Raw genomic sequence first — 102282 nt, 5'->3', positions numbered from 1 at the left:
TCGCATTCTTCATGGGGTGTGGTGGAAAGCTTTTGCGGTGTGGGATGGGCCCGCGGCCTATCAGCTTGTTGGTGGGGTAATGGCCTACCAAGGCGACGACGGGTAGCCGGCCTGAGAGGGTGACCGGCCACACTGGGACTGAGATACGGCCCAGACTCCTACGGGAGGCAGCAGTGGGGAATATTGCACAATGGGCGCAAGCCTGATGCAGCGACGCCGCGTGAGGGATGACGGCCTTCGGGTTGTAAACCTCTTTCAGCACAGACGAAGCGCAAGTGACGGTATGTGCAGAAGAAGGACCGGCCAACTACGTGCCAGCAGCCGCGGTAATACGTAGGGTCCGAGCGTTGTCCGGAATTACTGGGCGTAAAGAGCTCGTAGGTGGTTTGTCGCGTTGTTCGTGAAAACTCACAGCTTAACTGTGGGCGTGCGGGCGATACGGGCAGACTTGAGTACTGCAGGGGAGACTGGAATTCCTGGTGTAGCGGTGGAATGCGCAGATATCAGGAGGAACACCGGTGGCGAAGGCGGGTCTCTGGGCAGTAACTGACGCTGAGGAGCGAAAGCGTGGGGAGCGAACAGGATTAGATACCCTGGTAGTCCACGCCGTAAACGGTGGGTACTAGGTGTGGGTTTCCTTCCTTGGGATCCGTGCCGTAGCTAACGCATTAAGTACCCCGCCTGGGGAGTACGGCCGCAAGGCTAAAACTCAAAGAAATTGACGGGGGCCCGCACAAGCGGCGGAGCATGTGGATTAATTCGATGCAACGCGAAGAACCTTACCTGGGTTTGACATGCACAGGACGCCAGTAGAGATATTGGTTCCCTTGTGGCCTGTGTGCAGGTGGTGCATGGCTGTCGTCAGCTCGTGTCGTGAGATGTTGGGTTAAGTCCCGCAACGAGCGCAACCCTTGTCCTATGTTGCCAGCGGGTTATGCCGGGGACTCGTAGGAGACTGCCGGGGTCAACTCGGAGGAAGGTGGGGATGACGTCAAGTCATCATGCCCCTTATGTCCAGGGCTTCACACATGCTACAATGGCCGGTACAAAGGGCTGCGATGCCGTGAGGTGGAGCGAATCCTTGTAAAGCCGGTCTCAGTTCGGATCGGGGTCTGCAACTCGACCCCGTGAAGTCGGAGTCGCTAGTAATCGCAGATCAGCAACGCTGCGGTGAATACGTTCCCGGGCCTTGTACACACCGCCCGTCACGTCATGAAAGTCGGTAACACCCGAAGCCGGTGGCCTAACCCTTGTGGAGGGAGCCGTCGAAGGTGGGATCGGCGATTGGGACGAAGTCGTAACAAGGTAGCCGTACCGGAAGGTGCGGCTGGATCACCTCCTTTCTAAGGAGCACCACGAGACCTGGCCGGCCCCGTAGATTGCGGGATCAGCCGATTGTCAGGCGATTCGTTGGATGGCCTTTCGCCTGTAGTGGGTGGGGGTCTGGTGCGACAACAAACTTGTAAAACTGCCAGACACACTATTGGGCTTTGAGACAACAGGCCCTGCGATGCCCGTGCCTTTGTGGTGGGGGTTGTCGGCCTTCGACCCGTTGGGGTTGGTGGTGTTTGTTGTTGCCCTGCTTTGGTGGTGGGGTGTGGTGTTTGATTTGTGGATAGTGGTTGCGAGCATCTTGCACGCAGAATTGTTGGGCTGCTGGCCTTTGGGTTGGTGGTCTGGTGTTTTGTGTGTTGTGATGTGCAATTTCTTTTTTCTTTATTCTGGTTTTTTTGTGTTGTAAGTGTTTAAGGGCGCATGGTGGATGCCTTGGCATTGGGAGCCGATGAAGGACGTGGGAGGCTGCGTTATGCCTCGGGGAGCTGCCAACCGAGCGTGGATCCGAGGATGTCCGAATGGGGAAACCCAGCACGAGTGATGTCGTGTTACCCACACCTGAATATATAGGGTGTGGGGGGGAACGCGGGGAAGTGAAACATCTCAGTACCCGTAGGAAGAGAAAACAAAAGTGATTCCGTGAGTAGTGGCGAGCGAAAGCGGAGGATGGCTAAACCGTATGCATGTGATACCCGGCGGGGGTTGTGTGTGCGGGGTTGTGGGGCGTTTCTTCTCTCATCCGCCGATGAGGGCAACAGTGATAAAGGTGTGTGTTAGCGGAAGTGGTCTTGGGATGGCCTGCCGTAGACGGTGAGAGCCCGGTACGCGAAAATGTGCACCCTGTTGTGGAACTGTCCCCGAGTAGCAGCGGGCCCGTGAAATCTGCTGTGAATCTGCCGGGACCATCCGGTAAGCCTGAATACTTCCCAATGACCGATAGCGGATTAGTACCGTGAGGGAATGGTGAAAAGTACCCCGGGAGGGGAGTGAAATAGTACCTGAAACCGTGTGCCTACAATCCGTCAGAGCCCTCGACTTGTCGTGGGGTGATGGCGTGCCTTTTGAAGAATGAGCCTGCGAGTCAGGGACATGTCGCGAGGTTAACCCGTGTGGGGTAGCCGCAGCGAAAGCGAGTCTGAATAGGGCGTATCCAATCCGTAGGGGTTGGTGTAGTGGTGTGTTCTGGACCCGAAGCGGAGTGATCTACCCATGGCCAGGGTGAAGCGCGGGTAAGACCGCGTGGAGGCCCGAACCCACTTAGGTTGAAGACTGAGGGGATGAGTTGTGGGTAGGGGTGAAAGGCCAATCAAACTCCGTGATAGCTGGTTCTCCCCGAAATGCATTTAGGTGCAGCGTTGCGTGTTTCTTGCCGGAGGTAGAGCTACTGGATGGCCGATGGGCCTCACAAGGTTACTGACGTCAGCCAAACTCCGAATGCCGGTAAGTGTAAGCGTGGCAGTGAGACGGCGGGGGATAAGCTCCGTGCGTCGAGAGGGAAACAGCCCAGATCGCCGACTAAGGCCCCTAAGCGTGTGCTAAGTGGAAAAGGATGTGCAGTCGCGAAGACAACCAGGAGGTTGGCTTAGAAGCAGCCACCCTTGAAAGAGTGCGTAATAGCTCACTGGTCAAGTGATTGTGCGCCGATAATGTAGCGGGGCTCAAGCACACCGCCGAAGTCGCGGCATTCAACTTTGTTGGATGGGTAGGGGAGCGTCCTGCACCCAGTGAAGCAGCCTGGTAATGGAGCTGTGGAGGGTGTGGGAGTGAGAATGCAGGCATGAGTAGCGATAAGGCAAGTGAGAACCTTGCCCGCCGAAAGACCAAGGGTTCCTGGGGCAGGCCAGTCCGCCCAGGGTGAGTCGGGACCTAAGGCGAGGCCGACAGGCGTAGTCGATGGACAACGGGTTGATATTCCCGTACCCGTGTGTGCGCGCCCATGATGAATCAGAGGTACTAACCGCCCAAAACTGTCGTTACTGATCACCTTCGGGTGTGAGGATTGGCAGGGCTGCGCGGGACCTTCTCTGGTAGTAGTCAAGCGATGGGGTGACGCAGGAAGGTAGCCGTACCAGTCAGTGGTAATACTGGGGCAAGCCGGTAGGGAGAGGCCTAGGTAAATCCGGGTCTCATTAATCCTGAGAGGTGATGCATAGCCGATTGAGGCGAATTCGGTGATCCTATGCTGCCGAGAAAAGCCTCTAGCGAGCTCACACACGGCCCGTACCCCAAACCAACACAGGTGGTCAGGTAGAGAATACTAAGGCGTACGAGTGAACTATGGTTAAGGAACTCGGCAAAATGCCCCCGTAACTTCGGGAGAAGGGGGACCTCCTACTGTCATGGTCTTTACGGCCGGCAGCGGTGGGGGGTGGCACAAACCAGTGAGAAGCGACTGTTTACTAAAAACACAGGTCCGTGCGAAGTCGCAAGACGATGTATACGGACTGACGCCTGCCCGGTGCTGGAAGGTTAAGAGGACCCGTTAACTCGTAAGGGTGAAGCGGAGAATTTAAGCCCCAGTAAACGGCGGTGGTAACTATAACCATCCTAAGGTAGCGAAATTCCTTGTCGGGTAAGTTCCGACCTGCACGAATGGCGTAACGACTTCTCAACTGTCTCAACCATAGACTCGGCGAAATTGCACTACGAGTAAAGATGCTCGTTACGCGCGGCAGGACGAAAAGACCCCGGGACCTTCACTACAACTTGGTATTGGTGCTCGGTTCGGTTTGTGTAGGATAGGTGGGAGACTGTGAAGCATGCACGCCAGTGTGTGTGGAGTCATTGTTGAAATACCACTCTGACCGTATTGGGCCTCTAACCTCGAACCGTATATCCGGTTCAGGAACAGTGCCTGGTGGGTAGTTTAACTGGGGCGGTTGCCTCCTAAAATGTAACGGAGGCGCCCAAAGGTTCCCTCAACCTGGATGGCAATCAGGTGTTGAGTGTAAGTGCACAAGGGAGCTTGACTGCGAGACGGACATGTCGAGCAGGGACGAAAGTCGGGACTAGTGATCCGGCACCTCTGAATGGAAGGGGTGTCGCTCAACGGATAAAAGGTACCCCGGGGATAACAGGCTGATCTTCCCCAAGAGTCCATATCGACGGGATGGTTTGGCACCTCGATGTCGGCTCGTCGCATCCTGGGGCTGGAGCAGGTCCCAAGGGTTGGGCTGTTCGCCCATTAAAGCGGCACGCGAGCTGGGTTTAGAACGTCGTGAGACAGTTCGGTCTCTATCCGCCGCGCGCGTCAGAAGCTTGAGGAAACCTGTCCCTAGTACGAGAGGACCGGGACGGACGAACCTCTGGTTTACCAGTTGTCCCACCAGGGGCACGGCTGGATAGCTACGTTCGGACAGGATAACCGCTGAAAGCATCTAAGCGGGAAACCTCTTCCAAGACCAGGCTTCTCACCCTTTTAGAGGGATAAGGCCCCCCGCAGACCACGGGATTGATAGGCCAGACCTGTACACCTAGTAATAGGTTCAGGGAACTGGTACTAACCGGCCGAAAACTTACACACACCCCAACAAAAGTGGGGTAACAAACAAAACCATGTGTAAGAAAAAAGACGCACAACACATTGCCCGCAACCACATATTCACAGCAGATCAAACAATATTTTGACTGCACCCCACCACCAAAACACACCCACAGATTTCCCCCACGAGGGGGTCACTGAAAAGTGAATAGAGTTACGGCGGCCATAGCGGTAGGGAAACGCCCGGACCCATCCCGAACCCGGAAGCTAAGCCTACCAGCGCCGATGATACTACCCTTTCGGGTGGAAAAGTAGGACACCGCCGAACACAATTTAAAGCCCTCGGCCCTCCAATCCTAGATTGGAGGGCCGAGGCATTTCCATATCACCGGACAAAAATTATCCGGACTTAATCTGCCGAATTCGCGCGACTGTCGCGTTTCGCCGGCGCCCGGCTATCCTTTCCCGGTACACAACGTTTGTGGGAACAAGGTTTCCCAGGAGCAGTGTCTACTACGAAGAGCGAGCGACCAGGAAGGCCAGCGTGGCGCAGGACAGGCAGGATGGCAGCGGCGAACGACGTCCGCGCCGTACCGACGGCGGACCACGACGAGGATCTCGCGATCGTCCGAACGCACCTCGCTCCTCGGGTCCCGATCGAGGCCGTCGTGAGCAACCGCACCGCCCTTCCGACGGTGACGCCGAGCGGGCCGCCGGCCCGGCGATACCCAAGGAGATCGAGGCAAAGCAGCTCTCTCCGGAGATTCGCAGCGAGCTGATCACCCTGGACAAATCCACCGCCGATGTGGTGGCCAGGCATCTGGTGGCGGCCGGAGAACTGCTCGACGAGGACCCGGAGGCCGCACTTGCCCATGCGCGTGCCGCCCGAGCGCGGTCCGGCCGCATCGCCGCAGTCCGCGAAGCCGTCGGTATCGCTGCCTACTTCTGTGGTGACTGGGCCCAGGCTCTGGCCGAACTCAGGGCGGCCCGTCGTATGGGCAGCAAGTCGTCGTTGCTGCCGATGATCGCCGACTGCGAACGTGGCGTCGGCCGGCCAGAGCGGGCGATCGAACTTGCTCGCACACCCGAGGCCGAACAGCTGACCGGCGACGATGCCGATGAGCTTCGTATTGTCATCGCCGGCGCCCGTTCCGACCTCGGTCAGCACGAGCAGGCACTTGCCCTGCTGTCGAGCCCACCGCTGGATCCGACCAGGACCGACCAAACCGGTGCCCGGTTGTTCTACGCCTACGCCGAGACACTGGTCGCGCTCGGCCGCAACGACGACGCGGTGCAGGCATTCATCCACGCCGCGGCCGCCGACGTCGATGGCGTCACCGATGCCGAAGAGCGTCTCACCGAGCTGGGCTGACATGGGGACTCTCGTACAGGCGCACGACTGCCTGCTCCTGGATCTGGACGGCACCGTGTTCCGCGGCCACGAGCCCACCCTCGGCGCGGTGCAGAGCCTGGCTTCGGTGGGCCCGCGTGCGCTGTACGTCACCAACAATGCATCCCGGTCCGCCGCCGAGGTGGCACAGCACCTGCAGGAGCTCGGATTCTCGGCCGGTGAAGCCGATGTCGTCACCAGCGCTCAGAGCGCGGCGCGGCTGCTCGCCGCCCAACTGCCGGCCGGATCCGCTGTCCTGATCGTCGGGACCGAGTCGCTGGCCGCGGAGATCAGCGGAGTCGGGCTGCGCCCCGTGCGCACCCTGGACGAGAACCCGGTGGCGGTGGTCCAAGGGCATTCACCGTCGACCGGATGGAGCGATCTGGCCGAGGCGGCGCTGGCCATCCGGGCCGGGGCGATCTGGGTGGCTGCCAATGTCGACCGGACACTGCCGTCCGAGCGTGGACTGCTGCCCGGCAACGGCTCGATGGTCGCCGCGCTGCGGTCCGCGACCGATCAGGATCCTCAGGTCGCCGGCAAGCCGGCGCCGACTCTGCTCAACGATGCCCTGGCCCGCGGCAGCTTCGGCAGCCCACTGGTCGTCGGGGATCGCCTCGACACCGATATCGAGGGGGCCAACGCCGCCGGGTTGCCCAGTCTGATGGTGCTCACCGGCGTGAACACCGCCGCCGATATGGTGCACGCCATCCCGGACCAGCGGCCGGTGTTCGTCGCGCCCGATCTGCGATCACTGCATACCGAGGGCGACACACTGCGGATCGCGGCGCATCCGGCCTGGCAGGTCGACGCGGACGGATCCGTGGTCACCGTGCGCGCCACCGGCGCGGATGCGGGGGACGAGCTGAGCGTGGTGCGCGCCGTCGCGTCCGCGGTGTGGTCCGCCGGACCGAACGGCGGTCCTGTCGATGTCACTGCCGCGGACGACACGGCCCGTACCGCACTGCAACGCTGGTCGCTGCTGAGCTGACCGGATCGACTAGCGTGATCTCCTGACATGAGTACCGATCCCGAGCAGATCCGCACCGATATCGCCGCACTGCTGGCCGGCCTGCCCGATCCGGCGGTGGTTGGCGTCGAGTCCGTCGATATCGACGCTGTCGCGGTCCGCCTGGAACAGGCTCACGACCTGCTGGTTCGTGCCCTGGAATCGGTGGAGGGCCGCGGCGAAGCGATCCGGGAGCACTGAGCCGATGACGCGGCGGGCGCGAGTGGACGCCGAGCTGGTGCGACGTGGGCTGGCCCGGTCGCGGCAGCAGGCTGCCGAGCTGATCAGCGCCGGCCGGGTACGCATCGACGGACTCCCTGCCGTCAAACCTGCCACCGCGGTGTCGGTGGATGCCGCGCTGACCGTGGCGGCCGACGAGAAGACCTGGGTCTCACGCGGCGCACACAAACTGATCGGCGCACTCGACGCATTCGGTGTGCCGGTGCAGGGGCGCCGCTGTCTGGATGCGGGCGCCTCGACCGGCGGTTTCACCGAGGTGTTGCTGGACCGCGACGCGGCGCACGTCGTGGCCGCGGATGTCGGCTACGGGCAGCTGGCCTGGTCGCTGCGATCGGATGACAGGGTGAGCGTGTTGGAACGCACGAACGTGCGTGAGCTGACCCCGGAGGCGATCGGTGGTGTCGTCGACCTGGTGGTCGCGGATCTGTCGTTCATCTCGCTGACCACCGTGCTTCCCGCACTGACCCGCTGTGCCTCCGCCGACGCCGATATCGTGCCGATGGTGAAGCCTCAGTTCGAGGTCGGCAAGGACCGGGTGGGGGCGGGCGGCGTCGTCTCCGATCCGGCGCTGCGCGCCGACGCGGTGCTCGGGGTCGCGCGGCGGGCCGCTGAATTGCATTGGCACACTGTTGATGTCACAGCAAGTCCACTGCCTGGGCCGTCGGGCAATGTCGAGTTCTTCTTACGGTTGCGGATGGCCACCGACCACCCCTTGCAAGGTGACGATCTCGAGCGCGCGATTGCGCGCGCCATTGACGAAGGACCCCAATGACCTGCGAACGCACTGTCCTGGTGGTCGTCCACACCGGCCGCGCCGAAGCCACCGAAACCGCGCGCCGCGTCGAGAAGGTACTCGGCGATCACGGGATCGGGCTACGGGTGCTCACCGCAGAAGCCGTCGATCGGGGTGCGCTGCATCTCAATCCGGACGATATGCGCGCCCTCGGGATCGACATCGAGGTGGTGGACCCCGATGAGCGGGCGGCCGAGGGCTGCGAGGTGGTGCTCGCACTGGGCGGGGACGGGACGTTTCTGCGGGCCGCGGAACTGGCCCGCAACGTCGACATCCCGGTACTGGGAATCAACCTGGGCCGCATCGGGTTTCTCGCCGAGGCCGAGACCGAGGTGCTCGACACGGTCCTGGAACACGTGATCAACCGCAACTACCGGGTCGAAAACCGGATGACGCTGGACATCGTGGTCCGTGAGGGCGGCAAGATCCGGGAACGCGGCTGGGCGCTGAACGAGGCCAGCCTGGAGAAGGGGCCGCGGCTGGGTGTGCTCGGCGTCGTGCTCGAGGTCGACGGCCGGCCCGTGTCGTCCTTCGGCTGCGACGGGGTGCTGGTCTCGACACCGACCGGCTCCACCGCCTACGCATTCTCGGCCGGCGGGCCGATTCTCTGGCCCGATCTGGAGGCAATTCTGGTGGTGCCCAACAATGCTCACGCGTTGTTCGCCCGACCCATGGTCACCAGCCCCAATGCCGCGATCGCCATCGAGGTGGAAGCCGAGGGGCACGACGCGATGGTGTTCTGTGACGGGCGCCGCGAGATGGTGGTGCCCGCCGGTGCACGGGTCGAGGTGACGCGCTGCGGCACCTCGCTGAAGTGGATCCGGCTGGACAGTGCACCGTTCACCGACCGGCTGGTGCGTAAGTTCCGCCTGCCCGTCACAGGATGGCGCGGCCAGTAGTGCTCTCCGAGATCCGTATCGAGTCGCTGGGCGCCATCAGCACCGCGACCGCTGAATTCGACCGGGGCCTGACGGTGCTCACCGGTGAGACCGGTGCCGGTAAGACCATGGTGGTCACCGGATTGCACCTGCTGGGTGGGGCCCGCGCCGATGCGAACCGGGTGCGCACCGGGGCGCCGCGCGCCGTGGTGGAGGGCCGGTTCAGCACCGCCGATGTGCACACCGAGGTGGTCGGACGCATCGACGACATCCTCGATTCCTCCGGCGCCGAACGCGATGACGACGACAGTGTGATCGCCGCGCGGTCGGTGAGCCGGGACGGCCCGTCGCGGGCATATCTGGGTGGCCGCAGTGTGCCGGCCAAATCGCTGAGTTCGTTCACCAACGAACTGCTGGCACTGCACGGCCAGAACGATCAGCTGCGGCTCATGCGTCCGGACGAACAGCGCGCGGCGCTGGACCGATTCGCCGATATCAGTGCTCCGCTGGCCAAGTATCGAGCCGTCCGCGAGGAGTGGCTGTCGGCCCGTCGCGATCTCATCGATCGGACGCAGCGGGCGCGTGAACTGGCCCTGGAGTCGGACCGGTTGACCTTCGGCCTCGGCGAGATCGAGGAGGTGGCTCCGCAGCCGGGTGAGGACGAGGCGCTGGTGGCCGATATCCGTCGGCTCTCCGAGTTGGACGCCCTGCGCGAGGCTGCCGCGGCCGCCCGGGCCGCGCTGGCCGGCGCACCCGATGACGATGCGGGCGAGTCCGCGTCGGCCGCCAGCGCGGTGGCCCAGGCCAAGGCGGCGTTACAGGCCACCGATGACTCCACGTTGCAGACGCTCGGGCAGCGGCTCGCCGAGGCGGTCGCGGTCATCGGTGACGTGGCCACCGAGCTCGGTGACTATCTGGCCGAGTTGCCCAGTGATGCAAGCACTCTGGAGAGCAAGCTGTCACGTCAGGCCGAACTGCGCGGGCTGACGCGCAAGTATGCCGCCGATATCGACGGCGTACTGGCGTGGGCGAAGGAATCCCGGGAACGGTTGGCTCAGCTCGACGTCTCCGAGGAGGCGCTCTCAGGTCTGCGGGCCCGGGTCGACGAGCTGCACGCCCGCTTGATCGTGGTGGCTGCCGATCTCACCAAGGCCCGCACCAAGGCCGCCAAAGGCCTGGCGAAGGCGGTCACGGCCGAACTCACCGGGCTTGCCATGAGCGGTGCGGAGTTCGGCATCACCGTATCGGCCCTGCCGGCGCGCGCCGACGATTCCGCGCCGGTCACCTTGCCCGGCGGCACTGTCGTGCACGCCGGCCATGACGGTGTGGACGCCGTCGAGTTCGGGTTCGCCGCGCACCGCGGTACCGACCTGCTGCCGTTGGCCAAGAGCGCCTCCGGCGGTGAACTGTCGCGTGTCATGTTGTCCCTCGAGGTGGTGCTGGCGGCGTCGGCGGCCGGCACCACGATGGTGTTCGACGAGGTCGACGCCGGTGTCGGGGGCCGGGCCGCGGTGCAGATCGGCCGGCGGCTGGCACGGCTGGCGCGCACCCACCAGGTCATCGTCGTCACCCACCTGCCGCAGGTCGCCGCGTACGCCGACACCCACTTGGTGGTCGAGAGCGGGCCCAAGTCCAGCCGGGTGGTGCGCCTGGAGGAGGACGACCGCGTCGCCGAGTTGGCCCGGATGCTGGCCGGCCTGGGCGACACCGACACCGGCCGTGCGCATGCGCGCGAACTGCTCGACGCGGCCCAGCAGGAACGCAACGCCCCTTAGGGCCGGTCAGGCCGGATTGGCGGGGGACAGCTCGGCGGCGCCCCAGCGCAGCGGGCTTGCCTCGGGGAGCTCGACCAGTTCGGACACGGTGAAGTCGATCGAGCACTGCGCACCGGCGGCGTCGTGGCGTTCCCAATCGATCCGGGCGGTGCCGGTGAGCTGGATGGTCGATCCCGTGCGCCAGTCGGGGATCAGCAACCCACAGTGCGGATTGACGTCGATATTGCCCAGCGTCATGAACATCGAGTTGCCGCGGTAGTCCGGCCAGCGCAGCCGGGTTGGTGAGATCACCTGAAGGAAGCCGAGATTGCCGCCCCGGTGCGAGGCATCGGCATTGCCGTCGGTGTCCGCGGAACCGACGAAGAACGTGTCGGCGGCGGTGATGAACTGCGCGGCGTGTGCGTCCAGTTCCGCCCCATGACGGGCCGCGGGCCGCGCCGGTTCGCCTCGCACCTGCTCGATGTTCCTGCGCGATATGTACTTCGGGCAGTTCGAATACACCTGATCGGTGTGGACGCGCAGGCCGGCCTGTGAACCGAAGTCGACCGGAGCGGCGATCCCGTTGACCCGCATCCGGCGTCGGGTCTGTGGTTCGACCGCGATCATCCCGATCCGGTGCGGGCGCGCCAGGATCTCGCGAAGCGGATCGCCTGGTGCGGGCAGCGCCCCGATCATGATGGTCCGCGGGTCCTCGGCACGCAGGAAACCCGGTCGGCCGGTGATCAGACCGGCCCACACCCGGCCCGCGTCGTCGGTCGCGCTGACCACCACCATCGGCTGCTCGGCCAGGAAGTCCGCGGCAGCAGCCGGGATCTCCGCGCGCACCATGCGGCCGACGCGCTCGGCGATCGCACTCTGTCCCAGGCGTTGTTGAACCGCCGTTTCACCTGCGTGGTAGAGCGTCATCGCAGCGACTCAGAAAAATCCGCAGGTGGGGGCCGAGCCGTTCGGCGCGGGCTCGGCGTCCGCACCGCTCGGGGCGTACACCTCGAGCCGGATGCCGTCGGGATCGCTGAAGAAGATGCCGCCGGATGCTGCACCCTCGCGGTGTGCCACGACGCCGTCGTGGGCGAAGGGTGCGCCCAACTCCTTCAATACCGCTTCCACCGCCCGGACCTGTTCGATGGTGTCCACCTGGAACGAAAGGTGGTGCAGGCCCGGCGTGTGTGCGGAGAACGTGCCGTCACTCTGCTGCCACAGGGTGAGCCGCAGGACGCCGTCCGACCCCAGGAAGGCGTACCGATGTTCGCCTGCTGTGCTGACTCCGAGTTGGTCGAAACCCAGGGCGCGACGGTAGAAGGACACCGACCGTTCCAGGTCCGTGACATTGAGGCCGATGTGCCCGGGTGCGGTCGTGGTCGCCATGTCCGATCCTCCGTAGTAACCATTAAAACGATAATCAAAGGTTAGAATCGGAACGCGTCGGTGTCAACCGTCCAAAGAGCATGAAACGGTGAGAGGGGGAGGTGGTTAATCTCAGTCATGCGCGATCCGCGCCCGCATGTCGGGGAACCCCTTGCGCTGGACCTGTTGAACACCCGGTGGGCGTCGGCCGACGGTCCACAGGATCTGCTGTCCGATACGGCGGGGTTGCGGTGCTGGTTGCAGACCAACGACCTTGCCGACCGGTGCGCCGCCGATGGACCGACCCTGGATGCGCTGATCCTCACTCGCGAGGCGATTCTGCAGGCGGTCAGCGGCGGATCGGCCGACGACGTGAACGAGGTGCTCGACCACGGACGCATCCGGCGCCGGTTGGCCGATTCCGGGCCACGCGACGAGCCGGACGTACCGGAGCCGCGATGGCTGCCCGGCTGGCTGGCCGCGGACAATCTGCTGCAACTGCTCTCGGAGTCTCCCCGCCGGATCAAGCAGTGCGCCCATCCGCACTGCATCCTCTGGTTCCATGACACCTCGAAAAACGGCACCCGGCGCTGGCATTCGATGACCACCTGCGGCAACCGGGCCAAGGCCGCGCGGCATTACGCGGCGAGACGCGAATGAGATGCTCCTGCTGTTGCAGATGTGACAAAAGAAAACTTGTGGGGCTGGTGTTACGGCGCGCCTCCACCTCAACTTGAGGGTTGGCCGACAGAATCGGCCCCATGAAGATGTCAGCGCTGCTATCGCGTAATGCCAGCTCAAAGCCGGGCGTCATCGGTACCGCCCGCGTTGACCGCGACATCGACCGACTGCTGCGCCGCGTCGGTCCCGGGGATGTCGTCGTGCTCGACGCCCTGGATCTGGATCGGATCACCGCGGACGCCCTGGTGGAAGCGGGCGTGTCCGCGGTCGTCAACGCCTCCCCGTCGATCTCGGGCCGCTATCCCAATCTGGGGCCGGAAGTGTTGGTGGCCAACGGCATTCTGCTGATCGACGAAGCGGGTCCCGAGGTCTTCAAGAAGATCAAGGACGGCGCCAGGGTTCGGGTCAACAACGGCGGCGTCTACACCGGTGACCGCAGGATCGCGCATGGCACCGAACGCAATGACCTGGAGATCCACGAGCTCATGGTGGAGGCCAAGAGCGGTCTGGTGGCCCATCTGGAAGCGTTCGCGGGCAACACCATCGAGTTCATCCGCAGCGAGAGCCCGCTGCTGATCGACGGGATGGGCATCCCCGATATCGACGTCGACATGGATCGCAGGCATGTCGTCGTGGTGGCCGAAGGGCCCTCGGCCGCCGACGATCTCAAAGCCCTCAAGCCCTTCATCAAGGAGTACCAGCCGGTCCTCGTCGGTGTCGGAACCGGAACCGACGTGCTGCGCAAGGCCGGCTACCGGCCGCAGCTGATCGTCGGCGACCCCGCCGTCATCAGCAGTGACGCGCTCCGGTGCGGCGCCCAGGTGGTGCTGCCCGCAGATGCCGACGGTCACGCCCCCGGCCTGGAGCGCATCCAGGACCTCGGTGTCGGCGCCATGACCTTCCCGGCGGCCGGCTCGGCGGCCGACCTGGCGCTGCTGCTATGTCACCACCATGGCGCCGCGCTGATCGTCACCGCAGGTCACAGCGCCACCATCGAGGAGTTCTTCGACCGCTCCCGGCAGCAGAGCAATCCCTCGACCTTCCTGACCCGCCTCAAGGTGGGGGAGAAGCTGGTCGACGCCAAGGCCGTGGCGACCCTGTACCGCAGCAGGATCTCCGGCGGCGCGATCGCGCTGCTGGTGCTGGCCATGCTGATCGCGGTCATCGTCGCGCTCTGGGTGTCGCGTACCGACGCCGTCGTCCTGGACTGGGTGGCCGAATACTGGAACCGCTTCCTGCTCTGGGCTCAGGGTCTGGTCAGCTGATGATCTCCCTTCGGTCACACGCGATTTCGCTGGCGGCGGTCTTCTTGGCCCTGGCAGTCGGAGTGGTGCTGGGATCAGGCCTGTTGTCCGACACGGTGCTGTCCGGGCTGCGTAAGGACAAGGCCGATCTGCACGAGCAGATCAACACCCTGACCGATGACAAGAATGCTCTGAACGAAAAGCTCAGCGCCGCTGGTGAATTCGACAGCATGATGGCGCCGAGAATTCTGCGCGACACCCTGGGTGGCAAGTCCGTGGTGATCTTCCGTACCCCGGATGCCGCCGATGACGACGTCGACGCGGTGACCCGGCTGGCCACCCAGAGTGGCGCCACCGTCACCGGAGCCATCTCGCTGACCCCGCAGTTCGTCGATGCCAACTCCTCGGAAAAGCTGCTCTCGGTGGTGAATTCATCGATCCTGCCGGCCGGACGCCAGTTGTCCACCAAGTCGGTGGACCAGGGTTCGCAGGCCGGCGACCTGCTCGGTATCGCGCTGCTGTCCGGCAAGGATCCCGCGGTGGTCGACGACCAACGTGACACGGTGCTCGCCGCGCTGCGCGAGACAGGCTTCATCTCCTATGACCCCCAGCACATCGGCGCCGCCAACACCGCGGTGATCATCACCGGCGGCGACCTCGGTGACGACGCGGGCAACCGGGGGTCCACCGTGGCCCGGTTCGCCGCCGGCTTGGCGCCCCACGGCGCGGGCACCGTGCTGGCCGGCCGGGACGGCTCGGCGACGGGTACCGCCGCGGTCGCGGTGGCCCGGTCCGACGCGGCGCTGTCCTCGGCAGTGACCACCGTCGACGACGTCAACGCCGAGTCGGGGCGGATCACCAGTGTGCTGGCGTTGGCTGATCTGGTGCGCGGCGGCAAGCCCGGGCAGTTCGGGATCGGCCGGGGCGCCTCTTCGGTGACCGTGCCCCAGTGACATATCCCGTCGCTTCGCTCGCCCCAGTGACGTAGACCATCGGCGCGCCAGCGACAGCTTGTCGGCGTCGGTGTTAAGGTGAGATTCCGTGGGTCGGCAGGCCCCAGGTAACAGTCAGTTGCCTTGCCCCATCGCCACGGAGGTTGTTCTTGCCATCGTTACGCAAGCACCCGCAGACCGCGACCAAACACCTCTTTGTCAGCGGTGGTGTTGCGTCTTCACTGGGTAAAGGCCTGACGGCCAGTAGTCTTGGGCAGCTGCTCACCGCACGCGGTTTGCAGGTGACCATGCAGAAGCTCGACCCGTATCTCAATGTCGACCCGGGCACCATGAACCCGTTCCAGCACGGTGAGGTGTTCGTCACCGAGGACGGTGCCGAGACCGACCTCGACGTCGGCCACTACGAGCGCTTCCTGGACCGCGACCTGTCCGGCTCGGCGAACGTGACCACCGGTCAGGTCTATTCGTCGGTGATCGCCAAGGAGCGCCGCGGTGAGTACCTCGGCGACACCGTCCAGGTCATCCCGCACATCACCGACGAGATCAAACGCCGCATCCTGGCCATGGCCGCACCCGATGCCAAGGGCAAACGCCCGGACGTCGTGATCACCGAGATCGGTGGCACCGTCGGTGACATCGAATCGTTGCCCTTCCTGGAAGCCGCCCGGCAGGTCCGCCACGAGGTCGGCCGGGACAACTGCTTCTTCCTGCATGTGTCGCTGGTCCCGTTCCTCAAGCCTTCGGGCGAGCTCAAGACCAAACCCACCCAGCACTCCGTGGCCGCACTGCGCAGCATCGGTATCTCCCCGGACGCGCTCATCCTGCGCTGCGACCGCGAGGTGCCCGAGCCGCTGAAGAACAAGATCGCGCTGATGTGCGACGTCGACATCGACGGGGTCATCTCGACTCCGGACGCACCGTCGATCTATGACATCCCGAAGGTGCTGCACCGCGAGGAACTCGACGCCTACGTGGTGCGCCGACTGAATCTGCCGTTCCGCGACGTGGACTGGACGCAGTGGAACGACCTGCTCCAGCGTGTGCACGAGCCGCAGGAAACGGTTCGGATCGCGTTGGTGGGCAAGTACATCGACCTGTCGGACGCCTACCTGTCGGTGGCCGAGGCGCTGCGCGCCGGTGGCTTCGCACACCGCGCCAAGGTCGATATCCGCTGGGTGGCCTCCGATGACTGCGAGACCGAGGCGGGGGCGATCGCCGCACTCGACGACGTGCACGGGGTGCTGATCCCCGGCGGGTTCGGCATCCGCGGGATCGACGGCAAGATCGGCGCCATCCGGTACGCGCGCAAGCGCGGTGTGCCGGTGCTCGGGCTCTGTCTGGGGCTGCAGTGCATCGTGATCGAGGCGGCGCGGTCGGTGGGGCTGACCGAGGCGAGCTCGTCGGAGTTCGACCCGGACACCCCGGATCCGGTGATCTCCACCATGGCCGACCAGCTCGACGCGGTCGCGGGTGAGGCCGATCTGGGCGGCACCATGCGCCTCGGCGCATATCCGGCGGTGCTGCAGGCAGACTCGATCGTGGCGCAGGCCTACGGCGCCACCGAGGTGTCCGAGCGGCACCGGCACCGCTACGAGGTGAACAACGCCTACCGGGATCGCATCGCCAAGAGCGGCTTGAAGTTCTCCGGCACGTCCCCGGACGGGCACCTGGTGGAGTTCGTCGAGTACGACCGCGAGGTGCACCCGTTCCTGGTCGGAACCCAGGCCCACCCGGAGCTTAAGAGCCGGCCCACCCGTCCGCATCCGTTGTTCGCGGCGTTCATCGGGGCAGCGCTGCAGTACAAGGCCGGCGAGCGGCTGCCCCTGGAGGAGCTCACCCTCGCCCGGGCCAACGGCACCGAGACCGAAGCGCTCACCGAGCCCGCACACCGTGGCTGAGCACCAGTTCGACACCCTCGAATCGGAAACGCTCTACGTCGGAAAGATCTTCGCGCTGCGCGCCGACGAGGTACGGATGCCCGGCGGGCACACCGCTCGCCGCGAAGTGGTGGAGCACTACGGTGCGGTGGCTGTCGTCGCCCTCGACGACCAGGACAACATCGCTCTGGTCTACCAGTACCGCCATCCCCTCGGGCGGCGGCTGTGGGAACTGCCGGCCGGGCTGCTCGACCTCGGCGGCGAGCCGCCGGTGGACACCGCGGCCCGCGAACTCAAGGAGGAGGCCGGGCTCGCGGCAGCGTCGTGGGCGGTGCTCGTCGACGTGGATTCCACACCGGGATTCAGCGACGAGAGCGTGCGCATCTTCCTGGCCACCGGGCTGACCGAGGTGGACCGGCCCGAGGTGCGCGACGAGGAAGCCGACCTGACGCTGGCATGGGTGCCGCTGGCCACCGCCGTCGCACGGGTGTTCGCCGGCGAGATCGTCAACTCGCTTGCGGTCGCCGGAATCCTGGCGGCCCACGCGCTGCCGGACCGTTCCGCCGTGCGACCGGCGGACGCACCCTGGCCGGACCGGCCGCGGGCGTTCGCCGCCCGTCAAGGCCACCCGTGACCACGGCTGTCAGCGCGATCGAACAGCAGGTGCGGGGATATCTCGACCACCTGGTCATCGAACGCGGAGTGGCAGCCAACACCATCAGCTCCTACCGGCGTGACCTGCGCCGCTACACCGAGCACCTCACCGAGCGTGGTACCGCCGACCTGCGCGACGTCTCCGAGACCGATGTCAGCGAGTTCCTCGTCGCGCTGCGCAAGGGCGACCCGGAGACCGGGGCGACAGCCCTGTCGGCGGTATCGGCTGCCCGCGCCCTGGTCGCCGTCCGGGGCCTGCACAGATTCCTGACCGCCGAAGGCGTCCTCGAGGTCGATGTCGCCCGCGAGGTCAAGCCGGCCACCCCCTCCCGGCGGCTCCCCAAGAGCCTGACCGTCGACGAGGTGGTCGCGCTGTTGGAGTCCGCCGGTGGGGACCGCGGTTCCGACGGGCCGCTGAGCCTGCGAAACCGGGCGCTGCTGGAGGTGCTGTATTCGACCGGCGCCCGCATCTCGGAGGCCGTCGGGCTGGATATCGACGATGTCGACACCACCTCGCGGTCGGTCCTGCTGCGCGGCAAAGGCGGCAAGCAGCGTCTCGTCCCGATCGGGCGGCCCGCGGTCGCGGCGCTGGATACCTACCTGGTGCGGGCCCGGCCCGATATGGCGCGGCGGGGCAAAGGCACCCCGGCGATCTTCCTCAACGCCCGCGGTGGCCGCTTGTCTCGGCAGAGTGCCTGGCAGGTGCTCCAGGACGCCGCCGAACACGCGGGTGTGACCGCCGCGGTGTCCCCGCACACGATGCGCCACTCCTTCGCCACACACCTGCTCGAGGGGGGCGCGGACGTGCGCGTCGTGCAGGAATTACTCGGCCACTCCTCGGTGACCACCACGCAGATCTACACGCTGGTGACGGTCAACGCACTGCGTGAGGTGTGGGCGGGCGCACACCCGCGCGCGGTCTAACCCGTCGTTCCCGGCGACGTGCTTGTCGTGGTGGGTGCGTGCCCCGTCATAGCGGGGGAGTGCGCCGTCATCGCCGGGGCGGGCGACTGCTGCTGCTCGGATGCACCACTGCAGGCTGTGAGCGCGACGGCAAGGGCGGCCAGTACGATGACGGATCTCATTGCGGGAGTGGTCCTTTCGCGTATCACGTCAGCGCCGTGAAATTCATCGCTACGCCGTTCATGCAGTACCGCAGATGGGTCGGGGCCGGCCCGTCGTCGAAGACGTGCCCGAGGTGCCCGCCGCACCGGCTGCACAGCACTTCGGTGCGGGTCATGCCGAAGGTCGAGTCGGTGCGCTCCACAATCGCACCGGCGAGGGGCTTCCAGAAGCTCGGCCAGCCGGTTCCACTGTCGAACTTGGTATCCGAGCTGAACAGTGGCAGCGCGCATCCCGCGCAACCGAAGGTGCCATGCCGGTGTTCGTCGTTGAGTGGGCTGCTGTAGGGCGTCTCGGTGCCGGCCCTGCGCAGTACGTCGAATTGGTCCGGGGTCAGCAGATCTCGCCATTGCGCGTCGGTGTGGGTGACGGCGAAGTCGTGGGCGTCGGCCGGAGAGGCGATGGAGTGCGCGCACGCGCTGCCGGCGACGGCCGACAACGTCAGCGCACTTCCGGCGATGACGAATCGCCTTCTGCTCAGGAGCATGCCACCAACACCTTTGATCGACAGTGACTTTGGTGACTTCACGGTAGCGCCGGATACGTCACGGGGCACCGGCGAAACCGGGATGTCAGACTTCGGTAATCAATTCCGACGACATGAATTCGTAAGATTCTCCGCACCGATCCGCGGTTAGCCTGAGTCGAGAACCACTGACAAGGAGGCGACGTGGGTAGATCACGGGTGCTGGCGGTGCTGGCCGGTGCACTGTGCGTATTCACCACCGCATGCACCGGCCTGACACCATCCGCCGTCGGCACGGCCCCGCCCGATGTCCCCAAGGTCACCGTGGACCAGGCCGACACGGCGGACACGGCGGCGACCGCGGTGCTGGCGGGCGGCTGCTTCTGGGGCATGCAGGGCATGTTCGAACACGTCAAAGGCGTCAATCGGGTGCTGGCCGGCTACACCGGCGGTGACGCGCAGACCGCCCACTACGACGAGGTCAGCGCCGACGACACCGGCCACGCCGAGTCGGTGCAGATCACCTACGACCCACACCAGATCACCTACGGCACCCTGCTGCAGATCTTCTTCTCCGTCGCGCACGACCCCACCGAGGTCAACAGGCAGGGGCCGGATTCGGGTACCCAGTACCGGTCGGCGATCTTCCCGCAGGACGCCGACCAGGCGCGGATCGCCGCCGCCTACATCGCGCAACTCGGTGCGAGTCAGGTGTTTTCGGCCCCGGTTGCGACCACGGTCGAAGCCGGACGCACCTTCTACCCGGCGGAGGACTACCACCAGGACTACATGGCGGCGAACCCGACGGATTCGTACATCTCCGTCAACGACATGCCCAAGCTCGCTCAACTCAAACTCCGGTACCCGGATCTTTACCACGAGCCGCCCGTTCTGGTGAAAGGCTGACCGACACCATGTGGACCCTCATCGGCATCGGTCTGGTCGGCGGTCTGATCACCGGGATCTCGCCGTGCATCCTGCCGGTTCTGCCGGTGATCCTGCTCTCGGGCGCGCAAGGTGCCCGCGTCACCGGTGGACGGCCGGCGGCGGCGGTCGACACCCTGACCCGCCCGTCACGCACCGAGGTGCTGCGTCCCTACCTGGTGATCACCGGACTGGTGCTCAGTTTCAGCGCGGTCACCCTGGCCGGGTCAACCCTGTTGTCACTGCTGCACCTCCCGCAGGACGCCATCCGGTGGCTGGGGCTGATCGCGTTGACGGCGATCGGCGTGGGATTGATCTTCCCGCGAGTCGAGACCTGGCTGGAGAAGCCGTTCGCCAAACTGCCGCAGCGACAACTGAACTTCGGCCAGAGTGGCTTCGGGCTGGGCCTTGCCCTGGGCGTCCTCTACGTCCCGTGCGCCGGGCCGGTGCTGGCGGCCATCGTCCTGGCCGGGGCGACCGGTGACATCGGCTGGCCCACCATCGCGCTGACACTGTCCTTCGCGGTCGGGGCGGCCATCCCGCTGCTGGTGTTCGCGCTCGCCGGCCGCCGGATCGCCGAGCGGGTGCGGGCATTCCACCGCCGCCAGCGCGAGATCCGCGTCGTCTCCGGGGTGGTGACGATCCTGCTCGCCGTCGCCCTGGTCTTCGACCTGCCGGCCGTCGTGCAGCGGGCGATACCGGACTACACCGCGGCGTTGCAGAACAAGGTGGACACCCGCCCGCTGAACCTGAGCGGTCAGGCCGACGAGAGCAACGCCGCCCTGTCCCGGTGCACCGATGGGGCGGCCGAGTTGCAGAACTGCGGCACCGCACCCGATATCAGCGGGATCACGGCCTGGCTCAACACCCCGGGCGGCGCGCCGATCGATCTGAAAGCGTTGCGCGGCAAGGTGGTACTCATCGATTTCTGGGCCTACTCCTGCATCAACTGCCAGCGCAGCATCCCGCACGTCCTCGGCTGGTACAACGCGTACCGGGAGCGGGGATTCGAGGTCGTCGGCGTCCAGACACCCGAGTACGCCTTCGAGCGCGAGAAGGACAACGTGGCCGCCGCCGCTGCCGACCTGAAGATCGACTACCCGATCGGGCTGGACAACGACTACACCACGTGGACCAACTTCCGAAACCAGTACTGGCCGGCCCACTACCTGATCGACGCCGACGGTGTCGTCCGGCACATCAAGTTCGGTGAGGGTGACTATGACGGCACGGAAAGGCTGATCCGGCAACTACTTTCGCAGGCACACCCGAATGCCGCGCTGCCACCGAGCGTGGACGCCCCCGACACCACACCGACGTCGGCGCTGACCCCGGAGACCTACCTCGGGGCGCAGAACGCGTCGAATTACGGTGGGTCCGGTGGCTACACCGCGGGCGCCGCCACCTACGACTTCCCGGCTCAGCTGCCGCAGGACAGCTTCGCGCTGCGCGGATCGTGGAACGTGGACAGTCAATCCGCCACCGCTACAGGCGAGGGCGACACCATCGGCCTGAACTTCCACGCCCGCGACGTCTATCTGGTGGTCGGCGGCACTGGAACCGTCAGCGTGACGCGGAACGGCGGGACCACGACGATTCCGGTCTCGGGGCCGCCGAACATGCGGCAGATCGTCGGCGGGGACGCTGCCGGCGCCGGGCACGTCGAGGTCGCGCTGACCCGCGGACTGCAGGCCTACTCATTCACCTACGGGTGAGCGCCGCCTGCCCGGCGCCGATCAGGCGCCCAGGTACTGCGACTCCAGCACCAGATCCGGCAGCAGCGTCTGGTACTCGGCATGCGTGTGGTGTTCGACGGTCTGCCAGCTGCGGCCCTCGTGCTGCTTCATGAAGGCGCGGTACTTCGGCGCACCCGGCAGTCTGACGTTGTCGGCGACCACGATCGAACCGGTGTGCAGCCAACCGCGGTCCAGGATGCTCTGCAGGTCGGTCAGATATGCGCTCTTGTCGTGATCGATGAAGACGAAGTCCACCGAGCCGGGGGCGAAGCCGAGCGTGTCCAGGGTGGCGCCGCCGTCACCGAGGGTGCCGACGACGCAGGTGATGCGGTCCCAGACCCCGGCGTGCGCCCAGATCCGGCGCGCGATCTCGGCGTTGGCGGCCGAAAGCTCGACCGAGAAGACCCGGGCCGCGGGGGCGGCGCGGGCAATGCGCAGCGCGCTGTACCCGCAGTAGGTGCCCAGCTCCAGCGCCACGGCGGGATTGGCGCGCTGCACGGCGGCGTCGAGCAGCGCGCCCTTCTCGTCGCCGACGTTGATGAGGAAGGACTGCTCGTAGGCGAACCGGTCGATGGCGGCCAGCACGTCATCGATGTCTCCGGGACGGGACTCGCGCAGGACGTATTCGGCCGCCGCGGCCTCGCGTCCGTCGCCGATCTGACCGGTCCGGCTGATGTTGCGGGCGCCCCAGGCCAACCGTAGGAAGGACCAGCGCAGAAAGGGGGCACGCCGTGTGAGACCCATATCGTGACCTTACCCAGCGGGTCTGCGGTGTCAGGCCCATCTCCACGGCTAGACTCTGCTGCGATGTTCGCCGAGGAGGAAGGGGCCGCATGAGCGACGACGGCAGCCTCCACCTCGGTATCGAGCCGCAGCCCGAAGTGGGCCTCACCGGTCGCCCGGCCCGCGATATCCCCGAGCCGACCCCGCGCAGCACGCACGGTCCGGCCAAGGTGATCGCGATGTGCAACCAGAAGGGCGGCGTCGGCAAGACCACGTCGACCATCAATCTGGGTGCCAGCCTGGCCGAATACGGCCGGCGCGTGCTGTTGGTCGACCTGGATCCCCAGGGTGCGCTCTCCGCGGGGCTGGGCGTTCCGCACTACGAGCTGGAACACACGGTGCACAACCTGCTGATCGAACCGCGGGTGTCCATCGACCAGGTCCTCATCAAGACCCGGATCAGCGGCCTGGACCTGGTGCCCAGCAATATCGACCTGTCCGCCGCGGAGATTCAGCTGGTCAACGAGGTGGGCCGCGAGCAGTCGCTGGCCCGCGCGCTCTATCCGGTGCTGGACCGTTACGACTACGTGTTGATCGACTGCCAGCCGTCGCTGGGGCTGCTCACCGTCAACGGCCTGGCCTGCGCGGATGGGGTGATCATCCCCACCGAATGCGAGTTCTTCTCACTGCGCGGGCTGGCCCTGCTCACCGATACCGTCGACAAGGTTCGTGACCGGCTCAACCCCAAGCTCGAGATCAGCGGCATCCTGGTCACCCGCTACGACCCGCGCACGGTGAACGCGCGTGAGGTGATGGCCCGGGTGGTGGAACGCTTCGGTGATCTGGTCTTCGATACCGCCATCGCCCGCACCGTGCGGTTTCCAGAAACCAGTGTCGCCGGCGAGCCCATCACCACCTGGGCGCCGAAATCCAGTGGCGCCCAGGCGTATCGGTCGTTGGCTCGCGAGGTCATCTACCGGTTCGGCGTGTGACCGCCGAACCCGAGCCGGCCGCCGCGCAAACGGGTTTCCAAGTCCGGCTGAGCAATTTCGAAGGTCCGTTCGACCTGCTGCTGCAGCTGATCTTCGCTCATCGCATGGACGTGACCGAGGTCGCACTGCACCAGGTGACCGACGACTTCATCGCCTACACGAAGGTCATCGGTCGTCAGCTCGAGCTCGACGAGACGACGGCGTTTCTGGTGATTGCCGCCACACTTCTGGATCTCAAGGCTGCCCGGCTGCTACCCGCAGGTGAGGTGCAGGACGAAGAAGATCTGGCACTGCTGGAGGTGCGCGACCTGTTGTTCGCCCGGCTGCTGCAGTACCGGGCGTTCAAACATGTCGCCGAAATGTTCGCCGAGCTGGAGGCCGCGGCGCTGCGCAGCTATCCGCGCTCGGTGGCGTTGGAGGCGCGCTTCGAAGAGCTGTTACCCGAGGTCACACTGGGTGTGGACGCCATGCGGTTCGCCGAGATCGCGGCGTCGGCGTTCACGCCGCGGCCCGTGCCGACGGTGCGGTTGGACCATCTGCACGTGCAGTCCGTATCGGTGCCCGAGCAGGCGATGCGGCTGATGGGGCTGCTGGAGACACGCGGGATCGGCGGTTGGTCGTCGTTCGGCGAGCTGGTCGCCGGTTGCGACGTCATGCAGATCGTCGGCAGCTTCCTGGCGTTATTGGAGCTCTACCGGGCCAGGGCGGTAACATTCGAGCAACCAGAACCGCTTGGTGTGCTCCAGGTTTCGTGGACCGGAGATCGGCCTACCAACGAACACCTCGCCGCCGCAGTGGAAGAAGACTGATGACCGACGACATGACCGACACGGAACCACGTGTCGATCTGGGCACCGAGGTCGCTGAAGCGTCTGAACTCGACGACGAGTCGGGTCCCGCCCCGGAGGTCCAGCTCGACGACGCCGAGCTGTACTCGGTGCTGGAGGCGCTGCTGCTCGTGGTCGACACCCCCGCACCGGTGGACATCCTGGCCTCGGCGGTGCAGCAGTCCGCCGAACGGGTGGAGGCGACGCTGCGGCAGTTGGCAGCCGAGCTGGCTGCCCGCGACAGCGGCATCGACCTGCGCGAGACCGGTGGCGGATGGCGGATGTACACCCGCGCCAAGTACGCCCCGTACGTGGAGCGGCTGCTGCTCGACGGTGCCCGGACCAAGCTCACCCGGGCGGCGTTGGAGACGCTGGCGGTGGTGGCCTACCGGCAGCCCGTGACACGCGCCCGGGTGAGCGCGGTGCGCGGCGTGAACGTCGACGCGGTCATCCGCACCCTGCTGGCGCGCGGCCTGATCATCGAGGCAGGTACGGACGGTGACAGCGGGGCAGTGACTTTCGCCACCACCGAGCTGTTCCTGGAACGACTCGGGCTGTCGTCACTGACCGATCTCCCCGATATCGCGCCACTGTTGCCCGATGTCGACGTGATCGACGATCTGAGCGAAAACCTCAGCGATGAGCCGAGATTCGCCAAGCTTGAAGGTGCGGCAGCAGTGCCGCCTCAAGCGCCCCCCGCCATCGATGTGGACAAGGACTGACATGACCGAGCAAGAAGGCGTGCGACTGCAGAAGGTGCTGTCGCAGGCCGGGGTCGCCTCGCGCCGCGTGGCCGAACGGATGATCCTGGACGGCCGGGTCGAGGTCGACGGACGGATCGTCACCGAACTCGGCTCCCGGGTGGACCCGGAGAACGCCGAGATCCGGGTGGACGGCACGCGCATCCGGTTGAACGACGACCTGATGTATCTGGCGATCAACAAGGAACGCGGGATGCATTCGACGATGTCCGATGACCGGGGCCGGCCCTGTGTCGGGGACCTGGTGGAGCACCGGGTGCGCGGTAACAAGCACCTGTTCCACGTCGGCCGGCTGGACGCCGACACCGAAGGACTGTTGATCCTCACCAACGACGGTGAGTTGGCGCACCGGTTGATGCACCCGTCCTATGAGGTGCCCAAGACCTATGTGGCGACGGTGTTGGGCAATGTGCCGCGCGGGCTGGGAAAGAAGCTCAAGGCCGGTGTGGAACTGGACGACGGGCCGGCGGCCGTCGACGACTTCGCCCTGGTCGACACGTTGCCGGGCAAGACGCTGGTGCGGGTGACGCTGCATGAAGGACGTAAGCGGATCGTGCGCCGACTGCTGGCAGCGGTGGGTTTCCCGGTCCAGGCTTTGGTGCGCACCGATATCGGTTCGGTGAATCTGGGTGAGATGCGGCCGGGCAGTATCCGGGTGTTGACCCGCAAGGAGATCGGCGAGTTGTACAAGGCGGTGGGGATGTGAGCGAGGCGTTGACGGTGGCCCTGGACGGGCCCGCGGGGACTGGAAAGTCTTCGGTATCAAGGGGGTTGGCGCACGCTCTGGGTGCCCGGTACCTCAATACCGGTGCCATGTACCGGATCGTCACGTTGGCGGTGCTGCGCGCCGGGGTTGATCTGTCGGACACCGATCGGGTGGCGGAGGTGGCCGATGAGGTCGATCTGGCCGTCGGATACGACCCCGATTTCGACACCGCTTTCCTTGCCGGCGAAGATGTTTCGCACGAGATTCGCGGCGATGAGGTGACCGCGGCGGTCTCCGCAGTTTCGGCGGTACCCGCAGTGCGGGCGAGGCTGGTCCAACTGCAGCGCGAGCTGGCCGCCGGCGAAGGCGCGGTAGTGGTCGAGGGCCGCGATATCGGCACCGTGGTGCTGCCCGACGCGGACGTGAAGATCTATCTGACCGCGTCTGCCGAGGAACGGGCCCGGCGGCGCAACGCACAGAACATCGCCAACGGACTGCCCGACGACTACGAAGCGGTGCTCGCCGATGTGGTGCGGCGCGATCACCTGGACTCCTCGCGCGCGGTATCGCCGATGCGGGCGGCCGAGGATGCGCTGATCGTCGACACCAGTGCGATGTCCGAGTCCGAGGTCGTGACCCACTTGGAGGATCTCGTGGTCCAGCGTGCCGGAGCGTGCCCATGACCGAGACTGATGCCGGTTCCCCGGCGGACGGCACCTGGTCCGACGAGAGCGACTGGGAGGTCGGCTTTTCCGACGAGGAAGCCGTCGACGACGACGAGGTCCATGCGCCGCCGCCGGTGATCGCCGTCGTCGGTCGGCCCAACGTCGGCAAATCGACTCTGGTGAACCGCATCCTGGGGCGCCGGGAGGCTGTGGTGCAGGACATCCCGGGCGTCACCCGCGACCGGGTGTCCTATGACGCCAGCTGGCTGGGACGGCGCTTCGTCGTGCAGGACACCGGCGGCTGGGAGCCCGACGCCAAGGGTTTGCAGCAGAAGGTGGCCGAGCAGGCTTCGGTGGCGATGCAGACCGCCGACGCGATCATCATGGTGGTCGACGCCGTGGTCGGGGCGACCGCAGCCGATGAAGCGGCGGCCAAACGGCTGCAGCGCGCCGGCAAGCCGGTGTACCTGGCCGCCAACAAGGTGGACAACGACCGCACCGAGGCCGAGGCCGCAGCGCTGTGGTCGCTCGGGCTGGGGGAGCCGCACCCGATCAGTGCCATGCACGGGCGGGGAGTGGCCGACCTGCTCGATCTGGTCACCGAAGACCTGCCCGAGGTCTCCGAGGTGCGCGGCGGGCCGGGTGGACCGCGCCGCGTCGCTCTGGTCGGCAAGCCCAACGTCGGTAAGAGTTCACTGCTGAACAGGCTGGCCGGTGATGAGCGCTCCGTCGTGCACGATGTGGCGGGCACCACCGTCGATCCCGTCGACTCGCTGATCGAATTGGGCGGCAAGCCTTGGCGTTTCGTCGACACCGCCGGGTTGCGGCGCAAGGTGGGCCAGGCCAGCGGTCATGAGTTCTACGCGTCGGTGCGCACGCACAGCGCCATCGATGCCGCCGAGGTGGTCTTGGTGCTGATCGACGGATCGCAGCCACTCACCGAACAGGACCAGCGGGTGCTGACGATGGTGATCGAGGCGGGCCGCGCCCTGGTACTGGTCTTCAACAAGTGGGACCTGGTCGACGAGGACCGCCGATATCAGCTGGATCGCGAGATCGACCGTGAGCTGGCGCAGGTGCAGTGGGCGCCTCGGGTGAACATCTCGGCCATGACCGGCCGTGCGGTGCAGAAACTCGTTCCGGCGCTGGAGACGTCGCTGGCGTCCTGGGACAGGCGAATTTCGACCGGCCGGCTGAACACCTTCATCAAGGAGGTCGTGGCGGCACACCCGCCGCCGGTGCGTGGCGGTAAGCAGCCCCGGATCCTGTTCGCCACCCAGGCGACCACCCGGCCGCCGACGTTCGTGTTGTTCACCACCGGGTTCCTGGAAGCCGGATACCGGCGGTTCCTGGAGCGCAGGTTGCGTGAGACGTTCGGTTTCGAGGGCAGCCCGGTGCGGATCAATGTGCGAGTCCGAGAGAAGCGCGGAGCGAAGCGCTAGCGGAGCGACCATGCAGCACAGGGCTCCGTCCATATCGTGAGTAGGGTGCTCTGAGTGTCTGTTGCGCACATGGTGCTCATCGCGCTGGCCGGTGTCGGTGCCGGCGCGATCAACGCGGTCGTCGGTTCCGGAACACTGATCACGTTCCCCACGCTGGTGGCGCTCGGTTTTCCACCGGTCACCGCGACGATGTCCAACGCCGTCGGTTTGGTGGCCGGTGGGGTATCGGGCACCTGGGGTTACCGGCAGGAACTGCGCGGCCAGTGGGACCGGCTGAAATGGCAGATCCCTGCCTCGTTGACCGGGGCCGCGTTGGGCGCCTGGCTGCTGCTGCACCTGCCGGAGAAGGTGTTCACCCAGATCGTGCCGGTCCTGTTGATCGGGGCACTGATCCTGGTGATCATCGGCCCGCGCATCCAGAATTGGGCGCGGCGGCGTGCCGAGGTGTCCGGCCAGTCCGCAGAGCACGTCTCGACGCGCCGAATGATTGCGGTGGTGCTGGCCACCTTCGCAGTCGGCGTGTACGGCGGGTACTTCACCGCTGCCCAGGGGATTCTGCTGATCGGCGCGATGGGGGCGCTGCTGCCGGAGTCGATGCAGCGCATGAACGCGGCCAAGAATCTGCTGTCGCTGCTGGTCAACGTGGTTGCCGCGGTGGCCTACACGGCGGTGGCGTTCGACCGGATCAGCTGGGTAGCTGCCGGACTGATCGCTATCGGGTCGTTGATCGGTGGCTTCCTCGGTGCCCATTACGGCCGGCGGTTGTCACCCAACGTGCTGCGTGCGGTCATCGTCGCAGTGGGATTGATTGGGCTTTACCGGTTGTTGTCCCTGTAGTCTGTCGACGGCTTGTAATAAGGAGGACACCGATGGCTGAGCGCGCTCTTGCGGCCTCGCCGTCCGCGTTGTCCGCGCTGGAGCCCTTCTGGCCGTCGCGCCGCCTGATGGCTTTCGACGAGTGGTGTTGTCCGCGTCCCTGACGCCCCCACCCGTCCATCCGGTCGCCGCCAGGTGACCGAACCCCCTGAAAGCAGCCATGCGTTCGCTTCTCATCTTCACGCTCGTCGGTGTCGGCGCGCAGCTCGTCGACGGTGCCCTCGGTATGGCGTTCGGTGTCACCGCCTCGACACTGCTGGTGCTGTCCGGCGTCGGGGCGGCGCAGGCCAGTGCCGCGGTGCACCTCGCCGAGGTCGGCACCACCTTCGCCTCGGGGATGTCGCACTGGAAGTTCAAGAACATCGACTGGGCGCTGGTGGCCAAGCTCGGAGTTCCCGGCGCCATCGGTGCGTTCCTGGGCGCCACGGTGTTGTCCTCGCTGTCCACCGAGCACGCGGCCCCGCTGATGGCGGCCATTCTGCTGGGCATCGGTGTGTATGTGCTGCTTCGTTTCTCGATGCGGACACCGCTGAACTTCGGGGTGCGGGGGACCAGTCACAGTGCGAAGTTCCTCGCCCCGCTGGGTTTGTTCGGTGGATTCATCGATGCTTCCGGTGGTGGCGGCTGGGGGCCGGTGACCACCAGCACGCTGTTATCTCAAGGCAAGACCGCGCCGCGCACCGTGATCGGGTCGGTGAGCGCCTCGGAGTTCCTGGTGTCGGTGTCGGCATCGCTGGGGTTCCTGGTCGGTCTGCGGCAGGACTTCCTGGATCACTGGCCCGTCGTGGTCGGCCTGATGGTCGGCGGTGTCATCGCAGCGCCGCTGGCCGCCTGGCTGGTCAGCCGGGTCAGTCCGGCGCTGCTCGGTACGGGCGTCGGTGGCGTGATCGTGCTGACCAACAGTCAGAAGCTGCTCATGTACTTCGGCGTGCACGCGCCGGTATCGACGGTGATCTACGCCGGCATCGCGGCGGTGTGGGCGGCGCTGGTGGTGTACGCCTGGCGGGTGTCGCGAGCGCCCGAGGCAGCCGAGCCCGTCGCGGCCGAGCGCCCGGCGGAAACCGATGGGGCGATTGTGGTCGGGCGGCCCGGCTGAGGTAGAGTTTCGCTCGCTGCCGGCGATCCCGGCGGCACCGCGGGCTGTGGCGCAGCTTGGTAGCGCACTTGACTGGGGGTCAAGTGGTCGCAGGTTCAAATCCTGTCAGCCCGACAAAAAGACCAGCCTTGAGCTGGTCTTTTTTGTCTTTGGGGAATCGCGCGGATGTGCGACGAGGCCCCGGCCAACGCGATGCACTCCACGGGCGCGGCACGCCAAGACCTACGTGGAACCCGCGACCACACGGTCGCGTAGGTTCTCAGAGAATCAAAATCGAAATCCCACGCAGCATTCAACGAAAGCCATCATGTCCCAGGATCAGAACACCGACGTTCCACCGAATCACCTCTCCATCGATCCGCGTAGTCCGTTCTATAGCGAAGAGGCGCTCCTGCGCGGCGTGGGCATTCGCTTCAACGGCGCCGAGAAGACCAACGTGGTCGAGTACGACGTTGCCGAGGGTTGGGTGCGTGTGGAAGTCCCTACCGCCAAGGATCGCCGCGGAAATCCGATGGTCGTCAAGCTCAGCGGCACGGTAGAACCCTATTTCCGCCAAGCGGAATAGCGGACGTTCGCGATCCCGACACGTTCGCAAGAGCGAACAAAGAGGGTCAGCGCGCCCGAGTTCATCGAGCCTGTAAGCACAAACAGACCGTTCGTCACATCCGTGCCCCAGGTCGCATCGGGTTGTGATGTGCGGCGCTGGGTCGACGCCGGCGCGGACACCGTTGTACTGCAGCCCAGCTCCGGCGCGGCCATGAGGACTTCGTGCGGTTCGTCGGAGCCGTGCTCGCCAGGGCCAGGTGTTAGCGAGCTACGCACCCGCGCTGTCATTGCGCAGAGAACGAATCATGGTCTGCAGTGCGTGAAACACCCGTGCCTGCTCGGCCTCGGACAAGCTGGACAGCATTCTGTCCTCGACAGCCCGGACCGCCGTCGTCGCCGTCTGTAGAGCCTTGCGGCCGCGAGGCGTGAGTCGGGTGGGAAGAGCCTTTCCCACGGGCGCCTCCTCTGGTCTGCTGACGAAGCCCTCGCGTTCCAAGGTCTGCAGCAGCACGTTCATCGACTGCCGCGTCACGAACGCACCCCGCGCGAGTTCGGAGTTCGACAAGCCTGGTCGTTGAGCCAGTAGCTCCAGGCAGGCGTAGCGCGTGATGTTCATCCCGAGCGGTCGCAGCACCTCCTCCATGGCTGCGCGCAGAGCACTCGAGGCCTCTTTCAATGCGTAACCCAGTGACGTGCCGACGTCGATGCCACCACCGTCTTGACCCATGTCAGTATTCTGACATATGGTCGTGAATGTCAGGAAACTGACATGATGAAAGGAATGCACCATGCCCGTCACCGGCCCCGATTTCATCTCACTGCAGGCGCGCGACCTCGACGCCTCCCAGTCCTTCTACGAGCAGTACCTCGGCCTCGTCCGCTCGCCGGTCGGGCCCCCGCACGCGGTCGTCTTCGAGACCAAGCCGATCGCATTCGCGCTGCGCGACGTCGTTGCCGGCACCGATCTTGCCTCCGCTGCGCGGCCCGGCATCGGTGCCGCAATCTGGCTGCACGCCGACGACGTTCAAGACATCCACGACGCGCTCGTCGCCGACGGGCACGCCATCGTTTCCGCACCGATCGACGGACCCTTCGGCCGAACCTTCACCTTCGCCGACCCCGACGGGTACCACATCACGCTTCACGACCGCACGGACTAGAGGAACTGACCTTCCGCCGCGACATTGCAGTTACTGCGCGAAAGTGCGAGTGCCGAGCGCACTCACTGCAATGTCGCGCGACGGGGTCAGGCGATCATCGGGTCGATCGCCGACCGGGGCACCAGCACGTGCAAACCCCCGGCCGAGGCGGGCAGCAACACGCCCTGGTCGAAGAAGAAGATCACCCCGTCGTTGACGATCGCGAAGTTCTGGTAGTTGGCGGGGTTGTACAGCGCGGCCTGCGCGAACGGCAGCGGAGGTGGCGGCGGCGCCGTGGTGGTGCTGGTCGGCGTTGTCGTCGCCGGCTGCCCCGGTTGCGTCGGAGCCGTGGTCGCGACCGGTGGCGGCGGTGCCAGCTGCTGCTGCAGTTCAGTCTGGACGATCGGCGCGACGGTCTTCAGGGGATCGTCCACCCGCCACAACGGCGCATGTTCTTTGTCGTCCGGCGCGGCCGTGTAGGTGATCGCCTTGCGATAGCTCTGGTCCCAGTTGAACGCCTTGTACGTCGTCTGCGGCTGGCTCCCGCCGAGGTCCTGGGTCACCGTGAACACCACCGCCTGCGTGCCGCGCGGCGGAACCGACGAGTTGTACTTCGTCGGCTTGATGCTCAACTCGTACGGTGAGGTGTGGGGCGCGCCGGACTTGGCCGAGTTGAGGAACGCGTCGCGTGTCTGCGAGATGTAGTCGGCGACCGACTTCTGGTCGGGGTAGTCCAGCGGAATGCTGATGTCGACGCTGTACGCGGGATCGGAGAGTTGGATCTCACACGTGCTGCCGGTGTTGCCGCCTTTGAGGTCGGCGCAGTAGTCCTTCGGGGCCGCCACCGCCACGCCGGAGCAACCGAATGTGGCGGCCACCGTGACGACCACTGCCACGCTGAAAGAGCGCATGGGTAATACCTCCTAGCAAACGCGGCAACGCGCCGCGACCAAGAGATTAACGTGCCTCCCGGCCGGCAAAGCTGGCTGGGAGGAAGAACCGCTGCACACCGAGGTCACGGTGGAGGTTCGGGTGACCATCGTCCTTCACCGGCAGGACATCGGTCCCTAGCTCCAGGGGCCGGTGCGGGGGTCGAATGACTCAGGGGATCTCGTGGGTCCCCACCAGGTCACCGCCGGCGTAGCCGATGTCCGAAGGAGACGCACCATGAGAGCGTTACCGCACCTCCACACCCGCACGAGCCTGTTCGCCCGAGTGCTCGGGCCCTACCTTCTCGTTGCCGCGTCCACGATGCTGACGCGCGCCTCCGCCCTGCGGACACTGCTGGCTGAATTTGACGCGAACGTCGTATGGCCGTGGGTCGCCGGTGCATTCGTCCTGCCGATAGGTCTGACCATCATCGTTTTGCACCCGTACTGGCGTGGGGCTCCCGCGGCGATCGTCTCACTGTTGGGATGGCTCACCGCATTCAAGGGTGTGGCACTGATGACCTTCCCGTATGCCTACCTGTCCTGGGGAAACGACGTCGTTGCCCAGGCGCCCTGGTGGCAGGTGGGCACGGTGATCGTCGCCCTGGCCGGGCTCTATCTGAGCATCGTCGGTTGGGCCACTGCCGTGGGCCGTCCGGCATCACTCCCAGCAGCACGAGCAGCGGGCGATATGCCCCGCGCGGCCTAGATGTCCCGTTGTGAGACAACAGAAGTGGGCCGCGTAAGAAGGCTCTCATCCTCTGGTCGGTGGGTTCCACCGTCGCCACGGCGCGTCGTGAGCTCGGTCGGTACGGTTGATCTTGCCTGATGCGATCAACTCCAGCGTTGCGGCGACTGCGCAGGTCTGCGACAGCAGTATCGACACCAGGATCAGGATCTGGACTGCGCCGGCTTGCATCGCAGATCCGGTACTGAGCAGCACCCCGACGAAGGCGCCGGGGAGGGTAACCACACCCACCGTCCTGGTTTGGTCGAGGTTGGGCAGGAGTGCGTCCGCGCCAGTAGGACCGATGATTTCCATCCGCGCGAGCCGGTCGCTGAATCCGAGGCTGAGTAATGCCTCGACCTCGCCGGCACGGGTAGCAAGCGTGTCGAGTGCCCGCCGTGCAGCCACCGCGACGGCGGTCATGGTGCTTCCCAGCAGGATGCCGGCAATAGGCACGATGGCGATACCGGTGATGGGCACCAGCCCGGTTGAAAGCAGCAGTGGCACTACCGAAATCATGCCTGATGCGAGCGCTACCGCGAGTAGCCAGGAACGGTTGCACCGGCTGCGGCGCGCTGCGGTCACCGTCGCGGCGACGAACATGATCCCCAGCACCACGAGTGACGTCCGCAGGTTGCTCAGCGCGGTAGCCAGAATGGCGGCGACCGCAACAAGCTGCAGTACTGCGCGCACCGCGGCGCGTGGCACCGTCCACGCCGAGCCGAGCGCTGTTGACCAGTAGATGGCCGCGGCGGCAAGCACCATCGCCGCGCACACGACCATCATTGTCGGGCCTACGAGGTGTGGCGACAGCTGCATCAGGTCGATTCTCCTGCAGGTGTCCGGGCCTCATAGCGTGACACCCGCGGGGACTACCTGTGAACCGGCGTGGGTGCGTCGAAGTCGACGAGTACTTTGACGATCCCGTCCTCGACGCGGGCGGCGCGTGGAGCGATCTCGGGCAGCCCGTCGAGGTCGATGCGGTGCGAGATGAGCCGGTCGACCTCGATGCGGCGGGCGACGAGCAGGTCGAGCGCGTCGTGGAAGGACCGCAGGCCGGGTTCTGCCTGCGAACCGATCGCTCCGACCAGGTGGAGATTCTTCGCCACCAGACCCAGCACCGACACTTCCAGGTCGCCGGGTTCGTCGTCGGGGAGTCCGTAGATCCCCACGGTGCCGAAGGAGGCGGTTCGCTGCCAGCACTTACGGCGTACTCCCGGCATGCCGGAGGCGTCGATGCTGAGCTCGACCGGGGGAGTGCCGTCCTCGTCCGGGATTGCGCCGAAGGATGTCGCCAGTCGGCGGCGATGCTCATCCGGCTCGGACACGTAGATCTGTTCACAGCCGCGTTCGCGGAGCAACTGGATGAACATCAGACCGGCCGGTCCGGCACCGGCGACGAACGCGCTGCGCGGCGGCTGCGGCGAAGGCCAGAAGTTGCGCAGTGCATAGATCACCGTGCCGAGCTGCTGCGCGAAGACGCCGATGTCCGACGGCAACGCCGCGGGAATGGGCACGACGTTGGTCTCCCGCGCCAGTTGGTAGGGCGCGAAGACCTTACCGTCGGTGGGGAAGGGCACGTGCAGAACACGGTCGCCTTGGGCGAACCGGCCGGAGTCGCAATGTTGCACCACTCCGACTGATTCGTGGCCGAACACGTCGGTGTCGTTGCCGTACGACTGTGCTCCGCGGAACCGGTGCAGGTCGGTGCCGCACAGCGCGGAGACGACGGTCCGCAACAGCAGCTCGCCGGCCCCCGGGGTGGGCACGGCGCGCTGTTGAACCGCCAACTCGCCATTGGCCTGCACGCAGATCGCCGGCATGGATACCGCCGCCGCGGTTGCGGGCCGAGTGGACGCGGTCGAGACGTCGCGCAGCAGTGACCGGGGCCCGCCCTGCGCCGGAAGGTGAGTCATGATGTCCCATTGCGAGTAGTTGTTGTCCGAGAAACAACTTGATCGGACCACGTGGTGACAGTCGGTACTAGGGCCGGAAGTCCTTGCGCAGAAAACTTTTCGCTATTCCCAGCGGGAGGGGTTCGACGGGGAACTAAACGCAGCCGGTCGGCGTTGTACATATCAGGTCGATGGTTTCAAGTGTTCGTGTTCGTACACGCTCGCGCAGAACTTGGTGCGGGCGTCTTTTTCTTGTTGCAGGACAACTCAGAAGCAGCCGTCTCAACCAATCGGCTGCCGGTCCGCGCAGTGCGGACCGCAATCCTGACAAGGAGAAGCAAATGACACAGGGAACTGTGAAGTGGTTCAACGCTGAGAAGGGCTTCGGCTTCATCGCTCAGACCGAGGGCCCGGATGTGTTCGTCCACTATTCCGAGATCGACGGCGGAGGCTTCCGCAGCCTCGAAGAGAATCAACGGGTCGAGTTCGAACTCAACCCAGGGCGCCAAGGGCGCGCAGGCCAGCCGCGTTCGGGCACTCTGACCCTCCACGCGCCATGACGGAAATGGGACCCGCGCGTCACGCGCGGGTCCCATTTCCACCGTGATCGGCGACTCACCGCAGCCGCTGGATCAATGAAGGCCAGATCCTGGCCCATTTCATTCGCACGACCGAGGACAACTTCGCCATGGCCATCACCAATCTTGATCGCTATAAGCACCTGAGCCCGAACGATATCCAGAATCTCGGCGAGGAACTCGATGCCATCCGGCGCAGCGTCGAGGATTCGCTCGGAGCGCATGATGCCGCCTACATTAGGGGCACCATCAGGTTCCAACGGATACTCGGCCTCGCGGCGCGTTTTCTCATCGCGGGAAGCCGGTCGAAAACCGGCTGGGCCCTCGGCACCGCCGCGCTGGCCTATTCCAAGAGCGTCGAAAACATGGAGATCGGCCACAACGTGTCCCACGGTCAGTGGGACTGGATGAATGACCCGGAGATTCACTCGACCACCTGGGAGTGGGACATGGTTGCCCCTTCTGCGCAGTGGAAGACCTCGCACAACTACCGCCACCACGTTTTCACCAACGTGCTGGGCGAGGACGATGATATCGGCTTCGGCGTGATGCGAGTGACCCGCGATCAGCCGTGGCGGCGACGGTATCTGTTGCAGCCGCTGCAGAATATTCTGCTGGCCTTGACCTTTGAATGGGGTATTGCGCTGCACGGTATCGACCTGAAAGGCGAACGCACCGTGAAGTCCGCCCAGAAGTCAGCGTTGATGGGCAAGATCGCCCGCCAATCGCTCAAGGATTGCGTGCTGTTCCCAGCCCTCAGCGGATCACGCTGGCGCCGAACCCTCGGGGCCGACATCGTGGCCAATCTGCTGCGTAATCTCTGGACATACGTGGTCATCTTCTGCGGTCACTTCCCGGATGGCACTGAGAAATTCACGCCCGAGGTGCTCGACCAGGAAACCAGACCCGAATGGTACCTGCGACAGATGCTGGGGTCGGCGAACTTCAACGCTGGTCCACTGATGGCTTTTTCGAGTGGCAACCTGTGCTACCAGATCGAGCACCACCTCTTCCCCGACCTGCCGAGCAACCGATTGGCTGAGATCGCAGCCCAGGTGCGGGCCCTCTGCGACAAGTACGGATTGCCCTACAACACGGGCTCGCTGGCACAGCAGTACCTTTCCACCTTGCGGACCATCAACAGGCTGGCGCTGCCGGATCGCCCGGCCCCGCTACCGCTCCGGGACGTTCCGACCCCGCCTGAGACACGGAAGACTGCGGCTTTCGCTCTTGCCGGCGGAGGTCTGCTGACCTGAGGGCCGTGTCACTGGTACAGGGACTCCAGCAGTTCGCGGTTCCGTGCGAAGATGATGGGGCGCTTGACTTTCAGAGACGGCGTGAGTTCGCCGGTCTCCACGGACGGATCCCGGTTGAGAATCGCCCATCTCTTGATGGTCTCCCAGCTGTTGAGATCGCGATTGAGCTGCGAGACGTAGTTGTCGATGAGATCGTGGACCGCTGGTGCCTCCCTCAGTTGGTCGTAACCGGCCTCGGCGAGGCCGTGGCTGCTGGCCCACACGCCGATGGCCTCGGGGTCCAACGCGATCAGGGCGACACAATATCGGCGGGACTCGCCGAACACCAGGAACTGACTGACGTACGGGCACAACGCGACGAACTTCGCTTCGATTGCCGTGGGCACTACGTACTTCCCGCCCGAGGTCTTGAACATGTCCTTGATCCGGCCGGTGACCGTGAGGAAGCCGTCGGCGTCGATATCGCCGCAATCACCTGTGCGCAGCCATCCGTCATCGGTGAATGCTGTGGCACTGAGCGAGTCCAAGCCATGGTAGCCGTCCATGACGTTCGGGCCGAGGATCTGAATCTCGTCGTCGGCGCCGATACGGACCTGTGTTCCGGGCAGTGGGCGCCCGACAGTGCCCAGCTTGTACTGGGAGGGAGTGTTGATGGACGCGCCGCCCGAAGTCTCGGTCAGCCCGTAGCCCTCCAAGATGAGCATGCCGGCGTCGAGGAACCACTCTTCGATCTCGCGGTTCAGCGCGGCCGAGCCGCATACGAAGAATCGTATCCTGCCACCGAACACGTTGCGCAGCTTGGCGAGAACCAATCGGTCCCACAGCGCGTGCTCGGCTCTGAGCCGGAGCGGAACCGCAGTGCCGGCTCGTCGTCGGTTGCCCACGGCCTTGGCGACGTGCAGCGCCCGCGCAAGCAGGGTGCGTGCGAACGTCCCCCGGGACTGTGCCGTCGTCAGCAGCCGGGAGTGGGCCTTTTCGAAGACCCGCGGTACCCCGGCCATGAAGGTGGGCCGTACCTCGGCACAGTTGTCCGCGATCGCGTCCAACCGGCCGTCGATCGCGCTGGCGAATCCACATGAGAGCTGGGCCGCGAGCAAGACCTTGCCGAACGAGTGCGCCAACGGAAGCCAGAGCAGTTGGAGGTCATCGGTGCCCAGGACGTCCAGGGCCGCCACCGCCGCACCCTGATACACCCACGCACCGTGTTGCAGGCGCACGCCTTTGGGGACGCCGGTGGTGCCAGATGTGTAGATGACGGTGGCAAGCCGGTCGGGTGTGATCGCCGCGACGGTGTCTCGGACACACTGCGGTTGCGCCCGAAGGTGCTGGGCACCCAATGCGGCCAGGTCATCGAGCGTCATGGCCCAGTCGTCGTCGGCGCTCCCGTCGAACAGGACGACATGGGATAGTTCGGCCAACTCGTTGCGGTGTGCGGCCAACTTCGCCAGCTGACTGGGATTCTCGGCGAACACGATGCGGCACTCGGCATCGCCGAGGATGTAGGCGGTGTCTTCGGCTTTGGTGTTGGCATAGACGGTGGTGGTCGCCGCGCCGGCGCACATGACGGCGAGGTCGGCCAGTACCCATTCGATGCGGGTGCTCGAGGCGATGCCGACGCGCTGTTCGGGTGCTATCCCCAGCGCCAGTAGGCCCGCCGCCAGCGCCTCCACGCGGGCGGCCGCCTCGGCCCAGGTCATCGACGTCCAGGTCGGGCCTTCGCGATATCGGAATGCTTCCCGTCCGGCGGAGGCGCGCACACGGTCGAGGAATAGGGCCCCCACGCTGGGGACATCGAAGTCGATGCGAGTGTCAATGTGAGTCATCGTCGTTGATCGATTCTTGAGGGAGCTCAGTGCCGTACCACGAGCACGGAGCATTCGGGATGCTTGAAGACGGGGTGACCGTGCGGTCCGATGATGTCTGCGACGCGACTCGCATCCTCGGCGTTGATCACGACCATCGCGACGGGTGCGTCCTCGTCCTCGAGGAATCGGGCCAGGCCGGATGCGGTCGTCACCGGTTGCACGCGGACGTCGGGATAGCGTTGCCGCCACGTCTGCATCAGGTCGTCGAGTTCCTCGTGCGGGAGAAGATCGGTACCCTCCTCCCACAGCCCTATCGCCAGCAGCGAACTCCGGCGCAGGCGGGCCTCCTGCATCGCGGCCACCACAGCGTCCTCATCCTGGGGAGATTTCCGGACGGCCACGGCGATCGCGGTGCCGGGGGATCGCCGGCCATCGTCGCGGGACCGGATCACTGCGACCGGACAGGATGCGTTCTCGGTCAACGTCGCAGCGACGCTACCCAACAGGGTCTTGGCTATGGCGCCGATGCCCGAGGAACCGACGCACACCAATTCCGCGGTACGTGACTCGGCCAGCAGTATCTGAGCCGGATCTCCTCCGACGACGGCTGTCTCGACTTCGACATCTTTGCCGGATCGCGTGATCGCGGCATGGGCCTGGCGCAGTGCCGTCTCGCCGTATTCGACACCCAGTGGGATCTCGCCGGCCGTCTGCGACACCGTGGATTCGGGGTCGGCGACATGGACAAGTCGCAGCGGCACGTGTCGTGCGACGGCCTCGTCGATCGCCCATTCGGCGGCCTGTACGGCGGCGTGCGATCCGTCGATGCCGACCACCACCGCGGCGCCTGATCGACTGTCGTTCATTTCGTCCCCCTTGGAGTAGGGCCAAGAGAGTTTCCATGAGCTGCGGACTCCTTGACCACGATGTAGTTGAAGACCTCACTCACATGCGGTGATGACCAGGCGGCGAGGTCGGCTTGGCGCCTGGCCGCCCACGACGGCACGGTCCCGGTGAGCGTGACTCTGTCTTCAGCCACGCGCACGTGGACCGTCTCGGGGTCCAGCAGCGCGTTGCGGGCGATCGCCTGCCTGATGCGTTCCTCGGTGTCGGGTGCAGGCTGCCGCGGGGTGAGGGAGATCGCGTTGTTGACCGACGTGACGCCAAGTAGATGCTGGACCGCACGGGCGGCAGCGCGGCGCTGATAGTCCCATTCGACCACTCCGGTCAGATTCACCTGGTGGCCGACGATCTCGGCCTTGACGGTGTCCGGGATGCTTGCGGTCGAACGCAGTGCGTGTTCGACCTCCCTGGCGATATCGGTCTCGCCGAGCGTGTACGTCGACTTCGGACGCACCCGAATCTCGTTGACGACGGCGGTGACGCCGCGCACGCGAAGCGCGGCCTCACTCGCGGCGGTCCGTTCGCAATACTTGTCGACGTCGCCGGTCAGTACGACCACGCCATGGTCGGCGGTCACTCCGATATGGGCGGCCACCATGTCGGGAGCCCACTCCAGCTCGGCTGTGACAGCGGCCCTCACCTCGGGATCGGAGCGGGTGGGAGTGCGGCTGGTGAGAGTCATGTGGAATCTCCTCTGAGTCGATGCATGTCGTCAGCGGTGTCGTGCAGGTGCGTGTGTCACGCGTACATCGGCGTTCTCTCGGGCCACCAATACGGCGAGGTCCGCTCGATGCGCGTGTGTCACTCCACCGATGATCTGCGCCAGCTCGGTTGACCGGCCGGCGTCGAGGACGACGAGACCGTTGATATCGGGGCTGTTTCGCAGGAACTGCGCCATATCGGTATCGCACGAGATCGGATAGACGTGGACGTCCGGAAACTGCCGCTGCCAGTCAGCCACGAGCCGGTCGAGTTCGTCGCTGGTGGCGTTGTCGCCGTGGGAACTGTGCGTCCCGACGGCCAGCATGGGCCATCTCCGATACCGCGCCTCGGCGATGGCCTCGGTGATGACGGTGCGGTTGCCCTCCGTGTGACGGGTGACCGGCACGACAATCCAGCGCAGTGGATCGTGTTGTGCGACGGTGCTTTCCGCACCGCGGACGACGACCACGGCGCACGCGGCCTCCTCGGCGACAGAGGCCGCCGTCGACCCGAGGATGGCCCTGCTGATCCGGCCTATCCCGGACGATCCGATGCAGATCAGCCCGGCATCCGGGGATTCGGCCAGCAGAACGCCGGCGGGGGAACCCTCGGCGATGGAGGTCTCCACCACCACGCTCGGGTTGCGCTTGGCTATCGCGGTCCGCGCAGCCGCCAGCGCGGCTTTGGCGGAGTCCACATCAGCCTCATACTCACTGGCCGACAGCGTGCCGGTCAGGTCGGTGCGCACGACATAGATCAGCTTCAGCACGGCATGTCGCCGCAATGCCTCCTCGACTGCCCATACCGCCGCATATTGGGCCTGGTCGGAGCCATCGATGCCGACAATGACCGGTTTGGTCGTGACCTCTGACATTTCGCGTCCTCTCGTACCGGAGTCGAGTTCGGAAATGACGTTACGAACCTGGACTTCTGTGCACTGGAGTCTTTGGTCACCGACGTACCGCCAAAGGTCTTCGCCGGGGGCAGGCGTGCCAACAGGACCTTGGGCCCTTCACCACTCGATGCCGGGCCGCTTGGTCTCAGTCGGATACCGCAGGACGAGCGTTGGAGTGGCCATCATGACGAGTGGATGAGCGCTCTTTCTCACGCTACCCACCGCGGTGGCGGCATTCACACGCTCACAGGAAGAGGACGCCGGTGGTCAACCGGTGTGAACACCGGCGCCGGACATGAGATCGGGTTACCGGAGGCGCGGGGACTCGGGCTGAAAGTCCATCACCTGTGCCACGGACTTGCGCGGGGTCATGGTGAAACCGGGCTTCGCTTCGGCCTGACCCACTCTGATCAGCACTTGCGGCGTACCGCGCTGGTCGATGAGGGCGCGCAGGAGTTCCCGGGGCTGCGCAAGCTCGGTCATATGAGACAGGGTGCACGTGGCTTGGCCGGCCATCGTGCATTCGAGCAGGACGGCTGACAGCGCCTCGCCGCAGCGCAGCAGATCGTGGCGATAATCCTCATGGGACGTGGACAGGACAACGGTCTCCGAGTGGTCGAGTTCAGAGGCCCACCAGCATGATTCGGGATGGCCGCGGTGATCCGCGGGGTTCAATTCCTCGGCGAGCTGCCACGTCTCGGCCAGTCGGGGTCTGTCCGGCGGGAGCACCGTGTCGAACATGACGTGATAGGGAATGACCGTTTGGCGCAGTGTCACTTCGAGTCTCGTCCAGTCGGCCGGAGCTTCGAAGGGGCGCAGGTCGGTGTGACGGGCCAGGATGGCTTCAGCCCGCTCGCACGCTTGTACCGATATATCACCGGCGACCGGACGGAAGTGGATTTCGGCCAGGTGCAGCGGGGCGGCGGGATCAGGAAACCGCTGCACATCGGCGACCCATCCCGCGGCGGCCAGCGCAACCACCAGATGATCCAGGGCCGCACCGCAACTCAGGTAGATCTCACGCCCCAGCGGATCCAACGTGGTCAGCGCGCGACCGGGCTCGGCGTAGAGGTTGAGCGTCGATGTCCCTTCGGCGACCCAGCGCCACGGTTGGCTGTTGTGCAGGGAAGGAGCGCGGCAGGCCATCTCCACAGCGTCACTGAGCAGTTGCGGTGGCAGCATCGCGCCCGGCATGGCCGTCACCTCCGTGCCACCGCGGTGTCGAATCGTCCGATGACCGAGGTCCCGAGTTCTGGAAACGCCGAGTGGGCGCGGCGTCGCAGATCGCTCAGGTCGATGATGTCGAAGCCGCCCGGTGTGGTGATGAGCAGGCCGCGCTCGACGAACTTCGCAAGTGCTTGGCTCACCGCCTCCCGTCTGGCGCCGGCGAGCTGAGCGAACTCATGACGCGTGAGTGTGTGCCGCACGCGCACATACCCGTCGGCACTCTCGCCGAATCGCTCGGCCAGCAAGATGATCTGGCGGGCAACCCGGGTCGATACGTCGGCGGCCAGCATGCTGGTGATCTCCGCCTCGCGGCTGCGTATGTGCGCAGCGAGCGCCTGCAACCAGCGCTGGGCCAGGTCGGGATGTTGTCGCGTCAGCCGACGAACCGACTCCCTGGTCAACCACGCTGCCCGAACCAGGGTTTGGCACGTTGCGGTCTGACTGCGCGGACCGGGATCGAAGACCGCAAGTTCGCCGACCACATCGCCGGCACCCATCAAGCCACGCACCACTTCGGTCCCGTTGGCCAGCGTGCACGACACCTTGACCAAGCCCGAGATGATCACGTACACCCGGTCGCCTGGATCGCCTTGGTGGTAGATCTGCTTACCCGAAGGGAAATCCGCGAGATGGAAGTACTTTCCGAACACCTCATCGATGCAAAGGGCGTCTTGAGCTGTCGGCTCGTCGAGCAGCCAACTGTGTGACAGGACGCTTGCCCAGGCTGAGGACGGGCTCGTCGCACGCAACGACGGAAGCTGTGCCACCGTCGCGAATTGCTGATCGACCCGGGCCGCGCGCACCAACGGCGGTTGAGAGCACGTTCGATAGGTGTACTTCACAGCTGAGGCCTTTTCTACGCGACGTCCATCGGCAAGGAACATGATGCCGCCGGTGCATCGGTCCACAGCAGGGCCGAAAGTCCTCTGTCGCGTCACACGCCGCGGATGGAATCTCCCGGCGGATCGGTGACTTTCGCCTCTGTGCGTTCGGCTGTGGACGGCGAACAGTCGTCGCATGGAACGACTATCGCCTCTGGATTCGGCGTTTCTCGAAGCCGAGGATTCCGACCGACACGTGAGCCTTGCCCTCGGGGCGGTGGCGGTGATGGATGGCCCGATGCCGGAATTCGACAGTGTTGGCGCCGCGATCGCGGAGCGGGTCGCTCGGGTCGAGCGCTTCCGGCAGGTGTTGCAGGTACACCGTCTCGATCTGGGCGCCCCGCACTGGGCGGAGGATCCCACGTTCGACCCGCATCGCCATATTCATCGGGCCGCCCTTCCACACGGTGGTGACGACCAGGCACTGTTCCGGTTCGTCGCCGATGTCATGGAACGCCGGCTCGACCGGGACCGGCCGCTGTGGGAATGCTGGATCATCGAAGGTGTGGCCGGCGGCCGCTGGGGTCTGCTGATGAAGATGCACCACTGCATCGCAGACGGTATCGCGACCATGCAGATGTTCGCCGGCCTCAGTGATTCGGGAAGCCCGGACACGTTCGCCACCGACATCCGGGCGTCCAGAGTGACTGCCAGCGCCCCCGACGTGCGTGGAGTGGTGCTGAATCCGCTGGAATGGCCGGGGGCACTCTGGCATGTCGCCACGACCCTCACCGATACGGCGTCACGGTCGGTCGCAGGTGCGTTGCAGATCGCCGGGGGACTGCTGAACCCGGCAGCAGAATCGTCGCTGACGGGACCGGTGACGACGATGAGGCGGTTCAGCGCCGCACATGTTCGACTTCGCGACGTGGAGCGAATTCAGAGCAGGTTCGATGTCACGCTCAACGACGTCGCCCTGGCCGCCATCACCTCCAGCTACCGGGATGCCCTGATTCGCCGCGGAGAAGAGCCGCAGAAGACGTCGCTTCGGACCTTGGTACCGGTGTCCGTACGCGCCACCGACGCAATGAATCTCACCGACAATCGGGTATCGCTGATGCTCCCGTTGCTCCCCGTCGACAAAGACGATCCGCTGGAGCAGCTTCAATCGGTGCGCCACCGACTGACCAGGTCGAAGAAGGCCGGCCAACGTGAGGCGGTGAGCATCTTCGTCACCGCGGTCGGCGCGCTGCCCTTCGCCCTGACGGCATGGGCGGCCAGGGCATTGATGCGGCTCCCGCAACGAGGTGTCGTGACGTTCGCGACGAACGTTCCCGGGCCGCGCCGGCGCCTGAAGATCATGGGCTGCAGGGTGGCGCGAATACTCCCCATTCCACCCATCGCGCTCCAGTTGCGCACGGGTATCGCGATTCTGAGCTACGCCGACAGTCTGTACTTCGGCATCACCGCCGACTACGACGCTGCGCCGGATGTCGATGAGCTGGCGCGGGGAATCGAACAAGCGATTGACCGGCTTGTCGCACTGACCGAACGCCCGTAGCAGTGGACCCGACACGAAAGGAAGCTGATCGGTTGGGGTCGCTTCGAAGCCGACGACGCCCGGCGAGGACCAACGTCCGCGACACCTAGGGACCTTGGTCGCTATCGGGACGAAGACCAGGCGAATAGCGTTGGCAGCGGCAGGAAAACCACCCGATAAGGAGCCGAAATGACCGAGACGACAACGGAACAGAAATCCCCTGGAACGCAACCGGCCGAACTGTTCGACGAGGTTCGTGAGTCCGCTCGGACGGGCCAGCACGCAGCGGCGGAGGCCCTGCGCAAGTTCAGCCACACCCTTGATGAGGCGATCCCCGAGGCGGTCCAGCCGCTCCGGACGAAGATCATCGACGCCGCGATCGATTTGGCCGACACCCTGGCCGCCGCCCAGTATCAGTTCAACCGCAAGCTCATTCGCAGTGCGGATCGGGCACTGACGCGGTCAGAAGGCGACCAGAAGTAACAAGCGCGGGGCTGTGGCCTGGCGCTATCGTCTCGATTGAGAGGGGACGCGTCATGGTTGCCTTCCTGAGGAGCAGCGACGCGTTCATCTGGTCGATCGGGACCGATGCACGATTCAGATCGACGATCGTGACGCTGATTCTGCTCGACAGCACACCGGACTTCGCCAGCGTGGCCGATCGGTTCGAGGCCATCAGCCGCATGGCGCCGATGTTCCGTAAGCGTGTGGTGCCGTCACCGTGGCCGGCACCACCACGCTGGGAACCCGATCCCGAGTTCGACCTGGCTTTCCATCTACGTCGGGTGGGCGCGCCCCGTTCGGGGGACCTCGACGGGGTCCTGGAGTTGGCGCGGCTCGCCGCGATGGCCGACTTCGACGCAGCTCATCCGCTGTGGGAGGCAACGCTCATCGAGGGAATGGCCGGTGGGGGAGCGGCCCTGCTCTGCCGGATGAACCATGCGCTGACCGACGGTGTCGGGGCGGTGGAGATCGGTCGGCTGCTGTTCGACGACCTGGCGCAGGGGCGGCCGCTGCCGACACCGAAGCAACCTGATCTGCTGCAGCTGACGCGGATGGCTGCAGGCGCACTGTTCGGCTCAATGCGCGCCGGGCCGGCACTTGTCGTCGAGGCGATGTTGCGGCCGGTGGCGACGTTCGGCATGGCGGGGGCGTTGACGGCCTCGGTATGGCGGACCACTCGTCCACGCCGCCGCAGATCACCGATGATGCAGAAACGCGGCAGCATTCGAGAGCTGGTCATGCATGAGGTGTCCAAGGACGCACTTCACCGGGCGGCGGAGATCGCCGGCGGCTCGCTCAATGACGCCTTCCTCGCAGCGGTCTCCGGCGGTCTCGGTCGCTACCACGCCGAACACGGGGTGTCCGTGGAGGAGTTGGTGGTGATGATGCCCATCAACCTTCGCACCAAAACCGACCAGGTCGGTGGCAACCGGACCACGCTGATGCGGTTCGCCGTCCCCACCGGTCCCGCCGATTCCGCGGTGCGCATCCGGAAGATCCATGAACTGACCGGCGCCCAACGGGCGGAGAAGACGGTGCCGGTCACACCCCTCATCGCCGGTGCGCTCAACCTCGTGCCTGACTGGTATACCCGGTCACTGTTTCAAAACGTCGACTTCCTGGCCAGCGATGTGCCCGGATTCCCCACGCCGGTCAGCCTGGCTGGTGCCGCGGTGCGCAGGCAGTACGCGTTCGCCCCGACGCTGGGTACGGCGGTCAACATCACCCTCTTGAGCTACGGTGACGTCTGCGCCTTCGGGATCAATGTCGACACCGCCGCCATCCCGGATGTCGCGGCCTTCCGCGACTGCCTGATCGAGAGTTTCGACGAGGTGCTCGCGCTCGATGCCTGACGATGTCGATACTCGGATCGTTGACATCGTCGGCTCTGGCCGGTGCGTCGTAGCACCGCCCCAGGGTGCACAGCGTCGAAGGTTCCCCGCGAACCCCGAAACGAGGACATTGGACTCTAGCGGGGTGTGTCTGCGGGCTGGCAGGCTCGCAGAATCGGGGGGTGAAAGTCATCCGAGGAATTCGGTGCTGCGTATGAACGAGGACTGCGTTACCGAGGTGACGACGCCGACCCGCTTCCCGACGGGGAGCGCACGGCGGCACACCTCCTGGGCCGGGGTTGCCCTTCTCGCCGTCTGTGCGGCCGCATTGTTGTTCGCTCTGCACCGTGCGGGTCAGACGGCTCGCGGAATCACCCGGATGGACGTCGTGGCCGTGTCCTCGGCGGCGGTCATCGTCGTCCACGGGCGCGTCCTCGGGCGCCCGTTCACCGCACTGCACGCGGGATTTGCCGGGGCACTGGTGCTCACCGGGGTGTTCATCGGCCTCAGCGGGCACCCCGGCGGTGCGATCCTGGGTGTCGTCGCGGCGGCGGTTGTCTTTGTGTGGCCCAGCGATTCCAGATATGAGCCGGCGGCACTGGAGGCGGTGTCGGTGCTCGTCGACCAGACGCGCGACGATCCGTTGGCTCCGTTTGCGATGGCGCCGGGGAAGAGCTACGTCTTCTCCGGAGACGGGGCTGCCGCAGTGGCGTACCGCGCAGTGGCGGGGTTCGCGGTCGTCAGCGGCGATCCGATCGGCGACCCGGCACGCTACGGCGAGGTGGTCGGTGATTTCGCCGCACTGTGCCGGGCCCACGGTTGGCGAATCGTGGTGCTGGGCGCCTCGGCGCACCAGGTGGGCATGTGGCAGAGCGACCTGGTCCCGGGTCCGCGCTTGCGGGCGATCTCCTTCGGTCGCGATGTCGTCGTCGATGTCGATCGGTTCGATCTGGTCGGCAGATCGAAGCGGAATCTGCGGCAGGCCGTCAACCGCAGCCATAACGCTCATGTGACCACAGAAGTACTGATGGAACGCGATCTGGATGACGCCCTGAAACGTGAACTACTCGAAGTGATCGACACATCGCACAAGAACACGCACCGGGGCTTCTCGATGATGCTCGGTCGTGCGCTGTCGGGCCGTTACCCGGGTGTGTTGCTGATCATCGCCCGTGGCAAGACCGGGCGAGTAGAGGCGTTTCAACGCTATGTCAGTGCGGGCAACGGGAGCGATCTGAGCCTGGATCTGCCCTGGCGGCGGCCGGACGCGCCGAACGGAGTCGATGAGCGGCTGGCCGTGGACATGATCGCCTGGGCAAAGGAGCATGGTTTCCAACGGGTTTCGCTGTCCTTCGCGCCGTTTCCCGACCTGTTCGCAAGTGCCTCCAGCAATGCGGCGCTGCGAATCCTCAGGCTGCTCGCCCATGCCGGTGATCGGGTCGTCAAGCTCGAATCGCTGTATCGCTACCTGCGAAAGTTCGACGCGATGTCGGAGCGCCGCTACGTGTTGCTTCCCTTGATCGGCGTTCTTCCCGCCGCGGCGGTCTTGCTGGCACTCGAATTCGCCCCGCACCGTGATCTGCGGGATTGAAGCGAGGACAACTGAACTGGGTGACCTTCGACTCTCGACGACGGTACCGCGGCTGATTCATGATGCGTTGGTGCTGTTGGTGATCGGCAGCAGACCGGGGAGCCCTGAATGTGTCGAAGGAGCGTGACATGAGCACCGATGCAGTATCGACGGGAAAGCCACTCGGCATCGTCGTGGCAGCCGACGGATCGCCCGCATCCCGAGTTGCCGTCGATTGGGCAGCTCGGGATGCCGAGCTGCGCGGGGCCACGCTCACGGTCGTACATGTGGTGCCGACCGGCACAATGGTCTCCTGGATGGACGTACCGATCTCGGAAGAGTACTGGGCAGAGCGTGATCGGCTCGCGGAGAAGGTCCTCACCGATGCAGTCGGCGTGGCTGCCGACGCCATCTCCGAGCACCCGGGTGTGGTCGTTCAGCGCCGGCTCCTGTCGGCTCCCGTGGTTCCTGCGCTGGTGGCGTTGTCCGCGGACGCCGATATGGTCGTGGTCGGTTGCCGCGGGCTCGGCGGAGTGGGCCGATTGCTCCTCGGGTCCGTCTCGTCCGGCCTGGTGCACGGGGCGCACTGTCCGGTAGCGGTCATCCGCGACGAGGACCCACTGATGCCCGACCCGGCACACGCGCCGGTGGTGGTGGGCATCGACGGTTCCCCGGCGTCCGAGTTGGCGACCGAGATCGCCTTCGAAGAGGCCACCCGGCGGGGTGTGGAGCTTGTCGCCGTGCACGTCTGGAGTGACCGCAGCGACGACCTGGCCACACCGTACTGGGGCGACCTGCAACGAACGGCCGAAGTCATGCTGGCCGGGCACCTCAAGGAGTGGACGAAGCGTTACCCGGAGGTGACGGTCCGCCCGGTGCTGGAGTGCAATCATCCCGCCCGACAGCTGCTCACCCACGCCGATAAGGCCCAGCTGCTCGTGGTCGGCAGCCATGGCCGCGGCGGCTTCGCCGGGATGTTGCTGGGATCGGTGAGTTCCGCGGTTGTCCACGCTGCCCGGATGCCGGTGATCGTCGCCCGAGCGGACTGACCACAGATTCGAACGTGCTTGTTGTAGAGGAATTTCGATGCCACCGTTCGGGGCGGATGACTCTGACCGCCGCATGCGGAACCGATCGACGGAGTGAGATGACTACGCGAGATCACGTCGCCGAACGGTCGGCGGCTCGCTGCATGTCACTCGTAGGCGCTCAGGGTGCGGTCGTCGTCGCCGAGCGGTATCGGGTCGATCAGCGCGGCCTGTGGCGGTGTGAGCGGTCCAGTCGAATCTCTCGTGGAAAGTGACCCCGTGGGCTCGGAGTGGGCATCTCGGAGTGGGCATGGAGCCGATCCGCCGCATTGCGTTGACGGTCCGCTTTCCGACCTGCCCCGGCACACTCTTCGATCCGGCTAGTCGTGGCGTGCCACGATCACCGGGGAGTGGATCTGATGGACCACCGATGAACTCACCGATCCCAGCAACATCCCGGCGAAGCCGCCGCGACCGTGGCTACCGACGATGACCAGCTGTGCTGATTCGGCCTGGGCAAGCAAATTCTGCACGGGTTGGTCCCGGACAACGACCCGCTGTACCACCACGTCGGGATAGCGTTCCTGCCATCCTGCCATCCGGCCAGACGTTCGGCCAGCGTTTCGTCGGCTTCCGTGGCAAAGGCCGACCACGGTAGCGGCATCACCTCCGGCCACTCGGTGTTGCTGAACGCGTGCAGGGCCACCAATTCGGCGTGGCGCCAGGAGGCCTCTTCGAACGCGAGTGCCGTGGCACGTTCGGAGGCCGGCGAACCGTCGATACCGACCACCACCGGACCATGGGTTTGTCCCTCGCTCAACGGACCGCGAATGATCGCGACCGGGCAGTGGGCGTGATGGACGAGGGCGGTGCTCACCGATCCGAGGAGTAGCCGCCCCACCGCACCCATTCCCCGACTGCCGAGCACGATCATCGTGGTCTGCTTGCTGAAGTCGATGAGGGTCGGGACCACCGCCGTCAACGGCACTTCGGTGCTGATGTCCAAGTCCGCGCCACCGACGCTGTCCCGTGCGATACGGACGGCGTCCGCGATGATCTTGTCAGCCTCATCCTGTTGCCAGGCCCCGAACTCCGCTGTGATCGGAGAACCGAACATTCCCGCGCCGTACCAGCCGTCGGTCAGCGGGCTGACGATGTTCACGATGCTCAGCTTCTGCTGGCGCAGAACCGCCTCGGCGGCGGCCCACCGCACGGCGTCGTCCGAACATCCCGAGCCGTCGACGGCGACCAATATTCCATTGTGGGGGGCGGTGGCGCTAGACATGTACGTTCTCCTTCGAGGTTGAAATCAGCTACTTGTGGGGTAGTGCGGGGGACGAGAGGGCACCGGTGATCATCGTGCGATCAGCACCGAACACCGGCCGTGCTCGACGAGCGAATGGCCTTGCGGTCCGACGATATTCGCCACCTGGTCGGCATCGTCGGCACCGATGACGGCCAGCTGTATGTGGCCGTCGGCGTTGTCGGCCAGAAACCTGGGCAGGTCGGCCCGGCTGGCAACCGGATAGGCGCGCACATCGGGATAGCGGCTCTGCCACTGCTGGACGCACCGTTCCAATTCGTCGTAGGGGGCTTCGCCGAAGTCCTCCTGCCACAAGCCCACGGCTATGAGCGCGCAGTGACGGAGTCTGGCTTCTTCCAGCGCCTGTTGGAACACACGGTCTTCGTGTCCCGCTCGTCGGAAGCCGACCACGATGACGCCACCTGTACGGATCGGAGGTGACCCTTCGCTGTGCCGGATGATCGCCACCGGGCAGTGTGCCTGCGCAGCAACTGATTCAGCTGTCGAACCGAGTACCTTGCTGGCCGCCCAACCGATGCCCTTCGATCCCATGCACACCAACGATGCGTTGGCGGATTCCGTGATCAACACCTTGTCCGGATGGCCCCGCAACACCGCGCCAGTGGCCGTGACAGGCTTGCCGGTGTTTCGCACGGCTTCCGTGGCGCGGTCGAGGGCACGTCGAGCGGAGTCGACCTCGGCCTGGGTGTCACTGTGCACGGTCCCGGGCCATCGCTCGTCGTTGATCACGTAGATCAGGCGCAGCGGCGCATGACGACCGGTGGCTTCGTCGACGGCCCACTGCGCCGCGTTCACCGCCGCGTCCGACCCATCGATCCCCACCACGACGGGTGGGATGTCGATCTCACCTTCCATCATGACCTCCTCGGTCCAACGGTGTGATCGGCCTTATCGGTCCCGGAAACGCTGATGCGAGAGGCCAACTCGGCGTGCAAGCGAAGGTCCGATATGTGGTCCCGGGAGGTGCGAACGAAACCCCAGGACCACGACCGGTTACTTCGCCGATTCGATTGTGACGTGCTTACCGGGTGCCTCGGCTTCGTTCACCGGAACCGACACGTTGAGGATCCCTTTGTCGTAGGTCGCCTTGATGCCTTCCTCGTCGGCTCCGGCGGGCAGGGTCACCGACCGCGTGAAGGAGCCGTACGCGAACTCCGAGCGGCCGTTGGATTCCTTCTTCTCGCTGCGCTCGGCCTTGATCGTCAGGATCCCGTTGCGGATGGTGATATCGACGTCCTTATCGGGATCGACGCCTGGAAGCTCGGCGCGCAGCTCGTATTTTCCGTCTTTGATGTCGTCCTCGACTTTGATCGGGTGGCCGATGAAGGTCGGGCGAAGGCTTGACCACGCCGGGAAGCCCGAAAGGAACTCCGAGATGTCCGGCCAGGTCGGCAGATGGCGCTGTGGGACAGCGACGTTGTTCATGCTGTTCTCCTCTGATCGAGTGTGGCCAGTGCTGTGCCACCACGAATTCGACCACCGACCGGCGAGGCGCACTAGGGGCTGAAGTCCCTGCCCTGGGGGCCGTTCGTCCGGCGTCTCTTACGCTGCGCGTCCGCTGCCAGACGGAGTGACCTTCGGCCCTAACGGTTGGTCGTCGCACGGCGTACCAACGAAGATATGACTGATGAGGTGCAGCCCGCACCCGCCTTCGCCGTCGAGGTCACCACGCACGGTGAGCTCCCGGATGCCGCTGGGTACGCACGCGCCAAAATCGGCAGTCTGGGCCAGCTTTTCGCGTCGCCCGCGTCCAGAGCGCACGTCAGCGTGACACGTCGCCGCGATCCGGCCGTCGAGCATCCGGTGGTCGCCCACGCGAATCTGGAGATCGACGGTCACGTGTTGACCGCGGAGGCAGAGGCAGATGCGGCGCGTGAGGCGGTCGACATGCTGGAGGCGCGGCTACGGCGACGTCTCGTGCATCATCTGGAGTGGAAGAGCCGCCAGCACCGCCCGGGTCTGGCGCCACCCTGGCGCAGCCCGCAGGTCGATGGGGCCGGGGTACCGGAGGAATCCGGACACCTTGTTCGGCGCAAGTCGTTCTCGACCGTGCCGTGCTCGGTGGACGTGGCGATCGCCGAACTGGAACTGTTCGGCTACGACTTCCATCTTTTCCGCGAGATCGGTTCGGGTGCAGCCGCCGTCGTGTATCGGGGCGGACCAACCGGGTATCGGCTCGCCCTGGTGGCCCCGGCACTCGCACCCCAGGTGGCTCCCTTCGAACGACTGGTGACCGTCAGTCCGCATCCGCTGCCCTGCCTGACCGAGGACCAGGCTCTGGAGCGGCTGGCCCTGCTCGGAACCCCTTTCCTGTTCTTCGTCGAAGCCAGCGAAGGCCGGGCCGGTGTGCTGTATCGGCGCCTCGACGGCGACTTCGGACTGATCACGCCCGCGGCGGCGTAGGTGGTGGGGTCGTTATTCGTGCAAGTAGGGACTTTGTGCCACAGCCGTCGCCAGGGCGTGCTGCATACAGTCACCCCATATGCACCGACGGAGAAGACGAGAAGACAAGGAAACGGAGTCACTCATGACCACAGCGCGACGGACTGTAGGTGCAGGTCAGCCGAGACGAATGTTCCGCGATCGCCGGGAGGCCGGCCGTGTCCTGGCCAGCCTGCTGGGCGGCTACCGCGGTAAGTCGGGTGTCGTGGTGCTCGGGTTGGCCCGTGGCGGCATTCCGGTGGCGTGGGAAGTGGCTGCGGCGCTGGGAGTTCCGCTGGATGCCTTCATCGTTCGCAAACTCGGTGCGCCCGGGCACAGCGAGTTCGCGATGGGCGCGCTGGCCAGTGGTGGGCGGGTGGTCGTCAACGATGACGTCATCCGGGCGTTGCGGGTGACGCCGCAGCAGCTGCGTGACACCACCGAACGTGAGGCCCGCGAACTCAGCCGGCGTGAGGCGGCGTACCGGGCTGGCCGTCCACCGGTTGAGCTTGCGGGCAAGACTGTCATCCTGGTCGACGACGGCCTGGCCACCGGTGCCAGCATGCTGGCGGCGGTTCAAGCGCTACGGGATATGGACCCGGCCGAGATCGTGGTGGCCGTACCTGCGGCACCGGAGTCGACATGTCGGGAATTCGAAGCGATCGTCGAGGATGTCGTCTGCGCCTCGATGCCCACACCGTTCCTTGCGGTGGGGGAGTCATTCTGGGATTTCGCCCAAGTCACCGATGCCGAGGTGAGCGAACTGCTGGCCACACCGACTGTCGGTATCGCCACCGCGCGACTCCGCCTCGCCGAATCGCCCGCCGAGGTCATCGCCCGTTGCGCGGTCGATGCGCCATCAGGTGTGCCCCCGAAGGAGGCGCTCGACGAGATCATCGGTGACGCACGGGTCGTGCTGATCGGTGAGAGTTCGCACGGCACGGCCGAGTTTTATCAGGCCCGCGCGGAGATCACGAAGTGGTTGATCGAAGAGAAGGGTTTCTGCGCCGTGGCGGCGGAAGCCGACTGGCCCGACGCATATCGGGTGAATCGGTATGTCCGGGGCCAGGGCACCGATGGCTCGGCCGATGAGGCTTTGCGCGGTTTCGAGCGCTTCCCGTCCTGGATGTGGCGCAACACCGTGGTGCGTGACTTTGTGGGGTGGTTGCGCGCACACAACGCCTCGCGGCGCGCGGAGAATGACCGTGAGACCGGCTTCTACGGCCTGGATCTCTACAGCCTGCACCGTTCGATGCAGGAGGTGGTCGACTATCTGGACAATGTGGATCCCGTTGCCGCGCAACGAGCGCGAGAGCGCTATGCCTGCTTTGATCGTACGTCGTCGTCCGACGACGGCCAGTCCTACGGGTATGCCGCGGCTTTCGGCGCCGGAATGTCCTGTGAACGGCAGGTGGTCGACCAGCTGGTGGATCTGCAGCGCAATGGGCTGCAGTATGCGCGCCGCGACGGACTCCTCGCCGAGGACGACCTGTTCTACGCGCAGCAGAACGCGCTGACCGTGCGCAATGCGGAAAAGTACTACCGGGCGATGTTCGGCAGCCGGGTCACCTCCTGGAATCTGCGAGATCAACACATGTTCCAGACCTTGACAGCCCTGCGCGCGCATCTTGGGCGCAGCGCAGAAGGGGAACCGACACGGATTGTGGTGTGGGCGCACAATTCTCATGTCGGTGACGCACGGGCCACCGAGGTGGGTATCGACGGGCAGCTGACCCTGGGCCAGTTGGTCCGGGAAGGATATGGCGAGCAGGCACGGCTGATCGGATTCACGACATACTCCGGCACGGTCACCGCTGCCACCGAGTGGGGTGGTGTAGCAGAGCGAAAGGTGGTCCGGCCGGCGCTCAACGGCAGTGTCGAAGAACTTCTGCACGAGGTCGACCGGCCGGAGTTCCTGGTGTCCGCGGATATCAGCCGGGATGCCGAGGAGCCGCTGGACACCGTCCGCCTGGGCCGAGCGATCGGGGTCATCTACCTGCCCGCCACCGAACGGCAGAGTCACTACTACCACGTCCGGCCGGGGGACCAGTTCGACGCGATCATCCACCTCGACCGGACCACTGCGCTGGAACCTCTGGAACTCACCAGCACCTGGGTTGCCGGCCAGACTCCGGAAACCTACCCCACGGGCCTGTGAGCGGCTCCGCGATCGTCACCTTGACGGTGAATCCTGCACTCGATGTCACCGTCGACGCTGACCACGTCCAACCCACCGACAAGATCCGTTGTCGTGCAGTCAGATATGACGCAGGCGGCGGGGGCGTGAACGTCGCCAGGTTCGTGCACGCGCTGGGTGTCCCCGTATCGGCCGTGTTCACCGCCGGCGGCCCCACGGGAGCGCATGTGGTGGCACTCATCGACGACTCGGAAGTCCCCAGCCTGCCGATCACGGTCAGTGGTCACACCAGACAGAGCCTGACCGTGAACGAGTGTGCGACGGGTAGGCAGTATCGCTTTGTACTTCCCGGACCCGCCCTGACGCCGGAGGAACAGATCCGTTGTCTCGATGTGCTGAAGGACGCCGCAGGGTCAGCGGGGTATGTCGTCGCCAGTGGAAGCCTGCCGCCGGGTGTTCGGCCCGATTTCTATCAGCAGGTCGCCGACATCTGCGGGCAGCGGGGCGCACGGCTGATCCTGGACACCTCCGGCGGGGGATTGGCGCACATAAGTTCGGGTGTATTCATGTTGAAGCCGAGCCTACGAGAGTTACGCGAGTGTGTCGGGCGTCCCCTCCTCACGGAGGTCGAGCAAACGACGGCGGCTCGTGAACTCATCGACCGCGGTGTCGCAGAAATGGTCGTGGTCTCTCTCGGCGCCGAAGGCGCCCTCCTGGTCACGGCGCGGTCCAGCCATCGTTACGCGGCCATCGACGTGCCCTCGGTCAGCGGTGTCGGTGCCGGGGACGCCATGGTCGCCGGCATCGTCGTGGGGCTGTCGCGGGCGTGGCCGGTACCTGTTGCAGTGCGGTACGGGATCGCCACAGCGACTGCGAAGCTCCAGACGCCGGGGACCTCGGCATTCGTCCGGAGCGATGTCGACGGCTATTTCGACGGCTATTTCGACGGCGTCGACACCGAGGGGACAGTCGACGCTAAAGGGACAGCGGTGCGCCCAGTCCGATCGCGGTGAGCGCGGCCAACAAGGTGGCTGGACCGTCGCGACGCATTCGTTGGCTGCCGGCGACGCGCAGGGACTCGACCAGGTGATCGTCGCACGACCTGAGCAGGATGTCGGGGGAACCGATGAGCCGTACCAGCACATCGCGGCTCAGGCCGGTCGTGGTGGCCAGCGCCTGCCACGATAGCGGGACTCCCTGAGCCCCGATCTGTCCTATGGCCGTATCGCGGATGCGGCGGCGCAGCTCGTCGTCGGCGAGGATGGTGGCACAGTGCTCACCGGCACCCTGTAGGTGCGGATCTGCGGCTGCCGAGGTCGAGTGGTTCATGCGGCCACCGTCACATCGATCGACAAGGCGTCGGCGATCGCATGAGCGGCAGCCCAATCACCCTGGCGTACCGTACGAGTGAGGTCCTCGACGAGGCTGCTGTGTGCCCCGAGCTGGGCCAGCCAGTTCGACACCGTCGCGGTGAGTTGGTCGGCCGCCACGCAGACGCAGCGTTCGTGATGCAAACGGTCGGTGACGACATACCGTGCGGTCACCGTGTTCACCTGCCGACGCCGGTAGTTGTTCAGTGTTTTCATCGTTGGCTCCTGGGTGAGTCCGTTGTATCGATCACACCACTGCACGCCGGCGCGCGCTAAGGCCGAAATTCACGTATTGCGAGTGTCTTTGGTCCACATTCGCGAGTGCACACCCGGATGCGAGGGTAGGGACTTCATACCCTCGCGGCGAGGTGATCGGTGCGGTCACCATCGGCTGGACCGGATCGATTATGGTGCGTCGGGTCGGCCGGTCACGTGCCGGGTGAACCAATCCCGTGCCTGCGCGGCCGCCTGCTCCAAGGTGCCGGCCTCCTCGAAAAGGTGCGTCGCACCGTCGATCACCGATATCGTGCATTCGGCGGTCATCGCCGCCTTGGCCTGCCGATTCAGTTCCAGCACCTGCTCGTCCCGTCCGCCGACGATCAGCAGGGTCGGCGCGGTCACGTCGGCAAGCCGGGTGCCCGCAAGATCGGGACGACCACCTCGCGAGACCACTGCTGCGATCTCGACCCGTTCGTCCGCAGCCGCGGCCAGAGCCGCTCCGGCTCCGGTGCTGGCGCCGAAGTACCCGACGGGCAGTCCCGCGGTGCCGGGACGGCGGGCGAGCCACCCGGTGACGTCGACCAGCCGGTTCGCCAACAGCCCGATATCGAACACAGTGGCGCGGTTGGCTTCCTCCTCCGGTGTGAGCAGGTCGAACAGCAATGTGGCGAAGCCCGCCTTGTTGAGGACGGAGGCCACATACCTGTTACGCACGCTGAAGCGGCTACTGCCGCTGCCGTGAGCGAATATCACCGCACCGCATGGGTGGGGCGGCAACGTGAGAGTGCCTGCCACAGTGACGGAGCCAGTCGTCACCTGTACCGGCACCTCGACACAGACCCCCGCTGCGTCGGTTCCTCCGGTATCAGTCATCGTCGAGCCGTTCAGTCCTCGGCTGTGGGTTCCTGGAAGTCGTCGATGATGTGCACCGCGGCCTCCTCGGCAGACGCTGCCCCTCCACTGAATCCGACATCCTGCGCGATCAACTGCGCTTCTTCGTCGCAGCCGAAACCCTCGTCCGGTGCGACAAGTCGGCCTGCGCGCGCCTGTCCCACCTCGTGCTGCAGGGGGAACTCGGCTTCCTGTTCGGCGGCGTCCGAGCGACACAGTTCAGCATCGTCGAGGAGCACGTTGAGCCGTGCCGCCGGATCGGGCTCTTCCTCGGCGAGGAGCTGGTCCATGGTCTCTGGCGGGCCGTATGCGCCCAGCCCGAGCGGTCGATCCGGTGGTGAGTACCCCTCGTCGAGGACGTCCTGGACACCCCGGTCGACCAGCGTGTCTTCCGGCTGGAGTTGATCCTCCGTCTCGAGCGCGTACTGGCCCGGCGCCGGGCCGGTGGCGAAATGCGAGTTGTCCATTTTTCCCTGCCTGTTCGAGTGATCGTCTGGTGCGGTGGGCTCACGCCTCCGAGGACTGTGGTTGGCGCACCGCTGCGGCCGCGACAGTGCTGCTGACCGGATACCGCCGCATCGCTGCGATCCCGTCCGCCAGTGCGACCTCGTCACCTGCGCGCACCACCGATGCGTCGGTCGCGACGGCCACGAACGGCAGCACCTCGTCGGCCGGCGCGATCCGGCATGGCGCCTCGCCGGACTCGGACAGCGAATCGGCATCCGCAGCGACGGTGGTCCGGTCCTGGCCCGAGACGACGGTGGCACTGCCCAGCGGGCCGACGATCAACGTGTCTACCGCGCCGTCTCGCAACGCCGCGCACACCGCCGGCAAGCCTTGCACGGCCAAACCCGAACCTCGGGCATCCTCGGCCTGGAAGCGGTCCAGGACCGCCTCGGTCGCGGTGTGTTGACGGCGTGCCAATTCGGCGGCGATCGCGTCAGCCAGCTCCGATTCGGTGGCCCGGCAGCCTTGCGCTCCAGCCGGCAGCGCAACCGCGGGGGCGCCGATATGCGCCGGCAATGCCGAAATGACGTCAGTTCGGGCACGTACCTCGCCGCTCACGAATACCATTTCCGCGCCGCTCGTGGTGACCAGTTCGGTGATGCGGTCTGCCACCGACCGGACGTTCATACGCACCGCTTCCTCGGTGGAGCGTTCGACGTCGCCGTAACCGTGCCAGCCGGCCGCAGCGGGTTTGTGCACCGGATAGCCCGGACCTTCAATGGTTTCGGTATGGACGTTCTGCCGGTCGTGCACGGTGAGATCTGCGCCGAGATGGTCCACCGAGGCAACGACGTAGGTCGGGTGCGACACCGTGAGTCCCAGCAGGGGGAGAAGGTAGGGGTAATCCGAGACGCGGACCACGGTCGCCGGCGGCGCGTGGTCGAGCTGCTCGTTGACAAGCACCGCGTCCGGCCCGGCGATCACCAGGCGACCTTTCCGCCCGACCACAGGTGTGCTGTGCAGAACGGCGCGCTTCAACGCCGCGATGACGTCGTCGGCGACGTCCCGGTCCTCCAACTGCCTACCGATGCCAGTCCAGCGAGCTTCCGCCTGCTCGACAGCGTCATGGGTGTCGTGGCTGTCGTCGACGAGTAGTGACACGAACGGTCCGGGAGCATCGGCGAGCGAGCGAACAGCATCAGTCTTCATGGCCAGATTCCTCAGGGGTGTCAGTCGCCAGGTCGAACTCGGCGAAATGGTCGATACCGAAGCGGGCGAATTCCCGAAATCTCCGGGCGGGCAGCAATGTCGCTGCATCGGCTGCCTCGATGATCCGGGGGTTGACCACATCGAAGCGTTCGCCGCCGGTGGTGATGGTGGCCTTGCCGGCCTTGCGAGCGTTGCGCAGCCAGTCGGTATCCGCGCCATAGGGCAACGGAGTGACGATGTGGTCGGCCACCCGCACGGCGACGACCGGAGTCTGGTGAACTTGCCCGGTGCGGCGGCCGGTATGCCGAATCACGCCCGCATACCAGTGCTTACGTCCTGCCAGGTGCAGCATCAGCGGATTCAGCACGTGTTTGTTGAACTTGCGCACCCCGTCGTTGACCGGGTTGGCGGCGTTCTTCGGCATTCCTCGATGCTCGTCGAGCACGGCCCGTGCGGGGCAGGGTATAGAGCACGCAGGTGCGAGGACTAAAGGCCTCTGTTGCGCCGAGGTGACCGTTGTTCCGCGCCTGAACCAGGGACCATCGTCCCTTCGGTCGGCGACCAAGTACCACTTCGCCATACCGCCGTGGTCGACAGAATCTGTCTATGAAGGTGTTCACCGACCGGTTCGGCGCTGGACTCGAACTCGCCCCGCATCTGGAATCGCTCGCCGGTCAGGACGTCGTCGTCCTCGGCTTGCCGCGCGGTGGTATGCCGGTGGCCTTCGAGGTCGCCGAACGGCTGGAAGCACCGCTGGACATCCTCCTGGTTCGTCAGCTCCCGGTGCCGGGCCGGCCCGGACTGTCGTTCGGGACGATCGGCGAGGGCGGGGCGCGGCTCATCGACGACGCGATCGTGCAGGAGTGGCACCTCGGGCAGGACGAGATCGCGCAGATCGAAGCCAGGCAGCGGTCGGATCTGCGGCGGCGCGCGAAACGGCTGAGGGGCGACCGTGACCGGATCTCGTTGACGGGCCGCGTCGCCGTGATCGTCGATGACGGCATGTCCCTCAGTACGACCGCCAAAGCGGCATGCCGGATCGCCCGCGCACGCGGCGCTCGGAAGGTGATCGTCGCGGCCCCGACGGCACCGGGCGACGTCAAGACGATGTTGGCGGGATACGCGGACGACGTGGTCTGCGTGGACATCCCGGCGCCGACCTCTTCGCTGCGACGGGAGTATCGGCATCTACCGCCGGTGTCCGACAGCGAAGTGGCAACGCTGCTGCGCCGCGCCGGCCGTACTGAGGCAGCCGGCGAGCCCGACACGCTGATGGATGTGCTCCTCCGCGACGAGGAAGTTCAGGTGAGCGCGGCCGACAATGCAGCGGTGACCGGTATCTTCACCGTTCCCGAACACGCCACGGGTGTCGTGGTCTTCGCGCATGGCAGCAGCAGCAGTCGGCACAGCCCACGCAACCGCCTGGTGGCGCGGGTGCTGAACCACGCCGGGCTGGCCACATTGATCTCCGATCTCCTCACCCCGGAGGAAGCGCGCAACCGTGCCCACGTGTTCGACGTCGATCTGCTGGCTCGTCGACTGATCGACGTCACCCGTTGGCTGGGCGAGCAATCCGATACTGCATCGCTGCCGGTGGGCTATTTCGGCACCAACACAGGGGCAGCTGCTGCGCTCGCCGCCGCCGCAGACCCGCGGGCGAAGGTCGATGCGGTGGTGTCGCGAGGCGGCCGCCCCGATCTCGCCGATGATGCGCTGACGCGGGTCGTCGCCCCGACACAACTGATCGTCGGTGGACGGGATCACGTCGTGTTGAAACTCAACAAGATCGCGCGCGCCGCGATGCCCGGCACGTGTGAAATCGCCGTCGTTCCCGGGGCCACCCACGTGTTCGAGGAGCCGGGGACACTCGAAGAGGTCGCGGAGTTGGCGCGCGACTGGTTCATCGACCACCTCGGCGACCCTCCGGACATGTAAATCGGGTTCCGTCACGGTCTGCAATGGCAGGTTGTGGCGCGCAAAGCCGTTGTGGAGCAACGGTATTGGGGAAGAGGATATGGATACGATCCCGATCGGACGGATCGCCGGATTCGCGGTACGGATCAATTGGAGCGTGCTGGTCATCCTCTGGTTGTTCACGTGGAGTCTGGCATCCACACTGCCCGGTGCGGCGCCTGGTTATCCGCAAACCGCCTACTGGGTGGCCGGGATCTGTGGCGCGCTGATCTTGCTCGGGTCCCTCCTTGCCCACGAGTTGACGCATGCGGTTCTCGCACGTCGCGCCGGCGTGACGGTGTCCGATGTGACGCTGTGGCTGTTCGGTGGCGTCACTCGTCTGGGCGGTGACGCGAAGACTCCGAAAGAGGCGTTTCGCATCGCGGTGTCGGGCCCCTTGACGAGTCTGGCGATCGCCGTGGTGTTCGGGGTGACGGGATACGGTCTCGGCGCGCTGGGCGCTGCGCCCATCCTGGTGGGGGTCGCGTCGTGGCTTGCGGGCATCAACCTGATGCTCGGTCTGTTCAATCTGCTGCCTGGCGCACCACTGGACGGCGGACGAGTGCTGCGGGCCTACCTCTGGCGTCGCTACGGCGATCCGGTACGGGCGGGTGTGGGTGCCGCACGCGTGGGGCGCGTTCTGGCATTCGTCCTGATCGCACTGGGACTGGGTGAATTCCTGGCCGGCGCAACGGTGGGCGGCGTGTGGCTGGTGTTTCTCGGATGGTTCATCTTCGCCGCATCTCGTGAGGAGGAGGCGCAGGTGAGGACACAACACGCCTTCGACACGGTGCGGGTCGCCGACGTGATGACTGCCCACCCACATACGGCCCCCGGTGACATCACCGTGGAGGAGTTCATTGCGCGGTACCTGCTGGGAGACCGCCACTCGGCCTACCCGGTCACCGATCGCGACGGGTCGGTCATCGGGCTGATCAGCCTGTCGGTGTTGCGTCGCATCGCACCGGGCCGGCGTACCGCGACGTTGGTGCGCGAAGCGGCGATGCCACTGTCCGCGGTGACCACGACCACGCCGGACGAATCGGTCACGGCGCTGCTGCAGCGCCTGGCAGCGAAGTCCGAACACCGCGCCCTGGTCGTCGATTCGGTCGGTTCAGGAGGGGTCGTCGGCATCGTCACCGCCAGCGATCTGACCCGGCTCATCGAGGTCTATCAGCTCGCGGGCGCCGGGCAACTGGGCTAGGCGTCGAGATGCTCGAAAGGGTTATTTCACAAGCTCGTTCGGTCTGACTTCGCCGTGCGTCCCGCGTGTGTCCCTCAGCGGTTCACACTGGCCTGCTGGGCGCAGATCGCTTTGACGAAACCAGCGGTGGCCTGCTCGGGCAGATGGCCGGCGATATCGGCCTCGCTCACGATGCCGACCAGGTGATGTTCGTCGAGCACCAGCAGGCGCCGGATCCGGTGTTCTGCCATGACATCGACCATCTGCTGGACGCTGGCATCTGCCCCGACGTGGTGGATCGTGCCCTGGGCCAGCTCGCCGGCTGTTGTCGTGTTCGGATCACTGCCAGTAGCAAGGCATTTCACCACGATATCGCGGTCGGTGAGCATGCCGCACACGCGTCCGTCGTCCCCGGTGATCGGCAGTGCGCCGATGCCGAGTTCGGCCATGTGCTGTGCTGCGGCGGCCAGCGTCTGGTGTTCGCCGATACAGGTCACTCCCGTGCGCATGATCTCTCGGGCGGTTTTCATCGCGTTCTCCTTTGCTGCGAATGGGCCCTTCCGGCCTATACATCTGCGAAGTGTGAGCTCTCGGTGAGGCGCCGATCTAGGGTCTTTGGACCCCCGGGTCGGTCGGGCGCCGGACCAGGGTTTCGGGTCGATGGGGCGGGTGCTTGGGCAATCGGTGACCTTCGGCCCTGGTCTGGCTTGACGCGTTGCGGTGTGCTGGTAGGGAGCGTCACAGGAGGATGAGTATGTCCACCAATTCCAAGATCACCGAACTCGACCACTCCGCGCAGACGGCACGTGCGTGGGTCAACGAGGTCGCAGGGCAATTCGACACCGACGACCGTGAGTTCGCCTACCGGGTCTTGCGTGGATGGCTCCAAACCCTCCGGGACCGCCTCACCGTCGAGGCGGCCGCTCACTTCGCGGCCCAGCTGCCGGACCTGATCAGGGGGATCTTCTACGCCGGCTGGGATCCCAGCATTGTGCCGGTCAAGTACGACGTGGCCGCCTACACCGTGCATTTCGCCCGGGCGGCGAATATCGCCGTCCAGGATGTGGGCGTGGCGTCGGCAGCGGTGACTGCCGCGCTCATGCGGTTGTTGCCACGGGCGCAGATCGACAAGGTGCTCGATCAGCTGCCCGAGGGGATCCGCACACTGCTCCGCCCAGCCGTGACGAAAGCCCCCGACCTGCTCGGGCAGTAGTGACTTTGGTCTCTATCGTGCGCGGTCTCTCTGGAAAACGATGGTACCGACGACATTCCGGAGGGAAATGGCCGATGACGACGATCGAACGACTGACCTTGACGCGAAGCCAACTCGACGACGTGGCATGGCAATTTCTCCGGTCTGAGTTCACCGACGAGACCTACGCGCAGTGGCCCATTGAACGGCGGCTCGACGCGTTCCTGCTGCATCGGGGATTCCGAAAGTTGCACGACGACGGCTCCGCCTACGGCGCACTGCTCGACCGCGTGATGGCCAATCTGCCGACCGCCGCGCGAATGGGGGTGCTTCCCCCGCCGAGCGCTGGACGGACGCCGTGAAGGTCATCCACAAGACTGCCCGGGATTGGCCGACCCGCGGCCTCACCCACCGCGTTTCGTGACAGTTCCCGAACTCGGCTCTCTCGTTCGAAGAATCGCCAGTGTTCTGTGCTTGCTGGGGTCGGCTGTGGTCGAGTTCAAGATGACCCTCGGCTCGGATCTGGAGTGATCTGACCATCACGGTCACCACGCTCGGCGACCGGGGAGGTCCTGCGGCAGCTGGTCAACCTTGGCCGACGTCGTCGAGTATGTCGAGCAACGGACCGCGCAGCGACGAGGTTGACACCGCGGGGGCTATTGCGGTCTGCACCGGATCGGTGTTGTTGATGCGCGCTATGTGTCTAAATGCTGGAATACAGCAAACGTGCGCATCACGTTCACCGTGTCGTGGACTGCCGTTCACGGAGTCTGCCCCAGAGCTTCGCGGTGACCGTGACGTCGTGGTTGTGAATCCGCGTTCCGTTCTTGATTCGGCACGATCGACCAAGATTGACGGTTGCGTCCCCTTTCGCGGCGAAGTTTCGAATGTCACAATTCAGAAAAGAGGGCGCGCGAGGGGTGAGGTGAACAACGGAGACGGACCTGAACCGGCTTTCAGGCGACGGCGACCGCAAGACCTCCGTCACATACACGACCAACTCGACGAGCTGGCGGCCGATCGCGATCAGCTGGGTCTGCTGCTCCAACTGGCGATCGAGATCAGCTCCGACTTGGAGTTGGACTCCACTCTGCATCGGATCATTCGTGCGGCGCTGACCTTGACCACGGCGCGTTACGGGGCCATCGGCGTGTGGGGTCCCGACGACTTGCTGTCCTCGTTCGTCCACGAGGGCATGGACCCCCAGACCGTCAAACGCATCGGTCATCTGCCCGTGGGCAAGGGAGTCTTGGGTGCGCTACGGGAGCGCACCGAACTTCTGCGGCTGGACGACCTCACCGAGTATCCGGCCGCCGCGGGCTTCCCCGAGGGACATCCTCCGATGCGGGCCTTCCTCGGCATGCCGATCATCATCCGGGGTCAGCCGTTCGGCAGCCTGTACGTAGCCGATGACAGGGCGGAACACACGTTCACCGAAGCCGACGAATTGACGGCCCGGGCGCTGGCTTCGGTCGCGGCGGTCGCCATCGACAACGCGCACTTGTTCGAACAAGCGCGAGTATCCGGACTGTGGACGAGCGCCAGTCGTGAGATCACGTCAGCTGTGCTGTCCGACAAGCGACCGAATCAGCGCCCCCTGCAGCTCATTGCGGCCCGTGCCCTGGAGCTCACCGATGCCGAGCAGGCCATCGTCCTGGTGCCCGAGGACCCGGAGGAACCCGACGACGAGGTGGACACGCTGGTGGTGTCCGCTGCCGTCGGACGCTACGCCGAGGAGGTTCTCGGTCAACGCATTCCGGTCGAAGGGTCGACCACCGGCGCGGTGTTCCGGTCCGGCGAGCCGATGATCACCGAGACATTTCGCAGACCGATCCAAGCATTCACCGACGTGGGTGAACGCCACGCGATCGTCGTACCGCTGCGCGCGGAGAACCACACCCTGGGCGTGATGATCGTGGCACGCAACGCAGCTGGGGCCCGGTTCACCGAGGACTATCTGGACTTCGTCCAGGATTTCGCCGGTCACGCGGCCATCGCGCTCACCATCGCCAGGGCTCGCCACCACACGGCCGAGCTCAACCTGCTCACCGACCGGGAGCGCATCGCGAGCGACCTGCACGACCAGGTGATTCAGCGTGTCTTTGCGGTCGGAATGGACCTCCAGGGTGTCATCGCACGTCTTCGGCACGCTGATCTGGTCCATCGGGTTTCCCGGTCCGTGGACGAGCTGCAGTCCGTGATCAATGACATTCGCGCGACGATCTTCAATCTGCAGAATCCGTCTGAGGCTCAGGAAGGGTTTGCCTCCCGCATCCACACCGCGTTCGAACGCCTGACGGAGAACCGAGAACTGTCCGCAACGTTGAATCTGACGGGTCCGTTGAGCGTGGTCACCTCGGTGCTTGCCGACCATGGCGAAGCCGTGATCACCGAGGCGTTGAGTAACGCGATCCGTCATTCGGGCGCGGAGGAGGTCACGGTCAGCGTCGCGGTCGCCGACGAGCTGCGCATCGTGATCTCCGACGACGGGAGCGGGATCCCGCCCGACAACAAGCGCAGCAGCGGATTGAGCAATCTCGCCCGGCGAGCCGAGTCAGTGGGCGGTGACTTCACCGTCACCGGTGGCCCGTCCGGCGGTACGCAGTTGATATGGAGTGCACCACTGCCGGTGGACTGAGGCCGGGACGCACGGGATGGGACCAAGGTCCCTCCCGGACCAGACCAAAGTCTTTAGCGCGAGCGGGCAGCTCACACCTAGCGTCAGATGACTGCTGAACTGCCGGACTACTGAAGGTCTGCCCATGGATGTCACCACGGATGTTCTGATCGCCGGATCCATGCGGGCTGCGCAGGTGCGCCGCGTGGTGGAGCGCGGCGAAGCGATCTCGATGAACCGATCCGCGAAATCGCCCGTGCTTCTGGTGTGGCACAACTCCGGGAATCCTGCGGTGGCTTCTGCCGATCGTTGGGTTGTTGCCGTCACGGGCGAGAAGGCATCGGCCAGATCGGTGTTGTGCACCGCCATGGCTGAGGCGGCGCTGAGGGACGCGGCGGTGATGGTACTGACCCCGGCACCGTGGGACCCCGACGACTATGTGAGTGCGCTCGGCTACGTCGAAGCCGCAGAGCAACCCGAGGTGTGGGCCATACCCCGACCGGACAATCTCGCCGCGCTGATACTGCAGCAACCGAGTGTGGATCATCTGATCGTCACGACGGCCGATGATGCCGTACTGGTCGACGCCCTCCTCGGAAATGCTGAGTTGGCTGCGATGCGGGCGCGATTCGAGCTACTTGTGCTACCGCGTTCCTTCGAAAGGAGAAGAACACATGAATCATCCGGCGGCATTGAAATCCCGTCCAGCGCTGACTATCTGGTCGCTGCTGCGGCACCCGGGTACCGCTTGGGCGCTTCGGGCCTCGAATGAACGACTGGCGGCCACGCAGATGAGCAGGGGAACGCGGCGATGAACATTTCGAGCAATCAGGGCGCAGAGTGGCGCGGCAACGATGAGTCCGTCACTGCATGACGTGATCCGGCCTTTCACCAAGACCGGGAGCTACTACGCCCGGTCATGGCGAGACTACCTGGGGGCGGGTTCACCGCAATTGCCGATCGCGAGGCCGAGTCTCGCGCTGGCGGCACAGGCGCTGCGCGATGAGGTGGTGCTGTTGGGCCTTCGGGCCCGCCGTCCACTGAGTCAACCGCGGGCATTCGCGCACATCCACGATGAGGTGGTCGCGGCGCTCGAATTCTATGGCGCCCTGGGCTGTCTGCGCGATCCCGGTGGTTTCTTCGCCACGCCCAGCTCTCTTTCCGCGGTGGAGATCGCACCGGTACATCGGGGCGGCAGATTCTATGCCCGCATGCGCTGGCCCAGCGACTACACACCGCGGGTCGGTGAGCCCGGGGCGGATCGGTGGCGAAGCTACGGTGCAGTAGGTAACGGCTATGCGCTGTTGCTGCGGCACCGCGACGAACGTCCCTGGCTGGTGTGTGTTCACGGCACCGAAATGGGCCGCGCAGCACTGGATCTGGCACTGTTTCGGGCGTGGTACCTGCACGACGAGCTGGGGCTCAACGTCGTCCTTCCGGTCCTTCCGCTGCACGGTCCCAGGGCCACCGGCCTGCCGAAGAGTGCGGTGTTCCCCGGCGAGAACGTGCTCGACGATGTGCACGCGACCGCACAGGCGGTCTGGGATATCCGCGGCCTGCTGGCCTGGATCAGGCAAGAGCATCCGGCGCCGACCATCGGAATCTATGGTTTGTCCCTGGGTGGTTTCATCGCGGCGCTGGTGGCAAGCCTCGACGACGATCTGAGGTGCGCGGTGCTGGGCGTGCCGGTCGCCGACCTGGTCGACCTGCTCAGCCGGCATTCCGGACTGGACCGCGAGGATCCGCGTCGGCGGACGATTCTGCTGGCCGGTGCGCTCGGCCGGATGATCTCACCGTTGTCCCTGGAGCCGCGGGTACCGCCGGCCGGCCGTTTCATCTATGCGGGCCTGGCTGATCAGGTGGTGCATCCGCGGGAACAGGTCACCAGGCTTTGGGAGCATTGGGGGCGACCGGATATCGAATGGTATCGCGGCGGCCACACCGGCTTCTTCCAGTCGCGACCGGTGAATCGATTCGTCACCGACGCACTGGTGCGATCGGGGCTGGTGCCGGATCGGCCAGAGGCCGGTCAGATCGCGGGGTGAACGCCGGCCGATACCTAGCGTGGACGGCAGACGACGACGGGTGCGCGCAGCGACTGGACCACCGTACCGCTGACCGAGCCCAGGACAGTACCGACCAACGCCCCGTGCCCGTGGCTGCCCACGACGACGAGCTGCGCCGTGCCGGACAGTTCGACGAGGTGGTGAGCGGGTTGATCGGCGACGACGATGCGGCGCACGTTCACCCGGGGATACTGCTGCTGCCAGGGGGCCAGCCGTGCGGCGATCTCGTGATCGACATCGGGCCGCAGCTGCTCCCAGTCGAATCCCGGCATGTCGAATGCGCCTGGTGACCACCACGCGTGGAGTGCCACCAACTCGACGTTGCGGCGGTTCGCCTCATCGAACGCCAGTGTGGTCGCATCCTCCGATGCAGGCGACCCGTCATAGCCCAGGAGGACGGGGGCGTGCTGATCGGGCGTTGGTTCGTCGTCACGAATGACGGCTACGGCGCAGTGGGCGCGGTGCACCAGCGCGGTGCTGACACTGCCCAACAGGTGGCGGGCCAACGACCCGCGACCGCGCGAACCCACGACGACCAGCCCCGCCGTTGTGGACTCCTCGACCAGCGCACCGGCAGGAGTCGCCACCGCGAACACGGTTTCCACCCGAACCGACCCGCGTGTCACGTCCTGGACCCGCTTGCAGGCGCCGTCGAGGATGTCCTTGCTGCGCTCGGCCTGCCATTCCATGAACCCGCTCGGCGCAGGGGCCACCGGCCATGCGCCGATGGGCAGGGTGGCCGCGTACACGATGCGAAGGGTGGCCTGGCGCAGAGCGGCCTCCTTGGCAGCCCATTCCAACGCGGGATGCGAGCATGACGAATCATCGACCCCGGCGACGACTGTCTCGATATCTACGGTGTGGCTCATTGTGGCGTCCTTCATTTCGGCCTGGGCAGACGAGCGGCGTGCCATGGACGGTAGGTGCGTTCGGGTATCCGCTTCTAGGGGCTTTCGTACTCAGCTCGGTGACCGACCCGGAGAGGACTTCAGGCCCTAGTGTGTGGATTCGCCACGGTGTTTTGATGTTCGCCATCTGCGAAATGACGTGTAAAGGACACCACCGATGGACACCACAACCGAACCATCCTCTCGCCAGAAGGAGCCCCGACATCGTGGCGGCAGTCCGGTGTGGCTCAACTGGTTGTTGGCCCTGTTGACCGTGCCGGTGGCGATGGCGGTCATGCTCTTCGCCTTCGCCGCGGTGATGGGCCTCGCACGGTGTACCGACGGAGGCTGCGATCACATGGGGCCGGGCGAGTTCTGGTTCGGGATACTGGCCTACGGACCGCCGGTCGTGGCGGTCGTCACGATCGCCGCCTCGTTCTACACCGCATCGCGCAAACACGCGATCTGGGTGCCGGTGGCCGGATTGGGACTCTTGTTCATCGACCTTGCCGTTCTGGCCATCACGTTTCGGACGTAGCCAAAGGTCCTAGGTCCCTCATAGTGCACACCTCCGACTCTGACGGAGCTGTCCACCGTTGCACATAGTTGAGCTGAAGCACATCACGAGCAAAGGTCTACCCGATGTCCGGTCATATTCCCGCCACCGAAACGGTGCATGCTGCGTTGTCCTTGGCAACGCGTGCGCCCTCGGTGCACAATTCGCAACCCTGGCGTTGGCGAGTGGGTCCGCGAAGCGTCCATCTCTTCGCCGACCCGTCATTGCACCTCGAACATACCGACCCGGATCGGCGCGACCTGTTCGTCAGCTGCGGAATTGCGTTGAACCACTGCGTTGTTGCGCTTGCGGCGTTGGGCTGGCAGTCCAAGATTCATCGGTTACCCAACCCTGATGAATCCGATCACCTGGCCTCGATCGAGTTTCATCCGGTCCGGCCGGGGGAGATGGACATCTCCCTTGCCGCGGCGATCCCGCAACGGCGCACTGATCGCCGGCACTACAGCTCCTGGCCGGTCCCACCCGGACACATTGCCATGATGGGCGCGCGTGCCGCACGGATGGGTGTCACCCTGCGACGGGTCGAGACGAACGACGAATTCAGGGCGATCCTTGCCCGGGCGGCGCGTGCGCACAGCCAGGATGCCGGGTACCTCGGCGAATTGGCTTCCTGGAGTGGCCGTTACGGGGCCACTGCGGGCGTGCCCGCGCGTAATGTCCCTGCCTCGGACCAGCACTCCCCGGTGCCGGCGCGGATCTTCGCGGGGCCGGCGCTGGCGCAGGCACCGGAGTCGGATGCCGAGGACGATCACGGAGTCGTGCTCGCGCTCGGCACCGCCGCCGACGACGTCATTGCCCGACTGCGGGCGGGCGAAGCCACCAGCCAGGTCCTCCTGACGGCCACCTCGATGGGACTGGCCAGTTGCATTCTCACCGAACCCCTCGAAATCCCGGCGACCCGCGATCAGCTCCAGGCCGAGGTGTTCGGCATCGGCGAGTGTCCTCAGGTCCTGTTGCGTATCGGATGGGCGCCTATCAACGCGGACCCGCTTCCCGCCACCCCGCGGCGGCCGCTGAGCGAAGTCGCCTGCAACCTTGACGGTTTCCCGCTCGCTTAGTATCGGCGGCTGGTCCTCCGGCGGATGCACTGGGGCCGTGCGCCCATCCGGGCAGTGACCTTGGACCCTAAGAATTCCGGGTGGGTCGGCGCAAGCTGAAATCCTCAGTCAATCCGGCCGCGTGAGGAGCGGGACGTGGAAGTTTACCCCATCGGCTTGGGCCGACGCAGCGGTGCTCTGTTGACGAGCCGCAACCCGCTGGTACGAATCAGCGACCGAATCGAAGCCCTGACAACATTTCTCGCGCTGTCACTGGTCGTCCTGATGGCACCCGTCGCGGGAGCCGTCGGCACTGCGGTACACGACTCGAACGCCCGCCTGTACGCCGAACAGGCGGTGACTCGGCACATCGTTTCGGCCACCGCCCAGACGGATACCGAGACCGTGGTGCAGCGCAATCAGCTCTCTTACGTCGTGCCGGCCCGCTGGACCGCCGCCGGGTCGGAGCACACCGGACTCGTGCCGTGGCCGTCGCCGGCCTCGCTCGGCGACAAGAGCGATATCTGGGTGGATGCGCGCGGGGAGAACACCGTCGCGCCTACCCCGGTTGGTCAGGCGGCGGTGGATGCAGTTGGTATCGCGTTGTCTCTGTGGCTCGTCGTTGCCGGCGCTGCGGCCGGATTCGTCTGGGTGGTGCGGTGCCGGCTCGACCGGTCTCGGCACAGCGCGTGGGACCGTGAACTGGCCACGGTGGTCGGCGGCCACGGCGGGCGAGCCCCTCATCAGACCGACAACTGATGAACCTCAACGCAATCGGCTCCCGCGGGGCGCTGGCGCCGCTGGTGCAAGACGAGTTGGACCGAACGGCGACGATGCTGGCCGTCAGATTTCCGGACCGCGGGCGCGACGAGATCGCGTCGGTCGTGACGCACACCTACCTGCAGTTGGTGGCAGGTGCGCGGATCACCACCCACCTGATACCCCTGACCCTCAACATCAGCCGGCGCATTCTGGCGCGGCGCACCGCGGTCGCGGGCTCACATGACGTGGATGGTCTGTCCCGACGCCAGGGTGTGAACACGGCCCCGGCATCCGACCTGGATCGCGGGCGCACCTGTAGGGTCGGCGGTCACCTCGGCAGTGCGGCCGCTGATCACAACATGCGGCCGGTGACCGCGGTACCACAATGAGCAGGTGAAACTACCCTGTTCTACTGGGCACATCGGCCCCATCACCAATCGGTCGCGCCGGGTCTCCAATCCGGTGAAGCACCGGACAGCCCGAACAGCACCCCATCGTGGGACCGGCAGCCGATGGTGGCTCGGGCACCGCCCCGCACACACTCAATCCCGTACGACGATCACGGGTGCATCGGCCTGTTGTGCCACAGTAGAACTCACCGAGCCCAGCAACATCCCGGTGAAGCCGCCGCGCCCGCGGCTACCGACGACCACGAGCTGCGCTTTCTGCGACTCGGCGGCCAGCCAATGCGCGGGCCGGTCGCACGGCAGTCTGCGGTGGACATTGACGTCCGGATACCGCTCCTGCCAACCGGCGAGGCGCTCGGCGAGCGTCTCATGCGCCTGCTCCTCATAGAGGTACCAGTCCATCTCGATGGCGGGGAAGACCGCGGTATCGCTCCACGCATGCATGGCCACCAGATCCACCCCACGCAATGAGGCCTCCTCGAACGCAAGTCCGGTCGCCGATTCGGAGGCAGGCGACCCATCGATTCCCACCACGACGGGTGCGGTCGGGTCTGTCCGGTCCTCGGGATGAACCACCACGACCGGGCAATGTGCATGATGGAGCAGTGCGTTGCTGACGGAGCCGATCGTCAACCGCCCGTGCTTTCCGGCGCCGCGGATTCCGACCACCATCATCGCCGCTTCCTCCGAGTTGTCGATGAGGGTCGAGATCACCGGTGAGGGCACCGATTCCGTGCGCACAGCCGGGGCATTCGACTCGGTGACGCTGGCGTGAAAGGTCTTCTCCGCCTGTTCGAGGATCTGTTGGGAGGCCCCGTTCTGCCATTCGGCGATTTCCAGTTGGGCCGTGGTGATGGGCCACGTGACGATCATCGGAGCAATGACGTGCATGATCGTGACTTCGGTGTGGCGCAGGGCGGCTTCATGAGCTGCCCAGGACACGGCCGCGTCGGACTCGGGGGAGCCGTCGACGGCGACCAGAATTCCGTATTTCTTTGCAAGCGTCGACATCTGGGTGCTCCTTCGGTGTGCGTCGGATGCCGCTGATACCACCCATCGTCAGGCTTTGCGTCCACGCTGACTAGGGCAGAAGGTCATTTGCCGCCAGTTCGCTCAGGTGCGGCATCGGGCAACAAGCTGAAGTAGTTCTCCTCCTCCGCGACGAAATGCACGGCCAGCAGCTCGTCGAGGCCGTAGAGGCAGGCAAGGAGATCCTCGCGTTGCGCATCGCCGATCCCGCCCTTGGCTTCGGCGACGGTGACGTGGGTGTGCAGTCGGCGGGCCAGGCTGTCGATCTCGGCGTGCATGCGGCTCATCGTCGCGGTGGCTTCCGGGCTGCCCAGCGGTGTCGCCAGGGCGGGATACAAGTTGTGGTCCTCGGCGTGCTCGTGCGGCAGCAGTACGTGCTGCACGAAGGTGTCGGCACGTTGCACCAATGGCAATGCGGCCACGACGTTGCCGTCACAAAGCTGATGTGCGGCTGCGCGGAAAGCTCCGAGTTCGCCGCGCATCCGGTCGTGCTCGGCCGCAAACCTGCGGAGCAGATCCTCGGTGTCGGCGACCAGCGCCGGCGTGCCCACTCCTGGAGTCCGTAACGCGCGCAGGGCGTTGAGAATGACGGTGAGGTCGATCAACTCCTGCAGAAGAGCGCCGATCGTGGGCGGGAGAAGGCCGACCGCGGCGAAGGCCATCGCCACCAAAGACAGACCCATCCCGACTGTCGCGCTCTGCACGGCGAGGCGCCGGGAACGGCGAGCGATCAGCATGGCATCGGCCAACCGATCGATCCGGCCGGTCGCCAGGACGATATCGGCGGTCTCGGAACTCGCCGTCGACCCGTACCCACTGAGTGCGATACCGACATCGGCCGCAGCCAGTGCGGGCGCGTCGTTGACACCGTCGCCGACCATCGCGGTGACGGCCTTCTCCCGCTCCGCCTGCACTCCGGCGACCTTGTCGGCCGGGGTCTGGTCGGCACGTACCTGATCGAGCCCGAGCATGGCTGCGATGTGCTCGGCGGGAGCCGGCCGGTCTCCGGTGAGCATGACCATCCGGTTGATGCCGGCGGCGCGCAACCGGCGCAGTGTGCGCGGCGCGTCCACTCGCAACGGATCACTGAGCAGCACAGCGCCGATCAATCCGTCATCGACTGATACCCACGCGATGACGGCGCCGTCGAATGTCGCCCGGGTGAGCGCGGTACCGGCCCACTGCGGCGGGCTGGACGGAACTTCATGATTTCCCACCCTCACACGCATCCCGTCCACCGTGGCCGACGTGCCGATGCCGGCGACTTCGACGGCATCGGCGGGCACACTGATGGCTATCTGCCGGTCGCGAGCGGCGTCGACGATCGCGTGGGCGAGGACATGAGGAGAGAACCGGTCAGCGGAGGCGGCCAGCCGCAGAACCTCGGTCTGCGTCCATCCCGGGGCGGTCACGATATCGGTCCCGACGGGCCGGCCGGTGGTGATCGTGCCGGTCTTGTCCAGGACCAGCGTGGTCGCCTTTCCGAGATTCTCCAGTGCGCCACCGCTGCGGACGATCACACCGAGTCGGGCGGCCCGGGACAGCCCGGAGACGATCGCCACCGGCGCGGCCAGGAGCAACGGACAGGGGGTGGCCACCACGAGCACTGCGACCGCGCGTTCGGCCGAACCGCTGAGCAGCCACGCCGCACCGGAGACGGTAAGCGTCAGAGGCAGGAACCACACGGCGAACCGGTCGGCGAGGCGTACCACCGGTGCGCTCTGCGCGGCGGCCTCCTGCGCCAGCCGTACTATCTCGGCGTAGGTGCTGTCCTGCGCGGTCGCGGTCGCCTCGATCTCCACTGCGGCACCCGCGTTGACGGCGCCACTGCGTACCCCATCACCGGCCCGCCGCTCGGCGTACACGGACTCACCGGTCAGCGCAGATTCGTCGAGTATCGCGGCCTCTGCGGCGATCAGCCCATCCACCGGCACGACCTCACCCGGACCGATGATCAGCCGGTCGCCGGGCAGAATTGCGTCCACCGGGACCGTCACGACCCCGTCGGTGTCGTATCGTCGCACCTCTCGCGGCATGCGATCGGATAATGCGCGCAGGTCCCGGGTCGCACGGCGCTCGGCCGCGGAATCCAGCGCCCGGCCGGTGGCCAGCATGACGGCGATCAGCGCTCCGGCAAGGTGCTCGCCGACCGCTAATGCACCGACGAGCGCCAGAACGGCGATGAGATCGGCGCCGAACCGGCGGTCCCTCATGGCGGCGGCCACCCACCAGAGGGCGGGCACCACAGCGATCAGAGTTCCAGCGTTCCAGAGCATTTCGGCGTTGTGTTGTGCCCCCAGGGACCATGCCAGGGCGCCGCCGCCGAGGGCGCTCAACGTGGTGGCGAGAAGGAGGAAGGGCAGGATTCGGCCGACTCGTGCCACCACGGTCCGCCGTGAAACGGTCACGACGAGGATGCCTCGACCACGGCGGAATGACGTTGCCGCTCCGCTCGGTGCTTGATGCCCAACAACATTCTCCTGGTCAAGGCGGAGTGCAGGGGACCGGCCAGACTCAACGCCACCACTTCAGCCGGGTGCCGCAGCCCTACCCGGGTGCGCACGAGCAGCCGGCAGCGATCGTCCCATCGCGGCATCAGATGGATGGACCAGACGATGTCCCACGGGATGGCCGGTGGTGACCCGTGCAGCACGATCGCCTCCTGCGGGATCACCTTCGCCACCGGCAGCGTGACGCCGTCGCGTCGTCCGAGCCATCCGGGTGGGGCGAACCGGACCGTGTCACCGGCGCTGAGGTCCTGCCATTCGGCATGGATGCGATCAGCGCTGTGATGGTCGAGTCCACAGGCGTTCTCGACGGTGTCGTAGGTGTAGCAGCCGCCGCGGTCCTGACCGAGCTGTAGCACCCAGGGCCACACCTGCTCGACGGGCAGGTCGATCCACACCCCCTCGGTGGTCTTGACCAGGGGTTCCCGCAACAGTTCATCGCCGGGCAGATTCATCGCACATTCGTCCTTGGTGGTGCCCCAGTTCCGCCAGTAGCGCTTCGCCCCGTAGAGCACTACCGCCAGGGCCGCCACCCGCGTCACGTCGATCTTCATGGTCCCACCATGCTCGTGTGGGCAAGCCGCAGATAGGGCCACTGGTCCTTCGTTACCAAGGAGATCGCCCCGAGGCCCGAAGTCGGACCGAAGTCGTGACTTCCGCCCCTAGCTCACCGCGGCGTCGATGTAGTCGGATGGGGCCATGAACCGACCAGACGCCGGCACGCCGCGTACGGGCAGCGATGACGAATCCATGCCGAGGACTGTGGAACTGGTCTTCGATCGGCACGGCGGGTACACCAGAGCCGAGGCCCGACTGAGTTGGCGAGGGCGCACGACCGCCGGAGTCGGGTTCACCCGGTTGCGGTCGGGCGACCGGAGTCTCGCGGAAGTCGGTGACGAACTGGCGGCCGCGCGTGCGTTGGCCGATCTGGCCAACCGGCTGGAGAGTGTCACCGCGCGCGATATGGATCGGCTGCCGGGCACTCCGTGACCACCGGAACTCCCGTCAGGGCTCCAGATGCCGCGGTCGCTTCAGCGTGGAGATGAATACTGCTGCCTGAGTACGACGTTCCATTCCCAGTTTGGTGAGCAGTCGTGAGACGTAGTTCTTCACGGTCTTCTCGGCGAGGAACATCCTGGCGGCGATCTGCTTGTTGCTGAGACCTTCCCCGAGCAGGTCCAGCAGAGTCCGTTCCTGATCGCTGAGGGCGGACAGGGGATCGGACTGGCCGGCGGCTCCCCGTAACCTGGTCATCAGCGCACCCGTCGCGCGGTTGTCCAGCAGCGAGCGGCCGGACCCGACCTCTTTGATCGCCCGCGCCAGTTCCATTCCCTTGATGTCCTTGAGGACGTAACCACTGGCGCCGGCGAGGATCGCATCCAGCATCGCCTGGTCCGAGGTGAACGATGTCAGCATCAGGCAACTCAAACCGGGCTGTCGGGACAGCAGGTCTCGGCACAGTTCGATACCGTTGCCATCCGGCAGGCGCACGTCGAGCACGGCCACGTCGGGCTGTAGCGCGGGAATCGACGCCAGCGCCTCTGCCACCGAACCTGCCTCGCCGACGACCCGAAGTTCCGGATCGGCGCCGAGCAAGTCGATGAGCCCGCGCCGCACCAGTTCGTGGTCGTCGACGAGGAAGACGCGCACCACTTCTGCGTCATCGAGCTCTGCCCGGGATAAGTCATGCCCCATGGCGCCGACCGTGACGGCCGCCGGGCGGGTGGGGGAGGGAGTAGGGCGGGTGGTGGTCACCATGCCGCCCGGGGTGGACAGACCAGAACCGAACACATGGTGTCGATCAGGGCAGCATGCCCAGGCGACCCGATCAGGTCGCACAGACCACCGCGCCGGGTGCGGCCCACGACGAGCAGATCAACCGATGCGGCGTGCCGGCGCAGGTAAGTGGTCGTACTGCCCTGCGCTGCAGCCATCTTGATGGTCAGATCGGGGTGTTTACGCCGTAGCCAGTCAAGTTTGCGCTCGAGCCCGGCACGGGTGCGACGGTTGCCGGCCGCCCGGGCCTGGGTGTCGTGAATGTCGGTGAATCGCGGCTGCCAGGTCGCCACGATGGACAGGGTGGCGTGCCTGCCCCGCGCTTCCGCGACCCCGTGTTCCAGAACTGCGGCGATATCGCACGAGTCATCGATCTCGGCGACCACTGCTGATGCGTCGAGTGCGGCGCTGTCGGGGCGGATGACGGCAACCGGACAGTGCGCCGCGCTGGTCAATTCGCCGATCCGGGCGCCCAGGGCCACTCCGGGCGTGTGCTCCTGGCCGGTCGCCCCGACGCACAACATGAGTGCCGAGGTGGAAGCCTCGATGAGCACCTCGGTCGGGTCGCCCTGCCGGATCTCCGTTTCGATCTTGACCGGTGTCCGGCCCGCCTCGACTGCCACGATGCACTCGCGTACCGCGATCTCGGCGCTCGCCAGATCATGGGCAGCAGAGTCGGTATCGTCGTCACCGTCGACGACGCACATCAGACGAAGCGGAACGTCGTGTCGCAGCGCCTCATTGACTGCCCAGAGGGCTGCTGCTACCGCCGCATGCGATCCGTCCACTCCGACGACCACCGGTCGTGACGGCCATCGTGTGCTCATGGTGGTTGTCTCCGCACCGATCAGCGGACCGATACGCGCTCACCGGTCACCGACTCGATATCCGAGGCGGTGGCGGCGTAGAGTTTTTCTGCGATATCCGACAATGCCCGGGCGATGGCGAGGTTCTCCCCGACCTGTTCGGGGAAGTGGTCATCCGGGTCGAGTGTCGTGCGGCCCTTCCCGATCAACTCCCCATCCTCCCAGGTCAATCTCGCGGTGGCATTGGTGCCGTTGTCGACCTCGTCGACGGTGATCTTCACGGTCAGGTGATCGAGATGCTTCTTGGAATGCTTGTGACTCATGGGTTTTCCTCTCATATGAGTACGAGCTCAATCGTTGATGGTCAGGACTTCGGCGAGCGGCCGTCGCGGAGTCGGTGGGGGCACAGGCTCGCCGGCCGGAGTTCGGCCCATCCTGATCAGCACTTGAGGGAACTCGTGACCTGTCAGTGAACGGACCGTCGTGGCGGCGGCCGCCACCTCGGTGAGGTGGGTCAGCGTGCACGTGGCCAGCCCGATCATCGTTGCCGACAGGAGCGCCGCAGACAGTGCCTCGCCGCAGCCGAGCAGATCCAGGTGGGTGTCGTCGTAGGTGGACAGCACGACGATCCGGGAATGGTCTTCGGGCACTTCGTCGCGCTGCTCCTGATGGTGGGTGACGGGAAACCGACGTCCGAGGGCGACCCGGTCGGTCTCCGCGGCCGTGGTCAATGCGCTGTGCGGAATCCCCACGGTGGGGTCGAATGACGAGGTCCACCAATCCAATTCCGCATGATAGACAGAGTCGTACAGTCGTGCGTCCTCGGTCAGGGCCGCGGCTTTGACGAGGGCCGGACGATCGTCGTCGTCGAGCACGTCGACGATCGCGGTATCGCCGACGACCCGGAGCAGTTCCGGTTCGAAGGAACTCCACTCCACGGGTGCGGCGAAGGGCAAACGGTCCGTTCTGCGCAGCCGAATCGCCTGTGCGCGGCGGCGGTGGCCGTCGGTGACGTAGTCCAAGGGGGTGAAATGGATCGTCGCCAGATGGTGGTGGTTGTTCGGGTTCGGATAGCGGTCCACATTCGCCGTCCACCCCGCAGCCGCCATCGTGACGCGCAGGTGATCGAGGACCGCTCCGCAACTGATCAGCGCCTGCCGACCAGAGGAATCGGTCCGCACCAGGCGGCTCGCGTCCAGGTGCAGTTCGAGCGCACCGGAATCGGCGATCCAGCGCCATGGCTGGCTGTTGTGGATCGACGGAGCTCGGCACGCCGATTGCACCGCGTCCTTGAGGACGCTGGTGGCCACTTTGGTCCGCTGCATGTTCGGAGTCCCTTCGGCATGGTGTGAAGACCCCTTGACCATCGCTCAACGTCACGTTGCGCAGAAGGGCCATTGGTCCCAGGATTTCGCCCTGGCAGCAGCACGGCTCCGAACAGAGTCTTTGTGCTCTGGTGAATGAGGACCATTGGCGTCGTGCAGGGGACGGTCGACCGCTTCCGCCCAGGTGTGCCGGCGGCGACGATTCTTGCCATGGACGAAGTACCCGGCGCGCCCGCCGATTCCGCGGTGATCAGCCCTGCGGTCCACGAGACGCATACCGGGATCGTCGTGCTGGTGGGTGACCGTGCCTACAAGGCGAAGAAGCCGGTGGTCACCGATTTCCTCGACTTCAGCACACCGCAGGCGCGAGAGCAGGTGTGTCAGCGCGAGGTCGCGTTGAACCGGCGGTTGGCGCCATCGAGCTATCTGGGGGTCGCGCACCTGACCGGTCCGCAGGAAGGTCATGCCGAACCGGTCATCGTGATGCGGCGCCACCCCGATTCACGGCGGCTCGCCACGATGATCGCTGCGGGCCTCCCCGTCACGGGTCACCTGGACCGGATCGCCGAGGTATTGGCCGGGTTCCATCGTCGAGCAGAGCGCGGCGACGTCATCGACCTGTCGGCGACCCCGGAGGCGGTCGCCGCGCGGTGGCAGGAGAATCTCACCGAGTTGCACCGCTACACCGCAGACATCCTGCCGGCCGATACCGTGGCAGCGGTCGAGCAGCTCGCGACCGAGTTCATGTCGAGAAGGCCTGCCCTGTTCGCCCGCCGGATCGAGGAGCGTCGGATCGTCGACGGTCACGGTGACCTGCAGAGCTCCGATGTGTTCTGCCTACCGGAGGGACCGGCGCTGCTGGACTGCCTCGAGTTCGACGACCAGCTGAGGTATGTCGACGGCGTCGACGACGCCGCGTTTCTGGCGATGGACCTGGAGTTCCTGGGCCACAAGGATCTCGGCGATCACTTCCTGGACCAGTACTGCCGATTGGCCGATGATCAGGCGCCGCCCGGACTCAAGCACTTCTACACCGCCTACCGCGCGGTCGTGCGCGCCAAGGTGGATTGCATCTGCGTGCGACAGGGGCGCTCCGAGGCACGCGCGGACGCGCTCAGGCATCTCGCCATCGCGCTGGCGCATCTCAGCGCAGGTGCCGTCCGGCTCATCATCATCGGCGGGGGACCGGGCACCGGGAAATCGACACTGGCGCAGTCCCTCGCCCGGGAAATCGGCGCCCGTGTGGTGTCGACCGACGATGTCCGCCGCGAGCTGCTACGGAGCGGCCGGATCGGTGGAACCGCCGGTACCTTGCACGCCGGACTGTATGACCCCGCCAACGTCGACACGGTCTATGCCGATGTGCTCCGGCGAGCACAGGAGTTCCTGGCCGGAGGGCACACCGTCATCCTGGACGGCACCTGGCGAGACCGGCGACACCGCACCCTGGCCCATGAAGTGGCCGCGGGCTGTTCCGCACCGGTACTCGAATTCGTCTGCACCACAACCCTTGACGATGCCAAGGCGCGTATCGCGACACGTGGTGCGACGTCCTCCGATGCCACCGCGGAGATGGCTGCCCCGCTGACGCCCGACCCAGAGGAGTGGGTCGGTGCCCACCGCGTCGATACCAGCCGGTCGCTGCAGGCGAACATCGCGGAAGCGCGGGAGGTGTGCTGCGTCGCCATCTGACCGCCGTGAAACGCAACGCTGCATCGACTCATCCGGAAGGATTCCGCACATGAAAGGCCTCGTCTATCAAGGCCCCGGCACCGAGGAGGAAGGGACGGACCATGGTTGATTCGGCACGGCCCATCGTGGTGGGTGTCGACGGGACGATCTCGGCACGGCACGCGGCGCGCTGGGCAGGCGCGCTCGCGGTGCGGCTGGGAGCGCGGCTGCACATCGTGCACGCCATGCCGTACTCCGCGCACAACCTCACCGACGCCATGGCCGCGTTCCAGGCGGCCTATATCGACGAGCAAAGGGAGGCTGCACATCCCATCCTCGACGCGGTTTCCAGTGCGGTTCGGGAGAGCCATCCTGATCTGGAGATCACCACCGAGGCGCTCACCGAAACCGTCGACACAGCCATGCAAGAGCTGAGTCGGCACGCGCGGATGCTGGTGCTCGGGTGCGACGAGCTGTCGCCCTCGGTCGCTCTGCTCGTGGGTTCACTCACGCTCCACCTCACCGCCCACGCCGAGTGCCCGGTGGTGGCGTGGCGTGGCGAATTGCTCAGCCCGACAGCACAACCGATTGTGGTCGGGGTGGACGGCTCCAGCGATGGCGCCGTCGATCTGGCCTTCGAACTAGCCGGTGCGCTGGGCGCTCCGGTGTGGGCGGTGCACTCCTGGTCGATGCGCACCCCACCCGGGGAGGTGTCCATCCCGTTCTTGATCGATTGGGACGCCCTGGAGACACGTCAACGCGAGGAACTCGTCAATGCGGTGGAGCCCTACCGCCACAAGTACCCCGACACCGAGGTCAGTCTTTTCGTGGATGCCGCCAAACCCCGCCGCGCACTCCTGCAGCGGCTGGGGGAGGCTCAACTCGTCGTGGTGGGTAGCCGGGGCCGCAATCCGCTGGCTGCCACCGTGCTGGGATCCACCAGTCTCAATATGCTGCACCACTCGCCGGTTCCGGTGGCGGTCTGCCGGCCGAGGCCCGCCGACCTGTGATGGCGCCGGACCAGCTCACCAGGGAGTGGGCCGCCGCGGTGCCCGCCGAGGACGCATTCACCACACTCGGCAGTATGACCACCGGTCTGACGTCGGAAGAAGCCCGGCTGCGGCTGGACCGCGACGGCCCCAACGCCGTACGCACCCACCGGGTCAGCGCGTGGGCCGTGCTGATGCGCCAGTTGCGCAGCGCCCTGCTGCTGCTCCTGGCCGCCACCGCGGTCATGGCGTTCTTCCTCGGTGATCACACCCAGGCACTGATCATCGGGGTCATCTTGATCGCCAGCATCGGGTTGAGTTTCGTCAACGAATACCGCGCCGAGCGTGCCACCGCGCAATTGCATTCGCAGGTCCACCATTTCGCCTTGGTGTGTCGGGACGGTCAGTTCACCAAAGACAGTGTCACCCATCTGGTGGTGGGCGATGTGGTCCGGTTGACGCTGGGGGAGGTGGTGCCCGCCGATATCCGTCTGGTGACGGTCCATGGACTGGAGTGCAACGAGAGCATCCTGTCCGGAGAATCGACACCGGCCCAGAAAACTGCGCTGTCCGTCGACGATGCGCGCAGCCTGCCCGACTGTTCCAACTTGGCGTTCATGGGCACCGTCGTCACCGCGGGCGACGCTGTGGGCATCGTCTATGCCACCGGCGAGCGCGCTCAGTTCGGCAGGCTTGCTGTCGGACTGGGTGAACGCCAGCCCGAGACCGACTTTCAGCGGGGCCTGCGAAAGTTCTCCTATCTCCTGCTGTGGGTGGCGCTGATCCTGACCGCCTTCATCCTGGGGATCAACGTGATGCTCGGACGCCCCCTGATCGACGCAGCGTTGTTCGCGTTGGCGATCGCCGTCGGCATCACCCCGCAATTGCTGCCCGCGGTGGTCAGTACCAGCCTGGCGACCGGTTCACGACGGTTGGCCCGCCAACATGTCCTCGTCAAACGTCTGGTCTGCATCGAGGACCTCGGCGATATCGATGTGCTGATCACGGACAAGACCGGGACGCTCACCAACGGCCAGATCACCTACATCGATGCCGTCGACGCCACCGGTACCCACAGCGACGCGGTCCTCAGGCTCGGACTGCTGGCCAGCGACCTGGAGACCGCGGGCGGGCAGAGTGCCAATCCGCTGGACGCCGCCCTCACCGCGGCCGCCGGCACCGTGAGCATCGACGGCGCGCGGTGCGTGGCGGTACTCCCGTTCGATCATGCCCGGCGAGCGACATCCGCCTTGGTCGACGACCGGGGACAGCGCCGACTCGTGACCAAGGGTGCCCCCGAGCAGATCCTCGCGCATTGCGTCACGGTGCCAGACGGTGCCCAGGCGACGTTGAACGCGCTCTTCGACGAGGGGCGACGTGTCGTGGCAGTGGCGAGCCGACCAGCCCCTGACCTGACCGAGATCGAGGCGGCCGACGAGGCAGACCTGACCTTGGACGGATTTCTGTGTTTCGCCGACGAGCCGAAACCCGCTGCAGCGCAATCCCTGCACGCTTTGGCAGAGCTGGGGATCGAGGTCAAGGTCGCCACCGGAGACAACCCGCGCGTTGCCGAGAAAGTGTGCGCCGAGCTGGGTTTGCCGACAAGAGGGACCATCACGGGAGCCGAACTGGCGGCCCTCGGTCCTGAGGACTACGCGAGTGCCGTCCAGAACCACACCATCTTTGCCAGGATCTCACCCGAACAGAAGGCGGCGTTGATCACCGAGGCCCGCCGCGTCGGACGGGCGGTGGGGTTCCTGGGCGACGGGGTCAACGATGCGCTGGCACTTCATGCCGCCGATGTCGGGATATCCGTCGATACTGCCAGTGATGTCGCCAAAGACGCGGCGGACGTGGTGCTGATGGAGAAGGACCTTGGTGTGCTCGCCGCCGGCGTCGCAGAAGGTCGACGCATCTTCGCCAACACCATCAAGTACGTCTTGATGGGCACCTCGAGCAATTTCGGCAACATGTTCAGTGCGGCCGCCGCCTCCTCGATCCTGCCGTTCCTGCCGATGCTGCCCAGTCAGATCCTGCTGAACAACCTGCTGTACGACAGTTCCCAGTTGGCCATCCCCACCGACCGGGTCGACCCCGAACAGCTGCGTGCTCCTTCACATTGGAACATCGCTTTCATCAGGCGGTTCATGCTCACCTTCGGTCCGGTCAGTTCCCTGTTCGACTTCTTGACCTTCGGCCTGATGCTCGGCGTGCTGCATGCCGCTCCACCGGAGTTTCGCACCGGGTGGTTCGTGGAGTCGCTGGCGACCCAGACACTCATCATCTTCGCCATACGCACGCGCCGAATTCCCTTCACCCGCAGCCGGCCCGGTGGTCTGCTGACCCTGGCGACCGTGGCCGTGATCGCCGTGGGTATCGCCATCAGCTTCTGGGGTCCTGCCCGCAGCATGGGGTTCGCGCCGTTGCCCTGGCAGTACTTCGCCGCACTTGCGGGTATGGCCGTCGCCTACCTGGTGCTGGTCGAGGTCACCAAATCGGTGTTCTACCGCGACCCCGTCGGTGTACCGCCAGCCCGCACGCGCGGCGCGGACACGCGCATCCACCGCCGCGCCGCACGCTTCAGTCATCATGGCCGCCTGGTGACAAGGACTGACGTACCGAGGTTGAGGACCAAAGCCCATAGCTGATCGCTTCGCCCACGCTTACCGTGAGACGTATCGTGACATCATCCGTTCAGAGGAAAGCACACCATGTCCACGTCGGTATCGAAGCCCATTGTCGTCGGTATCGACGGCTCCAAAGCAGCCCTGGGAGCCGCCTTTTGGGCTGCAGATGAAGCTGTCAACCGGGATGTCCCGCTGCGATTGGTCCACGTCGTCGACGCGCACGATCACGACGAGGACAGCGTGGTCGCCCACGCGGGCCGCACACTGCAGGCCGTCAGCGAAGCCCTGAATGCCAGTGGACTGCAGATCAAGATAGAGACGGACATTCTGCAGGGCGATCCGGTGGACGTGTTGGCCGAAGTGTCCCGTTCGGCGGATCTGGTGTGCGTCGGTTGGAAGGGCACCCACGATTCCGGTCCGGGCCGGCGGGGCTCGACCGCAGCGCGGCTGGCGAAGGCCGCGCAGTCCACGGTGGCAATCGTGCACCGTCGGCATGCCCGTGAGCGCGTCGGGCCGCATCGTTGGATCGTCGCCGTTCTCGACGACCAGCCGGATCCACAGGCCGTTTTGAAAAGGGCGATCGACGAGGCGACGTTGCGCGACGCATCGATTCTTGCGCTCACCCCGTGGCCTGCCGAGTCGGAGCGTTCGGAGAATGTCGGCGCAAGGCTGGAGTCGCTGGTCAGTGATCGGGAGCGAGACCACGCCGATATGCAGATCGCGGTACTCCCACGGCCCGGCGACATCACCAATCTCCTTGCCCAGAGCGCCGATATCGACCAGCTGGTCATTGCGTCGGCGGCGGACTCCGAAGTGGTCACCCAGCTCATCGGCCCCGTCGCCGCGGCGATCCTGCGCGGCACGAATTGTTCGTTACTCGTCCTGCGGGATCCCGTTTAGGTCGACGTCCACATCGAGAATGGATCCATCGCGGTGCAAGGTCACCGGCAGGTGGGAGTCTGCGATGACGCGCCGCACACGGTGGTTCTCCGCGAGGACGTCGGCCACGAGGTGCCGGAAACCGTCACGCTTGGCGAGTCGGACGAGCTCTCCGAGCAATGCCGTACCCACCCCGCGATCGTGCTGGTATCGCGCGACGACGACGGCCACCTCAGCGTGGTCGGGCACCTCGGAGCGGGTGTAGTTCGCCACACCGACCAGCTCGCCGTGGTCGAAGGCCCCGAGTGCGACGACATCGTCGGCAGGTTCGGTGAGCGAGGCGGCCCATTGCGGGATGAACGCCGGGCGGGCGGTGAAGAAGCGCAGGTACTTTTCATCCTCGCTGAGTTCGTCGGCGAGTTCGACGACCCCGTCGAAGTCGGCGGGAGTGAGTCGGCGCAAGGTGACCGTTGCTCTTCCGTCGAACAGCGGGACGATTCGTGGGATGTCGGGCCGCTGGTCCGTCGGAACCGGCTGTACTTCGGCCATGTCACGCCCCGCGGGTGATGATCACCGGTACGGCAGCGCCTTCGGCCACTGCGGTGGCAACGGACCCGTTGATCTGGGTCGAGAAGGCGCCGCGCCCGTGACTGCCCACGACCACCAGACCGGCGTGCTCAGATTCCTCGATGAGCCAGTGGGCCGGTCGATCGCAGTACACCTTCTCGATCACCTCGACATCCGGATAACGTGCTCGCCAGTCCGCCACTGCCCGGCGCAGCGCCCCTTCGGCGTGGCCGCGGTAGTCTTCCCAGTCCGATCCCAGCAGTTGCAGGACATTTTCGTCGCTCCATGCGTGCACCGCCACCAGGCCGACGCGCCGCCGCGCGGCTTCGTCGAACGCCAGGGCCACCGCATGCGTGGACGCGGCTGAACCGTCGACTCCGACGAGGACCGGTCGTTGCGCCGGTATCTGCTCGTGCCGGTGAATCACCGCGATAGGGCACCGGGCCCGATAGCACAGGGCCGCGCTCGTCGAGCCGATCCGCCGACCGCCCAAGGACCCGCGAAAACGGCTGCCCAGTACGATCATCCATGCGCCATCGGATAGTCGGGTCAGCGCCTTCACCGGATTGTCCAAGTACGGTGCCGATGATATGACGTCGGCGTCCAGCCGGGTGTGCTCGACCAGGTCCGCTTTGGTTTTCGCGAGAAGCATTCGGGCGCAGTGCATCCGCCAATGGTCGAACCGAGCGCGAAGAACGGGTTCGTCGGTGTCGACGATATCCGGTGTGACCGCATGCACGAGTACCAGTGGGCGGTCGTGCAGGAGGGCCTCTTCTGCGGCCCAGCGCACTGCGGCCACGTTCTCTGGCGAGTCGTCGACGGCGACGACTATGGCGCCAGCGACCTCAGGCTCAGGCATGGAGGCGCCGAATCTGTAGGCTAGAAAGCGGATTCAGGACCGAAGGTGAATCGTCGACCGGTGATCCGCAGCGGCCGGATCCGGACGAAGTGAGGTTTCGGGGTGGCTGTCCACGGATGCAGGCCGGCATGCTCCGCATCGTGGATATCGTCGTCGGTGTGCGGGGTCCGAGCATCGCCCTTCATGATGACACTCCAACCCTCGCTGAGGGTATGTCCGTCGGCCTCGAACAGCACCTGCTTGTTGATCGCCGTGCCGGCCAGTTTCGTCCCCTCGGCGGTGCGGAACAGTATCGTCCGGTGTTGCACGACGAAATTCACCGGAAAGATGGCCGGTTCCCCGTCTGCGGTGGTGACGAGTCGGCCGAGCGACACGGTGCTGAGCAGCCGCCAGCACTCGCTCTCGGACAGGATGGTTACGGGTTTGGTGTCTGGCAACATGGTTGCGACGTTACGGACTCGGCCCACTCCGGTACCAGGGCCATAAGTCCCCCTTCCGCGGCCGCCCCGGGTGACCTGCGGTTGACGAAAGTCCGGGGTGCGTGTGACTTCGGGCCCTACCGGAGGGTGACGGCGTGGCGCTGGGATGAAGACAGTCCCGCATCTTGAGGAGGTCCCCATGAGCGTCGAAGAGCGTGCTGATCGGCTCGATCCGGTCGAGGACGGTTGGTTGGTCACGATCTCCATTGACGATCGTGAGGACCAGACCGTCGCGAAAGCAAAGCTGAATTTCCAAGGGAGAGAATGGGTGGGTGCCGGGCTCGCCCGGCTGGCGCCCAGCGAGCAGGGACCTGGTGGATCGGGCAGTCAGGTGGCGGTGACGCGTGCCCTGTCCGATCTCGCCCGCAGCCTCGAGGGCAGCGTGTCGGCCCTCTGAAGGGCTCGCGGGTGTGATCCTCGTCGAGGACCCACACACTCTGTCAGTGCTGGGCCGCTCTCAGTGCTGGGCCGAGCTGCGGAGCAGGGCCATCCGGTGCCCGTATTCCGCTTCGTCGATCTCGCCGCGGGCAAATCTGGCGGCGAGGATCTCCGTTGCGGTCGGGGGCGGCGGTGGGGCGATCGCGGAACGGTCCCGGACTGCGTATATCACCGCGACGATGATTCCGAACAGAATGGCAGCCGAGAAGACCACCATGCCGATGCCCATCCCGGCGTAACCCCACCAGCCCATATCGTGGTCGAAATACATGGTCATCTCCAATCATTCGGAGTTGCGGACTATCCGGCCAACAGGAGGAGGTTGCCCACCCGTCGCGAATGTCGCGCAGCTGCAGCGATGGTGGCCAGATGGGCCACTCCGGCTTCGATGCCGCGGGCCAGTTCCTCCGGGCTGAGCGGGCTGTCGGCATCGCCGATCACCCCGAATACCAATTCATCGCAGTAGCTCAGGATCGCGATCGCGGTGCGAAGGTGCATGGCGATCGGAGGCACCGGCAGCAGCGTGAGCACCTCGCACCCCGCGATGTGCAGCCGACGACGCGGGCCGGGCACGTTCGTGGCGACGGTGATCACTCCGCGTTGTGGCAGTCGGGTCAGCAACCGCACCACCGGTGCCGTGACGGCATAGGGTAGTAGCCCCGCCGCTGCGACGGCCAGTGCGCCCACACTCACCTGACCCCCGGATTTGGCCGACATCATGCGGTCGTGGACCGCTTGCAGTCGCCGCAGCGGGTCGGCGTGTTCGACGGGTAACTGCGGCAACGTCACCGCGATCCGGTTGTCGGGAATGTGCAGGGCGTCGGCCGATCTCAGCGACACCGGCACGGCGGTGCGCAGTGAATGAGCCCTCGGGGTGAGGCCACGCCGCAGCATCGCCGAGCGGAAGCTGTCTGTGATCGCCGCAAGCGCCACGTCGTTCACCGTGACACCGAGCCGCTCACCGATCATGCGCACGTCGTCGAGCTGCACTTTGGCTGCGCTATAGGTCCGCAGATCGCTCAACGGCCCGGTGAAGGATTTGGGCGACACCTCCAGAAGTGCTGTCGCCAGCTCGGTGGCGCCGCTCGCGACGCGGAGCGCGGCCCGCGGCGCGCGCGCCGACATCCGCCACGCTGACTGCATCCATCCGACCGGGTTCATGGTCCAGTTACCCGAAGGCTTGGTCGTCGGCTCGGAAGTGTCGGCGGCAGGCGCGGTGCGCGCCCAGTCGTCGCACAGCTCCTCCAACATCGCCGTTGCGGCGACACCGTCGGCAACGCAGTGGTGGATCTTGATCAGCATCGCCCATCGGTCACCGGCCAGCCCATCGATCACCCAGCATTCCCACAACGGTCGCGAGCGGTCCAGGCGCCGCTCCATCACCTGCGCGACGACGGCGAACAACGCGGCGTCGTCGCCCGGTGCCGTCACCGCGACGCGGCGGACGTGGTGGGCGATGTCGAACCCCTCGTCTTCGACCCAGCGCGGTGCCACGAGGTCCATCTGCGTTTCGCGCAGTACCTCATGACAGCGGGGGACTCGGGCGGCGCGCTCCGCCAGCACCGTCAACAGGTGATCGTGGCTGGGCGCCGGCCCGCTCAGGAGCGCGACCGCACCCAGGGCCAGACTGGTGTGGCCGTCGGCATCCTCGGCCTGCAGGAACCCGGCCTCCAGTGCATTGAGGTGGTGACTGGTCATGACTCTTCCCTCGGGGACACCCTCTCAGCTTCGGTGGTGATCCCCTTGGCGACTAGGGCCTTTGGTCATGTGTCGGGGGTGTTCACTCGGTGATCAGCGTCAGGGCCAGCCGTGGGCACCGGCTGACCGCGCGGCGTGCATCGGCCAGCGTCCGCGCGGGCACCGAGGGTTCGCGCGCGCCGTCGCGAGCCAGGGGATAACCCCAGTCGTCGCGGTCCAGCAGACGGGGGAGCAGTTCGGTGCAGAGTCCACGCCCGTCGCAGCGGGTCCAGTCGATGTGCAAGCGCGCCGACGATGCCGTCACGATATCGCTCGCACGTGGCGGTCCGCGTGGGCCGGCAGCGCTTCGCAGCGACCGCGGCGGTGCTGGGCGATGTCGCCAGCGAACACCGTGAGCGCGGTGCGCACCATGCGGGCAGTCCCGTCCGGGTGACGGCACGAACCGCGGCCGTCGACCAGACGCACGGTCCGTTGGAGTTCGTCGACCAAGGCGTCGTCGACCGCTCCGAACGCCAGTTGGTCGAGCAGCTGCGCCAGGCGCGGCAGGCCGTTGAGGCACGGACCGCACTGGCGCGCACTCTGGCCGGCCAGGTAGGACGCAATGGCGGCGGTGCGCTCAAGGCCGCACTCGTGACGCCCGAGCACGTGGACGACGCCTGCGCCTGGCGTCGCGCCGAGTGCGGCAAGGCCGGCGCGCGACAGCTGTGCGGTCAGCGCACCGACCGGAATCCAGCTGCCGTGATACCCGCCCACCAGGACGGCGCGCACTATGCGAAGGTCGGTGCGCCCGGACGTCGTCAGCACGTCGGTCAGCCGAGATCCGGTGGGTACCTCCACCACGCCCGGCTGCGCGAGTGAGCCCGACAGGGTGACGAGCATGGTGCCCGGCTCCAGGCTGTCACCGACAGCGCGAAACCAGGCCGGACCGTAGCGGGCGACGAGCCCGATATGGGCGAGGGTTTCGACATTGTTGACCAATGTGGGCCGCCGCCGAACCCCCGAGGTCGTGGTCAGCACCGTCCGGTCGCGGGGGGATGCGGGGCCGCCCTCGATGCGGCTGACGACCGCCGATTCCTCCCCCGCGACGAACCGGTCGGGAGCTTCGACCACGGTGATCCGTCGACGATCGAGGTGCGCCTCGGCCCGCTCCGCGACGGCGACCCGAACGGCCGCGATCGCGCGCCGGGGAACGTAGATCACCACCGAGTCCGCGGCGACCGCCGTCGCAGCGACACTCAACCCGTCGAGCACGAGGTGTGGCGCGCGGGTCAGCAGGGTGGCGTCCTTCGCGCTCAGTGGCTCACCTTCGGCGCCGTTGCCGATGACTACCGGTTTACGGCCGGTGACAGCGGCGATCTTGCGCCCGGTGGGAAAGCCCGCGCCGCCGCGGCCGGTCAGGCCTGCGTCGGTCAGGCAGTCGGCCAGCGACGCGGCGGTCGGCGCGGGAAGTTCGCCATGGCGTTGCCGGTGTACGGCCAGTCCGGGTCCGTGGCCGGTGAGCAGGCGCGTGGTCGTCATGGGCGACCTGGGAGGCGTGCGCCGGCGTATTCGGTGTAGTTGGAGTGCAGCCGCCAAGCCAGCGCGCCGGCCACCGCCAACACGCAGCATCCGGCGAACACCAAGAACCAGGGACGTCCCGCGTCGGTTCCGTTGCCGAGACCGTGGGCCAGGGCGACCGGCCACAGCGCATAGGCGACCCAGTGCACGATGCGAAAGACCTTGAGGCCCAGTCGATGCCGCAACAAACTCGTGACGATCACGACGAGGAGCAGGTCGAAGGCCAGCGTCCCCAGCCCCTGCCACAACGGGCGGTATGCGCCGAGGAACGGCACGATGAAGTCGACGAGGCGCAGCTGGGCGTAGGGGTCGGCGAAGAGCAGGGCGAGGTGCAGGGTCACCAGCAGGGTCCCCGCCAGTGCGGCGAAGCGGTGGACATCGGCGACGGCGAACCGCGGCAGCGTCAGCAACGGACGGCCGGAGCGGGTGGCGATGCCCAACGTCACCGAGATGGTGAGGAAACCGAGCGCGGTGATCCCGGTGCCGCGGCCCAGCGCCCACAGCGCTTCGCTGGTCATCGGGGCCTGCACATAGCGTCATCAGGCCACCCGCCGAGGGTGTGCACGATCCCGTCGCAGTCCACCAGCCGTGCGGCAATGCTCTGGTGGCGAATCCAGTCCGGTGCGCGTCGGCCGCGGATGATCGCGGCCGTGCTGACGGTATTGGCGGCCAGACAGCTGGCGGCGGTCACGGTGACCGTTCGCCACACCGGATCCGCGGACGCGCCGGTCCGCGGGTCCAGGATGTGATGCAGCCGCTGCCCACCGCGGCGCCATGTGCGGCGCACCGTACTCGAGGTGGCCATGGCTGCACCCGAACACAGGGCCACCAACGACGCCGGCTCGTCATCGCCGTCGTGAACCAGCACCGGCCAACCGCCTTCGGGTGCCGATCCTGCGGTGGCGATGTCGCCGCCGAGGTTGATCAGCACGCCGGAGCCGGTGGCAGCGTGGACCCGCGCGGCGCAGCGATCCGCGGCCAGGGCCTTGGCCGTGGCGCCGAGATCGAGCACGACGCCCGCGGGCACCGTGACCGTGCGATGGTCGATGTGGACCATCGACCATGTCGCCGGCCGCGTGACCGACGTTGCCAGCGGTACCGGCGAATCGAGCGCGATGTCATCGCGGTCATCGCCGAGCGCGATCACTGCGGCGCCGATGGTCGGGTCGACATCCCCGTCGGTGTGCCGTGCTGCCTGCAGGGCGGCTCCCAGCATCTCCGCGAGCAACTCGCTGACCTCCGTCGGCTGCCCCGATGAGGCTGCCAGCGCACTGATTTCGGAGTCGGCTCGAAACCTGGAGGCGGCAGCTTCGACGGCGTCGAGTTCGGTATCGACGGTCAGGCGTGCCTCGGCAAGGCAGCCTGGGTCCGTGACGATGACCTGCATGTCCACTGTCCACCGCCGCCAGTGCACTTCGGCGGTGGCACAGGCGGACTCGAGGTGTCGCTGCTGCGTGATGGTCATGAGCCGCGCGAGATCGTGACATGGGGTGAGTAGTTCGGGGAATTCACCGTCGTCGGCGGTTTCACGTGCCGCGTGGTCGGCGGGGCGGTCTTGGTGGGCGCGGGAACTCGTGTTTGTCGGGTGTCGTACGCGGGTGCCTGTTCGTAGGTCTGTTGCGGGGTGTACTGCGGGACCGGCGCGTCGGTGGTGACCGGCGTCGGTATCTGAGTCGGGGTGGGCTCCGTCGGGACTGCGACGGGCGCCGGTGTCGGGTCGACCGGTGTGGTCACGATGTCGGGCGCCGCAGGGAGATCCGGGCCAGTCGGGGGCCCGACGTCCTCGGGAGCGACGGGAACCGCGACCTCGATGGGGGCTTCCGCCGCAGGTGTGAAGGTATCCGCGTAAGCCAGGGACGAAGCCCCGGCGACCCCGGCGACACCGAGACCCACCAATGCCCACGACGCCGCGGTGGCGCGGTGGAAGCCCGATCGAGGTGAGTTCATGCGTCGAATGCTGGCACCGGATTCTTCGAACCTTCCAAGAACCGGCATGGGACGCTGTCTGGGTGAGCGACGGACAATCAGCACCGCTGCTGCTCGTTGTCGAGGATGACCCGGCCTTGAGCAGGTTGCTCACCGACCTCTTCGTCGATGAGGGCTATCAGGTCGACGTCGCCGCGGACGGGCAACAAGGTCTGCACAGCGGTCTCACCGGTAGCTACGACGCGATGATCATCGATCGTGGACTTCCGGTGATGGACGGATCGGACCTCGTCGCGCTGCTCCGGTCCCGCGGCATCGCCACTCCCGCTTTGCTTCTCACGGCACGGGGATCGGTCGCCGACCGCGTCGACGGGCTCGACGCCGGCGCGCAGGACTATCTGGTGAAGCCGTTCGAAATACCTGAGTTGCTCGCCAGGGTTCGTGCCCTCGTCAGGCGCCCGGACGGGGGTTCCACGCTGCGTGCCGGGGGGTTGTGCCTGGACCGGATCACTCGGACGGTCAGTGGCAGCGCCGTCGGCAATCGCGTGGTCGAACTCTCCGAACGAGAGATGACACTGTTGGCCACGTTGATGAGTGCGCCCAAGAGAGTCTTCACCCGCCGTCAACTGCTGGAGATCGCCTTCGAGGGTGCCGATTCCGCGGGCGTGGTCGACACCTATGTGCACTATCTGCGTCGCAAACTCGGCAGGGGAGTGGTGCAGACGGTGCACGGAATCGGCTATCGGCTCGGGCCGGGCTGATGTCGGACGGTGACCTGACAGTCGTCCGGCGCGCCGGGCGGGTCGCGGCGTTACAGGCCTCGCTCGCCCTGACCCTGGTCCTGCTGATCGTCGGAGCCGCGGTGTTCTTCGTCGACGCCCGGGTTCAGAGCCAGCAGATCACCTCGCAGCTGAGCAACGTCGCCGCGACCGCTGACGATGCCACCGATCCGCCGACCGGGATGATGCTGGTACTGCGTGATCGCACCGGCAAGGAAGAGGCCAGCTCCGATGGCCTGCCCGTGGCGGAGTTGCTGGCCAGACCCCCGGGGGCGTTCGACACGGAGATCGGTGGCACGCGCTACCGCGGGTTGGTGGCGGACAGACCAGAGGGCCGAGTGGTCGCATTGATCGATCTGCGTCCGTACGAGGCCAGTCGAAGTCGGTTGCTGCTGTCGCTGGCCATCGCCGAGCTCGCGGGAATCGCGGTGTCCGTGGCGGTCGTGGTCCTGCTCACCCGGCGGTCCATCCGGCCGCTGACCGAAGCCCTGGCCTTGCAACGCAGATTCGTCGCCGATGCCTCACACGAACTGCGTGCGCCGCTGACGGTGCTGCACACCCGGGTGCAGATGCTCGCTCGCCAGTTCGACGACGGGGACGCCCACGCCGCCAAAGATCAGATCGAGGCTCTTGCCTCTGACACCCGCGCTCTCGGTGCGGTGATAGAAGACCTGCTCGCCTCGGCGTCGATGACGGTGGGCGCCGCGCCCCGCGATCGAATCGACCTCGCGGGGCTGGCCGATGCCGTGCACGCCAGCATGGCGCAGCACGTCGAAGCGGCGGGGGTGCGGTTGGTTGTCGAAGACGGCACCGATGACGGGCAGAGCTGTGTCGTCCTGGGATCGACATCCGCACTGCGCCGGGCGATATCGGCACTTGTCGATAACGCACTGGCCCACCAGCACCCGGGTGGCACCATCACGCTACGGGTCGGTCGTCACGGCGATCGTGCCGTCATCGATGTGCAGGATGACGGAGTCGGAGTGGACCGTGCCGCGATGGACACCTTGTTCGACAGATTCTCCCACGGCCACGCGCACACCATGACCGGTGGCCCGCGCCGCTACGGTATCGGTTTGGCACTCGTGCGGGAGATCGCCCATGCGCACCGTGGTGAGATCAGCGTCGCGCAAACCCCTGGTGGCGGAGCCACTTTCACGCTGTCCATACCCGCTGCGGACATACGGTCAGAGCGCGGGCAGTGACCGGATCCTGGCCGCCGAAGCTCAGGCCGCCAGCCAGTACCGACGCGTCTCGTCGGCGATGGCGTCGTTCGCGGCCCCGGTGCCGTCCCACAGCCCGCGATTCAGTGCGATCGGCGTCGACCACCACAACGCGGCGGTGTCGCGAACCTGCCGAATCTGGATGCCGGCGGCAACGGTGGCGTAGTGCAGCCAGAAGTCGTCGGCCCGTGGGCACACTCGGAGAAATTCGTCGCCGCGATCCTGCAAGGTGTGAAGCACTGCCGGCGGGTACGCGACGCCGGAAGTGCCGGTTGCGAACACGGTGTCGGAGGCTTCGGTGGTGGTGCACAGTGGCCATGTGCGGTACGGGCCGTCGCTGCGGACCCGCGCCCGGAAAGCCGTAACTTCGCGCGGGTCATGCACGTTCAGAAGATCTTTCAGCCAATTCGCCGGGTACAGGACATCATCGTCGGCGGTGACCAGCGTCTGGTCCGGCTGCTCCGGCAGGATCTCGTTGACGTAGGGAAAGTACTTCTTGTGCGGGCCGTAATCGGGGCAGCTGCGAATCTCCAGCCCACGGGCCTGAAGCCGTCTCAGGGATGGCGGCAGATCCGCCATGGCGGCCGGGTCGTCAAGCCACAGGATGACACGACGAGGTTTGACCTCGCCGGCCCCGATGGACTCGATGGTCTTCCATACCGAGTCGATACGTTTTCCGTAGCTGGTCAGTGACACGTTGGCGTCTGCGTTCCCGAGGATGCCGGCCGTCGACGTGTGATTGGCGCGACGCAACCGGACGTGTTCTGCGGCCAGTTCGGTGAGCGTTGCGCAGAAGGTGAATGGACCCTGCGGGTTGGTGCCGGTGTTTCGGGTGGCCGCCTTGTGCGGTGTCGCATCGTGCGCGGGCTGCGTTGCCGAACGCCGCGGCTCGGTCGCCACGTCGATGTCACCGACTGGCGGTCGCCGCCAGACCCGTCCCCATGAAGCCATGCCCAACGGTACCAACTCAATCTGGCGTCGACCTTGGAAGTTACTGTGTTATCGACCATTTCATGTAGCTGCGCTAGACAGAGGTAGCCATGTGTCGTGATATGGACGCTGTATGCCGGTGGCATCGTATGCCTGACGCGCAAGCAAATTTGCCCAAATGGAGTTTTGCTGCGGGGCATGGTGTCGCCTCGTGCTGGATATCGACGGGTGCGTGTCGGAACTTCGCGGTCCGGATTGGCGGTGTCGAAGTTCCCGGACGCGAACTCGGGCGGCCAGTGCGTCGCAGGCCGCGCTGGCGCGAGTTTGTATGCCTTCGCGGGTCGCACGGTCATAGAGGCACGTTTGTCTGTGGCCCGGTGTCTTGAAACCCGCTACGGCACACGCAATCAGACGACCGATCGGGTGGACGGTTCGCCCCGGTTCAGACCAGTTCGGCCAGCGCCTTACGGGCGGCTTCCAGTTCGGCTTCGAGGGTGGCGACCCGGGCTGCCTGTTGGGAGCGCGCCGCCTCGATCACCTCATCGATCGGGGTGGCGAGATCCTCGTGCAGTTCCTTGGCCGCGCGGGAAACGGCGGCGGCCGCCACCGTGAGATCACGGGCCAGATAGGTGGCGCCCTGCTTGAGTTCGGCACGCCATTCCCCGTCGGCGGTGCCGGTGACCGTGAGGGTCAGCTCGAGGGTCTTCGTCCTTTTCCCGGCCGTCTTCTTGGCTGCGGCCTTTGGCCTTTCGGCGAGCGGAGCCGGGGGTGCGGCGGGTGCGCTCGCGGGGGCGCTGCTGTCGGCGGGGGCGGCCGGGGAGAAGTCGGCAGCCTGCAGCTCTGCGTCGGGGGCGGCTATGGTCGTCGTCACGGCGAACTCCTTCTGGGCATGGGCCCGTGAAACGAGGCGGGCGTGACAGCCATTAGAACACATGTTCGACGACCGATGTCAACTTCTAACGGCTGGTGTGGGGAATGTCCTTGTGCATCAATCTGTCTCGACTGAGCATCGCGCCGATCCCGAGGGCGACCTGGCCGAGGAGGTTCGGGTAGACCGCGATGCGCTCCACCACCCCGGCGTGATCGGGGAGGGTGGCGGTGAGCATGAGGACGGTTCCGGTCAATCCGAGCAACCCGAGCAACCCCAGCGCGATGGCGACCGTGGTGCGTCCCCGTCGGTGCAGCAACCAGGCCGCCGTGAGTAGGGCGAGGTTGCCGGCGAGAATGCACAAGCCGGCACCGATGCTGTGCACCTGCGGCGCGACGTCTCCCCGAAAGATCCCCGCCAGCACAATCCCGAAACCGTAGGTCAGCGCCAGGGCCAACAGCACGCCCCGCCCCGCTCCCGGCGGCTGACGCTGCCGCAACGCGACCGCCGCGGCCACCGTCAACACACCGTTCAGTACGAACGCGGCGCTCATGGCCGCGCCGTATGGGTACGGCGCCAGCTGGAGTTGGCTGATGTAGTTGCGGGCGTAGGAGTATCCGAGTGACATCGATGCGGTTGCCGCGAGAGCCTCGATGATCAGGAATCCAGCGCCCGCAAGGACCAAGGCCGGTCCCGGCCACCGAGCCGCGGCCACGCCCGCTACCCGGACGTCGCCTGGCGGGTCACCGCGTCGCTGCGCACCGATTCGACGCTGCGCACCGATTCAACGCTGCGCACCGATTCAACACTGTCGCCGACGTCGACGGTCACCACGGCAGTCGCCTGGAACAGGCCGTAGAAGTCGTCGGTGCGGGCGAAAGTGTGTGCGCGGCAGAACAACGGATGCACGTCGAACACACGCACCCGAAGCTTCTCGTGAGTGAGCCTGCCCAATTCCCGGCCGGATTCAGGATCGGTGATCATCTGGACCGACTCCGAGTGCACCGCGAAGATCATGCCCGCGGTCACGCCGGCTTGCGCACCGCGATTGATGACCAGGGTGTAGTCGTCCTCGACGAGCGCGACGTGGCCGGAGATGGTGTCGTCGTTCACGACGCCGCCAGCGAAGTGTTCTCCCGCAACAACGATTTCGCGGTCGCGCCCGCGCGAATCCGCGGTCGGGCGTTGTGGTCGTCCACCGCCAACAGCGCGTCGATATGGTTCGCGGTGTCCTGCTCGGTTCCGAGGGTGAGTTCCACCGCCGTCTTGGCCTGGAAGAGCGCGATCATCGCGTGCTGATGACGTTCTGCGCCGAAGGCGTTGAGTGCGACGGTGAGCTTGTGGTCGACGTACTCGACCGATCGCTGCAGATCCGCGGCCGAGGCTTTCGCTGCCGGGCTTTGCACGCCCTCTGCGCGCTGTTCGGCGTACCAGCGGTGGCCGAGCGCACCGAGGGTGATCGAGCACACTGGCACCACCACGACGATGCAGGCCAGGCCGAGCGAATCGTGCAGCGTGATCGCGCCGACCATGCCGAGGAGCGTGAGTACGCCGACCAGGCCCAGGACGCGCAGCGCCGGCGGGACTGTCTCGATGGCACGGGCCAGCCGGCGCGCGAGACGGCCGCCGTATCGAGCGATGTCGGCGATGAGCGTGATGACGGACTTTGCGCCACTGCGCGCAATCCGTCCCACCGCGTCCGCCTGTCCACGGGTCACCGGAGGCTTGGGCATCGACCAGGCCCGCTGCTGCGGCTGCGGACTGGAAGCCACCTCGGCCGTCTGGTCGTCAGACGACTGAGGCGTCGGCACGTCGTTCGTCACATTCGCATCAATAGCCACATCCGTATCATCTCGCCCAATGCCGTCCGACGCCGGTCCGGCGCGCCGAAGAGTCCGATGTTGGCGACGTGAATCGCTGCGTTGTGCGATGACGTGACAGCCGATTGTGACCACCGCGTGGGTAATTCGCGCAGTCCCGGCTGTACGGGCGGTGCTGCGCTAGACTGGCAGGAGAACCTCCGGTCAACGGGCATATCAGGCAAACAGTGCGTCATAGGTGCGTAGCGGTTCCCGCCGAACACCCCCTCCGCACCCCAAGAGGCCTGCTGTGCAATTCGAACTGATTACCTCACCGCCCATCGTCATCGGTCGCTGACCATGGTCGACCGTCGCCTGAAAGGCACGCGCCTCGGCGCCATCAGCTACGAGACCGACCGAAATCTCGATCTTCCGCCGCGCCAGGTGGCGCGCTACCGCACGGCGAACGGCAAGGAGTTCGACGTACCGTTCGCCAGCGATGCCGAGATTCCCGCGACCTGGGCGTGCCGAAACGGGATGGAGGGCCTCCTGCTCAACGGCGAGGCACCCGCGCCGAAAAAGGGCAGGCCGGTGCGCACCCACTGGGACATGGTGCTGGAGCGCCGCTCGATAGAGGAGCTCGAGATCCTGTTCAAGGAGCGGCTGAAGCTCATCGACTCACTCCGTCGCGGCCGCTGACTCGGTTGCGCGACCGGGAGACCCAGCTGATGACCCAGAAGATCTGCTTCGCCTGCTTCCACCGACTGTTTCCGGACCGGCGGATACGCAAGGTCACGTTGGGTCGCGAATGCGCGGCATGCCACGTGACCACAGCGGGAACCGAACAGATGGTCCCCGTCGAGGCTGAGGACCTCGCGCAGAGCCCGCTCCAGGTGGCGCGCTAGACAGCGGCCGACGTATCCACCCCCGCGCCGACGGTGGGCAGGGTGAGCGTCATCCCGGAGACGTGGATGACACCGAACTGGGTGAGATTCTCGTACTGGGTGGCCGACCCGACCAGTTGCAACGTCAGGATGCTGCCCGCCGCGGCCGCGGTGTAGGCGATGTCCTGCAGCGTGCCCAGCGCGATCGAGACGGTATGCGACCGCCCGTCCAGCGTGACCGGGATGGCCGTGTCGAGGTTGCCGAGCACCAGACCGGTGTCGTCGTCCACGATCTGGGCGTACACGGTGCGACTCGTGCCGAGGCCGGCGTAGCTGAACGACAGTTGCGGGGCCCCGACGATCTCGGCGCCACCGGGCACCGACACCTGCAGGTTGATCGCATTCTTGGCCGGCGCGGCCGTGGCGATCGACAACAGGGCGGCATCCAGGGCGTCCAATCCCAGGTTCAAGACCTTGGTCTGCGGTCCTGCGCCGCCGACGATGGGGATGATCGGTATGGTGCCACCGGATCCGGTGGCCGTCACGGGGGTGCCGTTGAAGGCCGGATCCGACGGAAAGACGTTGGAGGAGTGCAGGTCCCCATTCTGGTCGTACCATTGGAACGTCGGAATGATGTCGGCCGGCGAACCGTCCTGCTTGACGTACTGATCGAGCCACGCCAGGGTGTCCTGGGTGAGAAGGGTGGCCTGATCGGCGTTGCCGGGGTTCAGGCACACCCCGTGACCGCCGCAGAACCAGACCATCTTCACGGGAACGTCTTTGGCCAGCAACTGTTCGTTGGTGACGGCCTGCTGCAGGGTGAAAAGCCCGTCGGCGGTGCCTTGCAGCAACAGCGTCGGCACCTTGATGGCGCTGACGAGCGGGCCAGGGCCGCTTGAGGTGAGCAGCGACTGTGCGCTGTGGGTGAGGAAGCCGAACAGCGACCCGGTCAATACACCGCCGTAGATCGTCGGGTTGATCCGTGCGGCCCCTTCGAGCAGCGACAGCACCAGGATGGCGGCCCACGAGGTCTTGAATGCGGCGTTGGGGTACAGCGCGTTGTTCAGGCTGTTCCAGGCGATGCTCGGCACGATCGCATCGATACGGGGATCAATTGCCGCACTGACGAGTTGGATACCGCCGCCGTAGGAACCGCCCACCATCCCGATCCGCTGGTTGTCAGCCGTCTCCGGGAGCTTGAGGACGTAGTCGATGATGGACGACACGTCCTTGCCTTCGAAGGACGGATTGTCCAGTTGGAGGGTGCCCCCGGAGGCGAACTCCCCGCGGGGATCCCACGTGACCACGTTGTAGCCGGCGTCGCGCAGCGGAGCGACACCCGGGACGAGACCTGGGTTGGACGGGATTCCGTTGGCGGAGTACGGGTCGGTGAGCCCGGCGCTGCCCAGTCCGGGCCCTTCCAGAATGGTGGGCGCCGAGCCCGAGCCCAGATGAGACGCAGGGAAGAAGTTGGTGCTGATCAGCGTGCCGTCGAAGGACTTCACCTTCACCGTGTACGCGATCGGCGCACCGGTGGCGTTGAGCGCCGACGGGTCGGCGGTGTACGGCACGACCACCGCGTAGCCGATGAGCGGTGCGAGCGCGGTGTTGACACCCTTCGTCTGGTACAGCTTGTCCAGAATCGGTTCGAACACCAGAGAACCCAGAAGCGGGATGTTCTCCAGATTCTTGTCGAATGCCGTGGTTTCACTGACCAATTCACGGAACGTCTCGGTGCCGGACTTCACCACCGTGGCGTACGGCAGATAGGCGAAGCTGCCCGCGGTCCCTTCCGGGGTGAAGGCGATCTTTCCGCCCTGACTCGGGCCGGACACGACCGTGTAGGACAACGTGACCCCGCGGCTGTCGGTGGCGTTCGCGTTGCCGTCGATGATGCCGTCGTTGAACGTGAGGGTCGGATTGACGGTGATCGGGTTCGTCGTGACGGATGTGGCGGGGACGGCCGCGGGCTTCGCATGCGTCGCCGCGGTCTTCGACACGGTGGCGGTGGCAGAGGCGGTGCCGGTGGAGGTCGCGGCGGCGGCCACCTTTTCGGTCGGGGATGTGCTGCCCTCCGCCGGTGTCGTCGTGCCGGGGGTCGATTGCGTGGCAGGTGAATTGGACGTCGACTCGGCCGAGGGTGATGTCGAGGGATCGGTGCCCGGCTTCTTGGGGTGGCGGGAGCTTGCGGTGTGCGGTTTCGGCTTGGTGGGGGGCGTCGGCGCGGTCTGTGCGGTACTCGACGACGTGGCGGCCGCCGTGTCCGCCGGCCCGGTCTGCGCCGAGGCGACCGCGTCGGCGCCGACGAGCAGGACGGTGCCGATGCCGAGTGCGGCGGCCAGTCCGCCGATGCGACCGATATACCGCGATGAATTGCCGCGTGCGAGAGCTTCGTTGGTCATCTGCGCCTCTTCCTGGTGACCCGATCTTTCGACCACCAATTGACGCTCGCGTCGGCAATCAGCGGACGCTACTGAAACTCGCAGGAGACACTCAGACTCGGCTGGTCACCTCGGTCAACGTCCGATCCAGATTGTTCAGCGCCCGCACTGCCGCCCGGACAGGTCCGGGCGGGATACCCGAG

At 65.9% G+C, this 102282-nt stretch carries 102 protein-coding genes, 1 tRNA gene, 3 rRNA genes and 4 pseudogenes (1 of these 110 only partly in view); 60 read left to right on the top strand and 50 right to left on the bottom strand.

The window, feature by feature from the left end:
• From FHU31_RS18035 to recN, 9 genes are all read left to right on the top strand, one after another.
• Positions 1-1343, top strand: a 16S ribosomal RNA gene (locus FHU31_RS18035); the annotation flags it as partial.
• A gap of 392 nt (positions 1344-1735) precedes the next feature.
• A 23S ribosomal RNA gene (locus FHU31_RS18030) occupies positions 1736-4858 on the top strand.
• Between the two features lie 173 nt (positions 4859-5031).
• Positions 5032-5144: ribosomal RNA gene (gene rrf / locus FHU31_RS18025) — 5S ribosomal RNA — on the top strand.
• Positions 5145-5360: 216 nt separating this feature from the next.
• Complete coding sequence (locus FHU31_RS18020) at positions 5361-6188, top strand: tetratricopeptide repeat protein (protein ID WP_167160447.1); 828 nt, start codon at positions 5361-5363, stop codon at positions 6186-6188.
• A 1-nt stretch (position 6189) separates the two neighbouring features.
• The gene (locus FHU31_RS18015; protein ID WP_167160445.1) at positions 6190-7194 is read left to right on the top strand and encodes an HAD-IIA family hydrolase; all 1005 of its coding nucleotides are present in this window, start codon (positions 6190-6192) and stop codon (positions 7192-7194) included.
• 27 nt (positions 7195-7221) lie between these two features.
• On the top strand, positions 7222-7413 hold the full coding sequence (locus tag FHU31_RS18010) for a hypothetical protein (protein ID WP_167160443.1): 192 nt from the start codon (positions 7222-7224) through the stop codon (positions 7411-7413).
• Positions 7414-7417: 4 nt separating this feature from the next.
• Positions 7418-8224 (top strand): TlyA family RNA methyltransferase, encoded by an 807-nt coding sequence (locus FHU31_RS18005; RefSeq protein WP_167160441.1) that lies wholly within the window; start codon positions 7418-7420, stop codon positions 8222-8224.
• The gene (locus FHU31_RS18000; RefSeq protein WP_090361485.1) at positions 8221-9144 is read left to right on the top strand and encodes an NAD kinase; all 924 of its coding nucleotides are present in this window, start codon (positions 8221-8223) and stop codon (positions 9142-9144) included. The genes FHU31_RS18005 and FHU31_RS18000 overlap by 4 nt, the downstream gene beginning before the upstream one ends.
• Positions 9144-10898, top strand: coding sequence for a DNA repair protein RecN (gene recN / locus FHU31_RS17995; protein WP_167161149.1), 1755 nt, complete (start codon positions 9144-9146; stop codon positions 10896-10898). Before FHU31_RS18000 ends, recN begins: the two co-directional genes overlap by 1 nt.
• A gap of 6 nt (positions 10899-10904) precedes the next feature.
• On the opposite strand, the gene FHU31_RS17990 is transcribed toward recN, so the two are convergent.
• Together FHU31_RS17990 and FHU31_RS17985 are read right to left on the bottom strand one after the other, a co-directional pair.
• Positions 10905-11804, bottom strand: a complete 900-nt coding sequence (locus FHU31_RS17990) for a pyridoxamine 5'-phosphate oxidase family protein (RefSeq protein ID WP_167160439.1) — start codon at positions 11802-11804, stop codon at positions 10905-10907.
• A 9-nt stretch (positions 11805-11813) separates the two neighbouring features.
• Positions 11814-12263 (bottom strand): VOC family protein, encoded by a 450-nt coding sequence (locus FHU31_RS17985; protein WP_167160437.1) that lies wholly within the window; start codon positions 12261-12263, stop codon positions 11814-11816.
• Between the two features lie 117 nt (positions 12264-12380).
• Between FHU31_RS17985 and FHU31_RS17980 the strand changes: the two genes are divergently transcribed.
• The 6 genes from FHU31_RS17980 to xerD all read left to right on the top strand — a co-directional run bounded on the left by FHU31_RS17980 (position 12381) and on the right by xerD (position 18575).
• Complete coding sequence (locus tag FHU31_RS17980; protein ID WP_167160435.1) at positions 12381-12902, top strand: CGNR zinc finger domain-containing protein; 522 nt, start codon at positions 12381-12383, stop codon at positions 12900-12902.
• Positions 12903-13003: 101 nt separating this feature from the next.
• On the top strand, positions 13004-14188 hold the full coding sequence (gene steA, locus FHU31_RS17975; protein ID WP_167160433.1) for a putative cytokinetic ring protein SteA: 1185 nt from the start codon (positions 13004-13006) through the stop codon (positions 14186-14188).
• Positions 14188-15120: a copper transporter gene (locus FHU31_RS17970; protein ID WP_167160431.1), complete on the top strand. Its 933-nt coding sequence runs from the start codon at positions 14188-14190 to the stop codon at positions 15118-15120. Before steA ends, FHU31_RS17970 begins: the two co-directional genes overlap by 1 nt.
• A 149-nt stretch (positions 15121-15269) precedes the next feature.
• On the top strand, positions 15270-17018 hold the full coding sequence (locus FHU31_RS17965; RefSeq protein ID WP_167160429.1) for a CTP synthase: 1749 nt from the start codon (positions 15270-15272) through the stop codon (positions 17016-17018).
• Positions 17011-17631 (top strand): NUDIX domain-containing protein, encoded by a 621-nt coding sequence (locus FHU31_RS17960; protein WP_167160427.1) that lies wholly within the window; start codon positions 17011-17013, stop codon positions 17629-17631. Before FHU31_RS17965 ends, FHU31_RS17960 begins: the two co-directional genes overlap by 8 nt.
• Positions 17628-18575 (top strand): site-specific tyrosine recombinase XerD, encoded by a 948-nt coding sequence (gene xerD / locus FHU31_RS17955; RefSeq protein ID WP_167160425.1) that lies wholly within the window; start codon positions 17628-17630, stop codon positions 18573-18575. Before FHU31_RS17960 ends, xerD begins: the two co-directional genes overlap by 4 nt.
• Positions 18576-18759: 184 nt before the next feature.
• Here xerD and msrB read toward each other — a convergent pair whose 3' ends face one another.
• Entirely contained in the window at positions 18760-19260 is a 501-nt protein-coding gene (msrB, locus tag FHU31_RS17950) for a peptide-methionine (R)-S-oxide reductase MsrB (protein ID WP_167160423.1), read from the bottom strand.
• Between the two features lie 183 nt (positions 19261-19443).
• Between msrB and msrA the strand changes: the two genes are divergently transcribed.
• Positions 19444-20145: a peptide-methionine (S)-S-oxide reductase MsrA gene (gene msrA / locus FHU31_RS17945; protein WP_263987833.1), complete on the top strand. Its 702-nt coding sequence runs from the start codon at positions 19444-19446 to the stop codon at positions 20143-20145.
• A gap of 8 nt (positions 20146-20153) precedes the next feature.
• Positions 20154-21878 (top strand): cytochrome c biogenesis protein CcdA, encoded by a 1725-nt coding sequence (locus FHU31_RS17940; protein WP_167160421.1) that lies wholly within the window; start codon positions 20154-20156, stop codon positions 21876-21878.
• A 21-nt stretch (positions 21879-21899) separates the two neighbouring features.
• Here the strand turns inward: FHU31_RS17940 and FHU31_RS17935 are convergent, their stop codons facing one another.
• Positions 21900-22643 (bottom strand): O-methyltransferase, encoded by a 744-nt coding sequence (locus FHU31_RS17935; RefSeq protein ID WP_167160419.1) that lies wholly within the window; start codon positions 22641-22643, stop codon positions 21900-21902.
• Positions 22644-22732: 89 nt separating this feature from the next.
• Here FHU31_RS17935 and FHU31_RS17930 point away from each other — a divergent pair, with 89 nt between their 5' ends.
• From FHU31_RS17930 to FHU31_RS17885, 10 genes are all read left to right on the top strand, one after another.
• Entirely contained in the window at positions 22733-23614 is an 882-nt protein-coding gene (locus FHU31_RS17930) for a ParA family protein (RefSeq protein WP_167160417.1), read from the top strand.
• Positions 23611-24423, top strand: coding sequence for a segregation/condensation protein A (locus FHU31_RS17925; RefSeq protein ID WP_167160416.1), 813 nt, complete (start codon positions 23611-23613; stop codon positions 24421-24423). The genes FHU31_RS17930 and FHU31_RS17925 overlap by 4 nt, the downstream gene beginning before the upstream one ends.
• Positions 24423-25163 (top strand): SMC-Scp complex subunit ScpB, encoded by a 741-nt coding sequence (gene scpB, locus FHU31_RS17920; protein ID WP_167160414.1) that lies wholly within the window; start codon positions 24423-24425, stop codon positions 25161-25163. Before FHU31_RS17925 ends, scpB begins: the two co-directional genes overlap by 1 nt.
• A 1-nt stretch (position 25164) precedes the next feature.
• Positions 25165-25908, top strand: a complete 744-nt coding sequence (locus FHU31_RS17915) for a pseudouridine synthase (RefSeq protein ID WP_167160412.1) — start codon at positions 25165-25167, stop codon at positions 25906-25908.
• Positions 25905-26591 carry a (d)CMP kinase gene (cmk, locus tag FHU31_RS17910; RefSeq protein ID WP_167160410.1) on the top strand — a complete coding sequence of 229 codons (687 nt, stop codon included), beginning with the start codon at positions 25905-25907 and terminating at the stop codon, positions 26589-26591. The genes FHU31_RS17915 and cmk overlap by 4 nt, the downstream gene beginning before the upstream one ends.
• Positions 26588-28015, top strand: a complete 1428-nt coding sequence (gene der, locus FHU31_RS17905; RefSeq protein ID WP_167160408.1) for a ribosome biogenesis GTPase Der — start codon at positions 26588-26590, stop codon at positions 28013-28015. Before cmk ends, der begins: the two co-directional genes overlap by 4 nt.
• 54 nt (positions 28016-28069) lie before the next feature.
• Positions 28070-28852, top strand: a complete 783-nt coding sequence (locus FHU31_RS17900; protein WP_263987834.1) for a sulfite exporter TauE/SafE family protein — start codon at positions 28070-28072, stop codon at positions 28850-28852.
• A 199-nt stretch (positions 28853-29051) separates the two neighbouring features.
• Complete coding sequence (locus FHU31_RS17895) at positions 29052-29987, top strand: sulfite exporter TauE/SafE family protein (RefSeq protein WP_167160406.1); 936 nt, start codon at positions 29052-29054, stop codon at positions 29985-29987.
• 40 nt (positions 29988-30027) lie between these two features.
• Positions 30028-30101 (top strand) — tRNA-Pro (locus FHU31_RS17890).
• Between the two features lie 193 nt (positions 30102-30294).
• Positions 30295-30552: a DUF3297 family protein gene (locus FHU31_RS17885; protein ID WP_090361319.1), complete on the top strand. Its 258-nt coding sequence runs from the start codon at positions 30295-30297 to the stop codon at positions 30550-30552.
• A 249-nt stretch (positions 30553-30801) separates the two neighbouring features.
• On the opposite strand, the gene FHU31_RS17880 is transcribed toward FHU31_RS17885, so the two are convergent.
• Entirely contained in the window at positions 30802-31260 is a 459-nt protein-coding gene (locus tag FHU31_RS17880; RefSeq protein ID WP_167160404.1) for a MarR family winged helix-turn-helix transcriptional regulator, read from the bottom strand.
• A gap of 61 nt (positions 31261-31321) precedes the next feature.
• Between FHU31_RS17880 and FHU31_RS17875 the strand changes: the two genes are divergently transcribed.
• A complete protein-coding gene (locus FHU31_RS17875; protein WP_167160402.1) occupies positions 31322-31693 on the top strand; it encodes a VOC family protein in 372 nt (123 codons plus the stop codon).
• An 86-nt stretch (positions 31694-31779) separates the two neighbouring features.
• Here the strand turns inward: FHU31_RS17875 and FHU31_RS17870 are convergent, their stop codons facing one another.
• Positions 31780-32583, bottom strand: a complete 804-nt coding sequence (locus FHU31_RS17870) for an RsiV family protein (RefSeq protein ID WP_167160400.1) — start codon at positions 32581-32583, stop codon at positions 31780-31782.
• Between the two features lie 256 nt (positions 32584-32839).
• Here FHU31_RS17870 and FHU31_RS17865 point away from each other — a divergent pair, with 256 nt between their 5' ends.
• Positions 32840-33310 carry a hypothetical protein gene (locus FHU31_RS17865; RefSeq protein ID WP_167160398.1) on the top strand — a complete coding sequence of 157 codons (471 nt, stop codon included), beginning with the start codon at positions 32840-32842 and terminating at the stop codon, positions 33308-33310.
• A gap of 45 nt (positions 33311-33355) precedes the next feature.
• Here FHU31_RS17865 and FHU31_RS17860 read toward each other — a convergent pair whose 3' ends face one another.
• Together FHU31_RS17860 and FHU31_RS17855 are read right to left on the bottom strand one after the other, a co-directional pair.
• Positions 33356-34147 (bottom strand): ABC transporter permease, encoded by a 792-nt coding sequence (locus tag FHU31_RS17860; protein ID WP_167160396.1) that lies wholly within the window; start codon positions 34145-34147, stop codon positions 33356-33358.
• A gap of 53 nt (positions 34148-34200) precedes the next feature.
• Positions 34201-35244 (bottom strand): zinc-dependent alcohol dehydrogenase, encoded by a 1044-nt coding sequence (locus FHU31_RS17855; protein ID WP_167160394.1) that lies wholly within the window; start codon positions 35242-35244, stop codon positions 34201-34203.
• 320 nt (positions 35245-35564) lie between these two features.
• On the opposite strand from FHU31_RS17855, the pseudogene FHU31_RS17850 reads away from it, so the two are divergent.
• Positions 35565-35766: pseudogene (locus FHU31_RS17850) on the top strand (cold-shock protein).
• A 145-nt stretch (positions 35767-35911) separates the two neighbouring features.
• Entirely contained in the window at positions 35912-37057 is a 1146-nt protein-coding gene (locus tag FHU31_RS17845) for a fatty acid desaturase family protein (protein ID WP_167160392.1), read from the top strand.
• 8 nt (positions 37058-37065) lie between these two features.
• On the opposite strand, the gene FHU31_RS17840 is transcribed toward FHU31_RS17845, so the two are convergent.
• From FHU31_RS17840 to FHU31_RS17815, 6 genes are all read right to left on the bottom strand, one after another.
• On the bottom strand, positions 37066-38880 hold the full coding sequence (locus FHU31_RS17840) for an AMP-dependent synthetase/ligase (protein WP_167160390.1): 1815 nt from the start codon (positions 38878-38880) through the stop codon (positions 37066-37068).
• A 26-nt stretch (positions 38881-38906) separates the two neighbouring features.
• Positions 38907-39728, bottom strand: coding sequence for a universal stress protein (locus FHU31_RS17835; RefSeq protein ID WP_167160388.1), 822 nt, complete (start codon positions 39726-39728; stop codon positions 38907-38909).
• On the bottom strand, positions 39725-40447 hold the full coding sequence (locus FHU31_RS17830) for a BON domain-containing protein (protein ID WP_167160386.1): 723 nt from the start codon (positions 40445-40447) through the stop codon (positions 39725-39727). Before FHU31_RS17830 ends, FHU31_RS17835 begins: the two co-directional genes overlap by 4 nt.
• Positions 40448-40477: 30 nt before the next feature.
• Positions 40478-41341, bottom strand: coding sequence for a universal stress protein (locus tag FHU31_RS17825; RefSeq protein WP_167160384.1), 864 nt, complete (start codon positions 41339-41341; stop codon positions 40478-40480).
• Between the two features lie 327 nt (positions 41342-41668).
• Positions 41669-42556, bottom strand: coding sequence for an NAD(P)H nitroreductase (locus tag FHU31_RS17820; protein WP_167160382.1), 888 nt, complete (start codon positions 42554-42556; stop codon positions 41669-41671).
• A gap of 5 nt (positions 42557-42561) precedes the next feature.
• Positions 42562-43431, bottom strand: coding sequence for a Crp/Fnr family transcriptional regulator (locus FHU31_RS17815; RefSeq protein ID WP_167160380.1), 870 nt, complete (start codon positions 43429-43431; stop codon positions 42562-42564).
• 175 nt (positions 43432-43606) lie between these two features.
• Here FHU31_RS17815 and FHU31_RS17810 point away from each other — a divergent pair, with 175 nt between their 5' ends.
• The 5 genes from FHU31_RS17810 (at position 43607) to FHU31_RS17790 (ending at position 49404) form a co-directional block, all read left to right on the top strand.
• Positions 43607-44971, top strand: a complete 1365-nt coding sequence (locus tag FHU31_RS17810) for a WS/DGAT/MGAT family O-acyltransferase (protein ID WP_167160379.1) — start codon at positions 43607-43609, stop codon at positions 44969-44971.
• A 168-nt stretch (positions 44972-45139) separates the two neighbouring features.
• Positions 45140-45433, top strand: a complete 294-nt coding sequence (locus tag FHU31_RS17805; RefSeq protein WP_167160377.1) for a hypothetical protein — start codon at positions 45140-45142, stop codon at positions 45431-45433.
• A 53-nt stretch (positions 45434-45486) separates the two neighbouring features.
• Positions 45487-46806, top strand: a complete 1320-nt coding sequence (locus tag FHU31_RS17800; RefSeq protein ID WP_167160374.1) for a wax ester/triacylglycerol synthase domain-containing protein — start codon at positions 45487-45489, stop codon at positions 46804-46806.
• A gap of 193 nt (positions 46807-46999) precedes the next feature.
• Positions 47000-48376 carry an MprF family protein gene (locus FHU31_RS17795; RefSeq protein WP_234901514.1) on the top strand — a complete coding sequence of 459 codons (1377 nt, stop codon included), beginning with the start codon at positions 47000-47002 and terminating at the stop codon, positions 48374-48376.
• 128 nt (positions 48377-48504) lie between these two features.
• Positions 48505-49404: a universal stress protein gene (locus tag FHU31_RS17790; RefSeq protein WP_167160372.1), complete on the top strand. Its 900-nt coding sequence runs from the start codon at positions 48505-48507 to the stop codon at positions 49402-49404.
• A gap of 359 nt (positions 49405-49763) precedes the next feature.
• Here FHU31_RS17790 and FHU31_RS17785 read toward each other — a convergent pair.
• From FHU31_RS17785 to FHU31_RS17775, 3 genes and pseudogenes are all read right to left on the bottom strand, one after another.
• Positions 49764-50668, bottom strand: a pseudogene (locus FHU31_RS17785) (universal stress protein).
• Between the two features lie 69 nt (positions 50669-50737).
• On the bottom strand, positions 50738-51562 hold the full coding sequence (locus FHU31_RS17780) for a universal stress protein (protein ID WP_167160370.1): 825 nt from the start codon (positions 51560-51562) through the stop codon (positions 50738-50740).
• 138 nt (positions 51563-51700) lie between these two features.
• On the bottom strand, positions 51701-52132 hold the full coding sequence (locus FHU31_RS17775) for an Hsp20/alpha crystallin family protein (protein WP_167160368.1): 432 nt from the start codon (positions 52130-52132) through the stop codon (positions 51701-51703).
• Between the two features lie 195 nt (positions 52133-52327).
• Here FHU31_RS17775 and FHU31_RS17770 point away from each other — a divergent pair, with 195 nt between their 5' ends.
• The 3 genes from FHU31_RS17770 to FHU31_RS17760 all read left to right on the top strand — a co-directional run bounded on the left by FHU31_RS17770 (position 52328) and on the right by FHU31_RS17760 (position 56278).
• Positions 52328-53110: a sigma 54 modulation/S30EA ribosomal C-terminal domain-containing protein gene (locus FHU31_RS17770; RefSeq protein ID WP_167160366.1), complete on the top strand. Its 783-nt coding sequence runs from the start codon at positions 52328-52330 to the stop codon at positions 53108-53110.
• Positions 53111-53234: 124 nt separating this feature from the next.
• Positions 53235-55286 carry an erythromycin esterase family protein gene (locus tag FHU31_RS17765; RefSeq protein ID WP_208410273.1) on the top strand — a complete coding sequence of 684 codons (2052 nt, stop codon included), beginning with the start codon at positions 53235-53237 and terminating at the stop codon, positions 55284-55286.
• Positions 55283-56278, top strand: a complete 996-nt coding sequence (locus FHU31_RS17760) for a 1-phosphofructokinase family hexose kinase (protein WP_167160362.1) — start codon at positions 55283-55285, stop codon at positions 56276-56278. The genes FHU31_RS17765 and FHU31_RS17760 overlap by 4 nt, the downstream gene beginning before the upstream one ends.
• Here the strand turns inward: FHU31_RS17760 and FHU31_RS17755 are convergent.
• The 6 genes and pseudogenes from FHU31_RS17755 to FHU31_RS17730 form a co-directional block, all read right to left on the bottom strand.
• Positions 56241-56594 (bottom strand): hypothetical protein, encoded by a 354-nt coding sequence (locus FHU31_RS17755; RefSeq protein WP_167160361.1) that lies wholly within the window; start codon positions 56592-56594, stop codon positions 56241-56243. The genes FHU31_RS17760 and FHU31_RS17755 overlap by 38 nt on opposite strands.
• On the bottom strand, positions 56591-56851 hold the full coding sequence (locus FHU31_RS17750; protein ID WP_167160359.1) for an Rv2628 protein family: 261 nt from the start codon (positions 56849-56851) through the stop codon (positions 56591-56593). Before FHU31_RS17750 ends, FHU31_RS17755 begins: the two co-directional genes overlap by 4 nt.
• A 189-nt stretch (positions 56852-57040) precedes the next feature.
• A pseudogene (locus FHU31_RS17745) lies at positions 57041-57721 on the bottom strand (dienelactone hydrolase family protein); the annotation flags it as partial.
• 17 nt (positions 57722-57738) lie between these two features.
• Entirely contained in the window at positions 57739-58212 is a 474-nt protein-coding gene (locus FHU31_RS17740; protein WP_167160355.1) for a DUF5709 domain-containing protein, read from the bottom strand.
• A gap of 40 nt (positions 58213-58252) precedes the next feature.
• Entirely contained in the window at positions 58253-59401 is a 1149-nt protein-coding gene (locus tag FHU31_RS17735) for an Rv2629 family ribosome hibernation factor (RefSeq protein WP_167160353.1), read from the bottom strand.
• The gene (locus FHU31_RS17730) at positions 59391-59825 is read right to left on the bottom strand and encodes a nitroreductase family deazaflavin-dependent oxidoreductase (RefSeq protein WP_167160351.1); all 435 of its coding nucleotides are present in this window, start codon (positions 59823-59825) and stop codon (positions 59391-59393) included. Before FHU31_RS17730 ends, FHU31_RS17735 begins: the two co-directional genes overlap by 11 nt.
• Positions 59826-60007: 182 nt before the next feature.
• On the opposite strand from FHU31_RS17730, the gene FHU31_RS17725 reads away from it, so the two are divergent.
• Positions 60008-61336: a phosphoribosyltransferase family protein gene (locus FHU31_RS17725; protein WP_167160349.1), complete on the top strand. Its 1329-nt coding sequence runs from the start codon at positions 60008-60010 to the stop codon at positions 61334-61336.
• A 79-nt stretch (positions 61337-61415) separates the two neighbouring features.
• On the top strand, positions 61416-62558 hold the full coding sequence (locus tag FHU31_RS17720) for a site-2 protease family protein (protein ID WP_167160347.1): 1143 nt from the start codon (positions 61416-61418) through the stop codon (positions 62556-62558).
• Between the two features lie 74 nt (positions 62559-62632).
• On the opposite strand, the gene FHU31_RS17715 is transcribed toward FHU31_RS17720, so the two are convergent.
• Positions 62633-63067, bottom strand: coding sequence for a CBS domain-containing protein (locus FHU31_RS17715; RefSeq protein ID WP_167160345.1), 435 nt, complete (start codon positions 63065-63067; stop codon positions 62633-62635).
• Between the two features lie 224 nt (positions 63068-63291).
• On the opposite strand from FHU31_RS17715, the gene FHU31_RS17710 reads away from it, so the two are divergent.
• The 5 genes from FHU31_RS17710 (at position 63292) to FHU31_RS17690 (ending at position 68391) form a co-directional block, all read left to right on the top strand.
• On the top strand, positions 63292-63750 hold the full coding sequence (locus FHU31_RS17710) for a DUF2267 domain-containing protein (RefSeq protein ID WP_167160343.1): 459 nt from the start codon (positions 63292-63294) through the stop codon (positions 63748-63750).
• A 74-nt stretch (positions 63751-63824) separates the two neighbouring features.
• Positions 63825-64091: a hypothetical protein gene (locus FHU31_RS17705; protein ID WP_167160341.1), complete on the top strand. Its 267-nt coding sequence runs from the start codon at positions 63825-63827 to the stop codon at positions 64089-64091.
• Positions 64092-64717: 626 nt separating this feature from the next.
• Entirely contained in the window at positions 64718-66367 is a 1650-nt protein-coding gene (locus tag FHU31_RS17700) for a GAF domain-containing sensor histidine kinase (RefSeq protein ID WP_308206721.1), read from the top strand.
• A gap of 124 nt (positions 66368-66491) precedes the next feature.
• Positions 66492-67118: a hypothetical protein gene (locus tag FHU31_RS17695; RefSeq protein WP_167160339.1), complete on the top strand. Its 627-nt coding sequence runs from the start codon at positions 66492-66494 to the stop codon at positions 67116-67118.
• A gap of 82 nt (positions 67119-67200) precedes the next feature.
• Positions 67201-68391 (top strand): alpha/beta hydrolase family protein, encoded by a 1191-nt coding sequence (locus tag FHU31_RS17690; RefSeq protein WP_208410272.1) that lies wholly within the window; start codon positions 67201-67203, stop codon positions 68389-68391.
• A gap of 14 nt (positions 68392-68405) precedes the next feature.
• Here FHU31_RS17690 and FHU31_RS17685 read toward each other — a convergent pair whose 3' ends face one another.
• Complete coding sequence (locus FHU31_RS17685) at positions 68406-69281, bottom strand: universal stress protein (protein WP_167160337.1); 876 nt, start codon at positions 69279-69281, stop codon at positions 68406-68408.
• A 196-nt stretch (positions 69282-69477) separates the two neighbouring features.
• Here FHU31_RS17685 and FHU31_RS17680 point away from each other — a divergent pair, with 196 nt between their 5' ends.
• The 4 genes and pseudogenes from FHU31_RS17680 to FHU31_RS32200 form a co-directional block, all read left to right on the top strand.
• Positions 69478-69837 (top strand): hypothetical protein, encoded by a 360-nt coding sequence (locus FHU31_RS17680; protein WP_208410271.1) that lies wholly within the window; start codon positions 69478-69480, stop codon positions 69835-69837.
• A gap of 104 nt (positions 69838-69941) precedes the next feature.
• Positions 69942-70934, top strand: a complete 993-nt coding sequence (locus FHU31_RS17675) for an Acg family FMN-binding oxidoreductase (RefSeq protein ID WP_167160335.1) — start codon at positions 69942-69944, stop codon at positions 70932-70934.
• 135 nt (positions 70935-71069) lie between these two features.
• Complete coding sequence (locus tag FHU31_RS17670; RefSeq protein WP_167160333.1) at positions 71070-71672, top strand: Rv1733c family protein; 603 nt, start codon at positions 71070-71072, stop codon at positions 71670-71672.
• Positions 71672-71839, top strand: a pseudogene (locus FHU31_RS32200) (hypothetical protein); the annotation flags it as partial. The gene FHU31_RS17670 and the pseudogene FHU31_RS32200, both read left to right, overlap by 1 nt.
• A gap of 72 nt (positions 71840-71911) precedes the next feature.
• Here FHU31_RS32200 and FHU31_RS32195 read toward each other — a convergent pair.
• The 4 genes from FHU31_RS32195 to FHU31_RS17650 form a co-directional block, all read right to left on the bottom strand.
• Positions 71912-72097 (bottom strand): hypothetical protein, encoded by a 186-nt coding sequence (locus FHU31_RS32195; RefSeq protein ID WP_167160331.1) that lies wholly within the window; start codon positions 72095-72097, stop codon positions 71912-71914.
• A 120-nt stretch (positions 72098-72217) separates the two neighbouring features.
• Positions 72218-73093, bottom strand: a complete 876-nt coding sequence (locus FHU31_RS17660) for a universal stress protein (RefSeq protein ID WP_167160329.1) — start codon at positions 73091-73093, stop codon at positions 72218-72220.
• A gap of 83 nt (positions 73094-73176) precedes the next feature.
• On the bottom strand, positions 73177-75519 hold the full coding sequence (locus tag FHU31_RS17655; protein ID WP_263987837.1) for a heavy metal translocating P-type ATPase: 2343 nt from the start codon (positions 75517-75519) through the stop codon (positions 73177-73179).
• Complete coding sequence (locus tag FHU31_RS17650; RefSeq protein ID WP_167160327.1) at positions 75516-76172, bottom strand: SRPBCC family protein; 657 nt, start codon at positions 76170-76172, stop codon at positions 75516-75518. Before FHU31_RS17650 ends, FHU31_RS17655 begins: the two co-directional genes overlap by 4 nt.
• Before the next feature lie 145 nt (positions 76173-76317).
• On the opposite strand from FHU31_RS17650, the gene FHU31_RS17645 reads away from it, so the two are divergent.
• A complete protein-coding gene (locus FHU31_RS17645) occupies positions 76318-76608 on the top strand; it encodes a dsRBD fold-containing protein (protein WP_208410270.1) in 291 nt (96 codons plus the stop codon).
• Positions 76609-76623: 15 nt separating this feature from the next.
• On the opposite strand, the gene FHU31_RS17640 is transcribed toward FHU31_RS17645, so the two are convergent.
• From FHU31_RS17640 to FHU31_RS17625, 4 genes are all read right to left on the bottom strand, one after another.
• On the bottom strand, positions 76624-77271 hold the full coding sequence (locus FHU31_RS17640; RefSeq protein ID WP_167161132.1) for a response regulator: 648 nt from the start codon (positions 77269-77271) through the stop codon (positions 76624-76626).
• 98 nt (positions 77272-77369) lie between these two features.
• Positions 77370-78221: a universal stress protein gene (locus FHU31_RS17635; protein ID WP_167160325.1), complete on the bottom strand. Its 852-nt coding sequence runs from the start codon at positions 78219-78221 to the stop codon at positions 77370-77372.
• Positions 78222-78241: 20 nt separating this feature from the next.
• Positions 78242-78523 (bottom strand): dsRBD fold-containing protein, encoded by a 282-nt coding sequence (locus tag FHU31_RS17630; RefSeq protein WP_167160323.1) that lies wholly within the window; start codon positions 78521-78523, stop codon positions 78242-78244.
• Positions 78524-78550: 27 nt separating this feature from the next.
• Positions 78551-79525: an Acg family FMN-binding oxidoreductase gene (locus tag FHU31_RS17625; protein ID WP_167160321.1), complete on the bottom strand. Its 975-nt coding sequence runs from the start codon at positions 79523-79525 to the stop codon at positions 78551-78553.
• Positions 79526-79660: 135 nt separating this feature from the next.
• Here FHU31_RS17625 and FHU31_RS17620 point away from each other — a divergent pair, with 135 nt between their 5' ends.
• From FHU31_RS17620 to FHU31_RS17605, 4 genes are all read left to right on the top strand, one after another.
• Entirely contained in the window at positions 79661-81217 is a 1557-nt protein-coding gene (locus FHU31_RS17620; protein ID WP_234901209.1) for a bifunctional aminoglycoside phosphotransferase/ATP-binding protein, read from the top strand.
• Between the two features lie 101 nt (positions 81218-81318).
• On the top strand, positions 81319-82206 hold the full coding sequence (locus tag FHU31_RS17615) for a universal stress protein (RefSeq protein ID WP_167160319.1): 888 nt from the start codon (positions 81319-81321) through the stop codon (positions 82204-82206).
• Positions 82206-84833 (top strand): magnesium-translocating P-type ATPase, encoded by a 2628-nt coding sequence (gene mgtA / locus FHU31_RS17610; protein ID WP_167160317.1) that lies wholly within the window; start codon positions 82206-82208, stop codon positions 84831-84833. The genes FHU31_RS17615 and mgtA overlap by 1 nt, the downstream gene beginning before the upstream one ends.
• A 63-nt stretch (positions 84834-84896) precedes the next feature.
• A complete protein-coding gene (locus FHU31_RS17605) occupies positions 84897-85712 on the top strand; it encodes a universal stress protein (RefSeq protein WP_167160315.1) in 816 nt (271 codons plus the stop codon).
• Here FHU31_RS17605 and FHU31_RS17600 read toward each other — a convergent pair.
• The 3 genes from FHU31_RS17600 to FHU31_RS17590 are packed head-to-tail and all read right to left on the bottom strand — an operon-like array spanning position 85686 to position 87557.
• The gene (locus FHU31_RS17600) at positions 85686-86240 is read right to left on the bottom strand and encodes a GNAT family N-acetyltransferase (protein ID WP_167160314.1); all 555 of its coding nucleotides are present in this window, start codon (positions 86238-86240) and stop codon (positions 85686-85688) included. The two genes, FHU31_RS17605 and FHU31_RS17600, sit on opposite strands and share 27 nt — an antisense overlap.
• A 1-nt stretch (position 86241) precedes the next feature.
• Positions 86242-87117: a universal stress protein gene (locus FHU31_RS17595; protein ID WP_167160312.1), complete on the bottom strand. Its 876-nt coding sequence runs from the start codon at positions 87115-87117 to the stop codon at positions 86242-86244.
• Between the two features lie 20 nt (positions 87118-87137).
• Positions 87138-87557, bottom strand: coding sequence for a pyridoxamine 5'-phosphate oxidase family protein (locus FHU31_RS17590; protein WP_167160310.1), 420 nt, complete (start codon positions 87555-87557; stop codon positions 87138-87140).
• A 178-nt stretch (positions 87558-87735) separates the two neighbouring features.
• Here FHU31_RS17590 and FHU31_RS17585 point away from each other — a divergent pair, with 178 nt between their 5' ends.
• The gene (locus tag FHU31_RS17585; protein ID WP_167160308.1) at positions 87736-87993 is read left to right on the top strand and encodes a dsRBD fold-containing protein; all 258 of its coding nucleotides are present in this window, start codon (positions 87736-87738) and stop codon (positions 87991-87993) included.
• Positions 87994-88053: 60 nt separating this feature from the next.
• Here the strand turns inward: FHU31_RS17585 and FHU31_RS17580 are convergent, their stop codons facing one another.
• From FHU31_RS17580 to FHU31_RS17550, 7 genes are all read right to left on the bottom strand, one after another.
• Positions 88054-88311 (bottom strand): SHOCT domain-containing protein, encoded by a 258-nt coding sequence (locus FHU31_RS17580; RefSeq protein WP_167160306.1) that lies wholly within the window; start codon positions 88309-88311, stop codon positions 88054-88056.
• Positions 88312-88334: 23 nt separating this feature from the next.
• Positions 88335-89732, bottom strand: a complete 1398-nt coding sequence (locus tag FHU31_RS17575; protein ID WP_167160304.1) for a wax ester/triacylglycerol synthase family O-acyltransferase — start codon at positions 89730-89732, stop codon at positions 88335-88337.
• Positions 89733-89814: 82 nt separating this feature from the next.
• Positions 89815-90036: a ferredoxin gene (locus FHU31_RS17570; RefSeq protein WP_167160302.1), complete on the bottom strand. Its 222-nt coding sequence runs from the start codon at positions 90034-90036 to the stop codon at positions 89815-89817.
• Entirely contained in the window at positions 90033-91250 is a 1218-nt protein-coding gene (locus FHU31_RS17565) for an NADH-ubiquinone oxidoreductase-F iron-sulfur binding region domain-containing protein (protein ID WP_167160300.1), read from the bottom strand. Before FHU31_RS17565 ends, FHU31_RS17570 begins: the two co-directional genes overlap by 4 nt.
• Entirely contained in the window at positions 91247-91807 is a 561-nt protein-coding gene (locus FHU31_RS17560) for a ferric reductase-like transmembrane domain-containing protein (RefSeq protein WP_167160299.1), read from the bottom strand. The genes FHU31_RS17565 and FHU31_RS17560 overlap by 4 nt, the downstream gene beginning before the upstream one ends.
• Positions 91804-92754: an FAD:protein FMN transferase gene (locus FHU31_RS17555; protein WP_167160297.1), complete on the bottom strand. Its 951-nt coding sequence runs from the start codon at positions 92752-92754 to the stop codon at positions 91804-91806. Before FHU31_RS17555 ends, FHU31_RS17560 begins: the two co-directional genes overlap by 4 nt.
• Positions 92751-93236, bottom strand: coding sequence for a hypothetical protein (locus FHU31_RS17550; protein WP_167160295.1), 486 nt, complete (start codon positions 93234-93236; stop codon positions 92751-92753). Before FHU31_RS17550 ends, FHU31_RS17555 begins: the two co-directional genes overlap by 4 nt.
• 62 nt (positions 93237-93298) lie before the next feature.
• Here FHU31_RS17550 and FHU31_RS17545 point away from each other — a divergent pair, with 62 nt between their 5' ends.
• Together FHU31_RS17545 and FHU31_RS17540 are read left to right on the top strand one after the other, a co-directional pair.
• Entirely contained in the window at positions 93299-93976 is a 678-nt protein-coding gene (locus FHU31_RS17545) for a response regulator transcription factor (RefSeq protein ID WP_263987838.1), read from the top strand.
• On the top strand, positions 93976-95199 hold the full coding sequence (locus FHU31_RS17540; RefSeq protein ID WP_167160291.1) for a sensor histidine kinase: 1224 nt from the start codon (positions 93976-93978) through the stop codon (positions 95197-95199). Before FHU31_RS17545 ends, FHU31_RS17540 begins: the two co-directional genes overlap by 1 nt.
• 21 nt (positions 95200-95220) lie before the next feature.
• Here the strand turns inward: FHU31_RS17540 and FHU31_RS17535 are convergent, their stop codons facing one another.
• The 5 genes from FHU31_RS17535 to FHU31_RS17515 all read right to left on the bottom strand — a co-directional run bounded on the left by FHU31_RS17535 (position 95221) and on the right by FHU31_RS17515 (position 98856).
• Positions 95221-96117, bottom strand: a complete 897-nt coding sequence (locus FHU31_RS17535; protein ID WP_167160289.1) for a hypothetical protein — start codon at positions 96115-96117, stop codon at positions 95221-95223.
• A gap of 472 nt (positions 96118-96589) precedes the next feature.
• Entirely contained in the window at positions 96590-96985 is a 396-nt protein-coding gene (locus FHU31_RS17530; RefSeq protein ID WP_208411090.1) for a DUF6319 family protein, read from the bottom strand.
• A gap of 118 nt (positions 96986-97103) precedes the next feature.
• Positions 97104-97730, bottom strand: a complete 627-nt coding sequence (locus FHU31_RS17525; RefSeq protein WP_167160285.1) for a DUF998 domain-containing protein — start codon at positions 97728-97730, stop codon at positions 97104-97106.
• A 5-nt stretch (positions 97731-97735) separates the two neighbouring features.
• Complete coding sequence (locus FHU31_RS17520; RefSeq protein WP_263987840.1) at positions 97736-98128, bottom strand: hypothetical protein; 393 nt, start codon at positions 98126-98128, stop codon at positions 97736-97738.
• On the bottom strand, positions 98125-98856 hold the full coding sequence (locus FHU31_RS17515) for a hypothetical protein (protein WP_263987841.1): 732 nt from the start codon (positions 98854-98856) through the stop codon (positions 98125-98127). Before FHU31_RS17515 ends, FHU31_RS17520 begins: the two co-directional genes overlap by 4 nt.
• 318 nt (positions 98857-99174) lie before the next feature.
• Here FHU31_RS17515 and FHU31_RS17510 point away from each other — a divergent pair, with 318 nt between their 5' ends.
• Entirely contained in the window at positions 99175-99513 is a 339-nt protein-coding gene (locus tag FHU31_RS17510; protein ID WP_167160284.1) for an RNA polymerase-binding protein RbpA, read from the top strand.
• 29 nt (positions 99514-99542) lie between these two features.
• Positions 99543-99719, top strand: coding sequence for a hypothetical protein (locus FHU31_RS17505; protein ID WP_167160282.1), 177 nt, complete (start codon positions 99543-99545; stop codon positions 99717-99719).
• Here the strand turns inward: FHU31_RS17505 and FHU31_RS17500 are convergent.
• Both FHU31_RS17500 and FHU31_RS17495 read right to left on the bottom strand, forming a co-directional pair.
• Complete coding sequence (locus tag FHU31_RS17500) at positions 99716-102100, bottom strand: CocE/NonD family hydrolase (RefSeq protein ID WP_167160280.1); 2385 nt, start codon at positions 102098-102100, stop codon at positions 99716-99718. The two genes, FHU31_RS17505 and FHU31_RS17500, sit on opposite strands and share 4 nt — an antisense overlap.
• Before the next feature lie 91 nt (positions 102101-102191).
• Positions 102192-102282, bottom strand: partial view of an FUSC family protein gene (locus FHU31_RS17495; RefSeq protein ID WP_167161126.1) — the 3' portion only. Its footprint extends 1991 nt past the window's final position; 91 of the gene's 2082 nt are visible here — the last part of the coding sequence; its start codon lies beyond the right edge, outside the window — the gene reads right to left on this strand; its stop codon occupies positions 102192-102194.

Source organism: Mycolicibacterium fluoranthenivorans (assembly GCF_011758805.1).
Lineage (GTDB): Bacteria > Actinomycetota > Actinomycetes > Mycobacteriales > Mycobacteriaceae > Mycobacterium > Mycobacterium fluoranthenivorans.
This window is presented reverse-complemented; position numbering and strand designations above follow the sequence as displayed.

Bases quoted from the DNA above. Each gene is read 5' to 3' on its own strand.
- FHU31_RS17690 (WP_208410272.1), top strand. From the start codon at position 67,201: ATGAGTCCGTCACTGCATGACGTGATCCGGCCTTTCACCAAGACCGGG.
- FHU31_RS17630 (WP_167160323.1), bottom strand. From the start codon at position 78,523: ATGAGTCACAAGCATTCCAAGAAGCATCTCGATCACCTGACCGTGAAG.
- msrB (WP_167160423.1), bottom strand. From the start codon at position 19,260: ATGCTCCTGAGCAGAAGGCGATTCGTCATCGCCGGAAGTGCGCTGACG.
- FHU31_RS17835 (WP_167160388.1), bottom strand. From the start codon at position 39,728: ATGAACGACAGTCGATCAGGCGCCGCGGTGGTGGTCGGCATCGACGGA.
- FHU31_RS18010 (WP_167160443.1), top strand. From the start codon at position 7,222: ATGAGTACCGATCCCGAGCAGATCCGCACCGATATCGCCGCACTGCTG.
- FHU31_RS17645 (WP_208410270.1), top strand. From the start codon at position 76,318: ATGAACCGACCAGACGCCGGCACGCCGCGTACGGGCAGCGATGACGAA.
- FHU31_RS17730 (WP_167160351.1), bottom strand. From the start codon at position 59,825: ATGCCGAAGAACGCCGCCAACCCGGTCAACGACGGGGTGCGCAAGTTC.
- FHU31_RS17940 (WP_167160421.1), top strand. From the start codon at position 20,154: ATGTGGACCCTCATCGGCATCGGTCTGGTCGGCGGTCTGATCACCGGG.
- FHU31_RS17590 (WP_167160310.1), bottom strand. From the start codon at position 87,557: ATGTTGCCAGACACCAAACCCGTAACCATCCTGTCCGAGAGCGAGTGC.
- FHU31_RS17650 (WP_167160327.1), bottom strand. From the start codon at position 76,172: ATGAAGATCGACGTGACGCGGGTGGCGGCCCTGGCGGTAGTGCTCTAC.
- FHU31_RS17620 (WP_234901209.1), top strand. From the start codon at position 79,661: ATGAGGACCATTGGCGTCGTGCAGGGGACGGTCGACCGCTTCCGCCCA.
- FHU31_RS17830 (WP_167160386.1), bottom strand. From the start codon at position 40,447: ATGACTCTCACCAGCCGCACTCCCACCCGCTCCGATCCCGAGGTGAGG.
- FHU31_RS17860 (WP_167160396.1), bottom strand. From the start codon at position 34,147: ATGCAGCTGTCGCCACACCTCGTAGGCCCGACAATGATGGTCGTGTGC.
- FHU31_RS17550 (WP_167160295.1), bottom strand. From the start codon at position 93,236: ATGAACTCACCTCGATCGGGCTTCCACCGCGCCACCGCGGCGTCGTGG.
- FHU31_RS17555 (WP_167160297.1), bottom strand. From the start codon at position 92,754: ATGACCATCACGCAGCAGCGACACCTCGAGTCCGCCTGTGCCACCGCC.
- FHU31_RS17565 (WP_167160300.1), bottom strand. From the start codon at position 91,250: ATGACGACCACGCGCCTGCTCACCGGCCACGGACCCGGACTGGCCGTA.
- FHU31_RS17660 (WP_167160329.1), bottom strand. From the start codon at position 73,093: ATGTCGACGCTTGCAAAGAAATACGGAATTCTGGTCGCCGTCGACGGC.
- FHU31_RS17765 (WP_208410273.1), top strand. From the start codon at position 53,235: ATGACCACAGCGCGACGGACTGTAGGTGCAGGTCAGCCGAGACGAATG.
- FHU31_RS17740 (WP_167160355.1), bottom strand. From the start codon at position 58,212: ATGGACAACTCGCATTTCGCCACCGGCCCGGCGCCGGGCCAGTACGCG.
- FHU31_RS18000 (WP_090361485.1), top strand. From the start codon at position 8,221: ATGACCTGCGAACGCACTGTCCTGGTGGTCGTCCACACCGGCCGCGCC.
- FHU31_RS17675 (WP_167160335.1), top strand. From the start codon at position 69,942: ATGTCCGGTCATATTCCCGCCACCGAAACGGTGCATGCTGCGTTGTCC.
- FHU31_RS17750 (WP_167160359.1), bottom strand. From the start codon at position 56,851: ATGAAAACACTGAACAACTACCGGCGTCGGCAGGTGAACACGGTGACC.
- FHU31_RS17790 (WP_167160372.1), top strand. From the start codon at position 48,505: ATGAGCACCGATGCAGTATCGACGGGAAAGCCACTCGGCATCGTCGTG.
- FHU31_RS17855 (WP_167160394.1), bottom strand. From the start codon at position 35,244: ATGACTCACCTTCCGGCGCAGGGCGGGCCCCGGTCACTGCTGCGCGAC.
- FHU31_RS17595 (WP_167160312.1), bottom strand. From the start codon at position 87,117: ATGCCTGAGCCTGAGGTCGCTGGCGCCATAGTCGTCGCCGTCGACGAC.
- FHU31_RS17585 (WP_167160308.1), top strand. From the start codon at position 87,736: ATGAGCGTCGAAGAGCGTGCTGATCGGCTCGATCCGGTCGAGGACGGT.
- FHU31_RS18015 (WP_167160445.1), top strand. From the start codon at position 6,190: ATGGGGACTCTCGTACAGGCGCACGACTGCCTGCTCCTGGATCTGGAC.
- FHU31_RS17895 (WP_167160406.1), top strand. From the start codon at position 29,052: ATGCGTTCGCTTCTCATCTTCACGCTCGTCGGTGTCGGCGCGCAGCTC.
- FHU31_RS17705 (WP_167160341.1), top strand. From the start codon at position 63,825: ATGACGACGATCGAACGACTGACCTTGACGCGAAGCCAACTCGACGAC.
- scpB (WP_167160414.1), top strand. From the start codon at position 24,423: ATGACCGACGACATGACCGACACGGAACCACGTGTCGATCTGGGCACC.
- FHU31_RS18005 (WP_167160441.1), top strand. From the start codon at position 7,418: ATGACGCGGCGGGCGCGAGTGGACGCCGAGCTGGTGCGACGTGGGCTG.
- FHU31_RS17780 (WP_167160370.1), bottom strand. From the start codon at position 51,562: ATGGAAGGTGAGATCGACATCCCACCCGTCGTGGTGGGGATCGATGGG.
- FHU31_RS17840 (WP_167160390.1), bottom strand. From the start codon at position 38,880: ATGACTCACATTGACACTCGCATCGACTTCGATGTCCCCAGCGTGGGG.
- FHU31_RS17970 (WP_167160431.1), top strand. From the start codon at position 14,188: ATGATCTCCCTTCGGTCACACGCGATTTCGCTGGCGGCGGTCTTCTTG.
- FHU31_RS17805 (WP_167160377.1), top strand. From the start codon at position 45,140: ATGACCGAGACGACAACGGAACAGAAATCCCCTGGAACGCAACCGGCC.
- FHU31_RS17680 (WP_208410271.1), top strand. From the start codon at position 69,478: ATGGACACCACAACCGAACCATCCTCTCGCCAGAAGGAGCCCCGACAT.
- mgtA (WP_167160317.1), top strand. From the start codon at position 82,206: ATGGCGCCGGACCAGCTCACCAGGGAGTGGGCCGCCGCGGTGCCCGCC.
- FHU31_RS17715 (WP_167160345.1), bottom strand. From the start codon at position 63,067: ATGAAAACCGCCCGAGAGATCATGCGCACGGGAGTGACCTGTATCGGC.
- FHU31_RS17560 (WP_167160299.1), bottom strand. From the start codon at position 91,807: ATGACCAGCGAAGCGCTGTGGGCGCTGGGCCGCGGCACCGGGATCACC.
- FHU31_RS17845 (WP_167160392.1), top strand. From the start codon at position 35,912: ATGGCCATCACCAATCTTGATCGCTATAAGCACCTGAGCCCGAACGAT.
- FHU31_RS17875 (WP_167160402.1), top strand. From the start codon at position 31,322: ATGCCCGTCACCGGCCCCGATTTCATCTCACTGCAGGCGCGCGACCTC.
- FHU31_RS17820 (WP_167160382.1), bottom strand. From the start codon at position 42,556: ATGCCGGGCGCGATGCTGCCACCGCAACTGCTCAGTGACGCTGTGGAG.
- FHU31_RS17800 (WP_167160374.1), top strand. From the start codon at position 45,487: ATGGTTGCCTTCCTGAGGAGCAGCGACGCGTTCATCTGGTCGATCGGG.
- FHU31_RS17885 (WP_090361319.1), top strand. From the start codon at position 30,295: ATGTCCCAGGATCAGAACACCGACGTTCCACCGAATCACCTCTCCATC.
- FHU31_RS17540 (WP_167160291.1), top strand. From the start codon at position 93,976: ATGTCGGACGGTGACCTGACAGTCGTCCGGCGCGCCGGGCGGGTCGCG.
- FHU31_RS17615 (WP_167160319.1), top strand. From the start codon at position 81,319: ATGGTTGATTCGGCACGGCCCATCGTGGTGGGTGTCGACGGGACGATC.
- FHU31_RS17695 (WP_167160339.1), top strand. From the start codon at position 66,492: ATGGATGTCACCACGGATGTTCTGATCGCCGGATCCATGCGGGCTGCG.
- FHU31_RS17985 (WP_167160437.1), bottom strand. From the start codon at position 12,263: ATGGCGACCACGACCGCACCCGGGCACATCGGCCTCAATGTCACGGAC.
- FHU31_RS17915 (WP_167160412.1), top strand. From the start codon at position 25,165: ATGACCGAGCAAGAAGGCGTGCGACTGCAGAAGGTGCTGTCGCAGGCC.
- der (WP_167160408.1), top strand. From the start codon at position 26,588: ATGACCGAGACTGATGCCGGTTCCCCGGCGGACGGCACCTGGTCCGAC.
- FHU31_RS17600 (WP_167160314.1), bottom strand. From the start codon at position 86,240: ATGGCCGAAGTACAGCCGGTTCCGACGGACCAGCGGCCCGACATCCCA.
- FHU31_RS17770 (WP_167160366.1), top strand. From the start codon at position 52,328: ATGACTGATGAGGTGCAGCCCGCACCCGCCTTCGCCGTCGAGGTCACC.
- FHU31_RS17505 (WP_167160282.1), top strand. From the start codon at position 99,543: ATGACCCAGAAGATCTGCTTCGCCTGCTTCCACCGACTGTTTCCGGAC.
- FHU31_RS17870 (WP_167160400.1), bottom strand. From the start codon at position 32,583: ATGCGCTCTTTCAGCGTGGCAGTGGTCGTCACGGTGGCCGCCACATTC.
- FHU31_RS17500 (WP_167160280.1), bottom strand. From the start codon at position 102,100: ATGACCAACGAAGCTCTCGCACGCGGCAATTCATCGCGGTATATCGGT.
- FHU31_RS17880 (WP_167160404.1), bottom strand. From the start codon at position 31,260: ATGGGTCAAGACGGTGGTGGCATCGACGTCGGCACGTCACTGGGTTAC.
- FHU31_RS17935 (WP_167160419.1), bottom strand. From the start codon at position 22,643: ATGGGTCTCACACGGCGTGCCCCCTTTCTGCGCTGGTCCTTCCTACGG.
- FHU31_RS17710 (WP_167160343.1), top strand. From the start codon at position 63,292: ATGTCCACCAATTCCAAGATCACCGAACTCGACCACTCCGCGCAGACG.
- FHU31_RS17605 (WP_167160315.1), top strand. From the start codon at position 84,897: ATGTCCACGTCGGTATCGAAGCCCATTGTCGTCGGTATCGACGGCTCC.
- FHU31_RS17795 (WP_234901514.1), top strand. From the start codon at position 47,000: ATGAACGAGGACTGCGTTACCGAGGTGACGACGCCGACCCGCTTCCCG.
- FHU31_RS17755 (WP_167160361.1), bottom strand. From the start codon at position 56,594: ATGAACCACTCGACCTCGGCAGCCGCAGATCCGCACCTACAGGGTGCC.
- FHU31_RS17635 (WP_167160325.1), bottom strand. From the start codon at position 78,221: ATGAGCACACGATGGCCGTCACGACCGGTGGTCGTCGGAGTGGACGGA.
- FHU31_RS17930 (WP_167160417.1), top strand. From the start codon at position 22,733: ATGAGCGACGACGGCAGCCTCCACCTCGGTATCGAGCCGCAGCCCGAA.
- FHU31_RS17685 (WP_167160337.1), bottom strand. From the start codon at position 69,281: ATGAGCCACACCGTAGATATCGAGACAGTCGTCGCCGGGGTCGATGAT.
- FHU31_RS17510 (WP_167160284.1), top strand. From the start codon at position 99,175: ATGGTCGACCGTCGCCTGAAAGGCACGCGCCTCGGCGCCATCAGCTAC.
- FHU31_RS17810 (WP_167160379.1), top strand. From the start codon at position 43,607: ATGGAACGACTATCGCCTCTGGATTCGGCGTTTCTCGAAGCCGAGGAT.
- FHU31_RS17725 (WP_167160349.1), top strand. From the start codon at position 60,008: ATGAAGGTGTTCACCGACCGGTTCGGCGCTGGACTCGAACTCGCCCCG.
- FHU31_RS17775 (WP_167160368.1), bottom strand. From the start codon at position 52,132: ATGAACAACGTCGCTGTCCCACAGCGCCATCTGCCGACCTGGCCGGAC.
- FHU31_RS17990 (WP_167160439.1), bottom strand. From the start codon at position 11,804: ATGACGCTCTACCACGCAGGTGAAACGGCGGTTCAACAACGCCTGGGA.
- FHU31_RS17580 (WP_167160306.1), bottom strand. From the start codon at position 88,311: ATGACCATGTATTTCGACCACGATATGGGCTGGTGGGGTTACGCCGGG.
- FHU31_RS17735 (WP_167160353.1), bottom strand. From the start codon at position 59,401: ATGAAGACTGATGCTGTTCGCTCGCTCGCCGATGCTCCCGGACCGTTC.
- FHU31_RS17980 (WP_167160435.1), top strand. From the start codon at position 12,381: ATGCGCGATCCGCGCCCGCATGTCGGGGAACCCCTTGCGCTGGACCTG.
- FHU31_RS17865 (WP_167160398.1), top strand. From the start codon at position 32,840: ATGAGAGCGTTACCGCACCTCCACACCCGCACGAGCCTGTTCGCCCGA.
- steA (WP_167160433.1), top strand. From the start codon at position 13,004: ATGAAGATGTCAGCGCTGCTATCGCGTAATGCCAGCTCAAAGCCGGGC.
- FHU31_RS17720 (WP_167160347.1), top strand. From the start codon at position 61,416: ATGGATACGATCCCGATCGGACGGATCGCCGGATTCGCGGTACGGATC.
- FHU31_RS17575 (WP_167160304.1), bottom strand. From the start codon at position 89,732: ATGACCAGTCACCACCTCAATGCACTGGAGGCCGGGTTCCTGCAGGCC.
- FHU31_RS17625 (WP_167160321.1), bottom strand. From the start codon at position 79,525: ATGCAGCGGACCAAAGTGGCCACCAGCGTCCTCAAGGACGCGGTGCAA.
- FHU31_RS17825 (WP_167160384.1), bottom strand. From the start codon at position 41,341: ATGTCAGAGGTCACGACCAAACCGGTCATTGTCGGCATCGATGGCTCC.
- FHU31_RS32195 (WP_167160331.1), bottom strand. From the start codon at position 72,097: ATGTGCCCAGTAGAACAGGGTAGTTTCACCTGCTCATTGTGGTACCGC.